General features: G+C 64.2%; 113 protein-coding genes, 3 pseudogenes and 1 riboswitch. Of the genes and pseudogenes, 53 read left to right on the top strand and 63 right to left on the bottom strand.

What is annotated here, in order from left to right; all coding sequences use genetic code 11:
* Positions 1-78 precede the first annotated feature (78 nt).
* Both FJW07_RS05940 and FJW07_RS05935 read left to right on the top strand, forming a co-directional pair.
* On the top strand, positions 79-285 hold the full coding sequence (locus FJW07_RS05940; protein WP_140652129.1) for a hypothetical protein: 207 nt from the start codon (positions 79-81) through the stop codon (positions 283-285).
* Between the two features lie 115 nt (positions 286-400).
* Entirely contained in the window at positions 401-1,177 is a 777-nt protein-coding gene (locus tag FJW07_RS05935) for a DUF2270 domain-containing protein (protein ID WP_140855078.1), read from the top strand.
* Between the two features lie 52 nt (positions 1,178-1,229).
* Here the strand turns inward: FJW07_RS05935 and FJW07_RS05930 are convergent, their stop codons facing one another.
* The 5 genes from FJW07_RS05930 to FJW07_RS05910 all read right to left on the bottom strand — a co-directional run bounded on the left by FJW07_RS05930 (position 1,230) and on the right by FJW07_RS05910 (position 5,869).
* Entirely contained in the window at positions 1,230-2,615 is a 1,386-nt protein-coding gene (locus tag FJW07_RS05930; RefSeq protein WP_140855075.1) for an amidase, read from the bottom strand.
* 93 nt (positions 2,616-2,708) lie between these two features.
* On the bottom strand, positions 2,709-3,158 hold the full coding sequence (locus tag FJW07_RS05925) for a carboxymuconolactone decarboxylase family protein (protein WP_246680675.1): 450 nt from the start codon (positions 3,156-3,158) through the stop codon (positions 2,709-2,711).
* A 109-nt stretch (positions 3,159-3,267) separates the two neighbouring features.
* Positions 3,268-4,233 (bottom strand): RNA polymerase sigma factor, encoded by a 966-nt coding sequence (locus FJW07_RS05920; protein ID WP_140855072.1) that lies wholly within the window; start codon positions 4,231-4,233, stop codon positions 3,268-3,270.
* Positions 4,234-4,326: 93 nt separating this feature from the next.
* Positions 4,327-4,929, bottom strand: coding sequence for a sulfotransferase family protein (locus FJW07_RS05915; RefSeq protein ID WP_140855070.1), 603 nt, complete (start codon positions 4,927-4,929; stop codon positions 4,327-4,329).
* Between the two features lie 40 nt (positions 4,930-4,969).
* The gene (locus tag FJW07_RS05910) at positions 4,970-5,869 is read right to left on the bottom strand and encodes a VOC family protein (RefSeq protein WP_140855067.1); all 900 of its coding nucleotides are present in this window, start codon (positions 5,867-5,869) and stop codon (positions 4,970-4,972) included.
* Between the two features lie 146 nt (positions 5,870-6,015).
* Here FJW07_RS05910 and FJW07_RS05905 point away from each other — a divergent pair, with 146 nt between their 5' ends.
* Together FJW07_RS05905 and FJW07_RS05900 are read left to right on the top strand one after the other, a co-directional pair.
* A complete protein-coding gene (locus FJW07_RS05905; RefSeq protein WP_140645442.1) occupies positions 6,016-6,315 on the top strand; it encodes a hypothetical protein in 300 nt (99 codons plus the stop codon).
* A gap of 551 nt (positions 6,316-6,866) precedes the next feature.
* Positions 6,867-8,462: an alpha/beta fold hydrolase gene (locus FJW07_RS05900; protein WP_246680674.1), complete on the top strand. Its 1,596-nt coding sequence runs from the start codon at positions 6,867-6,869 to the stop codon at positions 8,460-8,462.
* Positions 8,463-8,551: 89 nt separating this feature from the next.
* Here the strand turns inward: FJW07_RS05900 and FJW07_RS05895 are convergent, their stop codons facing one another.
* Together FJW07_RS05895 and FJW07_RS05890 are read right to left on the bottom strand one after the other, a co-directional pair.
* On the bottom strand, positions 8,552-9,382 hold the full coding sequence (locus FJW07_RS05895) for an aldo/keto reductase (RefSeq protein WP_140855061.1): 831 nt from the start codon (positions 9,380-9,382) through the stop codon (positions 8,552-8,554).
* 100 nt (positions 9,383-9,482) lie between these two features.
* Positions 9,483-10,079 (bottom strand): TetR/AcrR family transcriptional regulator, encoded by a 597-nt coding sequence (locus FJW07_RS05890; protein ID WP_140855190.1) that lies wholly within the window; start codon positions 10,077-10,079, stop codon positions 9,483-9,485.
* A gap of 479 nt (positions 10,080-10,558) precedes the next feature.
* On the opposite strand from FJW07_RS05890, the gene FJW07_RS05880 reads away from it, so the two are divergent.
* The 4 genes and pseudogenes from FJW07_RS05880 to FJW07_RS05865 all read left to right on the top strand — a co-directional run.
* Entirely contained in the window at positions 10,559-11,098 is a 540-nt protein-coding gene (locus FJW07_RS05880; protein ID WP_140855056.1) for a (2Fe-2S)-binding protein, read from the top strand.
* Positions 11,095-12,078, top strand: coding sequence for a xanthine dehydrogenase family protein subunit M (locus FJW07_RS05875; RefSeq protein ID WP_140855053.1), 984 nt, complete (start codon positions 11,095-11,097; stop codon positions 12,076-12,078). Before FJW07_RS05880 ends, FJW07_RS05875 begins: the two co-directional genes overlap by 4 nt.
* A complete protein-coding gene (locus FJW07_RS05870; protein WP_140855050.1) occupies positions 12,075-14,372 on the top strand; it encodes a xanthine dehydrogenase family protein molybdopterin-binding subunit in 2,298 nt (765 codons plus the stop codon). Before FJW07_RS05875 ends, FJW07_RS05870 begins: the two co-directional genes overlap by 4 nt.
* A 134-nt stretch (positions 14,373-14,506) precedes the next feature.
* A pseudogene (locus tag FJW07_RS05865) lies at positions 14,507-14,737 on the top strand (VOC family protein); the annotation flags it as partial.
* Between the two features lie 58 nt (positions 14,738-14,795).
* Here FJW07_RS05865 and FJW07_RS05860 read toward each other — a convergent pair.
* From FJW07_RS05860 to FJW07_RS32360, 4 genes and pseudogenes are all read right to left on the bottom strand, one after another.
* Positions 14,796-15,626 (bottom strand): hypothetical protein, encoded by an 831-nt coding sequence (locus tag FJW07_RS05860; protein ID WP_140645436.1) that lies wholly within the window; start codon positions 15,624-15,626, stop codon positions 14,796-14,798.
* Between the two features lie 245 nt (positions 15,627-15,871).
* A complete protein-coding gene (locus FJW07_RS05855) occupies positions 15,872-16,567 on the bottom strand; it encodes an outer membrane protein (protein WP_140855047.1) in 696 nt (231 codons plus the stop codon).
* 354 nt (positions 16,568-16,921) lie between these two features.
* The gene (locus FJW07_RS05850) at positions 16,922-17,881 is read right to left on the bottom strand and encodes an AraC family transcriptional regulator (protein ID WP_140652146.1); all 960 of its coding nucleotides are present in this window, start codon (positions 17,879-17,881) and stop codon (positions 16,922-16,924) included.
* A gap of 331 nt (positions 17,882-18,212) precedes the next feature.
* Positions 18,213-18,576 (bottom strand): annotated as a pseudogene (locus FJW07_RS32360) (zinc-binding dehydrogenase); the annotation flags it as partial.
* A gap of 104 nt (positions 18,577-18,680) precedes the next feature.
* On the opposite strand from FJW07_RS32360, the gene FJW07_RS05840 reads away from it, so the two are divergent.
* Complete coding sequence (locus FJW07_RS05840; RefSeq protein WP_246680673.1) at positions 18,681-19,184, top strand: hypothetical protein; 504 nt, start codon at positions 18,681-18,683, stop codon at positions 19,182-19,184.
* Here FJW07_RS05840 and FJW07_RS05835 read toward each other — a convergent pair.
* Positions 19,164-19,526 (bottom strand): hypothetical protein, encoded by a 363-nt coding sequence (locus tag FJW07_RS05835; protein ID WP_140855044.1) that lies wholly within the window; start codon positions 19,524-19,526, stop codon positions 19,164-19,166. The genes FJW07_RS05840 and FJW07_RS05835 overlap by 21 nt on opposite strands.
* 81 nt (positions 19,527-19,607) lie before the next feature.
* Here FJW07_RS05835 and FJW07_RS05830 point away from each other — a divergent pair, with 81 nt between their 5' ends.
* Positions 19,608-20,450, top strand: coding sequence for a slipin family protein (locus FJW07_RS05830; RefSeq protein ID WP_140652150.1), 843 nt, complete (start codon positions 19,608-19,610; stop codon positions 20,448-20,450).
* A gap of 99 nt (positions 20,451-20,549) precedes the next feature.
* On the opposite strand, the gene FJW07_RS05825 is transcribed toward FJW07_RS05830, so the two are convergent.
* Both FJW07_RS05825 and FJW07_RS05820 read right to left on the bottom strand, forming a co-directional pair.
* On the bottom strand, positions 20,550-20,861 hold the full coding sequence (locus FJW07_RS05825) for a hypothetical protein (RefSeq protein WP_140855041.1): 312 nt from the start codon (positions 20,859-20,861) through the stop codon (positions 20,550-20,552).
* 272 nt (positions 20,862-21,133) lie between these two features.
* On the bottom strand, positions 21,134-22,621 hold the full coding sequence (locus tag FJW07_RS05820; protein WP_140855038.1) for an MFS transporter: 1,488 nt from the start codon (positions 22,619-22,621) through the stop codon (positions 21,134-21,136).
* A 131-nt stretch (positions 22,622-22,752) separates the two neighbouring features.
* On the opposite strand from FJW07_RS05820, the gene FJW07_RS05815 reads away from it, so the two are divergent.
* Positions 22,753-23,682, top strand: a complete 930-nt coding sequence (locus FJW07_RS05815) for a LysR family transcriptional regulator (RefSeq protein WP_140855035.1) — start codon at positions 22,753-22,755, stop codon at positions 23,680-23,682.
* Positions 23,683-24,155: 473 nt separating this feature from the next.
* Entirely contained in the window at positions 24,156-24,383 is a 228-nt protein-coding gene (locus tag FJW07_RS05810) for a hypothetical protein (RefSeq protein ID WP_140645428.1), read from the top strand.
* A gap of 274 nt (positions 24,384-24,657) precedes the next feature.
* Here FJW07_RS05810 and FJW07_RS32260 read toward each other — a convergent pair whose 3' ends face one another.
* A complete protein-coding gene (locus FJW07_RS32260; RefSeq protein WP_263497842.1) occupies positions 24,658-24,780 on the bottom strand; it encodes a hypothetical protein in 123 nt (40 codons plus the stop codon).
* Positions 24,781-25,748: 968 nt separating this feature from the next.
* Complete coding sequence (locus FJW07_RS05795) at positions 25,749-26,681, bottom strand: hypothetical protein (protein WP_140652162.1); 933 nt, start codon at positions 26,679-26,681, stop codon at positions 25,749-25,751.
* Between the two features lie 318 nt (positions 26,682-26,999).
* Between FJW07_RS05795 and FJW07_RS05790 the strand changes: the two genes are divergently transcribed.
* The 4 genes from FJW07_RS05790 (at position 27,000) to FJW07_RS05775 (ending at position 30,415) form a co-directional block, all read left to right on the top strand.
* Positions 27,000-27,146 (top strand): hypothetical protein, encoded by a 147-nt coding sequence (locus FJW07_RS05790; RefSeq protein ID WP_246680672.1) that lies wholly within the window; start codon positions 27,000-27,002, stop codon positions 27,144-27,146.
* A 349-nt stretch (positions 27,147-27,495) separates the two neighbouring features.
* Complete coding sequence (locus FJW07_RS05785) at positions 27,496-27,981, top strand: RidA family protein (RefSeq protein ID WP_140855184.1); 486 nt, start codon at positions 27,496-27,498, stop codon at positions 27,979-27,981.
* Between the two features lie 86 nt (positions 27,982-28,067).
* On the top strand, positions 28,068-28,289 hold the full coding sequence (locus FJW07_RS05780) for an alkylphosphonate utilization protein (RefSeq protein WP_140855033.1): 222 nt from the start codon (positions 28,068-28,070) through the stop codon (positions 28,287-28,289).
* 140 nt (positions 28,290-28,429) lie between these two features.
* Positions 28,430-30,415: an acyltransferase family protein gene (locus FJW07_RS05775; protein WP_140855030.1), complete on the top strand. Its 1,986-nt coding sequence runs from the start codon at positions 28,430-28,432 to the stop codon at positions 30,413-30,415.
* Between the two features lie 52 nt (positions 30,416-30,467).
* Here the strand turns inward: FJW07_RS05775 and FJW07_RS05770 are convergent, their stop codons facing one another.
* Entirely contained in the window at positions 30,468-30,821 is a 354-nt protein-coding gene (locus FJW07_RS05770; RefSeq protein ID WP_140855027.1) for a cupin domain-containing protein, read from the bottom strand.
* Positions 30,822-31,646: 825 nt separating this feature from the next.
* Here FJW07_RS05770 and FJW07_RS05765 point away from each other — a divergent pair.
* The 4 genes from FJW07_RS05765 to FJW07_RS05750 all read left to right on the top strand — a co-directional run bounded on the left by FJW07_RS05765 (position 31,647) and on the right by FJW07_RS05750 (position 34,288).
* On the top strand, positions 31,647-31,961 hold the full coding sequence (locus FJW07_RS05765) for a hypothetical protein (RefSeq protein WP_140855024.1): 315 nt from the start codon (positions 31,647-31,649) through the stop codon (positions 31,959-31,961).
* 176 nt (positions 31,962-32,137) lie between these two features.
* Positions 32,138-32,470 (top strand): hypothetical protein, encoded by a 333-nt coding sequence (locus tag FJW07_RS05760; protein WP_140645420.1) that lies wholly within the window; start codon positions 32,138-32,140, stop codon positions 32,468-32,470.
* Between the two features lie 127 nt (positions 32,471-32,597).
* A complete protein-coding gene (locus FJW07_RS05755) occupies positions 32,598-32,939 on the top strand; it encodes a hypothetical protein (RefSeq protein ID WP_140855021.1) in 342 nt (113 codons plus the stop codon).
* Between the two features lie 110 nt (positions 32,940-33,049).
* Positions 33,050-34,288: a DUF763 domain-containing protein gene (locus tag FJW07_RS05750; RefSeq protein WP_140855018.1), complete on the top strand. Its 1,239-nt coding sequence runs from the start codon at positions 33,050-33,052 to the stop codon at positions 34,286-34,288.
* A 269-nt stretch (positions 34,289-34,557) separates the two neighbouring features.
* On the opposite strand, the gene FJW07_RS05745 is transcribed toward FJW07_RS05750, so the two are convergent.
* The 5 genes from FJW07_RS05745 to FJW07_RS05725 form a co-directional block, all read right to left on the bottom strand.
* Positions 34,558-35,553, bottom strand: a complete 996-nt coding sequence (locus FJW07_RS05745) for an HNH endonuclease (RefSeq protein WP_140855015.1) — start codon at positions 35,551-35,553, stop codon at positions 34,558-34,560.
* 66 nt (positions 35,554-35,619) lie between these two features.
* Complete coding sequence (locus FJW07_RS05740; RefSeq protein WP_140855013.1) at positions 35,620-36,216, bottom strand: DUF6456 domain-containing protein; 597 nt, start codon at positions 36,214-36,216, stop codon at positions 35,620-35,622.
* 277 nt (positions 36,217-36,493) lie between these two features.
* On the bottom strand, positions 36,494-37,351 hold the full coding sequence (locus FJW07_RS05735) for a GcrA cell cycle regulator (protein WP_246680671.1): 858 nt from the start codon (positions 37,349-37,351) through the stop codon (positions 36,494-36,496).
* A gap of 78 nt (positions 37,352-37,429) precedes the next feature.
* Positions 37,430-37,726: a hypothetical protein gene (locus FJW07_RS05730; RefSeq protein ID WP_140652181.1), complete on the bottom strand. Its 297-nt coding sequence runs from the start codon at positions 37,724-37,726 to the stop codon at positions 37,430-37,432.
* Positions 37,723-38,004 carry a hypothetical protein gene (locus FJW07_RS05725; RefSeq protein WP_140855010.1) on the bottom strand — a complete coding sequence of 94 codons (282 nt, stop codon included), beginning with the start codon at positions 38,002-38,004 and terminating at the stop codon, positions 37,723-37,725. The genes FJW07_RS05730 and FJW07_RS05725 overlap by 4 nt, the downstream gene beginning before the upstream one ends.
* Positions 38,005-38,084: 80 nt before the next feature.
* On the opposite strand from FJW07_RS05725, the gene FJW07_RS05720 reads away from it, so the two are divergent.
* The 3 genes from FJW07_RS05720 (at position 38,085) to FJW07_RS05710 (ending at position 44,223) form a co-directional block, all read left to right on the top strand.
* On the top strand, positions 38,085-38,717 hold the full coding sequence (locus FJW07_RS05720) for a S24 family peptidase (RefSeq protein ID WP_140785085.1): 633 nt from the start codon (positions 38,085-38,087) through the stop codon (positions 38,715-38,717).
* Positions 38,718-38,911: 194 nt separating this feature from the next.
* Positions 38,912-43,429, top strand: coding sequence for a tetratricopeptide repeat protein (locus tag FJW07_RS05715; RefSeq protein WP_140855006.1), 4,518 nt, complete (start codon positions 38,912-38,914; stop codon positions 43,427-43,429).
* Between the two features lie 89 nt (positions 43,430-43,518).
* Entirely contained in the window at positions 43,519-44,223 is a 705-nt protein-coding gene (locus FJW07_RS05710; RefSeq protein WP_246680670.1) for a hypothetical protein, read from the top strand.
* 56 nt (positions 44,224-44,279) lie between these two features.
* Here the strand turns inward: FJW07_RS05710 and FJW07_RS05705 are convergent, their stop codons facing one another.
* The 4 genes from FJW07_RS05705 to FJW07_RS05690 form a co-directional block, all read right to left on the bottom strand.
* A complete protein-coding gene (locus FJW07_RS05705) occupies positions 44,280-45,296 on the bottom strand; it encodes an ABC transporter substrate-binding protein (RefSeq protein WP_140855000.1) in 1,017 nt (338 codons plus the stop codon).
* Complete coding sequence (locus FJW07_RS05700; protein ID WP_140854998.1) at positions 45,293-46,066, bottom strand: ABC transporter ATP-binding protein; 774 nt, start codon at positions 46,064-46,066, stop codon at positions 45,293-45,295. The genes FJW07_RS05705 and FJW07_RS05700 overlap by 4 nt, the downstream gene beginning before the upstream one ends.
* Entirely contained in the window at positions 46,063-46,887 is an 825-nt protein-coding gene (locus tag FJW07_RS05695; RefSeq protein WP_246680669.1) for an ABC transporter permease, read from the bottom strand. The genes FJW07_RS05700 and FJW07_RS05695 overlap by 4 nt, the downstream gene beginning before the upstream one ends.
* A 109-nt stretch (positions 46,888-46,996) precedes the next feature.
* Positions 46,997-47,605, bottom strand: a complete 609-nt coding sequence (locus tag FJW07_RS05690) for a YkoF family thiamine/hydroxymethylpyrimidine-binding protein (RefSeq protein WP_140854992.1) — start codon at positions 47,603-47,605, stop codon at positions 46,997-46,999.
* Positions 47,596-47,708: riboswitch (TPP riboswitch) on the bottom strand. Its footprint overlaps the gene before it by 10 nt.
* A 217-nt stretch (positions 47,709-47,925) precedes the next feature.
* Here FJW07_RS05690 and FJW07_RS05685 point away from each other — a divergent pair.
* Both FJW07_RS05685 and FJW07_RS05680 read left to right on the top strand, forming a co-directional pair.
* Entirely contained in the window at positions 47,926-48,270 is a 345-nt protein-coding gene (locus FJW07_RS05685) for a hypothetical protein (protein ID WP_140854990.1), read from the top strand.
* Between the two features lie 149 nt (positions 48,271-48,419).
* Positions 48,420-48,629: a hypothetical protein gene (locus tag FJW07_RS05680; RefSeq protein ID WP_140854987.1), complete on the top strand. Its 210-nt coding sequence runs from the start codon at positions 48,420-48,422 to the stop codon at positions 48,627-48,629.
* Between the two features lie 6 nt (positions 48,630-48,635).
* On the opposite strand, the gene FJW07_RS05675 is transcribed toward FJW07_RS05680, so the two are convergent.
* From FJW07_RS05675 to FJW07_RS05655, 5 genes are all read right to left on the bottom strand, one after another.
* Positions 48,636-49,136, bottom strand: coding sequence for a porin (locus FJW07_RS05675; RefSeq protein ID WP_140703592.1), 501 nt, complete (start codon positions 49,134-49,136; stop codon positions 48,636-48,638).
* A 19-nt stretch (positions 49,137-49,155) separates the two neighbouring features.
* A complete protein-coding gene (locus FJW07_RS05670) occupies positions 49,156-49,656 on the bottom strand; it encodes a porin (RefSeq protein WP_140854984.1) in 501 nt (166 codons plus the stop codon).
* A gap of 373 nt (positions 49,657-50,029) precedes the next feature.
* Complete coding sequence (locus FJW07_RS05665; protein WP_140645402.1) at positions 50,030-50,275, bottom strand: DUF2934 domain-containing protein; 246 nt, start codon at positions 50,273-50,275, stop codon at positions 50,030-50,032.
* Between the two features lie 119 nt (positions 50,276-50,394).
* The gene (locus tag FJW07_RS05660) at positions 50,395-50,604 is read right to left on the bottom strand and encodes a hypothetical protein (protein WP_140645401.1); all 210 of its coding nucleotides are present in this window, start codon (positions 50,602-50,604) and stop codon (positions 50,395-50,397) included.
* A gap of 131 nt (positions 50,605-50,735) precedes the next feature.
* Entirely contained in the window at positions 50,736-51,035 is a 300-nt protein-coding gene (locus FJW07_RS05655; RefSeq protein ID WP_140645400.1) for a DUF1236 domain-containing protein, read from the bottom strand.
* Positions 51,036-51,248: 213 nt separating this feature from the next.
* Between FJW07_RS05655 and FJW07_RS05650 the strand changes: the two genes are divergently transcribed.
* On the top strand, positions 51,249-51,599 hold the full coding sequence (locus FJW07_RS05650; protein WP_140645399.1) for a DUF982 domain-containing protein: 351 nt from the start codon (positions 51,249-51,251) through the stop codon (positions 51,597-51,599).
* Between the two features lie 286 nt (positions 51,600-51,885).
* Here the strand turns inward: FJW07_RS05650 and FJW07_RS05645 are convergent, their stop codons facing one another.
* Together FJW07_RS05645 and FJW07_RS05640 are read right to left on the bottom strand one after the other, a co-directional pair.
* Entirely contained in the window at positions 51,886-52,107 is a 222-nt protein-coding gene (locus FJW07_RS05645; protein WP_140652209.1) for a hypothetical protein, read from the bottom strand.
* Positions 52,108-52,322: 215 nt separating this feature from the next.
* Entirely contained in the window at positions 52,323-52,622 is a 300-nt protein-coding gene (locus FJW07_RS05640) for a DUF1236 domain-containing protein (RefSeq protein WP_140645398.1), read from the bottom strand.
* A gap of 249 nt (positions 52,623-52,871) precedes the next feature.
* Here FJW07_RS05640 and FJW07_RS05635 point away from each other — a divergent pair, with 249 nt between their 5' ends.
* Complete coding sequence (locus FJW07_RS05635) at positions 52,872-53,768, top strand: DUF1236 domain-containing protein (protein ID WP_140652211.1); 897 nt, start codon at positions 52,872-52,874, stop codon at positions 53,766-53,768.
* A gap of 274 nt (positions 53,769-54,042) precedes the next feature.
* Entirely contained in the window at positions 54,043-54,390 is a 348-nt protein-coding gene (locus FJW07_RS05630; RefSeq protein WP_246680668.1) for an exopolysaccharide production repressor protein, read from the top strand.
* A gap of 271 nt (positions 54,391-54,661) precedes the next feature.
* Here FJW07_RS05630 and FJW07_RS05625 read toward each other — a convergent pair whose 3' ends face one another.
* Positions 54,662-55,069: a hypothetical protein gene (locus tag FJW07_RS05625; RefSeq protein ID WP_095820511.1), complete on the bottom strand. Its 408-nt coding sequence runs from the start codon at positions 55,067-55,069 to the stop codon at positions 54,662-54,664.
* Between the two features lie 510 nt (positions 55,070-55,579).
* Between FJW07_RS05625 and FJW07_RS05620 the strand changes: the two genes are divergently transcribed.
* Complete coding sequence (locus FJW07_RS05620) at positions 55,580-56,122, top strand: J domain-containing protein (RefSeq protein WP_140644851.1); 543 nt, start codon at positions 55,580-55,582, stop codon at positions 56,120-56,122.
* A gap of 657 nt (positions 56,123-56,779) precedes the next feature.
* On the opposite strand, the gene FJW07_RS31620 is transcribed toward FJW07_RS05620, so the two are convergent.
* From FJW07_RS31620 to FJW07_RS05590, 5 genes are all read right to left on the bottom strand, one after another.
* A complete protein-coding gene (locus FJW07_RS31620) occupies positions 56,780-57,595 on the bottom strand; it encodes a hypothetical protein (RefSeq protein WP_140703579.1) in 816 nt (271 codons plus the stop codon).
* A gap of 346 nt (positions 57,596-57,941) precedes the next feature.
* A complete protein-coding gene (locus FJW07_RS05605) occupies positions 57,942-58,244 on the bottom strand; it encodes a hypothetical protein (RefSeq protein WP_140785097.1) in 303 nt (100 codons plus the stop codon).
* Positions 58,245-58,364: 120 nt separating this feature from the next.
* On the bottom strand, positions 58,365-58,775 hold the full coding sequence (locus FJW07_RS05600) for a TadE/TadG family type IV pilus assembly protein (RefSeq protein ID WP_140644853.1): 411 nt from the start codon (positions 58,773-58,775) through the stop codon (positions 58,365-58,367).
* Positions 58,765-59,205 (bottom strand): TadE/TadG family type IV pilus assembly protein, encoded by a 441-nt coding sequence (locus FJW07_RS05595; protein WP_140644854.1) that lies wholly within the window; start codon positions 59,203-59,205, stop codon positions 58,765-58,767. The genes FJW07_RS05600 and FJW07_RS05595 overlap by 11 nt, the downstream gene beginning before the upstream one ends.
* A 5-nt stretch (positions 59,206-59,210) precedes the next feature.
* Positions 59,211-60,461, bottom strand: a complete 1,251-nt coding sequence (locus tag FJW07_RS05590; RefSeq protein WP_140645010.1) for a pilus assembly protein TadG-related protein — start codon at positions 60,459-60,461, stop codon at positions 59,211-59,213.
* A gap of 280 nt (positions 60,462-60,741) precedes the next feature.
* Between FJW07_RS05590 and FJW07_RS05585 the strand changes: the two genes are divergently transcribed.
* Positions 60,742-61,959 carry a TadE/TadG family type IV pilus assembly protein gene (locus FJW07_RS05585; RefSeq protein WP_140785700.1) on the top strand — a complete coding sequence of 406 codons (1,218 nt, stop codon included), beginning with the start codon at positions 60,742-60,744 and terminating at the stop codon, positions 61,957-61,959.
* 81 nt (positions 61,960-62,040) lie between these two features.
* Here FJW07_RS05585 and FJW07_RS05580 read toward each other — a convergent pair whose 3' ends face one another.
* Positions 62,041-62,277, bottom strand: coding sequence for a hypothetical protein (locus FJW07_RS05580; RefSeq protein WP_140644856.1), 237 nt, complete (start codon positions 62,275-62,277; stop codon positions 62,041-62,043).
* A gap of 29 nt (positions 62,278-62,306) precedes the next feature.
* Positions 62,307-62,654, bottom strand: a complete 348-nt coding sequence (locus FJW07_RS05575) for a hypothetical protein (RefSeq protein WP_246680667.1) — start codon at positions 62,652-62,654, stop codon at positions 62,307-62,309.
* Positions 62,655-62,928: 274 nt separating this feature from the next.
* Here FJW07_RS05575 and FJW07_RS05570 point away from each other — a divergent pair, with 274 nt between their 5' ends.
* Both FJW07_RS05570 and dinB read left to right on the top strand, forming a co-directional pair.
* A complete protein-coding gene (locus FJW07_RS05570; protein WP_140644857.1) occupies positions 62,929-63,309 on the top strand; it encodes a cupin domain-containing protein in 381 nt (126 codons plus the stop codon).
* A 275-nt stretch (positions 63,310-63,584) separates the two neighbouring features.
* Positions 63,585-64,844, top strand: a complete 1,260-nt coding sequence (dinB, locus tag FJW07_RS05565) for a DNA polymerase IV (RefSeq protein ID WP_140785699.1) — start codon at positions 63,585-63,587, stop codon at positions 64,842-64,844.
* Here dinB and FJW07_RS05560 read toward each other — a convergent pair.
* The 7 genes from FJW07_RS05560 to FJW07_RS05530 form a co-directional block, all read right to left on the bottom strand.
* Complete coding sequence (locus FJW07_RS05560; RefSeq protein WP_140785698.1) at positions 64,816-65,706, bottom strand: aldose 1-epimerase; 891 nt, start codon at positions 65,704-65,706, stop codon at positions 64,816-64,818. The genes dinB and FJW07_RS05560 overlap by 29 nt on opposite strands.
* Before the next feature lie 8 nt (positions 65,707-65,714).
* Positions 65,715-66,470 (bottom strand): SDR family oxidoreductase, encoded by a 756-nt coding sequence (locus tag FJW07_RS05555; RefSeq protein ID WP_140854978.1) that lies wholly within the window; start codon positions 66,468-66,470, stop codon positions 65,715-65,717.
* 10 nt (positions 66,471-66,480) lie between these two features.
* Positions 66,481-67,212 carry an ATP-binding cassette domain-containing protein gene (locus tag FJW07_RS05550; protein ID WP_140644860.1) on the bottom strand — a complete coding sequence of 244 codons (732 nt, stop codon included), beginning with the start codon at positions 67,210-67,212 and terminating at the stop codon, positions 66,481-66,483.
* Positions 67,213-67,215: 3 nt separating this feature from the next.
* Positions 67,216-68,193 carry an ABC transporter permease gene (locus tag FJW07_RS05545; RefSeq protein ID WP_140785696.1) on the bottom strand — a complete coding sequence of 326 codons (978 nt, stop codon included), beginning with the start codon at positions 68,191-68,193 and terminating at the stop codon, positions 67,216-67,218.
* 78 nt (positions 68,194-68,271) lie between these two features.
* Positions 68,272-69,249: a sugar ABC transporter substrate-binding protein gene (locus FJW07_RS05540; RefSeq protein ID WP_140644862.1), complete on the bottom strand. Its 978-nt coding sequence runs from the start codon at positions 69,247-69,249 to the stop codon at positions 68,272-68,274.
* A 23-nt stretch (positions 69,250-69,272) separates the two neighbouring features.
* The gene (locus tag FJW07_RS05535) at positions 69,273-70,475 is read right to left on the bottom strand and encodes a mandelate racemase/muconate lactonizing enzyme family protein (protein ID WP_140652234.1); all 1,203 of its coding nucleotides are present in this window, start codon (positions 70,473-70,475) and stop codon (positions 69,273-69,275) included.
* Complete coding sequence (locus tag FJW07_RS05530) at positions 70,475-71,194, bottom strand: FadR/GntR family transcriptional regulator (RefSeq protein WP_140644864.1); 720 nt, start codon at positions 71,192-71,194, stop codon at positions 70,475-70,477. Before FJW07_RS05530 ends, FJW07_RS05535 begins: the two co-directional genes overlap by 1 nt.
* 107 nt (positions 71,195-71,301) lie before the next feature.
* On the opposite strand from FJW07_RS05530, the gene FJW07_RS05525 reads away from it, so the two are divergent.
* Positions 71,302-72,201 carry an SMP-30/gluconolactonase/LRE family protein gene (locus FJW07_RS05525; RefSeq protein ID WP_140854975.1) on the top strand — a complete coding sequence of 300 codons (900 nt, stop codon included), beginning with the start codon at positions 71,302-71,304 and terminating at the stop codon, positions 72,199-72,201.
* 166 nt (positions 72,202-72,367) lie between these two features.
* Positions 72,368-73,072, top strand: coding sequence for an SDR family oxidoreductase (locus FJW07_RS05520; RefSeq protein ID WP_140644866.1), 705 nt, complete (start codon positions 72,368-72,370; stop codon positions 73,070-73,072).
* Between the two features lie 46 nt (positions 73,073-73,118).
* On the opposite strand, the gene FJW07_RS05515 is transcribed toward FJW07_RS05520, so the two are convergent.
* From FJW07_RS05515 to FJW07_RS05505, 3 genes are all read right to left on the bottom strand, one after another.
* Positions 73,119-73,349 carry a hypothetical protein gene (locus FJW07_RS05515; RefSeq protein ID WP_140854973.1) on the bottom strand — a complete coding sequence of 77 codons (231 nt, stop codon included), beginning with the start codon at positions 73,347-73,349 and terminating at the stop codon, positions 73,119-73,121.
* 66 nt (positions 73,350-73,415) lie between these two features.
* Complete coding sequence (locus FJW07_RS05510) at positions 73,416-73,655, bottom strand: hypothetical protein (protein WP_140644868.1); 240 nt, start codon at positions 73,653-73,655, stop codon at positions 73,416-73,418.
* A gap of 88 nt (positions 73,656-73,743) precedes the next feature.
* Positions 73,744-74,187, bottom strand: a complete 444-nt coding sequence (locus FJW07_RS05505; protein WP_140854971.1) for an SRPBCC family protein — start codon at positions 74,185-74,187, stop codon at positions 73,744-73,746.
* A gap of 196 nt (positions 74,188-74,383) precedes the next feature.
* On the opposite strand from FJW07_RS05505, the gene FJW07_RS05500 reads away from it, so the two are divergent.
* From FJW07_RS05500 to FJW07_RS05485, 4 genes are all read left to right on the top strand, one after another.
* Positions 74,384-75,175: a pyrroline-5-carboxylate reductase dimerization domain-containing protein gene (locus FJW07_RS05500; RefSeq protein ID WP_140854968.1), complete on the top strand. Its 792-nt coding sequence runs from the start codon at positions 74,384-74,386 to the stop codon at positions 75,173-75,175.
* Positions 75,176-75,497: 322 nt separating this feature from the next.
* The gene (locus FJW07_RS05495) at positions 75,498-76,967 is read left to right on the top strand and encodes a family 16 glycosylhydrolase (protein WP_140854965.1); all 1,470 of its coding nucleotides are present in this window, start codon (positions 75,498-75,500) and stop codon (positions 76,965-76,967) included.
* A 51-nt stretch (positions 76,968-77,018) separates the two neighbouring features.
* Entirely contained in the window at positions 77,019-78,731 is a 1,713-nt protein-coding gene (locus FJW07_RS05490; RefSeq protein ID WP_140854962.1) for a type I secretion system permease/ATPase, read from the top strand.
* A 12-nt stretch (positions 78,732-78,743) separates the two neighbouring features.
* On the top strand, positions 78,744-80,060 hold the full coding sequence (locus FJW07_RS05485; protein ID WP_140854959.1) for an HlyD family type I secretion periplasmic adaptor subunit: 1,317 nt from the start codon (positions 78,744-78,746) through the stop codon (positions 80,058-80,060).
* Here FJW07_RS05485 and FJW07_RS05480 read toward each other — a convergent pair.
* From FJW07_RS05480 to FJW07_RS05465, 5 genes and pseudogenes are all read right to left on the bottom strand, one after another.
* A complete protein-coding gene (locus FJW07_RS05480; RefSeq protein WP_140854956.1) occupies positions 79,949-81,355 on the bottom strand; it encodes an outer membrane protein in 1,407 nt (468 codons plus the stop codon). The genes FJW07_RS05485 and FJW07_RS05480 overlap by 112 nt on opposite strands.
* A gap of 41 nt (positions 81,356-81,396) precedes the next feature.
* A complete protein-coding gene (locus FJW07_RS05475) occupies positions 81,397-82,113 on the bottom strand; it encodes an outer membrane protein (protein WP_181182569.1) in 717 nt (238 codons plus the stop codon).
* Positions 82,114-82,266: 153 nt separating this feature from the next.
* A complete protein-coding gene (locus FJW07_RS32255; protein WP_281405325.1) occupies positions 82,267-82,686 on the bottom strand; it encodes an autotransporter domain-containing protein in 420 nt (139 codons plus the stop codon).
* A gap of 86 nt (positions 82,687-82,772) precedes the next feature.
* Positions 82,773-85,646: pseudogene (locus tag FJW07_RS05470) on the bottom strand (autotransporter outer membrane beta-barrel domain-containing protein); the annotation flags it as partial.
* Positions 85,647-86,244: 598 nt separating this feature from the next.
* Positions 86,245-87,315 (bottom strand): helix-turn-helix domain-containing protein, encoded by a 1,071-nt coding sequence (locus FJW07_RS05465; protein ID WP_181182568.1) that lies wholly within the window; start codon positions 87,313-87,315, stop codon positions 86,245-86,247.
* 205 nt (positions 87,316-87,520) lie between these two features.
* Here FJW07_RS05465 and FJW07_RS05460 point away from each other — a divergent pair, with 205 nt between their 5' ends.
* The 4 genes from FJW07_RS05460 to FJW07_RS05445 all read left to right on the top strand — a co-directional run bounded on the left by FJW07_RS05460 (position 87,521) and on the right by FJW07_RS05445 (position 91,529).
* Entirely contained in the window at positions 87,521-88,399 is an 879-nt protein-coding gene (locus tag FJW07_RS05460; RefSeq protein WP_140644883.1) for an ABC transporter permease, read from the top strand.
* Positions 88,400-88,475: 76 nt separating this feature from the next.
* Positions 88,476-89,237 carry an ABC transporter permease gene (locus tag FJW07_RS05455; RefSeq protein ID WP_246680666.1) on the top strand — a complete coding sequence of 254 codons (762 nt, stop codon included), beginning with the start codon at positions 88,476-88,478 and terminating at the stop codon, positions 89,235-89,237.
* The gene (locus FJW07_RS05450) at positions 89,234-90,376 is read left to right on the top strand and encodes an ABC transporter substrate-binding protein (protein WP_140854948.1); all 1,143 of its coding nucleotides are present in this window, start codon (positions 89,234-89,236) and stop codon (positions 90,374-90,376) included. Before FJW07_RS05455 ends, FJW07_RS05450 begins: the two co-directional genes overlap by 4 nt.
* On the top strand, positions 90,369-91,529 hold the full coding sequence (locus FJW07_RS05445; protein WP_140854946.1) for an ABC transporter ATP-binding protein: 1,161 nt from the start codon (positions 90,369-90,371) through the stop codon (positions 91,527-91,529). Before FJW07_RS05450 ends, FJW07_RS05445 begins: the two co-directional genes overlap by 8 nt.
* Before the next feature lie 49 nt (positions 91,530-91,578).
* Here FJW07_RS05445 and FJW07_RS05440 read toward each other — a convergent pair whose 3' ends face one another.
* Positions 91,579-91,794: a hypothetical protein gene (locus FJW07_RS05440; protein WP_140854944.1), complete on the bottom strand. Its 216-nt coding sequence runs from the start codon at positions 91,792-91,794 to the stop codon at positions 91,579-91,581.
* Between the two features lie 255 nt (positions 91,795-92,049).
* Here FJW07_RS05440 and FJW07_RS05435 point away from each other — a divergent pair, with 255 nt between their 5' ends.
* The 5 genes from FJW07_RS05435 to FJW07_RS05415 all read left to right on the top strand — a co-directional run bounded on the left by FJW07_RS05435 (position 92,050) and on the right by FJW07_RS05415 (position 96,162).
* Entirely contained in the window at positions 92,050-92,295 is a 246-nt protein-coding gene (locus tag FJW07_RS05435; RefSeq protein WP_140854942.1) for a DUF1127 domain-containing protein, read from the top strand.
* 237 nt (positions 92,296-92,532) lie between these two features.
* On the top strand, positions 92,533-93,111 hold the full coding sequence (locus tag FJW07_RS05430; RefSeq protein ID WP_224529713.1) for an OsmC family protein: 579 nt from the start codon (positions 92,533-92,535) through the stop codon (positions 93,109-93,111).
* A gap of 65 nt (positions 93,112-93,176) precedes the next feature.
* Positions 93,177-94,400, top strand: a complete 1,224-nt coding sequence (locus FJW07_RS05425) for an NAD(P)/FAD-dependent oxidoreductase (RefSeq protein WP_140854941.1) — start codon at positions 93,177-93,179, stop codon at positions 94,398-94,400.
* Between the two features lie 14 nt (positions 94,401-94,414).
* Entirely contained in the window at positions 94,415-95,710 is a 1,296-nt protein-coding gene (locus FJW07_RS05420) for an NAD(P)/FAD-dependent oxidoreductase (protein WP_140854940.1), read from the top strand.
* Positions 95,707-96,162: a MaoC family dehydratase gene (locus FJW07_RS05415; protein WP_140652282.1), complete on the top strand. Its 456-nt coding sequence runs from the start codon at positions 95,707-95,709 to the stop codon at positions 96,160-96,162. The genes FJW07_RS05420 and FJW07_RS05415 overlap by 4 nt, the downstream gene beginning before the upstream one ends.
* A 19-nt stretch (positions 96,163-96,181) precedes the next feature.
* Here the strand turns inward: FJW07_RS05415 and FJW07_RS31975 are convergent, their stop codons facing one another.
* The 6 genes from FJW07_RS31975 to FJW07_RS05385 all read right to left on the bottom strand — a co-directional run bounded on the left by FJW07_RS31975 (position 96,182) and on the right by FJW07_RS05385 (position 103,081).
* On the bottom strand, positions 96,182-97,732 hold the full coding sequence (locus tag FJW07_RS31975; protein ID WP_246680665.1) for an alpha/beta fold hydrolase: 1,551 nt from the start codon (positions 97,730-97,732) through the stop codon (positions 96,182-96,184).
* Between the two features lie 181 nt (positions 97,733-97,913).
* Positions 97,914-98,870 carry an EamA family transporter gene (locus tag FJW07_RS05405; RefSeq protein ID WP_140652284.1) on the bottom strand — a complete coding sequence of 319 codons (957 nt, stop codon included), beginning with the start codon at positions 98,868-98,870 and terminating at the stop codon, positions 97,914-97,916.
* A gap of 102 nt (positions 98,871-98,972) precedes the next feature.
* Positions 98,973-99,254 carry a hypothetical protein gene (locus tag FJW07_RS05400; protein WP_140854939.1) on the bottom strand — a complete coding sequence of 94 codons (282 nt, stop codon included), beginning with the start codon at positions 99,252-99,254 and terminating at the stop codon, positions 98,973-98,975.
* 210 nt (positions 99,255-99,464) lie between these two features.
* A complete protein-coding gene (locus FJW07_RS05395; RefSeq protein ID WP_140854938.1) occupies positions 99,465-100,637 on the bottom strand; it encodes an FAD-dependent oxidoreductase in 1,173 nt (390 codons plus the stop codon).
* Positions 100,638-100,654: 17 nt separating this feature from the next.
* Entirely contained in the window at positions 100,655-101,974 is a 1,320-nt protein-coding gene (locus FJW07_RS05390) for an aspartate aminotransferase family protein (protein WP_140854937.1), read from the bottom strand.
* Positions 101,975-102,103: 129 nt separating this feature from the next.
* Positions 102,104-103,081, bottom strand: coding sequence for a GlxA family transcriptional regulator (locus FJW07_RS05385; RefSeq protein WP_140854935.1), 978 nt, complete (start codon positions 103,079-103,081; stop codon positions 102,104-102,106).
* A gap of 217 nt (positions 103,082-103,298) precedes the next feature.
* On the opposite strand from FJW07_RS05385, the gene FJW07_RS05380 reads away from it, so the two are divergent.
* From FJW07_RS05380 to FJW07_RS05355, 6 genes are all read left to right on the top strand, one after another.
* Positions 103,299-103,835 carry a DUF1629 domain-containing protein gene (locus tag FJW07_RS05380; RefSeq protein WP_140854934.1) on the top strand — a complete coding sequence of 179 codons (537 nt, stop codon included), beginning with the start codon at positions 103,299-103,301 and terminating at the stop codon, positions 103,833-103,835.
* Between the two features lie 297 nt (positions 103,836-104,132).
* Positions 104,133-104,993, top strand: a complete 861-nt coding sequence (locus FJW07_RS05375; RefSeq protein ID WP_140854932.1) for a xanthine dehydrogenase family protein subunit M — start codon at positions 104,133-104,135, stop codon at positions 104,991-104,993.
* Positions 104,993-105,469 (top strand): (2Fe-2S)-binding protein, encoded by a 477-nt coding sequence (locus FJW07_RS05370; protein ID WP_140652296.1) that lies wholly within the window; start codon positions 104,993-104,995, stop codon positions 105,467-105,469. Before FJW07_RS05375 ends, FJW07_RS05370 begins: the two co-directional genes overlap by 1 nt.
* 3 nt (positions 105,470-105,472) lie before the next feature.
* Positions 105,473-107,737 carry a xanthine dehydrogenase family protein molybdopterin-binding subunit gene (locus tag FJW07_RS05365; RefSeq protein ID WP_140854930.1) on the top strand — a complete coding sequence of 755 codons (2,265 nt, stop codon included), beginning with the start codon at positions 105,473-105,475 and terminating at the stop codon, positions 107,735-107,737.
* Positions 107,738-107,908: 171 nt separating this feature from the next.
* Complete coding sequence (locus FJW07_RS05360) at positions 107,909-108,154, top strand: MoaD/ThiS family protein (protein ID WP_140854928.1); 246 nt, start codon at positions 107,909-107,911, stop codon at positions 108,152-108,154.
* 43 nt (positions 108,155-108,197) lie between these two features.
* Positions 108,198-110,603, top strand: coding sequence for an ATP-binding protein (locus FJW07_RS05355; RefSeq protein ID WP_140854926.1), 2,406 nt, complete (start codon positions 108,198-108,200; stop codon positions 110,601-110,603).
* Positions 110,604-110,648 lie beyond the last annotated feature (45 nt).

Genomic DNA, 110,648 nt, shown 5'->3' with positions numbered 1-110,648 from the left:
AATGCCGCCGCCGATCTTTGCTTCCCGGTAAAGCGACTCGGCGATGGTCGCGCCGTGGCGGGCAATAAGGAGAAGCTAATGAAAAGCGACTTTGCCGCCGCCCACCTGCACCTCGACCGGGCCTGCCATTACCTGCGTGGCGACGATGAAACGAGCCGCGCGGCGCTTGCGGCGCTCGACCTTGTGATCGAGGCGGTGGCGGCAGCCCAGCATGCCAGGCCGATAGCCGATGTGCTGCCCTTTCCGCGGCGCGCGAATGGTGGTCTTCCCCCGCTTGCATCCTGACTTATCCGCCTGAAAAGGCGGGAACATTCTGGCCGGCCGCACGTTATGAGGATTGGGTATGGCCGGCCGATCTCGGGCCGGCCGGCCATGGCGGCGGGAGGCGCATGGCAGAGGGATGTCCCAGACAAGGGCCGCAAAACCAACCGACGCGGCTTGGCCGACAGAGGCGGCCGCGCCAGCAAAATCACCCGAAGCGGCCGCGCCGCCGCGCGCTTCCGATACGCTGGCGCTGAAGCTTAGTTCTCCCGAATTCACCACGACGCTGTCGCATTTCCATCGCGCCGAGATCGCGCGCATGGCGGGCTGGCGCGACCGGCTCGACCGCACCAGCAACTGGGCGATCACCGTGGTGGCGGCGATGCTGTCGGTGTCTCTGTCGACGCCCAGCGCGCATCACGGCGTGCTTTTGTTCGCCATGCTTTTGATCACCCTGCTTTTGTGGATCGAGGCGCGGCGCTACCGGTTTTTCGACGTCTACCGCGCCCGCGTGCGGCAGTTCGAGCGCTATTATTTCGCCCAGATCTTCTCGCCGCAGCCCGACTATGCCTCCAATTGGCTCGCCATCCTCGGCGAAGGCCTGCGCTCGCCGCGTTTCCTGATCTCGCAGCGCGCGGCGCTGATCAGGCGGCTGCGCCGCAACTACATCTTCATGTACACGATCCTGCTGCTAGCCTGGATCCTGAAGATCACCACGCCGAGCCTGTCGCGCGAAGGCTCTCCGATCGGCTTCGGTGCCTCGCTCGTCGACACGTTCCGGGTAGCGACACTGGGCCCCATCCCTGGCGTCGTCGTCGTGTGCGGGGTGGCCGCCTGCTATCTCGCGCTGCTTGCCGCCGCATTCCTGGTCCGCGCCGATGACGGCGAGCTGTCGTTCGGCGACGTGCATGTGTGAAACAGTGGCGCGCCAAGGACTTCAGCCATGCTTGCTGGAGCGTGCCGCGCGATCACAATCCCGGCGGCCTGACAAAGCCGTCGGTCAGGCGCGACAGCGCCTTGGCGGCCGCCAGCAGCTTCATGTCCGAATGGCGGCGGCCGACGAGCTGGGCGCCGATCGGCAGGCCTTCTCGGTCGAGGCCGATCGGAATGACGACGGCCGGATGACCTGTCAGGTTGAAGCGACAGGCGTGGCTGAGCGCGCTCCAATAGGGCGTCTCGACACCATCGACCGGAATCGGCATTCCCATCTCCCGGTGGCGAAAAGCAGTGCACATCATCGCCGGACAGACGAGCACGTCCCAATCGCCGAACAAGCGCTCCCATGCGTAGATGAATTCGTCCCTCTGATTGAGCGCCTCGAGATAGGTCGATAGCGTGGGGGAGTTTTCCAGCGGCGGCTGGAAGGCCTGCGAATACCAGGTGATGAAGTCCGAAAACAGCGCCCGCTCGGCGGCGAAATCATGTGACGGCAGGGCCTGACCGACCCGTGCGCCGCTGGCGTCGATCGCGCTGGCAAGACCGGCAATCGCATCGGCGATATCGCGAGCGGTCGGCACGCCGGGGAATTCCGGCGCGAAGGCTATGCGCAGCCGGTCGAGCGGCGGCTCCTGCTCCTCGTCCGTCGCCACCGGCGGCACTTCGGTGTCGAGGCCGTCGGCGCCGGCGATAACGCGGTGGGCAAGGATGAGGTCGTCGACGCCACGTGCAAGGGGCCCTATGTCGAACAGCAATCGGAAGCTGCGCGGTATGTCGGGGGGATCTGCATAGCTGCCGGTGATCGGCACAGTTGCCTGCGTCGGCTTGAAGCCATAGACGCCGCACAGATGCGCCGGCACGCGGATCGAGCCGCCGGCGTCGCTGCCGATCTCCAGCGGAGCGAGCCCCGCGGCTACCGCTGCCGCCGCGCCGCCACTGGAACCACCCGGCGTGCGCGTGACATCCCAGGGATTGCCCGTGCGGCCGAAGATCGGGTTAACGGTCTGCAGGTCGCGCAGTCTCGGCGGCACATTAGTCTTGCCGATGATGATGGCGCCGGCCTTGCGCAGGCGCGCGGCAATGGTGCTGTCAACCGTCGGTACATGGTCGGCCCAGGCCCTCAGGCCGATCGTGGTGCGCATGCCGGCGGTGGCGTGGCCGTCCTTTAGCGTAATCGGCACGCCGTGCAGCGGCCCGACGGTCTTGCCGCGCGCAATGGCTTCGTCGGCTGCCCTGGCACCGTCGCGCGCGGCCTTCTCGTCGAGGGTGATAATGGCATTGAGGAGCGGATTGACGGCGGCGATCCGCTCCAGCTGCGCCTCCATCGCCTCGCTTGCGCTCACACTCCGCTCGCGGATCGCCGCCGCCAGTTGGGTGGCGGTCAGGAAGGTGGTGTCGGTGGCAAGAGTGGCGGTCATGTGCGTGTTCTCCCTGTGTTGGGGGAGTAAGGCAGCAGGAAGCGATAGCCTGCAGATTTCCCTGCTGCCCCAGTCCCTCAACCCATTACCGTCTCACTGCCCGCCCATCTCCTTCTTGAACTGCTCGAAGTCGACCTGCATGCCGTTGAAGATGGTGCTCCAGTGGCGGGTCAGAGCCGCCATGGCGACGGCTTCCTGGATCTCCTCGTCGGTGGCGCCGGCGCGCTTGGCGTCCTGCGTGTCCGACCAGATGCAGTAGCTGCAGGGAATCTGCGCCGCGACCGCCAGCGAGATCAGCGACTTGACCTTCGGCGGCAGCGCCGTCTTGTCGCTGAGCTCGATGGCCTTGACCTCGGCCCATGCGCCGGGCAGACCGGCCTTGGGAAACTGTTTGATGAAGCTCGGCACGCCACCCATCGTCGACTGGATGTCCTTCAGCGTCGCATCGTAATCGTCGGCATTGGCAAGCAACGGCGTCGCGAGCATGGCAAGCGAGCTCAGAACGACGGCGCGGCTCAATCTGACTGCGAGAAAGGCAAACATCGGAATTCCTCCTTGCTGTGGTTGACGCGCCGGCAATCGGCCGCGTGACCTAGACAGGATGATGGGGCGGATCGAAAAGTTCGCTGGGCCGGCGAACTTCACGAAGATGTCATTCCTCGAGGCGCGGCGGCCGTTCGCAGGTGTGGACGCGCATCATGCGCACCTGGCGCTCGCCGTGGATCAAAACGATGGCGAAGCTTGGCGGGCAATGGAACGGGTTCTCGGGTGGGTTGACGAAATCGCCCTCGAGCACGGTGACGTTGGCGCTGACCAGCGCCCGCACCGGCTCATGGCGAACCCCGGCGCCGACATCCTCGTCGATGGCCTCGCCGAACAGATGGCGCCCAATGCCGCGCGGCCCGCCGGCGAAGGCGATGTCGAGCTCCTCGGCATAGTGGGAAAGCACACGCTCCTTGCCGCCGCGCTGCAGCGAGCGGTATTCCTCGGTGTAGAAAGCCAGCCGCTCCGCCACCAGCTTCTGATGCTCCCTGTCGGGCAGGCCGGCCGATGCAAGCAGCAGCTCCGAAAGCCTGATCTTGGCGTCAGCCAGCCGGCTGCGCACTGTGCCCACCGGCACGCCCAGAACGGTCGATATCTCCTCGTAGCCCGGCGAGCTGCCGAAATAGCGCAGCATCACGGTAGCGCGTTGCATTTCCGGCAGATGCGCCAGCGCAGCCCACACCCAGTCGCGCAGGTCGCGGCTTTCGATGCGGCTCTCGATGCGTTCCTCGTCGGCAAGCTCGCGGAATGTGCGCTCGGTTTCGGCGGGTCCGGCACAGGGCCGGCGCCGTCGCAGCGCCATCAGGCAATGGTTCCTGAGAATCGAATGCAGCCAGCCGCCGACGGCGGCGGGATCGCGAAGGCCGTCCAGCCGGACGAGCGCGGTGAGGAACGTGTCGTGGACCGCGTCCTCGGCATCGCCGGTGTAGCCCAGCATCGACAGGGCCATGGCATGGAGTTGCGGACGGTAGCGCTCGAGCAACAGGCCGAAACCGTTCGCCTCGCCGAAGCGCGCAGCCATCACCAGCGCCGCATCGGGCTGGCCTCGACCGCGATCAAAACTGGCTTGCCCCATGGCCTGATCCCCTTTCCTGATCATATCACAAGGGACAGGATGCGATGAGCGACCGGAAAGTTCGGATGCCTGTATTCATCGACCCGAACTCGTCTAATTCAGCGACAGCGCCGTCCGAAACTCCTGGGTCGAGTTGCGGCTGGGATAGGGTTCGTCCGGCACGGGAATGCCTAGATGGGCGCAAAGCGGCGCCCAGCCGTCGCCGAGCTTGTGGACCAGCAGACGTTCGGCGGGCACGGTGCTCAGCACCGCCTCGACATTGTCCCGGTAGATCGCGATCGCGTGGGCGCGATCCTGCGGGCGGCCGTCAAAAACCTGTTTCGAAACGAGCGAGATGCCGAGCGAGTCATGGTCCGTGCTGCCGGCGATGGCGGGCAGGAGCGTCTTTTCGAAACTCTCCCACCAGCTTTCGGGCGAGCGCCAGGTCAGGATGACGCGCGCCTGGGGATAGATTTCGATCAGCTCGCGCCAGTAATGCGCCGAGGGCCAGTCGACGCAGGATTTATAACCGGCAAAGAGCCTATCCCAGTCGGGCGCGGCGCCCTTGGCCAGCGCCCGCCAGAGCGCCTTCTGCTCCTCACGCGCCATCACCTCCGACATATGATGGCAAGGGCCGAAACCCAGCATGGTAAGCGCCTCGCGCATCGAATCCGTCCCGGTCCGGCCAAAGCCGGTTCCAATCACCTTGAGCGACATTTCCCCTCCTCCACTTCTCCACGTTTTCCAGCGGCTACGATCAATCTCCGTGGACCACGAGCCGCAGGCGGTTGCCTTCCGGATCGGCGGTCGAGATAACGCGACCGTCCCTTTTCACCGGTATGTCGGCCGCTTCGAGCCTGCGCTCCACGGCGGCGAGCTCCTGCGCCGAGCCAAGCTCGATGGTGAAATGGTCGAGGCCGGCTGCACCCGGCGGCGGCTCGCGCAGCTCGTCGCGCGCCCAGATGTTGAAGGCCACCATGTGGGCGCGGCGCGCCGTGCCGCAGTCGAACATGCCGAAGGTCCGGGACTGGATATGCGGCCGGAAGCCGAGCACGCCGAGATAGAATTTCATCAGCATCTCGGGCGCGCGGGCGCGCAAATGGATGTGGCCGATAAAGGCATCCTGCGCCATCCTCGGCTCGATATGGCCGGAGTTGCCGAGGTCGCGCAGCAGGCCCGACACGTCCAGCGGCTCGAGCCCCGAATGCGCGCTGCCGTCGGTGGCAATCAGCGTCACGCGGCCGTTGGGCGACATTTCGCGACGCAGCAAGCGCTCCGGCGTGTCGAAGCAGATCTCGATGCCGTTACCGGAGGGATCGGAGACATAGAGCGATTCCGAAATCAAGTGATCCTGGGCGCTGGACCGTAAGCCAGATGCTTTGAGGCGGGCGGCGGTGTGCGCTAGATCGCGGCGGCTGGTGATATGGATGGCGACGTGGAAGAGATCGCGCGACTTCTGCGGCAGCGGTGCCTCCGCGCCGGCGTGCAGCACGATCAGCGTCCGGCCGCCGGCGCCAAGCTCCGCCATAGTGGCGTCTTCGCTAAGCAGCGCCAACCCGAGCGCGTCGCGCCAGACATTCAAGGCCGCCGGCATGTCGGTCACCCTGAGATGGACCGGCCCGAGCCGGGTCACTGGAGACAGCAATCCTTCATCCATCGTCGTCTGTCCGATTGCGGCCAATGACATATTAGTTGTGAATGAAAAGCCTGTCGCGCTCCAAGTTCGGGTTGACCCCTTCCCGGCGGGCAGCGACTATTGCGACGGCCGGTTTTTCTGGAATTGGTTCAGCAGGAGGAGATCGCATGGACGAGACCGAACAGTGGCGCAACATGGCGAGCGCGCCGCGGGACGGCAGCCGCATCCTGGTGACGGTGCGCTCCTCGGAGCAAGGACCGGCCGAGGTCGACATGGCCTATTGGTCGCGCGCCGACCAGTTCGGCGAGGAAGGCTGGCGGGCGTCGGACTCCTCGCCTGGCCGCGTCGTCGAATATGCCGAGCCGGAGCTCAGATGCTGGATGCCGCTGCCGACCGCCGGACGCGGGTCGATGCCGAGCCCATGGGAGGGCGAGGATGTGCCGCTGGTGGACGGAGACGGGATTTAGGGTGAAGCCCGCCGTGTATCGGAAGGCAGGCTTTCAAAGCCGAAACGAGGCGGGTCCTCGCCCGGCACGCCGGCGAGAGAGCGCTGCGCGGGCCGACGCCGCCAAGGCAAGAAGCCGGCTCACGAGCATTGGCAGACTTATCCTGGCGGCGCCGGGAAACCGTTGAGCTAGCTGCCGCTCCAAGTACCGCGCCTGGGCGATGTCGTGACGAAAGATTGCGGGTGGGTTGCCTTGGGGCCGGTAGAAACCGTCATCTTGCCGGAAGGGCCAGTCGGTCGGGCTGAATGGCAGCATTGACGTCTCCCACGTTTCAGGTTCGGCCAACTCTCTGGCGCGACCGTGATAAAGCTGGAGAAGGTAGCGTGATCGAAACGTGAAAAAGACCGCTTGGGACAGATAGCGGTTGAATTAGCAGGGGCGAAGCGAAAGAATTGCCATAACCGTGGCCGGGGCCGAACCCAATGATAGGGCCTCATCTTTATCTTCTGGGCGGATTTGCTCTCGCCGGTACTGGCGCGGCTGCTCCAACCTTGAGCCGTAAGGCACGGGCGATGATGGCCTATCTCGCCCTGCAAGCCGGACAGGCACAATCGCGCGAGAAGCTGGCCGCCCTGCTCTGGAGCTTGAATGGCGAAACCCAGGCCCGGATGAGCCTCAGGCAAGCCGTTTCGGCCATCCGAAAGGCCATGCACAAGTGCGGCAGCGGACGGTTTGTGACGAACGGCGCCAGTGTCGCCCTGTATCTCGACGAGATCGACTTCGATGTCGCCCGGTTCGAGACGCTTGCGACAGGATCGTCGCCCGAACACCTTGAGCAGGCACTCGCCGTCTACCGCGGCGAGCTGCTCGACGGTCTTGGCTTGAAAGAGGAGCCGTTCGAGGACTGGCTTCGAGTTGAACGCGAGCGCCTGAGAACGATCGCGGTTGCAGCGCTGGACAGGCTGGTGGCGCATTACAGCGCGTCGAACGACCTTTCATCCTGTGCGCGCACGGCTGCGCGACTGCTCGCAATGGAGCCTCTGCGCGAAGATATCCACCGGGCATTGATGAGAGCCTATGCCGCGCAGGGCCGCATCAACCTTGCTCTCAAACAGTATGAGCTCTGCCGTGAGGCGCTGGAGAGAGATCTCGGACTGCCGCCAGAACTGGAAACGCGCCAACTGTACGAGGCTCTGCGGACACGCCGTATGAGCTCATCGCCCTACTCGAAGCGTCCGGTTGCGGCCGCCGAGCCGGCGGCCGGTTCGGGGGCAAATGCCGGTGGGAGCCTTTCCGGCGGCGAGCCGATGCCACCGACCACCCATTACGTCAAATCGGCAGGAATCAACATTGCCTATCAGGTGACCGGCGAAGGGCTGATTGACCTCATATACGTGCCCGGCTGGGTCTCCAATCTCGACCTTGCCTGGGGCTCGCCGCGCTTCGCGCATGTGCTCAAGCGGCTCGGCACCTTTTCACGCCTGATCCGATTCGACAAACGCGGCACCGGTCTATCCGACCGCAATGTCGGCCTGCCGACGCTGGAAGAGCGCATGGAGGATGTGCGTGCGGTACTGGACGCAGTCGGCTCCACGCGAGCGGTGTTGTTCGGCAGCTCGGAGGGCGGTCCGATGTGCATGCTTTTCGCCATCACCTATCCCGAGCGTACGTCCGCGCTGGTGCTTAACGGAACCTACGCCAAGGGCACTTGGTCAAAAGAGTATCCCTGGGCAAGAACTGCAGCGCAGGTGGACGACGATGTAGCGGCCGTGGAGCGGCAATGGGGCAAACCCGCCGACATGAGCAACGCAGCGCCGAGCCTGACCGAAAACATGGTCGAACGCGAATGGTTCGCCGCCTATCTCCGGAATTCGGCCTCGCCCGCCGATGCAATCGCGCTCTGGCGCTGGGGTACCGAAGTCGACGTTCGCGACATCCTGCCGGCGATCCGCGTCCCGACGCTGGTCGTGCAGAGGACGGACGACCGTTGGGTACGCCCAGAGGAAGGGCGTTATTTGGCAACCCACATCCAAGGCGCCAGATACGTCGAGCTGGCCGGCAGAGACCACGTGATCTGGGGTGAAGATTGCGACCGCCTGGTTGACGAGATCCGAAGCTTCGTCACCGGATTGATGTCGCGAAAGACCATCTCTGCGCTCACCGGATGAGCGGCGGCATGTCGTCGGCAGAACTGCTCATTTCGCCATCAGTGGGAAGATTGGAGGTTCCGACGCCGCACCAATAGGGGCGCAGCGCCTCAGAACAAGAACGCCGCCGTGGCCGGATCAGGCCCGGTGCGGCCATCGGCCGAATCCAGACCGTGAACGGTCTGCATGTCGTCCGCGTCCAACTCGAAACCGAAGACGTCGAAATTGCCGGCGATACGCTCCTGGTGGATCGACTTCGGAATGACGATCAGCCCTTCCTGCAAATGCCAGCGGATGATGACCTGCGCCACCGACTTGCCGTGCTTCTCCGCGATCTTCTCCAGCGTCGGATCGGCCAGCAGCCGGCCGCTGCCCAGCGGGCTCCAGCTCTCGATATGGATGTTGTGCTTCTCGTGGAACTCGCGCTTGTCGCGCTGCTGGAAGCGCGGGTGCAGTTCGATCTGGTTGACGACCGGCGTCACGCCGGTCTCGCCGATGACGCGCTCCAGATGCTCCTGATTGAAGTTCGACACGCCGACCGATTTTATCCGGCCGGCCTTCTGGAGCTCGACCAGCGTCTTCCAGGCCTCGACATATTTGTTCTGGCTGGGCACCGGCCAGTGGATGAGGAAGAGGTCGATCTTGCCGATGCCGAGCTTTTGCATCGTATCGTCGAAGGCGCGCAGCGCTGCGTCACGCTGATGCCCGCCGTTGCGGAGCTTGGAGGTGATGAAGAGTTCGGATCGCGGCACGCCGGCGGCGCGGATCGCCTCGCCGACGCCTTCCTCGTTGCGATAACCCTCGGCGGTATCGATCAGCCTGTAGCCGGCCCCGACGCCCCAGCGAACGACCTTGGCGGTGATGTCGGGATCGACCTGCCACACACCGAGCCCGATCTGGGGGATGGCGGCGCCGTCGTTCAATGTGAGCTGTTCGGACATGGGGGATCCTTTTGGGAGGGAGGGTGGTGCCGACTATGTAGGCCGTGGGTTGGGGAATGCTAGTCGGGTTGGAGCTGGCGGCGCCGGCAGCTGCGGCGCCTCAGCCCCTCGCCCCGAACCGCAACCCATCCATCAAAAGCTTCACCAGCCGCCCCGACCGTTCTCGCCAATCCGGCGTGTTGGGCGCTGAGTAGATGCCGCCCAGCGCGTGCATCACATCGGAAGCGTCGACGTCGGCGCGGATTTTCCCCGAGGCGGCGGCGGCCTCGATCAGGCCTCGCATGGCGCCGGAGACGCGGCCGGACGTGTCGGAGAACAGCGTCGAGTTGGTGGTGAGCAATAGGCGCAGGCTGGTGGCGAGGCCACGCTTGGTGGCGATGTAGTCGACGAAGCGCTGCATCCAGAGCTCCAGCGCGACATCGGCCGGATGGTCGCGCACCAGTTCCTCGGCCGCGTGGCAGAGGCCTTCCACCTCGCGGCGGTAGACCACCTCGACCAGATGCTCGCGCGTCGGGAAATGGCGATAGAGCGTGCCGATGCCGACCCCCGCCCGCTTGGCGATCTCCTCCAGCGAGGCATCGACGCCGTCGCTCGCGAAAGTCTGCGCCGCCACCTCGACCAGTCTGTCGCGGTTACGTTGCGCATCGGCGCGCAACGGCTTTGGCGCCTGCGCGTCGCGCGTCGCTTCAGCGGTCATTTCCCGGTCGGGCACTTTTTTCTCCACCAACGCAATATGGGGGGTTGAACCATGACTGGCCAGACCCCAGTTAAATAAACGGAGGCACCTCCGCTTTAGTGGAGTGGCTTTATCATATAACCAGGGGAAGCGGTATGTCACGTAAAGAAGGACGGAAAGCTTTCCCTGCCCGCTGGAGACGGGCGCGTTCTGCGACGCCTGTGGTTGGCGAATCCGCTCGTGAGTTCGTCATCCTAGGGCGAAGCAAGGAGCGAAGCGACGCGGCGCAGACCCAAGGATCCATGCCATACCCTGCGAGCGCGGCTACGGTGCAGAATTCTGGCCTGCCGCGTTTCTCGGCAAACGTCACGGCATGGATCGGGTCAAGCCCGAGGATGACGACCGCGAAGGTCGCGTCCAGGCTGCCGTTACCCTTGCCCCTCTCCTCCCAAGCCCCATTTCCATCCGCCTAGCGTCCAGCAATCGGAGCCCGACGCCCTATGACCAGCCAAACAATCATCGATCCTCCCGAAGACGGCCACGTCTTGAACGGCAAGGCCAGTCCCACCACGCTTTCCCTCAACCTCACCATCAACGGCCGCGACCATGCGCTCGACGTCGAGCCGCGCGTGACGCTGCTCGACGCGCTGCGCGACCGGCTGCATCTCAGCGGCACCAAGAAGGGCTGCGACCAGGGCCAGTGCGGCGCCTGCACCGTCCATGTCGACGGCGAGCGCGTGCTCGCCTGCCTGACCTTGGCGGCCCAGGTCGAAGGCCGCTCGATCACCACCATCGAAGGGCTCACCGACAAGGACGGCACGCTGCACGCCGTGCAGGCCGCCTTCCTCGAGCAGGACGCCTTCCAGTGCGGCTACTGCACGCCGGGGCAGATCATGTCGGCGGTGGCCTGCATCCGCGAGGGCCATGCCGGCTCCGACGAAGAGATCCGCGAATACATGGCCGGCAATCTTTGCCGCTGCGGCGCCTATCCGAACATCGTCGCCGCCGTCCGCCAGGCCGCACAGGAGCTGCGCTCATGAGAGATTTTTCCTACCTTCGCGCCGACAGTGTGGAAGCCGCGCGCAACGCCGCCGCCCTTCCCGGCGCCATGCTGCTGGCCGGCGGCACGACGCTGGTGGACCTTGCCAAATGCGGCGTCGCCGAACCTTCGACCGTCATCGACATCAGTCACATCGAGGGGCTCGAGGCCATCGATGTCACCGCCGAGCGCGCGGTGATCGGCGCGCTGGCGAAGATGAGCCATGTCGCCGACAATGCCGAGGTGAAAAGCCTGTTCCCGGCTGTGTCGGAGGCGCTGTGGCAGGCGGCCTCGGCGCAGCTGCGCAACATGGCGACCATCGGCGGCAACCTGATGCAGCGCACGCGCTGCCCCTATTTCCGCGATCCGCAAAACTTCCCGGCCTGCAACAAGCGCGCGCCGGGCAGCGGTTGCTCGGCGATCGGCGGGGTGACGCGCGGCCATGCGGTGCTCGGCGTGAGCGAAGCCTGCATCGCCACCTATCCGGGCGATCTGGCGGTGGCGCTCGTCGCCTTCGACGCCGAGGTCGATCTTGGCGAGCGCAAGCTCAGGGTCGAGGACTTCTTCCTCGCCCCTGGCGCAACCGCCGAACAGGAGCACGACATCCGCCCCGGCGAGGTCATCACGGCCATCGAAATCCCCGGCTCGGCCGCAGCCCGGCGCTCGACCTACATCAAGGTGCGTGACCGCCAGTCCTATGAATTCGCCGCAGCCAGCGCAGCAGTAGGGCTGGAGCTCGAAGGCGACGGCCGCACCGTCCGCGACATCCGCGTCGCGCTCGGCGGCGTCGCCACCAAGCCGTGGCGCGTGCGCGCCGTCGAGGAGGCGCTGAAGGGCAAGGCGCTCGACGAAGCCACGGTCCGCGAGGCGAGCGTGCTCGCCATGCAGGACGCCGTCGACCATGGCGCCAACCACTACAAGATCGCCTTGGCGCCGCGCGTGATCGCGCGCGCCATTCTCAAATTGGGAGAGACGGCATGACCGTTCATGACATGAAGCACGCCGCGTCCGACAGCGCGCGCCTCGAAGCGGTTGGCGGGCGCCTGTCGCGCGTCGACGGCCCGGCCAAGATCACCGGTGCTGCGCACTACGCCGTCGAGCAGCAGCTCGAAGGGCTGACGCATGCGGTGCTGGTCGGCGCGACGATAGCCGCAGGCAAGGTGACCGCGATCGACACGCGCGCGGCCGAAACCGCGCCCGGCGTGCTCGCCGTGCTGACGCCCGACACCATCATGGAATTGAAGGGTGCGTCGGACTGGTTCGGCAACCCGCCCTCGCAGCCGACCTATTCGCCCCTCGTGCGCGAGGTCACCTTTTCCGGCCAGCATGTCGCGGCAGTGGTGGCCGAGACCTTCGAGCAGGCGGTGGCGGCGGCCGCACTCGTCAAGGTCTGGTATGACGAGAGCCCGGCCATCGTCGACCTGAGCGACGGCAAGGCCGGCGACGGCTTCCCGATCGACGCCATGACCAAGGAATGGGGCGACGCGCAGGCGGCGTTCGCCGCTGCACCCGTTCGCGTCTGCGTGGCCTACAACACGCCGCGCGAATTCCAGGCGGCGATGGAGCCGCATGGGTTGATCGCGCGGTGGGAGGGCGAGGAGCTGACCATCTGGGAGCCGAGCCAGTGGCTCGACGGCATGGCGCGCACCTATGCCGAGTGGTTCGGCGTGCCGTTCGAGAATGTGCGGCTGGTCTCGCCCTATATCGGCGGCGGCTTCGGCTCCAAGGCGCTGGCGCTGGCGCACAGCGCGGTCGCGGCGGCTACCGCCAGGATGCTCGGACGTCCGGTGAAGCTGGTGCTCAACCGTCCGCAGAATTTCACGTCCTATGGCGGCCGCGCCGCGACGCGGCAGACCGTTGCCATCGGCGCCGACCGAGACGGCAGGATCCAGTCGATCGTGCATCGCGGCGTCAACGAGACGGCCGTCGACGGCATGTGGGTCGAGCCGCTCGGCTCGGTCACCTCGATCATGTATGCCACGCCCAACTTCTCCTCGAAGCAGAATGTCGTGCGGGTCAACACGGTGGTGCCGGGAGCAAAACGCGCGCCGGGCGAGAACCCGAGCGCCTTCGGCATCGAATGCGCCATCGACGAGCTCGCCAATGAACTCGGGATCGATCCGCTGGAGATGCGGCTGATCAACTATGCCGAACAGGATCCGCATGCGAAGAAGGCATGGTCGACACGCCAGTTGCGCGAGGCGTTTGCCGCCGGCGCCGAAGCCTTCGGCTGGGCCAAGCGCTCGCCTCAGCCACGCTCGATGCGCGACGGCCGCCAGCTCATCGGCTGGGGCATGGCGGCCGGCACCTATCCGGTGCGGCGCGCGCATGGCGAGGCGGTGGTGAAGCTCATGGCCGACGGTTCGGTCGAGGTCGAAAGCTCCTCCATCGACATGGGCCAGGGCACTTACACGATCCTGGCGCAGACGGCGGCCGAAACGCTCGGCGTGCCGGTGGAGCATGTGTCGGTGAAGCTCGGCGACTCGCATTTCGCCCGCGCCGGCGTCACCGGCGGCTCGCGGCTGGCCGGCGTCATGACTGGCGCCGTCTACAAGGCGGCCGGCCAGGCGCTGGACGAGCTGATCGGGCTGGCGCTTTCCGACCCGCGCTCGCCCTTCCAGAAGCTGCAGGCAAATACGTTGTTGATAAAGGACGGCCGCATCGCCTCGCCGCGTGGCGAAGGGCCGGAGCTGTCGATCGCCGAGTTCATGGTGGCGATCGGCCGCGACCAGATCGAAGCCAAGGGCGACACGCTGCCGGCCAGCACGACGCCGGAAGAGCGCTACAAGAACTATACCACGATAGCCATGTCGATCCCGCACACCGAAGGCGACTATTCGCGCCATTCCTGGTGCGCGCATTTCGTCGAGGTGCGCGTCGACGAGGATTTCGGCACGGTGCGCGTGTCGCGCGTCGTGTCGGCGCTGGACTCGGGCCGGCTCTACAACCCCAAGCTGGCGGAAAGCCAGTGGAAGGGCGGCATCATCATGGGCATCGGCCAGGCGCTGCTCGAAGAAGGCATCGTCGACCGCCGCCACGGCCGCATCGTCAACGGCAATTTCGCCGACTACATGCTGCCGACCAACGCCGATATCCCCGACATCCAGACGATCTCGGTCGGCATCCCCGACCCGCACTCCTCCGCCCTTGGGGGCAAGGGCGTGGGCGAACTGGCAATCGTCGGCATCGCGCCGGCGATTGCCAACGCAGTGTTCCATGCGACGGGCAAGAGGATAAGGGATTTGCCGATCACGCTGGAGAAATTGATCGAGTAATTTTCCGCTCAAGGTAGAGGCTACGGCTCCGTCGCTTTCGCCAAATCCCGACGACCTCGCGGTCGGCCCTTCCACCAGATCGAAGAAACCTGCTTTGGCAACGAAACAGCTGGGGCGATGACAGAACCCGCAACAACAGTCCGACCAGTTCGGCGGGCCGGCCAATGCCCGACGGCAAGCGGCCAGGCCCTGGAGGCTGGAACCGCATCCATCTGATCGTCGAGGATCTTGCGGAGGAGGTTGACCGGTTGCGGGCGGCGAGTCTCAGCTTCCGCAATGAAATCGTCCCGGGTCCAGGCGGATCGCAGATATTGCTGATCGATCCGTCCGGCAATCTGGCGGAGCTGTTTCAGCCGGTCCGGTGAGGGTGCTTGTCGCCGGAAGACAGCGGAACAGCACCCCACGCGATGTAGGCGGCACCGATCATTTCACGCTCAAATTCTTCACCTCGTTGGGCCGGTAGGTGTCCATGGCCGCGCCGTTGCGATCCTCCTCCAACAGCGACTTGCTGCCGAAGGAGGCGCGCAGGCCCACCAGGTATTTGTGGGTCTCGCCGAGGTCGGTTGAACCGATCTTCATCTGCTCCAATTGATAGCGCGCGAACACTGACCACGGTGTGTCGTTGAACCGGTACATGGCCTGGAGAGCGCCGCCGGATACGTCCAGGTTCACCCCCTGGTCCGTTCTGCTGAAGCTGAGTTCCGCATCCAGGCGAAGGTTATCCTGGACGAAGTAGCGTGCGACGGCGCGGACGTTCCATTGGTCGGAGTTGAGGGAATCCTCGTTTGCCCGGCCAAAGGCCGCCTGGCCGTAAAGGGTAAGATTGCCAAAGTAGATCTGGGCTTCCGGACCGACCGCCCAGGAACTCGCCTTCCCGTCGAAATCGCCAAAGTCCACCGACGTATAAGTCGCGAACACACCGGCGGCAAATCTGTCGGGGTCCCGGTAGTATCCGTGGATCGCGCCGCCAACGCCGCCCCAATGAGCGAAATCGTCGTCCCAGATCCGGTCATAGGTAAGGTCGCCCTGGAAGTTCCAGCGCTGGGCGAACGGAATGTTGACGCGGGCGGCGCCCCCTGCGGCGTGCACGGTGTCGCCGATGCTGGTAAAGCGAAGCCCGCCCAGGTAGATCTCGCCGTAGCCGGAAATATGCGGCGTCACCACCGTCTCTCCGGCCAGCGGCTGCGGTGCGTCGGCGGCGTACGCGAACGTCGTGGCGACCAGCGACGCAGCGATGATTGAAAAGCGATGCATTAGGAGCCCCCGAATTCGAATATGCGTCCTGCGGTCCGGACGAATGCCGGGCTCGGTCTTGCATTGTTCGCCGTCCGGCGTCTTGGGCTGGACCGCAGCGGAATTGTCCTGGAAAGCGCTGCCGCACTTGACGCGCCAGTGTGGCCATCCGGCCACCAGCCGACCGGCCTGCTCATTCCTGTCGCCTTTCCCCCCGCCACAAGCAAACCCCGGTGCGAGGCCAGGGTTTCGTGCGGTCTGTCGGATCAGAACTTGTAGCTGAGGCCGACCCGCAGATCGTGCGTCTTGAGATCGACGCTCGTCGCCGTGGGAAGACCGGATGCGATCGAGAGAGCCTTGCTGCCGAAATCGGAGTAGCGGTACTCGACCCGAGCGATCCATTTATCGGTGAAGGCGTGCTCGACGCCGGCTCCAACCGTCCAGCCAACATGGGTGTCGTCGTGGAGCGGTATGTCACCACTGGAGGTGCCGGTGATGCCGATAATTTCATACTTGGCCGCGGCCACGCCCGCAGTGATGTAAGGCAACGTCCGATCGAACGCATAGCCGGCGCGCAGCCGCGCCGACCCCGACCACTGGAGCTCGCTCTTAAGAATAGTGCTGCCGCCATTGGCAAGGGTCGTCAGTCCTTCGACGTTACTGTACGCGATGTCCGCCTCAACACCGAGCACGAAGCGGTTCGCCATCTCCTGATTGAAGCCGATATGGATGCCGCCAATGAAACCGTCCGGATCGACAGGAGCGTTAATATCGGTGCCCCCAATACCACCGCCAGAGATGAAGAGATTGGATTTTCCGGCAGCGTAACCGAAGTGAACGCCGGCATAGAGCCCGGACCAGTAGTAATCGGCGGCAATGGGCAAGGTTTCATTGATGTCCGCCGCGGGCGCCATGCCGACAGATGCGAGAATAACGGCCGTAGCGAGAAGAATCGTTTTCATTGTTGTTTGCTGCCCCCAGGGTGTTGCGCTACCCCGCTGCCGAAATGCTCAGCGGGATCCAGTTAACGTCAAGAGCCCCGATGTTGCATTGTTCGCAGCCCGCGTCTTGGGCTGCACCGCACTGGAATTGTCCCGGAAAGCGCTGCCGCGCATGTCCGGCCAGTGTGGCAGTTCGGCATCAGCCGACAGGCGCGCGCTCACTCCCGGCGACCGCGGCATTGGCGCCTCCCCGGCTCACGTCGGCCGGCGTTTTTTCGTTTCCGGCACAAGCAAGAAACCCGGCGCGAGGCCGGGTTCCTACCTGTTCGCGCAAACAGAGATCAGCATTGCTACGCGCTAGCCCTGGCCGGCGAACTATCTGGCGCTGCTCGGCGTCGAGCCGAAGCGGCGGCGGAAGCAGCGGTTGAAATAGGAGACGTCTGAGAAGCCGCTCAGCAGCGCGATCTCGCTGATGCGCATACGGTCGTTGCGCCTGTCGGAAAGCATGCGATGGGCCCTTTGCAAGCGCAATTCGAGAACGCGCTCGGCGAAGCTCACCCCGCTTTCCTGCAAGAGGTCATGGACATAGCGGGGCGAGAGCCGCAACTGCTGGGCAACGCGCTGGGCCGAGATGGACGGATCGGCGAAATTGTCCCTGATCTTGTCGAGGATTGCCTGGAGCCTTGCCGCGCGCAGGCCGCGCATGCCAGCGAGCTCGGCGGGCTCGCCCTTGGCGCCGGTTACCAGGCCGATCAGATCGACGATCGTTTCGGTGGCATGGGTGACAAGGTCCGGCGACACCAGAGCCGGACCAGCTTCCAGGAAGTTGCAATAGCGCCTGAGCATGCCGAGCGCCTCATTGTCGGCCGCCACGGTCAGTGCCAGCCGGTCCTCGACATGGGCGAAGGCACTCTCCAGGATCTCGCGCGGAACGACGATGTTGGCCCAGACATTGCTGTCGCCGCCGCTCATTTCCAGCGCCTCCGAGGCAGATACCAGCGCGGCTTCGCCCTTGCCCACGCTGTAGTCGCGGCCGGCCTGGGCGCCGCTCAGCCTGGTGTCGCCATGGTTGATCAAGAGGAGATAGCCGTCGCGGCCGTCGTCGGCGATGTTGCGGGCCTTGCGGCTGGCATGCCGGATGGTTCCGGCCATCTGCCCCAGCACCACCGGCCCGACGGGCGTGGCTTCGATCTCGGCCGCGAATGGCTGGTTGGCCGCGATGGCATATTCGACCGACCATATCTCGGCGACGTGGATGTCCTGCCAGAGCGCGAAGCGCGCGCGGTCGTCGAGATGCCCAGGCAGGTCGAGCGACGAGAAGACGTTCTTTTTCAAGAGCAACCTGGCCTTTCTGCGCGCGCGTCTTCACTTGGACGGGCACCGTATTGGACCAGTTCACATCTTGTCCAGAGCCGCAAAATATCTATGCATGCCAGGACAATTCCGTTGCTGTTCTGGACAAGAACTCACCCGAATTTCATCGACCCGATCGGAAAATTTCAAGAATACTCGGAAATGTCAGCTCGAATCGGCGGCGCCCTGCCGATCGTAGCGGAAAGCGGATCCAGGCTGTGGAGCCGGCGGCAAAGCCGCCAATCTCCCCCACGTGGGATCCCTCGTGGGGGAGATCAGTCGCCCATTCTCTTTCGCCAATCTCCAACGTCGGCTACCAGTCCAACCCGAACACCAGCTTGCGAAATGCAGGCCGCCGGCGGCCATGTGAGTGTAGGCCTCGGTTGCCTCGTTCTGCGAAAACACCTTGTCGACGACCGATCAGCTCCAGCAGCTTGCCGTCCCAGTCGGGTCGCGCGGTAGTTGATCAGGTGATCGGCGCCGAGCGCCTTGGCCCGATCGAGCTTCTCGTCCGAGGACCAAGTAATGACGGTGGCCCCGGCCGCCTTGGCGAGCTGCAGCGTGAAGATCGAGACGCCGCCCGTGCCGAGCAGCACGACGACCGAGCCCGGCCCGACATCGGCGGCACGGAGCGCGTTCCAGGCAGTGGTGCCGGCGCTCGGCAAGGTCGAGGCTGCAATCCGCGCTTCGGAAAGGTGTTAAGCGCCATTTCCTTCGCATTCCCGAGGATGCCACGCCATCATAAGTCCTGTATGGTCGCCACATGTCTCGGAGGGCGACCATGCAAAACGGATTGGCAAAATTCATCATGGCTGCTCCCATCGCGGCCACCCTGCTGGCCGCAGCGCCCGCCCATGCCGCCTCCTGCGCCTGGTCCGCCAAGATGGAAGAAGACGAGGGCGGCAGCGTGATGACGGCGTCGGTCTGCGGCGGGCCGAAGGGCGATGCGTATCTGATGCTGGCCTGCTTCGACAAGCCGGTGCTGAGCTATGATCTCGGCGCCGGCGGCGGACAGCTCGAGCCCGGCATCAGCGGCTCCTTCACCTTCAAGGCCGGAGGCAAGAGCGTGACCAAAAAGCTCGTGCTGGAGGCGATGTACAATTACTTCACGGCAGACCTCTCCGGCCCTTCCGACCCGCTGCTGGCGCTCTTGCGCGGCAAGGGCGAGGTGGCGGTTTCCGACGACAAATATGGCGAGATCAGCTTTCCGCTGAAAGGCTCAGGCGCCGCAATCGGCAAGGTGCTGGCAGCGTGCGGCAGGGGTTCAGGCGGCGAGGCGGACTGATGCCTGAGCGCGCGCCGGCGCCTGCGCGTTCCGTCGCTTTTCACGCCGTGCTTTGGAACGGCCATCGAAGAGCTTGATCTGCTGCTCGCCGGGCGTGTGAAGCGCGCCGACCACCGCATCTATCCATTCCCTCTCGTGGCCCTTGGGAATGCCCACCTGCTCGCCGGTCACCATCACTGCTTCGAGGATGTCGCGCAGCCACTGGCGGGTTGTTATGTGGTTGCGCGTCGGTGGCCAGCCCCATGGCGAAACCTTCCATCCCGCACCATATGACTCGCGCCGGCAATGATTGTCCTCGCGACAAGCGTGATCGATCCGAGTTATGCCGGCAAGGTGGTCCATCCCGGGCCGCCGACGCTCCTCGCGAGGCCCTTTGCGGCGTCGCGCGACCCTGTCACCGGCCGCGACACAGGAGCTTTATCCATGAATCCGATCACCCTTTTCCTCACCGCTGTCTTTGCGCTCATCGGCGCCGGCGCCGGCGCGCTTGCCGGGCCATGGGCGGGCGTGCCGTTCTTCGTCATCGCGGCGCTGATCGCCGCCTCGCTGAAGATGGCCAACACCTGGCAGCGCTTCGTCGTGCTGCGCGCCGGCAATCTGCTGGGTGTGCGCGGTCCCGGCCTGTTCATGATCGTCCCGGTCCTCGACAATGTCGTGGCGGTCATCGACCAGCGCATCCAGACCACCGCCTTCAACGCCGAGGAGGCGCTGACCAGGGATACCGTGCCGGTGAATGTCGACGCCGTCATCTTCTGGCACGTCCATGACGCGCGCCAGGCGGCGCTGGAAATCACCAACTACCGCGAGGCGATCGACCGCGTGGCGCAGACCTCGCTGCGCGAGATGATCGGTTCCTCGATGCTCTCCTCGCTGCTTGCCGACCGCCAGGCCGCCGACGCGCATCTGCGCGACGTCATCGGCGCCAAGACGGCCCAATGGGGCATCACCGTGATGTCGGTCGAGATCCGCGACGTCGCCATCCCCGTGGCGCTGCAGGACGCCATGTCGCGCCAGGCACAGGCCGAGCGGGAGAAGGAAGCGCGTGTCATCCTGGGCTCAGCCGAGGCCGAAGTCGCGGCCAAGTTCGTCGAGGCCGCCACCACCTATGCCGATCATCCGGCGGCGCTGCAACTGCGCGCCATGAACATCATCTATGAGACGACCAAGGAGCGAGGCGCCACCATCCTGATCCCGACCGGGCTGGTGGACAGCCTCAACCCAGCAGCGGCACTGGTTCAGGCCGGCGTGCTGAAAAGCGCAGCGTAGGGAGATTGCATCCTCCCGACGCATCATAAAAATCCGGTCCGGCTGATGCGCCATAATGCGCCAGCCGGACCGGATTTGTCTTCGATGATCGATGGAACCTCAGTAGTCGGAGCCGCCCTCGACGACGACCGGACGATGATGGTGCCGGTGGCCGATCGAACCGGTGACGACGACGGTGTCGTCACGGCGGTGATGGCGGTGACGCCAGCCGCGTTCGCCATTGTCATAGAAGGCGACCGTGCCGTGATGGCGGTGGTGCAGGCGGTGGCCTTCCTCATTGATGATGACCGCCGGGCGGTGGTGGTAATGATGCCTGTGATGCGTGCCGATGACGATATCGGCCTCGGCCGCGGAAGCCACGGCGGGGGCGGCGACACAGAGCGCCAGGGCAGCAAGAAGCACTGTTTTCATTGCTCTTTTCCTAATTTCTGATCATCCCTTCGCCGGGGTAAACCGCTGCCCGCCGCTTTGGTTCCGGGGCAAGGCGGACATCGCCATCCGCTTCCGGCGCTCGATCGAGATCAGGTGGGAGGATGGGCCGGTGCCGCAGTGGATGGGGTTCGTTGGGGTAGCCGAGGCACCGGCCGAAAGCGGAATGGGCACCGCCGCAAGGCAAAGATAGTCTTCGCGGCCGGCGGCGAAATTACGCGATCACGGAAGCCTGGAATCTCTCCCAAGGAAGATCACTCGCTCCTTCGTCCAGCCACCGCAATCACCGCTGCGACCACCACCAGCATCGACGCCGCGGCGAAGGTGAACCGCATTCCGCCGGCAACCGCCTCAGGCGGCGCCGCCGCGATGTTCCCCGTCCCCACGGCGAAGGCGAACACCGCGCCCATCACCGCCGTGCCGGTGACGAGGCCGAGATTGCGCGAGAGGCTGAGCATGCCCGACACCACGCCGCGCTCGTTCCTGTCGACATCGGCCATGACGGCCGTGTTGTTGGCCGCCTGGAAGAGTTGATAGCCCGGCGTGAGCAGGATGATCGCCGCCGCGTAGCCGGCAACGCCGAAGAGGCCTGGCAGCGCGGCCAGCGCGACGCAGCCGGCGCCCATCAGCATCAGCCCGGCGGTGACCATCGCCGCCGCGCCGAGGCGGTCGACGACGCGCCCGGTAATGACGCCGCACAGTGCCGAGACGACAGGGCCGATCGACAGTACGGCCCCGGTTGCCGCGTCGCCGAGGCCCAAGGCGCGCGACAGGAAGAACGGGCCGACGACCAGCGTCGCCATCATCACCGTCGAAACCAGCGCGTTCATGGCGAGGCTCGGCGCCAGCACCGGGTCGCGCAACAGCGCGAGCTTGACCAGGGGCGATGCCACCTTGGCCTCAACGACAACGAACAGCACCGCGCCAGCCGCGGCGGCGCCAAGCAGCGCGATGTTCAGGCCGCCGAAATGGCCGCGCCCCATGGTCATGGACAACGCATAGGCGGCAAGCGTGGCGGCAAGCAGCAGCGTGCCCAGCATATCGAAACGACCCCTCGCCTCGCCATGGACACCTGTCGCTCGTCGGACGATGCCTGCTGCTTCGCCGGCGGGCATCGCCCGGCGGACGATGCCAGCCGCTTCGCTGGCGGGCATCGCCGCTGGAAGGAAGCGCCAGGCGGCGAGCAGCGCGACGGCGCCGAGCCCGGCGTTGACGAGGAAGATCGAGCGCCAGCCGAGGGTGGCGATCAGCACGCCGCCAAGCGAAGGCCCCAGTGCCGTGCCGATCGCCGACATGGTGCCGAGCAGACCCATGGCGCTGCCGGTGCGTTCCTTCGGCACCGCCTCGCCGACGAAAGCCATCGTCAGCGCCATCATCGCCGCCGCGCCCAGGCCTTGCACGGCGCGGGCGCCGATCAGAAAGGCCAGCGACGGCGCGAGCGCGGCGGCAAACGAGGCGGCGCTGAACAGCGCCAGGCCAACAATCAGCAGCGGCCGGCGGCCGACGAGATCGCCAAGGCGCCCGACGATGACGTTCAGCGCGGTGATAGCGAGCAGATAGGCCAGCACCACCCATTGCACCGCCGCAAAGGACGCCGCGAAGGCCAGGCTCAGCGTCGGCAGCGCGACATTGGCGATGCTGGTGCCGAGCGAGGAGACGAGCATGGCAAGCGACAGGCTGGCCAGCGCGCCAGCCGCCGAATGGCTTCCAGGCGCGGCGCGGGTTTCGGCGATGTCGGCCATGATCTTCTCCGTCGATTGAACTTGCCGGGGAAGATAAGCGCGCATTTGACATGGCGGAACGCGCAGCGTTTGCACTTGAACAGTGCATCAAACGCCATGTCCGTTTGACGGATCCATGCTATGGTCGCGCCATGTCGCGACCCGATCTCAACCTGCTCGTCACGCTGGATGTGCTGCTTGCCGAAGGCAGCGTCGCCAAGGCCGCGCGGCGCCTGAAGCTCAGCCCCTCGGCGATGAGCCGGGCGCTGGCGAGGCTGCGCGAGACAACCGGCGACCCGCTTCTGGTGCGCGCCGGACGCGGCCTGGTGCCGACGCCGCGCGCCATCGAGCTGGGCGCCGAGGTCGGCCGGCTGGTGACGGAAGCTGAAGCGGTGCTGCGGCCGGCCGAACGGCTCGAGCTTGTGCGGCTCGACCGCAGCTTCACGCTCCGCAACAGCGACGGTTTCGTCGAGAATTTCGGTCCGGCTCTGCTCGCCCGCGTGGCCGAGGAGGCGCCGGGCGTGCAATTGCGCTTCGTGCCCAAGCCCGACAAGGACAGCGGCCCGATGCGCGGGGGCGCGGTCGATCTGGAGACCGGCGTGGTCGGCGGCTCGACCGGACCCGAGATACGCGCGCAGGCGCTGTTCCGCGACCGCTTCGTCGGCGTCGCGCGCGCTGGCCATCCTTTGAGCGAAGGCCGCATCACCGCCGCCCGCTTCGCCGCCGGCCGACACATATTGATCTCGCGCCGCGGCCTCGACCGCGGCCCGGTGGACGACGCCTTGGAACGCGCCGGGCTGACGCGGAAAGTCACGACCGTGGTCGGCGGCTTTGCCGAGGCACTGGCGCTGGCACGCGGCTCCGACCTCATCGCCACCGTGCCGGAGCGCTATACCGGCACCCTGCGCGAGGGCCTGTTCACCTTCACGCTGCCGGTGAAGCTCGCCGCGCTGACGATCTCGCTCTTGTGGCACCCGAGGCTCGATGCCGATCCGGCGCATCGCTGGCTGCGCGGGCTGGTGAAAGAGGTGTGCCGCCTTTCCTCTCCCTCCTTTCACCACGGCGAGGAACCCTTGCCCTGATACGCCAGCCCCACGGAACCAACCGCGCATTGCAGGCGATATCCCTATAAATATTAGCCATAACTAATGTATACTATCGCACGCAGGACAAACCATGTCTGTCATGGAACCCGCGGCGCAATCAGCGCGTTGCCGGGCGCCTGTGAAACAGCCGGAGGTTCGCTTGAGCGAATTCAGGAAGTTCGCCTGCCCCCGGTGCCTGGGCGCCGGCAAAGTGTTCGAGTGCGGGAAGCAGGTGGCGTCGAACGGCACATGCTGCCCCTCGGGTGCATTGCACGACAATTGCCCGGGACAACTGGTTTCCTGCCGGGCCTGCAACGGAACCGGCCTGCGCGGCTACAGCGCGCCCTCCAATGTACAGGCTTCTCGGATCAGCTGATGGCCGGGCGTGGGAATCTTGCATTTTATTCGCCATTTCTAATATAAAAGGCACTTGCGCGAGAAGCGAAACGGCGGGCGCCCTGGAGACGCGCATGAAAACCTATCGCGTCGAGGAAATAGACGGCGAAGCCGTCGTCGCGGTGCATTCGGCGGAAGCCAAGACGCCTTTCGAGGCGGCTGAGAAGGCGCTTGGCCGGAAAGTCACGTTGCGTGCCGGCGCCGACAGGTGGGTCCGCGTCGTCGACCTCACCGAGCGGCCGAGGCCGGTCAGGCTCAGGCCCACGATCTTCGAATTCAAAGCAATCGGACAGAGGAAATAGGCAATCCGTGGCTTTGAACGCTTCGCACTTTTCCCGGAATTGCTTTTAGGGCGTTCAACGTTTCACGGAAACGGCGAAACGCCCTATCTCTTTATGCAATTCCGACGGAAGGCTACGGCGAAGTCGCTGAGCCCAATCGCTCACACTCTTCCTGGAATTGCTTGTTGGTGGTCGCAATTCCGCACGGAAGACCGTTGCGCACTTTTCCTGGAATTGCTTGTTGTTGGTCGCAATTCCGGACGGAAAACCGCTACGCATTTTTCCTGGAATTGCTTCAGGTGCTGGCGCCGCCCATCAGCGCGGCGACCAGGGTCGCCAGAAAGACAAGCAGCCCCAATGCGACCCGATCCAGCCATGACCGCCGTCTGGCAAGAACCTCGAACAACCGATTGGCCATCGCAACTTCCCCCATTCGTTGGCGACATTCTATCACGTCTTTCATGAGCGGATCATGAAATGGCACACAAATGGGTCCGATGTCGTTTTCAACGGCGAGACCCGTCTTCGCCGGGCGCCAATGCTGCACTGCCGAATTGCACCCAAAAAAAGTCGGGGTCGAAGTGACATGCCGGCCGGCGAAAAATCAGCCTATTCAAGCGGATAGGCATATATGTGCGGCGCGGCCTGGTGGGCATCGGAAAAGCCCGGAATTCCGCTATTTCGGGGCTTCTTGGCTTGGCCCCGGCATGACCGCAAAGCGTGCTTCGGGCACCAAAAGGCGGCTAAAAAGGCGCTCCCGGGCCGCTCGCCGGCGGCGTTGACAGGACACCGCGCCAATGGCACTCCGCAAACCACTGGTCACGCCATGACCGTTGCTGTTGGGGACGGACGGGGTTTCAGCAGCTTGGCGGCGGCGCCGGACGGGCGGGCACCTTCGAAGTGTACCGCCCGCTCCTGGCCGGTCCAGATTTCAGCTTTAAAAGTGCTTGCTTTAAAACCGATCAAAGGTGCGGCGCGTTCCTGAGAAACTCAGAACGTGAAGCCCGAGGATGGCACTGCGGCGGTCACCGCCGAAAGCCTGTCACGTCTGGCAAGCGTCGGTTTGCGATATGGCTTCTTCATCGGCTGTCTCGGCCCGGTCGACGATGAAATCAGGACAGCAAGATATGCCCGGCGTCCGCCGCGTCAAGCGGAGGGATAAATTTGGCGGAAGGATAATTCGGCGAGCGCGTAAATTTGGCTGGCGAGCCGATCGGCTCGCCAGCCAATGTGATCGGTGCGCCTGTGTTACGGCGCGGGATTCGAGGCGTTCGCGACGACGCTCGACAGCTTCTGGCGCTTCGACAGCACCGGCTTCTCGTAAGTCTTCTTCATGGGAAGCCCCTTTGCGCCGCCCCCCGATGGAACTTTACGACCGCGTTAGGGTCAACCCGAGTGCTGCAGCCAATGGCGGTCGAACACGTCGAGGATGGCGCGGAACTCTCCCGGCGGAATCTGGATAGCGCCGTCATCGCTGTAGGCGTCAAGGAACTGGTCGAGCTGCCGGTCGACCGCTTCCGGATGTTCCAGGCCGATACCGAGGCTTACCAGGTCGGCGGCAATCGAACCGCCGGCCGGCAGGTACCCGCCCCATGTCGCGGCGCCGGTTGCCGCATCGCGCAGCCGCACCAGCAGTATCCGGGTCAGCGAGGGCTGCGCTTCGGGACCAATGACGGCCGAGCCGCACATATAGCCGCCGAGCACGCTGACCGGCTGTGTCTGCGGGAACAGGCACAGGAAGAACTGCGTGTCGCCGCCGACATCCTTGAGATGCAGATAGACACCGCGCTTTGCCGGCATCACCGGGCCGACGAGTTGCAAGTGCCCCGTCGGCAACGTCTCGCCATAGGTAGCCGTCAGCCCATGCACGCCTGGCCCGGCCTCGATCGACAAGCGGCCCTTGATCAACTGGCCGCGATAATAGGGCGACCAGGCGCGAGAATAGCATGCATAGGTTCCGGCAAGCCCGGAGCCGGCGCCGCGCTCGTCATGCGAGGAGGCATCGAACTGCATGCCGGCGCGTCGCTCCAGCTCGGCGCTGTCGACGCCGTGGCGGGCCGCGATGGCGGCGGTGAAGGCCGGTAGCTCGCTCTCGGCGATCCAGGCGCCGGACTGCTCCAGTTCGAGCAGCCTCGCCCAGTCGTCATAGACGCTCATCTGTCGCGGCCGCGCGCGGCCTTGCAACCATTTGTCGGCGCGGCCGAGATCGAACGCAGTGTTCGGGTTGACGGCGCGGAACGCCGCCGCCAGGTCCTTGCGGGTCACCGTTCCCAGCAAGGCCGAAGTCAGCCTTAGTTTTTGCGCGATTTGCTGCGCCATGCAAAAGGTCCCCGATGTTCTTCGCCACCTAAGCAGTTCGGCGTTCCGGCGGGAATCGCCGAGCTTCTCCGACGCTCCTGGCTAGCGCGCCGGCAAACAATCTCCATTCCCGGCGGCGGCGTTTGTTTTCCATCCACTAATATTACTGGAATTCCAAAGAATTCCACAGTGTTCCGCGCGCGTGGCCTTCGCGACGAGACAAGCGGCGCTAGGGTCGCTTCGGGGTGAATCCAGGGAGCTGCCATGAAAATCCTTCTATCCACGCTTGTTATGGCACTTGCGCTGTCGCAAGCCGCCGAAGCCAAAACGAAAATCCCGTTGACCGAAACAAAGACCGGCGCCGAGAAGAGCCGGCAGCCGCTCGATCAGACGGCCACCGGCGGCATCGTGCCTTCGGCCGGCCCGACGTCGAAGAGCGCCGAACCGGGCCAAGCCTATCCGCAGCCGCTGGACCTTCACTTCTAGAGCAATTCCGGAAGCCGTGCTCGACGGTTTTGGTCCGCTACCGCGTAAGACAAAAGGTAGCCATTCCGGGGACCCATAGCCGGTTCATCATCCGGGATCGGCGGGGAAAAGCAGCGGCCGGACGGCCGAACCAACAGCCGCCAGCCTGACGGCTGGGGGCTTGGCGCCGCCGGCGGGGGCGGCGCCTGCCCGCGCGGATGCAAGGCCACGATCCGCGCGGGTCAGGCTTCCGGCCAGTCGCCCCAGATCATTCTTCTGCAGATCCAAGCCGTTCTTGACGAAGGGCCAGCGAACCGGAAAGCTCGGACACGGCGCCGCGATGGCGCTGTGCGAGAAGGAAGGCCGTGCCATGCCGGGTGCCGACGAAAAGCTTGCCGCGCTCGGCATCGTACTGCCACCGCCGCTGAAACTGCCGCCGGGCATGGTGCTGCCCTTTCCCTGGGTGAATGTGCGCGGCGACCGCGCCTATGTCTCCGGCCACGGGCCGCAGGAGCCGGACGGCTCGCTTGCCGGCCCGTTCGGCGCGGTCGGCGAGAGCGTGTCGCTGGACGAGGCGCGGGCTTCGGCCCGCAAGGTCGGACTGTCGATGCTCGGCAGCCTGAAACGCGAGCTCGGCAGCCTCGACCGGATCACGGGCTGGTGCCGCGTCCACGGCATGGTCAATTCGGCATTGCGCTTCACCGAGACGCCGGCGGTGATGAACGGCTTTTCGGAGCTCATCCTCGAGGTCTTCGGCCCTGAGATCGGCCGTCACGCCCGCACCGCCATCGGCGTCGCCGCCCTGCCCCTGAATTTCCCGGTCGAGATCGAGGCCGAAGTGATGATTGGGGGGTGAGCCTCCCTTGGTTCCAGCACAGCTTGACCAGGCCGTGGTCGGCGCGATAGGCGGGCCGAGGCCATCCAACCGATGAAAGACCCGCCATGACGGACCCTATCGTGAAAGACAGCAACGGCACGCCGCTGAAAGACGGCGACTCCGTGACCCTCATCAAGGACCTCAAGGTCAAGGGCACGTCGGAAACGATCAAGCGCGGCACGCTGGTGAAGAACATCCGGCTCAACGGCGATCCCGGCGAGATCGAATGCAACACCAAGCAGGTCAAGGGCCTGGTGCTGAAGACAGAGTTCCTGAAGAAGGCGTGATGGCAGGGGAGATCGGGAGGGCCGCCCTCGCCCTCCGCTTATGTTGCACCGCGTTAGATTTGTTGCATTGCGATATCGGCGCGTAGGGCCGAGGCTTTAGGGCAGGCGGGATACGAACGAGCATCGTGAGGTTCGTATTCGTGTCAACACCTGCGCAGGATTTCCGGCCCGACATCGAAGGCTTGCGGGCGGTGGCCGTGGCGGGCGTCGTCGCCTTCCATTTCGGCCTCACCGCGCTGCCCGGCGGCTTTGCCGGGGTCGACATCTTCTTCGTCATTTCGGGCTATCTGATCACCCGCCATCTCGCCGCCGAGATTTCCGAGACCGGCCGGCTCGACCTTTTGCGTTTCTACGCCCGACGCGCGCGGCGCCTGCTGCCGGCGGCGCTTTTCGTCATCGCCGCGACGCTCTGCGCCGGCGCGCTCATCCTGTCGCCGGAGGAGCAGGCGCTTTATTCCAAGGGTGCGATGTTCGCCTCGGCCTATATGATCAATCTGTGGCTGATCCGCTGGTCGTTCGACTATTTCGCCAATGACGCCACGAGCAACCCGTTCATCCATTACTGGTCGCTGTCGGTCGAGGAGCAATTCTATCTCGCCTGGCCGGCGCTTTTGCTGCTGGCCGCCTGGATGAAGCCCGGCAAGCGCGCCATCATGATTGCGATCGGCGCCGTCGGCCTCGTCTCCTTCATCGCCTGTGCCTGGCTGACGAGCGTGTCGCAGCCCTGGGCCTTCTATTTTTCGCCGCTGCGCGCATGGGAATTTGCCGCCGGCGGCCTCGTATCGATGGCGCCGGCACGGCTGTTGCAGGAGCGCCCGCTGCTGGGGCGGGCGTTAAGCCTGACCGGCCTGACGATGATCGGGGCCGCATATCTCACCTTCAGCGAGGACGCTCCCTTCCCCGGCTTTCTGGCGCTTCTGCCGGTTGCCGGCACGGTCCTTCTGCTCAAGGCGGGAGCGGCCGGCGCCAGGGACGGCTCGCGCAATTCCGAATGGAATTGCGTGAATGCCGCCCTGGCGCTGCCGCCCTTACAATGGATCGGCAAGCTCTCCTATTCGCTCTATCTGTGGCATTGGCCGGTCATCGTCTATGCCAGCATGCTGGCGCCGGAGCTGACGCCGGCCGAGCGGCTGCTGTGCCTCGCGGTGACGCTGGCGCTCTCCATTCTCAGCTATCATCTCATCGAGAACCCGATCCGTCGCAACGGCTGGCTGATGGCCAGTGCGGCGCGGGCGCTGGTGCCGGCCCTCCTCCTGACCGGCACCGGCGTCGCAGCCGCCTATGGCAGTGCCAGGCTTGCCGTGCACGACCTCGATCCGGAACAGCGCATCATCGCCGCCAGCGCCGCCGAACCGTCGACGGCCCGGGCCAAAGCCGGCTGCGTGCAGGATTACCAGAGCGTGACGCCGAAGCCTTGCGTGTTCGGCGATGGCCAGCGCCTGATCGCCCTCTTCGGCGACTCCCATGCCGACCATTGGTCGACGCCGCTGATCGAGGCGGGCCGGAAGAATGGCTACCGGGTGGTGACCTGGCTGAAGAATTCCTGCCGTGCCTCGCGCATCAGCGTCTGGTCGTCCGAGCTCAAGCGTCCCTATAGCGAGTGCGACCGCTGGCGCGAGCAGGCGATCGCCGAGATCATCGAGGCGAGACCGGCGCTGGTGGTCATCTCGGAGCTGGCGCTGACCAGCGGCCGCAAAATGGCCGGCCGCGGCGGCGACACGCGGAGCCAGGACGCCGACTGGCGGGCCGGCCTGCGCTCCACCCTCACCAGCCTGAGCAAGGCGGGGCTCAAGATCGCCTTCATCCGCGACGTGCCGTTCAACAACGCCAATGTCGACACCTGCGTGGCGCGGGCGCTGTGGCGGGACGAGACGCCCTCGCGCTGCGACCAGACGCGCGCCTACGCCGCCAACGACACCATGGCGGCGGTGGAACGCGACATCGTCGACAGCATTCCCAACGCCGCTTACGTCGACCTCACCGACCGCTTCTGCAGCGCCACCATTTGCCACGTCTTCATCGACGGCAAGCTCGCCTTCCGCGACCAGCACCATATGGCGACGCCATTCGCGGAATCGTTGGAGCCGGAGGTGGAGAAAAGGGTGATCTCGAAGGTGGGGCGCTGAAGCTGTCAATCTCCTCCCTCGTGGGGGAGATCAGCAGGTTCAGCGCAGCCCCCTACTCTACCACGACGACGAAATGCTTGGTCACCGGCTCGAGGATCTTCCAGGTGCCCTTGAAATCGGCCTCGACGACGAAGGCATCGCCGGCGCCGACCTCGACCGGCTCGCCGCCGTCGGGGGTGATGATGATGCGGCCGGCGATCATGTGGACGAATTCATAGTCGGTGTAGGTGGCGTGATAGGTGCCGGGCGAGGCGCGCCAGGTGCCGGACATCACCTTGCCGTCTTCGGTGGTGTGCTGCACGGCCGTCTGCATGGTCGGCGAGCCTTCGACAGCGATCCAGCCCGGCAGGTCGCCGCCTTCGGCATGCTCGACGGGGCCGAATTTGAGAATGGTGGGTCTGGTCATCGGATGCTCCTCGGGTCGCCGGAATTGGCTGGGGATGAGATAGCCGATGGCGGCATGCGGTGCACGCGGCGATGCGACAAAGCGAGGCGAAGCGGCGACGGATGCCTACGGAACCGATAGCTGGCTGAGGCGATAGGCAGTGGCATATTAGCAACACTTAACAGGCGTCGCACAGAGTTTGCGGCATCGAGCATCACTGTCCCGTTTCGGGACTGGCATCAGCCTTGCTATAATGAGTATTGCCGGTGTCCTCCCGCCGGTCCTGATCGGGGGATCAGGTCTTAAATCTCGCCGGGCGTGTGGGCTTTGGGCACCAGGGGCAAGCCCGGCGAGTTTTCTTTCTTCATTGTCATGCCGACTGGCGGGCGCCCCGCCCTTCCTCCGCGGCCTGCAATTGCTTCCGGCGCGCCGGCTGGCGGTGGCGGCGGTGGGCGGGTTTTCAACGTGACCGCCGCCTTGTTCGAAAGCGCGCCGGTCACCGCGTCGACCATGCCGAAGGCGACGATCTGTCGGGCTGGGTCGCGGTCGAAGGCTTGCCGACCATGCAGACGGGCGGGCAGTACACCATCGAGCCTCCCTGCTGCCTGGCAATGATCAGAGATATTTCGCCGGCGTGCGACGCGCCGCCGCCCGGTCGGTTGCAGATACGCTAATAAATATCTGAGCTCATTGCCTTACGGAGAGGCAGCAATGCGCCGGACCAAGCGGCTGGCGCCGCGGCCAGTGCCTTGTCCAAGGGCGGCAACCCGACGGTTTTCGGGAACATGCACCGCTCGAAACCGTTGTCTTGCCGAAGGGGCGTCCTGCAAACTCAAGGAGGCAGCGATGAAAAAGCTTCTGCTTGCTTCGATGATCGCCATCGCCTCGGCGTTCGCGATCGCGCCGGCCAGCGCCGGCGGCGTTCAGCTTGGTATCGGCATCGGGCCGGGCTATGATGACGACTATTATGGCGGCTATTATCCGCACCGCTACTACCGCCACGTCTACAATGACGATTACGACAATGGCGGCTATGTGGTGCGCTACCATCACCGCTATCATCGCCATCATTGCCGCACCGAACTGGTGACCCACTGGCGCCGCCACCACCGCGTGGTGGAGGAAATGCGGGTGTGCGGTAACGGCTACAACCGCTACTAAGCGAGCCAACGTGGATCGCGCGGGAACCGCCTCCGGCGTCCCGCGCGATCGCCGATCCCGCCCCGGGGCGGCTCCCGGCGCTCACAAAGCCTTCAAATCTTGCTGATTGCGCGACGCGGCCGGACTTTTTCGGCGTGCCGCGCGTTATCATGGCGAACCTCAGGAGAAGGCTTGCCATGCGCAAATTGGTGTTTGCCTCGCTGCTCGCCCTGGCTTCGGCTGCGACCACCGTCATGCCTGCGGATGCAGGCAATGTATTCCTCGGCGGCAGTTATTTCGACTACGGCCCATTCGGCGATTTTTACGACAGCTACGGCTCCGTGCCGGTCTATGGCTCTTATTGGGGCGGCCCCTATCTCAACTACGCCCCCGGTGAGCATGACGACCATGACAGCTTCTATGTCGCCCCGCCGAATGCCGCACACGCCCGCCGCCATTGCCGGATCGAAATGGTAAGAACCCGCAGTCATGACCATCGGTTCATGCGGCAGGTGCGCGTCTGCGGTTAGCCATGTCCACCGCCGGCGGGTGAGTGCGACTTCAAATCCCGATGATTTTCCGGCAGGCGCGCCAGTTCCTTGGCAGCCTTTCGGCGCGCCAAGCGTTGTCGATGCGAACCTTCAGGAGGAGGTTGCCATGAAAAAGCTTCTACTCGCCTCCGCAATCGCCCTCGCGTCGGCGGTGGCCACGGTCGCGCCGGCAGACGCTCAGGGATTCTTCGGCCTCGGTATCGGACCGTTTGGCGGCTATCCGTTCTACGGCGGCCCGTTCTACGGCGGCCCGTTCTATGGCGGCCCGTTCTATGATTACGGCGGCCGCTATTACGGCCCGCGCTACTACGACGATTATCCCGGCTACGTGGTCCGCTATCCCCACTACCGGTACCATCGGTATCATAGACATTACTACGTCTATCCCCACCGGTATCACCACAGGCACCATTACCGGCACCATCACAGGCTCTACGGGCGCAGGTAGGTAGCAGCGGCCGCACACCGACAAGCTGATCTTCCCCCTGTGGGGAGATCAGCCGCTTGCAAATCCCCGCCGAAACGCCATCTAAGTCGCCGGTTCAAGGAGAACGAAAGGTGACGCAGCGAAGCGGCAGCGCCGACCTGCCGCTGCATGGCGGGCGGGTCCCGAAGTGGCTGGGCGAGCGCATGACGAAGCTCGGCGCCGTGCTGTGCGAAGCGATCATCCACCATTACGGCCGCGACGAGCTTCTGCGGCGCCTGGCGCATCCCTTCTGGTTCCAGTCTTTTGGGGCCGTGATGGGCATGGACTGGCATTCTTCCGGTATCACCACCTCGGTCATCGGCGCGCTGAAGCGGGGGCTAAATCCGCTCAGCAACGAGCTCGGCATCCATGTCTGCGGCGGGCGCGGTGCGCATTCGCGCAAGACGCCCGGCGAGTTGCTGGCCATCGGCGACCGCGTCGGGCTTGACGGTGAGGCTTTAGCCATCGCCAGCCGGCTCGTCGCCAAGGTGGACAGCGCCGCCGTGCAGGACGGCTACGACCTTTATCTGCACGGCTTCATCGTCACCGATGACGGGCGCTGGGTAGTGGTGCAGCAAGGCATGAACGGCGACGCCCGCCAGGCGCGCCGCTATCACTGGCTGTCGGAAGGGCTGACCAGCTTCGTCGACCAGCCGCATGCGGCGATCGAGGGCGAGGCCCAAGGGCAGATCGTCAACCTCACCGACCGTCGCGCCGAAAAAGCCCGCGGCGGCCAGATCGAGCTGCTCAAGACCATGAGCCCGGAAAAGATCCTCACCGAGCTTGCCGTGCTGGAACCGCGGCCCGAACCCGAGCCCGCCGCGCAGCCGCTGCTGCCCAACCTCGTCATGCCGACGCATCACGACGTGCGCGAGAGCGACATCGTCATGCGCCGCCTGCACGGCAACATCGCCTCGGCCATCGAAAGCGGCCCGAAGGATTTTCCCGAATTGCTGCTGGTCCCCGGCGTCGGCCCGCGCACGGTGCGGGCGCTGGCCATGGTTTCGGAAGTGGTGCATGGCGCACCCTTTCGCTTCTCCGACCCGGCCCGCTTCTCCCTCGCCCATGGCGGCAAGGACCGCCACCCCTACCCCGTGCCGCTGAAAGTCTATGACGAGACGATTTCCGTGCTGAAATCGGCGGTGGGGAAGGCAAAGCTCGGACGCGGCGAGGAATTGGAAGCGCTCAGGCGGCTGGACGGCGAGTCACGCCGGATGGAGCGCTACGTGACGGGGCCGAGCTTGAAGGAGATCGTCGCCGGCGAGATGGACCAGTCGCATTTGCTGGGCGGGAGGAGCGTGTTTGGGTGGGAGGGGAAGCCCCAGGGGTGACTAAGGGATTTCCAAGATGGGCTGTAGCGTGCGGCTCAGAAATAGAGGGTTTGCGTAGTGATTGAATCGACTTCAGATTCGACCCGTACCGAAAGCTCGCGCGGGCTACTTGGAAGAGCAAGTTTGATGCGAACATCAAGCGGGACGCCCGAAATCTAGCGGAGCTTCGTGAACAAGGATGGGAAGCCCTTGTCATTTGGGAGTGCGAGACGTCAAACGAAACCGCCTTGCGGGCTCATCGGGCGAGATTTCTGACCGATTGAGCTATGCTATGCAACGAACACATCCGCTCGATGGTGTGCCAAGTACCCTTGCTGCGCCGCGTTGAAGGCGCCGGTGCGCCAGATGGCGGGTGCTTCTGAGAAGCCGAAGCTCTGCATCACCAACTGATCGAATCCGAGGCGCTGCAAATCCGCTCTATCGACGCGGGAGGACACGCGTACCTCGCCGCTGTCTTCGAAGCTGATGAATCCGCGGTCGAACAGATGGTCGGCGTCAGGCGTCAGCAGCAGGCCGTTCATGCCGTCGAGGCGCTCCTGTGCAGAAGTGCAGAGTCGCCAAGGTCTGATATGGCTTGCGATCAACAGCGAAGGGTTGGTTATGCCGGTAAGGCGGCAAGCCCCCTCCACAGCCTCGACATTGGCACGAAACTTCCCTTGCCCGCGACGAGCTTGAATGACGCTCTTCTTCACTGTGTCTTCGAGTTGAAGGTCTTCGAGGATGCGACGTTCGACCGTGTCTTCTAGAATTTCGTTGACCACCTCAAAGGTCAGGCTATTGGCGCCGCCACGCGTCAACCCTTCTCGGTTGAAAGCGGCACCGGCGACAATGGCGTGAAATACTTCCGATGAGACGCCAGCGAGATAGGCCTTCTGATTGCCCGATCCGGAGACTGGATGGATGGGTGAATAGCGGGTCGGTAAAAGTGGCCCCAATTCGCCGATCATGGCCTTTGGACTAACAGTCGGCTCAAGCGGCGTCCAATAGACGGGCAGCAGCCAACCTTCCTGGTTCCAATAGGCTCCGGTGTTTTTGAATTCCTCTGGCTTGGGCGCCGTGAAGGCAAACTCCGTTACCCGCCCGACATAGCGCACCGCCTGGTCGAAATAAGACAGCACCAAATCCCCGGGCGTTGCCCGGCGCATATTCTTGTAGAATTCGCTGCGCGCGCCATTTCTCTCGGTCTTGGGCGACCAAAGATATTGCCCGTCGATCTCCTGCCGGGCCGTCTGACTGTGATTGACCCACCAGAACTGCGGCATCATGCTGTATTGTTTGAGCAACTGCTGGCCAAATTCTAGGCTAGGCTGCCGATTTGTTCAATGCAGCCCTTACCCCGCCTTCCTCCCCATCATCCCATAGTGCACCGCGAGCAGGTCCAACCCGACCTTCAGCAGCTTGACCACCACGTCGCGCCCTTCGCCTGTGCGTTCGCCGATGGCCTTCACCGACTGGCCTTCGAGGCAGATCTTGCGCACCACATCCGCCACCTCCCAATGGGCGAGCGCAGCGGCAGCGTGGGCATAGGCTCGGCCGGCTGACAGCACTCGGTCGGGGACGCCGCCGCCGACGCGGCCGCCGTCGACGCGCTCGCTCCAGGATTGCGGCTGCAGGCCTTCGCGCTGGCTGCGCTCGAAATCATCGCGGAAGCGCCCTCCTGCCTCGCGCTGCTGCCTGCTGAGCGAGGTGATGCCCACCAGCGGATCGACATTGCGCAGGCGCACGACGCCGCCGGTGGAGGTGTAGCCGCCGTTCGACACCTCATAGACGCGCCGCGCCTCCGCAGTGCCGGTGGTGAGGCGCTGGCGGCCGAAGGGGTCAGCCTTCAGCGCGAAGTCGTGGCCGACCTCGCGGCGGATGCGCACCTGCTCGGCCTCGCCTTTGGGGAGTTTCGGGGGTTGCGGTTTCTTGGCGGCTTTGCGGGGCATGGAGCAGTCCTTTGTGGGTGGCGGGGTGGGTGGCTAACGGGAGAGGCTGAGTTCCTTCGCGCATGGATCAAGGTTCCTCGCCCCACGAAGTGGGGAGAGGTGGCGCGGCGAAGCCGCGACGGAGAGGGGTCCTTTCGTGGAGCGCCAAACTCGACAGCGGGTTCTCGCCGCGCGGCGTTTCGTCCTGCCGTCGTCGGCGCCTCTCCATCCGCTTCGCGGACACCTCTCCCCCCGCCATCGGCGGGGCGAGAACACAAGCGGGGATACGCCTCGCCTCTCACATCCCCCTCCCGCGATGGCCGTGGAACCTGGCATGGTGGTGCGCGCAGTAGGAGCGCGCGGCCGACGTCGGCAGGCCGCAGCACAGCATGTCCGGTGCCGGGCGCGCGCCAGCGGGATCGTGTTCCGGCGTTTCGCGCAGCGCCAGATCGAGCGGCGCGCGGCAGCGGCCGAACAGGCAGTCGAGGAAACGCATCGCCGCGACATGCGGCTGGCGTCCGGGGTTTACCGGGGGCGGCGGCGCGGGCAGCTTGTAACGCTGCGCTTCGGACTTCTCGCGCCCGCCGGGGGTGAGCCAGGCCGGCGGCAAGGTGCGCGCGGGTTTGCGGGGTTTGGGTTTCTTGGGCTTGGGGGCGCGGGCGGTGACGGCGTCCGTTTGTGTGGTGATGCCACAGGCTGAGAGGTCGGCCGGACAGCGCTCCCCTCTGTCCTGCCCGTCCTCCGCAGCAGTTGCGCTACAGCTGCGGAGGGTGGACCGGGCATCGCCCCCAGTTGGGCGGAGATCAAGCACTTCGGCGCCGGCGCCTTCCGCCAACTCGGCGTATCTGGCAAGTGCTGCAGGTTCGGAGAGCGTCACGCTTCCAGCGGCTACCCTGGCGCGCCGGCCGGGGCGATCCGGCCGTGCGGCATGCTTCCTCGGCCGGCCGCCGGCGCGGCCGCCCTTGGGGTTGGCGAAGCCGATGGCGCTCAGGCCCGCGTTGCGGTGGACGATGCCGATGATGGCGTTGCGCGAGACCGGAGCGCCGCGCAGGGCGCTGAAGCGGCCGGCGATGCGCGAGGCCGAAAGCCCCTCCTTCAGCCAGGTGGCGATCTCGTCGATTTCCTTTTGCGTGTAGGCGGCTGCCATTCTTCTCATTCCATTTTCTTGTCGAAGGCGCGGACAAGCGCCAGGGTTCGGCCGCGAGGCCGCGGTCAGGTCAGCGATCGGTTGAAGTCAGGCGGCGCCGGTCAGTCGAAGCAGCGCTGCCTCGGCCGCGGCGCGGGTCAGGCCCGACACCGCAAGACCCGTCGCCCGGTCGAACAGGATGACGGTTCCGTCCTCGGTGCGAATGCAGGATGCGCCGCCATAAGTGGCGGCCGGAGCCGGGGGAGGAACGGCTCCGGCCGCTCCGGTGAACCGGGGTGCGGGCGGTTCGACCGGATCCGGGGCAAGCGCCCCGGAAAGCGCCCGGACCGGGGAGGAGGACGGTCCGGGCGATTGGAATTCATGGATCGAGGGAGGCGCGTTCATGCCGCCTCCCCTTGCATGGCGGCCGCGGCGCGGCCGGCCAGCCATTCGTAGCTGACGCCGGCGATGCCGTGCCTGCGGCTTGCCGCCATCACATGCGGCCAGTGCTGCGGCGCGATGCGGCCGCGCCGGCGCATCTGCCGCGCCGCCTCGTAGCCGCAGCCGACATCGGCGGCGAAGGCGCCGATGCTCCGCGAGGAATCAATAAGCTCCGGAATGTCGGCGGGCTGGGCGGATCCGCCGGCGAGCGATGCGGAAGAGCTTGCGGAATGTACGATCATGCGTTAAGCGTACGTTATGTACGAATGACGCGCAAGCAAAATCGTACACTTTGGACGATTATTTTCAGGCATTTTGTACGATGATGGAATCCCGGCACAGATTGCAGCAGGCGCGCGCCCAGGCCGGCTATGCCTCGCCCAGCGATGCGGCGCGGGCCTTGCGCGACATCAACAAGAACACGCTGATCAGCCATGAGAACGGCAACCGGCCATTGTCCCGGAAAGCGGCGGAGAAATACGGCCGGCTGTTCGGCGTCGACCCCGGCTGGCTCCTGTTCAATGCCGATGGGGCGGAAGCGGCGCCCGTCAGCCTCATGCCCTCGCCCGTCACCGTCGACGTGCCGATCGTGTCGTGGATCAGCGCCGGCGAGCTCGGCAGCCAGGACAGCGTGGTCAACCTCTCCGACTATCCGACCATCCCCACTGCCGACCTCGAGGAGGGCGAATGGATCGCGCTGCGCGTCGACGGTCCGTCGATGAACAAGATCTCGCCGCCGGATTCGATCATCTTCGTCAATTTGCGCGACAAGCGGCTGGTGACCAATGGCTGCTACGTGATCTCGGACGAGACGGGACGCGCCACCTACAAGCGCTACCGCCCGAACGACAACCCGCCCTTCCAGCCGGCGTCCTATATGGATATCCCGCCGCCGGAGCTGGAGGGCGCGATCACCATCATCGGGCGGGTGAAGCGGTCGATGATCGATATGTGAGCCGTTGGGAGCGATGCCGCCAAGCTGAGGCGCTGCTTTGCTTCCCGCTCGCAAGGTCCTCGCCAAACTCCACTTGGCCCACCCCAAGGGCATAAATGCAGCCACCGCAATTTCTGCTTGCATTAGGGAACAAAAACAGAACTATATAGGTATCCGCGAGAGCAGTCGCGATCACTCCGGGGGGAGGATCAATCATGTCACGCCGCACTGGCGCGCTGATGCGCGCGTTTGTTGCCTGGGTTCCGCGCGGGCCGCTCCTGGCGCTGGCAGGGGTGGTTGTGGTTGGTGCTTTCGGCGGCAAAACATTCGCGGCTGGCAAAGACTACAACACTTGCTTCAGTGAGAGCAAAGTCTCCGCCGACCGGCAGGTTGCCGCCTGCACCGCAATCGCCGAGGACAGAGGCGAGGTGCCTGATCTTCGCGTAAGCGCCTATTTTGTGCGCGGCCTGGCCTATGCACAGAGGAACGATATTGCCCACCTCATCGCCGATATGAACGAGGTGATCGCGCTCGATCCGACTTACGTCCGCGCATTTACCAATCGCGCCATCGCCTGGGAGAGCAAAGGGGATTTCGACCGGGCCGTCGCGGACTACACAAAAGCGATCGCGCTTACGCCGGATGACGCAAGCCGATATGCCGATCGCGCGCGGGCGCTCAATAAGAAAGGCGAGCATGATCGGGCTATCGCCGATTGCGACAAGGCGATCGACATCGATCCCGCCAATGAAATGGCCTATGGCATGCGCGGCGTTGTGTGGGAAGACAAGGGCGACGCAGCGCGGGCCCAGGCCGACTACGACAAAGCGGAGAGCGTCCGTATTGACCCTATCGCTCCTTACCTAGAACGCGCCCGCTCATCGATCGCCGAGCGTGATCGCAAGCGAGCCAAGGCCGATTGCAAGCGCATCGCCAATATCGATGCGGACAAGGGGCGCGATTGCACGCGACTGATTGTCGAGGCTTTCGGTGAGCCGGGCGACGGCGCGACCGACCCAAACCCAGCTTCTGCTCAAAATGCGATTGGAGTAGAGTGGCAGGAAAAGGGCGACCATACCCGCGCCATCGCCGCATTCGACGAGGCGATCCGGCTCAATCCAGCAAGTTCCGCTTTCTACTTCAACCGCGCCAAGAGCTGGGCCTCAAAGAAGAATTATGCCCGCGCTATCGCCGATCTGGATGAAGCCGTTCGCCGCGATCCGGCCAACGCCCAAGCTTACCGCGTGCGCGGCATGACCATGGCCCAGATCGGCAATTCACGAGAGGCGTTTGCCGACCTCGACAAAGCGATTGCCATCAGCTCCGACGATCCAAAATCGTATTTCGAGCGGGCAGTCGTCTGGGAGGCGAAGGATGCCGACAAGGCAATTGCGGACCTCGACAAAGCGATCGCGCTCGATCCGGCCAACGCCGACTACCGAAAAGAAAGGCTCAGCGTCCAAATCAGCAGGAGCAGGGCGAACGGGCAACCCGTGCTGCAGTCGCCGAGCGCTGCGACCAATCAGGCTGATGTCCCAGTCCCCGTTGAGCCGCAGCCGGCCAAGCCTACCCCGCCTCCCACATATGCGCCGCCGCAACTATATGCCAAGCAGGATAACTCCGCCGCCATTGCTTGGAACCTCAAATCGGGGTTGCAGGCGATGCAGGTCGACCCCAAGGGCGCGATAGATACATTCAGCTTTGTCATCGGCCTCGATCCCTACAATGCAGATGCCTATTACAACCGCTCGATCGCCGAGGCACTCGTCGGCAATTTCGACCTCGCCATCGGCGATTGCCGGCGAGCGGTCGAACTCGATCGGAAACGCGCAGGCACGTGTTGGGAAAATCTGCCTGGCCAACAGCCGACCGCTACGCAGCCAAACGGGGATCCGGCGACCGCCAAGACACTGCTCGAGCGCGCCCAGATGCGGTTGTCGAAATACGGCGTCGACGGCGCGCTGCTCGATTTCGACAAGGCGATCAGCCTCGACCCCGACAATGCCGACGCCTATCTGGGCCGCAGCCGCGCCAGGACGCTCAAGGGCGACAGGGCCGGCGCGGCGGCGGATTGCCGGCGCGCCGTGGAGTTGGATTCCACACGGTCGGCAAGCTGCGACGAGCAGGCTGCCGGCGATGAGGGCAAAACTGAACCGTCGCAGGACCCTGAGCAGCCGAAGGCGGCGGCCGCTGCTCCAAAGCCACAAATCGTCCGTCCGAATTTGGCGGCTACGGACGACACGCTGGCAGCAAAGACCTTGGAGACAAAAGACCAGCGCGCCCTGCAAGCGATCCTGGAAGGCGATGCCTGGCTGGACATGGGCAAATACGACAAGGCGATCGGCTCCTATGACGTGGTGATCGCGCTCGAACCCGACAACCGCTTCGGCTATTTCGGCCGCGGCAGGGCCAGGGCCGCCATACGCGATTATGGCCAGGCGATCGCCGACTTCGACAGGGTGATCCAGTTTGCCCCCAATTTTGCCGCCGCGTATTTTCACCGGGGGCTCGCCAAGGTGACGTCCGGCGATGTCGAGGGCGCGCTTGCCGATTGCGATCGGGCAGCGACGCTCGACCCGAAGGCGCGCGACGCCCACTATTGCAAAGGCATGGCCTGGCACGCCAAGGGCGACACCGGGCGCGCCATCGCCGCCTATTCGGTGGCGATCGGGATCGATCCCGGGCATGACGCCAGCTACTACGCGCGCGGCATGGTGCGGGCGGATCGGAAAGACTATGCCGGCGCCATCGCCGATTTCGATCAGGCGCTCAAGCTCGATCCCGGCAATGGTGACTATGCCGTAGCCCGCAAGGCAGCGGCGGACGTCAGCGGGGGGCCTGCCGATGGCATGACCAAAGCGGACGGCTCCGACATAACGGCGAACGAACGGAGCGCCACCGCAGTTGCGCCAGCAGAAACCCTGTCTGCGGTCAAGCCTGGTGCGAGTGACGATCTTTCGCTTGCCGATCCGAAGTTGGCGAAGCTTATCGACACCAGTGATCCCCGCGTCCTCGTCGCGGTGGCCAAGGGCGACAGCCTCTTGCACGAAGAAAAGTATGACGAAGCGATCGAGGCCTATGAAGAGGCCATCGCAATCGATCCTAAGAGCCCGCTCGCCTATTTCAGCCGTGGCAGGGCCTTTGATGGCAAGAAGGATTTTACCCGCGCGATCGCCGATTACGACAAGGCCATCGCCATTATTCCCGATGCGGCCGCGCCGCTCATGCGCCGTGGCCTGGCCAAGGCCGCGGCGGGCGACGCGGACGGCGCGCTTGACGATTGCATCAAAGCCATCAGGCTCGACCCGAAAGCGAGCGGCGCTTTCTTCTGTTCCGGAGCGGCCTGGTACGCCACGGGAGACCCGAAGCGAGCGATCGAGGCATTTTCAGCGGCGATCGAGATCGATCCGAAAGACGCTGCCAGCTACTACGGACGCGGCATGGTGCGAGCCGACGGCAAAAACTACGCCGATGCCATTGCCGACCTCGACCAAGCTGCCAAACTAGACCCGCACAATCCAAACTACGCCGCCGCGCGCAAAGCAGCGATGGCCACGCAGAAGAAAGGCGGTGTCGGCGGCAACGCGATCGCGCCATCCTCGAAGAAGCTAAACGCTCTGGTCGATCGCGGCTACGCCTTCTACTACAAGGGCCAATATGATCGTGCGATCGCCCAATTCAACAAGGCGATGGCGCTCGATCCGCAAGATGCCTCGCCCTATGTCGGACGGGCCATCGCGCTTGTCGACAAAGGCAAATACGACGCGGCGATCGAGGACTACAACAAGGTCATCGGGCTCTACCCCGACTACTCGGACGCTTACATCGGCCGTTCCGTCGCGTGGACCAAAAAGAACGAACCGGATCGCGCCATCGCCGATTTGAGCCGTGCAATCGAGCTCGACGCCAATGACGCGCAGGCCTATTTCGGGCGCGGCGGCGCCTTCGCTGCCAAGGGTGACTATGGCCGGGCGATCGCCGATTTCAATCAGGCGCTCAAGCTCGATCCGGAGATGAGCCTCGCCCGCAAGGGCCTCAAGCTTGCGGCGGCGGCGAAGGCAAAGACGTCAGGCAAGATCGAGAGCGGAGCGGCGACCTTGGCGGGTGGCATTCCGCCTGGAGCCAGGGCGGCTTTCAACAAGGCACAAGTGCTGGACGGCAGGGATGACTATGACGGCGCCATCGCGCAGTATGGCAAAGCGATTGCCCTGTTCCCCACCTTCCGAGACGCATATGTAGCGCGCGCCATCCTTTGGGAGACGAAGGGCGACTATGCCCGTGCCATCGCCGATTTCAGCCAGGCGATCAGTATCGGCCCCGACATCGGTGACACTTACAGCGATCGCGGCCGCGTCCTCAGCTACCAGGGGGACTATGACGGGGCATCGGCGGATTACGAAAACGCCGTCCGTCTCGATCCAATGAACGCAAGGATCTATGCCGGTCGAGGCATGTTCCGCATGAAGCACCACGAAGACACAGGGGCATTCAGCGATTTCGAAACGGTTCTTAGACTCGATCGCAATAACGTTTTCGGTTACTTCGGCCGCGGCACGATCCGCGCCCGCAAAGCGGACTATGACGGCGCCATCGCCGACCTCAACCAAGCGATCAAGTTAAGGCCAAATTTCGCTGGCGCATACAAATCGCGTAGCGCTGTGTGGGAAGCCAAGGGCGACCGCAAGCGTGCGGAAGCCGACCGCAAGAAGGCGCTGAGCCTTGGGGCAGAGTGAGCAGGGTGTCGGAGCGCGGGCGGATGTCACCTTGGAAATGGTTGCAAGTCGCGGCGGTCGTCTCCGTAAGCATCGTTGGGACTAAAGTGATGCCAACGATGTTCGGCAGCGGCAGAGATCACCACTATCAGTCAGTAAAGATGCCGCCCCACACGCTGACCACCGCCGACATCGATGCCGAGATCCGGAAGCAGGATCTCCAGATATTCGAGGCTATCGCCCGCGAATTTCCGGACGACTACGATGCGATGCTGCGCAAGATCACTGCCGTGGCCCAGGCCGGAAGCCAAACAGAAGTGCGCGATATCAGCAGACAGGCGGTCGCCGATCTGAGGCATAGATATGCGCCACTCCTACCCACGACCCCCGACAGCAACGCTTCGGAAGCGCTTTCGGCTCAACTCGACATGCTCAATCATGTCATGGCGCGCGAAACACCGGCCACCTGCAACAATTACCTGCGCAACGGGCCGGACGCGATCAGCGCGCCCGGCCACGATTTCCTGGCTGACCTGGACAGGATCGGCGCCACGCTGTTCCGCGCCTTCGGCGCCGCCAAAAGAAGCGGCCTACCGGCGGCCGTGCCTAGCGATCAGGACTGGTCGCTGGTCGCCGACGTTTTCACAATGATCGGCGGCACGTCGGCCGAGATGGAGGCTATCTCGAACGCCAACCAGGACTTCCCGGGCCTGTGCCCGGCCATGGCGAGATTCTATGAGGCCGCCCTGTTACTGCATGGCGAACCCGGGTGGCACATCAAAACCGCGCTGCTTCGCGCCATCGTTGAGAATTAGGCTCCGCACCGGATTTCCGGACGGGTTCCGGCGCGACACCGCGTTCCTTCGTCCTCTCAGGCGCCCAGAAACTCGTTGCTGAAGTACGCCTCGATATCCGGCTTCTCCTTCAGCGCCTTGCCATTGCCGTCGAGCAATATCCCCGACGAGAACAGATACCCGCCCATCGCCTCCATCTTCGCCTTGTCCATCGTGCCGATGGCGCCGTTGGCACTCTTCAGGAAATGGCCGTCGTTCAGCGCCTTCAGCGAGGCGTCGATCAGCGCCGGGTTGGCGAGTGTGTCCTTGTTGGCGGCGATCAGCAGTTCGCCCGCCTCCAGCGCCTGATCGACCGCGAAGGCATACCCGCGCCGCGTCGCCTTGACGAAAGCGGCTGCGGCTTTCGGGTCGGCGCTAAGGAAGGCGTTGCTGGAGACGATCAGCGTGGTGTGCTCGTCCGGCACGCCGTAGTCGGCGTAGCGGAAGCTGCGCTGCTTGAGGCCTTTCAGTTCCGCTTCGACACCTTCCCATGTCGAGACTTCGAGCGTGAAATCGACCGAGCCGTTGGCCAGCGCATCGTATGCGGACGTCCCCAGCGTCACGGTCGAAAAATCGCCCTTGCCGCCGTCATGGCGGATGATGGTCCGCAGCAGCGCGTTTTCCCAGGCGCTGCCGAAGCCGCCATAGGTCAGGCCGTCAAGATTTTTCGGGCTCTTGATCGCCGCGCGGTCGGCGTTGAAGACGACGCGGCCGGTCTCCGACTGGACGACGGCGTAGACGGCCTTCAGGTCGGCGCCAGCACTCTTCTGGGTGAACAGGCCGAGCGAGCCGGAAATACCGAAATCGGCGACACGGTTGGCTACCAGCGTGCCCGAGCCGGTATCGCCATAGGGCAGGATTTCGACGTCAAGGCCGGCGTCGCGATAGAAGCCTTTGTCGCGGGCGACGAACAGGCCGATGTGATTGGTGTTGACGGTCCAGTCAAGCGCGACCGTGATCTTTTGCGGGGTGGCGGCACGGGCGTGCGCGACGGCCCCGGCAAGAGGCAGGCCGGCGGCCAGAAACAGCGCCTGGCGGCGGGTCAGATCGGTCATTTCAATTCTCCATCGGATGGTCGGAAATTCGGATCGGATTGGCCAAGCAGCGTGTCGAGGATGCCTGCCTCGATCGCCGCGGCCTCGCGGGCAATCGCCGCGCTCTCGGTGCGCGGGCGCGGCAGCGGCACGGCCACCTCACGCACCACGCGCGCGGGCCGCGCCGAAAGCACATAGATACGGTCGGACAGAAGCACTGCTTCGCGCACGTCATGGGTGATGAGCAGCGCCGTCCAGCGATGGTTTCGCCACATCGTCTCCAGCCAGCGCTGCATGGCGGCGCGGGTGAGCGCGTCGAGCGCGCCGAACGGCTCGTCGAGCAAAAGCATGTCGCGCTGCTGCACCACGGTGCGCAGGAGCGCGGCGCGCTGGCGCATGCCGCCGGACAGTTCGGCCGGCCAGGCGCGCTCGAAGCCGGCAAGGCCGAATTCGGCGAACAACGGCGCCACGCGCTCGCGCGCCGCGCGCCGCTTCATGCCCTGCACTTCGAGCCCCAGCGCCGCATTGTCGATAACGCGCCGCCACGGCATCAGCGCGTCGCGCTGCGGCATGAAGGCGAAGCGGGCGCCATCGAGCGGCGCGCCGTCGAAGCGCATCTCGCCCTCGCCCCGGATTGCGCCGGTGAGCAGTTGGAACAATGTCGACTTGCCGGCGCCGGAGGGACCGAGGATCGAGACGAACTCGCCCGCGCCGACATGGAGCGAGACGCTGGCCAGAACCTGCAGCGCGCCGAAGTTCTTTCGCACGTCGCGGAGCTCGAGCCGGGTCATGGCCGGCGCTCCCCGACAGGCTTGTCGCCGTCGCGCCCCGCCCTTTCGCCCTCTGCATTTTCCCAGGGCATGGCGAGACGCTGGACGAGCACGGCGAGGCCGAACAGCGCCAGCGTCAGCGCCGAGCTGACCGCGACGGCGGCAAGCACCAGGTCGGGGCGGAAATTGTTCTTGGCGCTGAGCATGTAGATGCCGAGCCCCTTCGCGGCGCCCGCATATTCGGCGAAGATGGCGCCCACCACGGCATAGGTGATGGAGATGCGCAGTCCGGCGAAGAAATAGGGCAGCGCCGACGGCAGCCGCGCCAGCCAAAAGATGCGCCAGCGCCCTGCTCCCATCGCGGCGAGCATCTGGCTGATCTCCTTGGCCGTGGCGGCATAGCCTTCGACCAGCGCCACCATCATCGGGAAGAAGGTGACCAGCGCCACGAGCAGGATTTTTGGCAGCAGCCCGAAGCCGAACCACAGCACCACCAGCGGCGCGATCGCCACCAGCGGCAACGTCTGGCTGGCGATCAGCAGCGGGAACAGCGCCCGGCGCAACGGGGCCAGGAAGTCGACCAGCGCCGAGAGGATGAAGGCGGCAACAAGCGAGCAGGCAAAGCCCGCCAGCGTGGCGCGGATGGTGGGCAGCGTGTTGTCGGCAAGCGCCGAGCGGTTCTCCCAGGCTTGCGCCAGCACGCGCGAGGGCGCGGGGAGCACGGTGGACGCGATGCCGCCGAGGCGGGCGTAGAGCTCCCAGGCGATGAGGAGAAGAGCGAAAGCGATGGCGGCGGGGAAGATCCTGGCGAAGGCGGAAGCAAGGGCTGATCTCCCCCGCAAGGGGGGAGATTGGACGGCATCCCGGCTTTCGCCAATCTCGGAAGGCTCTTCTTGCGGTGTAGAACCGAACGAAACAGCCATCATATCCACCTCGGCAGCGCTACGCGGCTCAAACCGCGGTCGGGCTGTTCGCCGAAATCGTTATGTCGAGCGTCACGTGGCCCGCGCCGGGGCCGAAGCGGCAGAAGGCTTCGGCGAGCGTGGCGAACACCGCGCCGGCATCGCCGCGCAGCCTGGTGCAGAAATTCTTCGAGCGGTCGAAGACGCCGGAGTTTTTCAGGAAGTCGATGCAGCCATAGATCTCGTCCATGTGGTCGCCGGTGCCCATCACATAGAGCGAGAATTGCGCCGCCACCGGCTGGTCGGTCGAGGGCGTCGCCTCGACGGCGCGGAGCGCGGCGCGCTTGCGCTCCTCGAGCGGAATCGCCGGGCCGCCGATCTCGTCGGAGCGGCAGATCGGGTCGTCCGGCTCGCCGGGGCAGCCGCGCGAGACCGCGGCCGACAGCACGCAGTGCCTGCCACTCTTCGCCGCCGCGACGAACAGGTCGCGCATGGCGGGAAAAAGCACTTCGGGCGGCCCGACCAGCAGCGTCGAGATATCGTCGGTCTCGACCCTCAGCCTGTCGCGGTAAGGATCGAGCGCGCCCAACGCGCCGAGGATCACGCCGACGAAATCGTCAGCCATGGGATAAAGGGAAATCTGTGCGCCGGAAAACATGGCCCGCCTCGCTCCGCTGGTATTATCCAGATCAGCTTTAGGGTCCGGAGGCTTGCCGCCGCCATCTCAGCCCCGACCGTACGGAGCACCCCTGTGGATAGCCGCGTTAAAGCACTGTTCGAGCGAATGGGAAAGCGGTTTTTTGCGAGGCCAATTGGGCCAAGAGCCCCATCTCCCTAAGGGAGATGCCGGGTTATAAGATTTTCGCAGATTTCTTATAATCGCGGTATCGTAACCCAGTGTCGTTCAAATTGTACGAATCCGGCTTGATTGTTTTTCGTACATAAAGTACGATATTCCCTTCCTTTGAGGGGACTTGCTTGAATACCGCGAACCATGGCGCTTTCGCCGACCTCTCCCGCCCTTTGCTCTCGCCACTGCCGTTCGCCGAGCGCGAACGCGTTGCCGGCGCCTGGCGCATGGCCAGCCAGGACATCGCCGACGACATCCGTTTCATCCGGCAATATCTGAAGGTGATCGCCGAGAAGGACGAGCGGCTTTCGACCGGCACGCTGGTGCATGGCCGCGGCTATGTCGAGGCCTGCGCCGCCTGGCTCCCGGAGACGGTGGCGCGGTATCTGCGCAATCTCAGGCTGATCAGCGAATGCGAAAGCGCGATGATCGCGGCCGGCATGAGGTTTGCCCGGTCGAGCGATGCGTGGTGAGGGAGCTCCCCCTACAACCCTTGGGCCGCCCGTCGAAAAATGCATCGTTTCATACAATTGGCAATTGGTGGACGCGGCTGAGCGGCGGGTGGTTAAATTCGTCTCAGGCGAAGGAGGGTAAAGCCGCGTACCAGGGAGGAACTCGTTTGATGGACCAGCGTATCGACATCGGCATACAGCCTGACGACCAGCCCTACGAAGTCACGTCATTCGCCAGAAAGCATGGCCTGACGATCCCCGTCGCGGACGCGGTGCTTTTCGCCAGGGGACCGTCGCCGTCGCGGACCGCCTGCGATATGGCGGCGCTGGCCCTCATTTGCGCCGTCGCGCAATACGCCGGAAAGCAAGGGAGACGGTAGCCTCCCCTACCAGCTGAACTGCAGCCCCACATTGCCGCCGACCTGGCTGCCGGCGAAGGCAATGCCGAGCGTGCTGGTCAGCCGGCCGCCATGGTCGAAGCCCTCGCTCAGCACCGCGGCGCCCGTGATGCCGAAGGCATTGGCATAGCCGGCATTGCCCCAGTTGACGCGCACACCGAAATGCTCGCCCTGGACGAGATCGGGCGCTGCGAGCGCGGCCGAGATCGAGGCGTTCTCAAAGGCGCGCGTGATGCGGTTGTCGATGTCATCGACGTGGGCCGCGAGCGCCGTCTTACCGACCTCGGTCATCTCGCCGCCATTGCCGTCGTCGACCTGCTTCTTGGTCACGCCAGTCTGGGCATTGATGCAGGTGTCCGTGCCCGGACTATAGTAGTAATTGGCTCCATAGGCGGAGCAGATCTTGACATACGCGACTGCCGCCTGGGATGGCGCCGCAAGGAGCGTTGCCGCGCCGAGGATCGCCGGCGCAAGAAGATATCTGAACATTGATTGCCCCCGGTCGCGCTTACCAGGTGAACTGCAGGCCGGCATTGCCGCCGACCGTCTTGCCGGAGAAGCCGACGCCTGCGGCGCCGGCCAGCCGACCGTTGCCGCCAGACATGAAGCCCTCGCCAAGAACCGCCGCGCCGGTGACGCCCATGGCGTTGGATTGACCGGCATTGCCCCAGTTGACGCGCACGCCGAAACGCTCGCCCTGCACCAGGTCCGGGCCGGCCAGCGCCGAGGCCACCGATGCACCCTCGAAGGCGCGCTGGACGCGGCGGTCAATGTCGTCGACCTTGCCCGCCAACGCCGTCTTGCCGTCGACCACACCGTCCTCCGTCAAGCTGCGCGTCTCGCCCGTGTTGGCATTGATACAGGTGGCGGTGCCGGGACTGTAATAGTATTGCGCGCCATACGCCGTGCAGACCCTGACGTACTCGACCGGCGCCGCCTGGCAAGGCGCAGAGAGACCGCCCGCCACAGCTAGAAACGCAAATGAAATGACACGGTTGATACCCCGCATGCCTGATCCCCGAAGTTGGATGTTGAGAGAAAGCCTCGCATGAAAAAGGCGCATGCGAGCGCGCGGAGTCAACTGCGCCTTCCGCTCAATGCCTGACTTTTACTGGGAGCATTTCATCTATTGAACACATATTGCAGCCAAGCTACAGTAAACAGTTCAACCTGACCAGTAATTCCCCGATGATTTGGAGCTGTGGCGTCGAGGCTTATTAACACTCTCTAATATCAAGCGATGCCGGGCGATCTGCCCGGCAGGCTCGCCGATGTGGGCCCGCGCAGCTGGCGCAGGCCGCGGCTTTGCAGGTCGCCGTCGCCGGTGGGTCAACTATGCGGGCAGACGGTCTGACGACTGCCCGTAATCCTTTAGGACGCGATCAGCCCTTGGCTTTCGACTTGGGTGGCGCCTTGGGGGCCTTGGCAGGCTTCTCCGCCTTCGCGGCCTTCGGCTTCTCGACCTTGGCGGCAGCGGCCTTCTTGGCGGCTTTCTTCGGCCTGCCCGCCTCATCGATCTCGGCCGTCGCCTGGTCCCAGTGCTCCATATGCGCGCCTTCAGGCCGGCCGGCCTGCTCCCAAATCTCGTGCGCGCGTTGGCGAATGCGTTCGTGCCTGTCGTCCGTCACTTTGTCGCCTCCTACGGTTTGGGCCTGTTCCCCAGCCAAACATTAGCCGAATTTTCGCGTGCCGTCTTGGGTGTAGACGCGGCGCGCAAACGCATCTTGAAGCAATATCCGGTGATGGCTCACTTCTCGTCGGAAAGCACCGCGATGCCGAGATACGCGGCCTTCTTGACGATCAGTCCGGCCAGGTCGGCGTCGGAACGATCGGTTCCGGTGCGCTCGCGCAGCAGCGCGACCGCCTGCTTGATCGACAGCAGCCCATCGCCGCGTTCGGCCAGCAGCCTGTCGACTTGGCGGGCAATGTCAGGTGATTCGACGTGTGGATGATGCATGGCAACGACTCCTTCCGCGCTTCGTTGCCTCCCAAACCGCTGTTTATCTTAGGCCTTATGCCCGGATACGAGAAGAGCCCGATCCTTCCCCGATGCTCCGGGGAGAGGATCGGGCTCTTTCAGGACTAAATCTACTCGATCACCTGAACAACGCGGCGCGTGCCGGGATCGATCAGCACCGTATGGTCATTGACGACCGCATAGCGGTACTGGACGTCCGGAACCTGCTGCAGCTCGACGGTGTCAGGCACGGTCGAGCCGACGCCGAGCTCGAGGCCGAGCACATTGACCGAGGCGATCGGATGCTTGTGGACATATTCCCTGACCACGGTCTGCTGCTCGGGGGTGACGATCACCTCGTCCGCGGCCGCGATGCCGATGCCGGCCATCAGAGCCAGGCCGGCGACAGCTGGAATGAGGGTGGTTTTCATCGTTTATCTCCTGTTGCGTTGTTGAGCTCCGCCTGGTCTCCGCGGGGCGGAAACACGGGCAGGTCGAACATGGGAGCTCCCGAGGCAAACGCCGCCGGCAGGGTGTTGTTCCGTCAGCCACGACTAATTGATTTGGCGGAACCTTCGCATCGGCTCCGCATTGGAAGGCATTGAAACTGCCCAAGTCTTTGAAAATCAAAGGATGCCGCAGTCATGCAAGAAGGTCCCATCAGAAGCGACATCGAACTTCGGGCCCCCGTGGCCATTGCCGTGGGCGCCGGCTTCAAGCGCGAGATCGCCACGCTCACCGGGATGCAGAACTTTCTCAAGGAATGGCCGCAGGCCACGCGGGGCGATAGCTACGCCAACGCATTCCGCGCCTGTGAGGCGGCGCGGACCGGAGAGATCGATCTCGACAAGGCACGGCAGGCGTTCCTGGTCTTCGCGCGGAAGGCCGGAATCGAATGGACCGGCGCCGATCCGGTCGCGGTGCTGCGCGAAGCAAAGATCAGGCGAAGCCGGGTACGCGAAAGCCGGGCACAGAACCGACACGTGCCTGGATAGTCCCTCGCCGGGCAAAGGCCGGTCGGCAGCGTCGGGCATGACGCCCGCAGAGCCAGCGGCGCCCGCTGGAGCGGCAGCGTCTGTTGATCACGCCTCACAACGCGTATAACGACCGTCCACCAAGACGCCGTGCGCATTGGCCTTGACCACAAGTTTTAGGATTTGGCCTGCGAATCCCGGGGCAACCGGGCGCACCCTGGCGTCCGTTGCATCCGTTTGCCTGCAGACCGCCGCCTTGCCGGCTGGAGGTCGACTGGATCGATCGGGGATCGGCTGGAGGCCGCTGTCAGCTCGGTGCCGACTCGCCCGGGGCCTCGGTGACGAAGGACGCGGCGATCAGATCGTCCGCGTCTATGCGTAGGGAGCCCTCGCCGCCCCCCATGATGGCCGCGACCTTCTGGAAGGTCTTCATCTCATGCTCGGTGATCCGGGCGTCCCGCATCCTGGCTTTGAGATCGGCGACACGCATCCCGAGCGAACGGGATGTTCCGATTTCTCGTTTCGACATGTTGGTCAGTCTCCTCCCCCAACCCGTGCCTGTTTCGCCGCCGCCCGATTCCCGCATCCTGCGCATGCTTGTGTTCTCTATGAGGCGATTTCGAACACAGCAGCGGCAACGCGGGCCCGGAGCGAAGGTTCCGTTAGCATATGGTAACGAATTAATACTGGTTAACGGCCCGGCCGCAGCCGGCGGCAGGGCCGTCAACTCAGCTGCGAATGATCCTACTGGATGACCTGGACGATCTTGCGCGTGCCGGGATCCACGATGACCGTCTGATTGTCGACGACGACGTAACGGTACTTGACGTTCGGTACCTCGTGCAATTCGACGGTGTCGGGAAGGACGCTGCCGATGCTGAGCTTGACGCCGGGAAGCTTGACCGACGCCAGCGGCTGCTTATGCACATATTCGCGGATGACCGTTTCCTGTTCGGGCTGGATAATAACGTCCTCGGCGGCGGCGGCGCCGATGCCGGTCAGAAGCAGCAGGCCCGCGGCTGCGGTTGTGAGGTGCATTTTCATCGATCTTCTCCTTGATTTGGATAGATTGCCTCTCACGCTGCGCCTGCGATTTCACAGCCGGTAGGCAGTGTGCGTAACGCCGGCCGACAAGCCTTGTTCCTGCAAAAAATTCGCCGACACCATTTTCGGGGGAACGTCACAGGTACGTCCGAAGAAACGTCACCGGCGCGCGGCGCGGCAATTTCGGAACAATGCTTTTCGGGCCGGGTTTTCCTAGTGAAGGGACCGAATTTTCCGAGGAGAAATCCCATGAAACATCTGCTTATCACAAGTATGATCGCGCTCGGCGTCGGTTGCGGCGCCGCGATGGCGCAGACCGAATCCGCACAGCCGAGCGGCGGCGACAATTGCGCGGCCGGCACGGCCGATTGTCAAAAGGGCGGCAAGGCCGGCGGGCAGGCTCAGGGCGAGACGAAATCGAAGACCGAGATGAACGCTCAGGGCAAGGCCGGCGCCAACACCGAAGAGCAGGCCCAGGGCACGGCCAAGATGAAGACCGATGAGCAGGCCCAGGGTCAGGCCGGCGCCAATACCGACCAGAATGCTCAGGACAATACACAGCTGAAGAAGAAGAAGCAGGCTCAGGGCAAGACCGGGACCAGCACCGAGCAAAACGCTCAGGGCAACACCAAGATGCAGACTGAGCAGAACGCGCAGGGCAAGACCGGTACGACAACCGAGGAGAATGCCCAGAACAAGACGAAGACCCAGACCGATCAGCAGGCCCAGGGTAAGTCCGGCACAACCACCACCGAGCAGAACGCTCAGGGCGGCAACACCAAGATGCAGACCGAGCAGAACGCGCAGGGCAAGACCGGTACCAACACCGAACAGAACGCCCAGGGCAACACCAATGTCGAGACCGACCAGAACAAGACGGCCTCGATCAACAACGTGACGGTGGAGCAGAAGACGCAGGTCACGCAGATCATCCACGAGACCAGGGTCGAGCCGGTTCGCGACGTCAGCTTCGACATCTCTGTCGGCGTCGAGGTTCCGCGGCACAAGGTGCGTCTGCACCGCCTGCCGGCGCGCATCGTCAAGATCGTGCCTGCCTACGAATCCTACGAGTATTTCGTGCTGGCCGACGGACGTATCGTCATCGTCGACCCCGACACTTACAAGATCGTGCTGATCCTGACCTGATCCGGATAGCAGGACAGACAAGGGCCCGCCACGCGGCGGGCCTTTTTGCGTGCAGAGACAACCGAACACACGGGCAATCGCCTGCGCGTGTTCATTAGGCATGCGTTGAATGTTGAGCCTCGGGAACGATTTGGCGCAATTCCCAGTTGTCACACCGGAAGTCCTGCGTCCCTAGTCCCTATCGGATCGGACGAAAGGGCGATGGGCCCGCCGGCAAATCGTTCAAGCTTGCGGTCCACTAGGAAAAGGTGCATGGGTCGAGATGGGTAGAGATATGGGCGAGATCGTCGACGACCGAATGTGGCCGCGGCGCTCGGAAGGGCAGATGTATTTTCCGCAGTTTCTTGTGGGAATGGTGGCAACGCTTCTGGTGATCCTCGGTTGGACTTACGCCTCCACGGGATCTGTCTGGATGGCGATCGGCTGGACATTCCTCGCGGCAGTGGTTCTGCAGGCCGGCTATTTCGTGGCCGTACTCTGGCTCGTGCATGGCGAGACCCGCGTGACCGACGAACGCAAGGCGGACGCAAGCTCGGCACCGGCCAAGATACCCGGCCCGTTCGAGCGCGACGGCATCATCCACGCTCTCATCTTGTGGCTGTTCCCGAAACTGCTGCCTTAATCGCTTTGAGCGGCGCTTTGCGGCCGGGCTGCCGACCGACCGTCTTTTCGTTTTCGAGAGGTCGTCGCACCGCAATAGCCGGCGCTCCGCATTCTCCGCTCGAACGCAGGGACCGGGCTACGCCTCGGTGCTAAAGTTCCGAGGCGCCATCAAATTTGTATTGTCGCCGGCGGGCCGCCTTTCACCACGTCAATGCGGCGCAACGCAAACGGCCGGCTTGCAGCCGTCGGAACCGTGGTCCGAGCCGGCTGCAATCCTGTGGTTCGCCGAGTTAACGCGCGGTGGCCGGCGAAGCCGAGCGCACCGTCTCCGAAGACGAGAAGACGACGAAGCCAAAGACCAGCACCGCAGCGGCGACGATCAGCGAGCCGATCGCCACGACCGGCTCGATCTCCGGATGGCCTGCCGCCAGCATCCAGTAGAGCGCCGGCAGCATGATCACGATGCCGACCGTATAGAGGCCGTAATGGATCATCGCGATGCGGCGCTCGGCCTTGGCCGGGTTGAGTGCATAGTAGCCGCCGAAGATGGCGCTGGTGACCCAGCCAAGAAGGTTGATGTGGGCATGCGCCGGAAAGGCACCGTGATCGCCCGAAATCGCCATCTGCAGCCCGGCGGCGATGCCCAGAATAAGAAAGACGATGGCCGTCTTGAAGAAAAGCTCCGATACCCGTGGCATTTTGTTGTCCTCCCAATGCCTCTGTAAACCCGACTCTGCGAAGTCTACATCCTGCAAGCCATATTAGCCATGGCGTACCTAAGTCAGTAGAGCTTCGGGCGAAAGCCGCGAGATGTCGACGGCTTTGCAAAAAAATGGCTCGCCTCTTTCGAGGCGGGCCAAAAGGGAGCCGGGCTTGAGGTCGGCCCCATCCAGGTTGCCACCTGAATTTCAAACGGAGCTAACGTAACAGAACCCGGAATTTATTCCACCGCTATAGCGGACTGACACGGTAGGGTTTTCCGACCTTGACAGCGCAAGCCCTTGCCGATCGGCCATCGGAACCAAGGCACTACCAGACAGGACGTCGCCCCTTTTTCAGCCGGCGGGTGAAAGCATGGGCTTCAGCGTCCCATCCTTCTGCCAGAACCGATGGTGCAGCACGGCAAGGCGATGCGCCTTGCACGTCCGCAGCATTTGAGCAATGCTTGGCGACGGGGGTGGTTTCCGTAATTTCGGAAGCACGATTACATGTTCATTGACTACTACGAACTTCTGGAAATAAGCCCGAACGCCAATTCTGAGACCATCGAGCGGATTTTCCGCTACTTTGCCATGCGCTACCACCCCGACAATCGGGAAACAGGCAACGAAGCGCGCTTCAGCGAGATCGTGGAAGCCCACAATACGCTGCGGGACCCAGTCAAACGGGCTCAGTACGACATCCTTTACCGGGAGCATCTTGGCCTTCGTCACGAACTCACGGAAGGAGCCCGCGACGGCGGCGGCATGGAGAGGGATACCGTCATCCAGGCCAATCTGCTGTCGCTCCTCTATGTGAGGCGCCGGCGGGACGTCAACAATCCGGGCATCGGCGACGACGAGCTCGAGCGCCTGTCGGGCTGCCCTCGCGAGCACCTGGAATTCCATCTGTGGTACCTCAAGGCGAAGGGCTTCATCGGCAGGACCGAGAACGGGACGTTCGCGATCACCGTGGAAGGCATCGATCACGCCGGGACCAAACAGGGCCGGGATCGCCCCGACGCCACCCGCCTGCTCGATCACGCGAGTTAGGCCGACCATCAAAAGCCCGCCGACTGGCGCCTGAACCAGTGGCGGGGCTCGATGAAGGAACAGCTACATCCCTGAGGAATCGACTGTCGTCTTCTCAACTCCCCATATCTGGGCTCGGTTCGCCGGGGGCGGCGGAGTCTAAGCCATGCACCATGACGGGCAAGATGAGGGGTGCAGGGTTACATTGGCGTTGTATTTCGCCGAATACAAGGTGACCGAGGTCTGACGTGCCGACGCATTGGACCGGTGCCGACCCGTCGGGGTGATTACGAGGACGCCTCGCCAACAGCTTGTTTGAAGCAATACCCGCGTGGCTGGCGTTCGAACATCAAAAGTTGTTGCTGGCCTGTCATGCCAAACGATAAGTGTATCGTAACACGACATTTTGCGAAAGCCGTCAGCGATACCCGAACATCCTCACCGCCAGGCCGGCGCCCATGCTTTTCATCGCCCAAGAAAGCAAGCATTCGTGAAATCAGGTGGCAACCTGTACCGGGAGCCGACACCAACAGTGCGGCTCCCGCTTTGGCTCGTCTCGATCGAGGCGAGCCATTTTCTTTCTGAAATCGCGAGTGCACGGCCGGCGACATACCGACAAAAAAGCCGCCGGGCGGGCCCGGCGGCTTTTCGTTCATCCTCTGGTCGGTTCGCCCGGCCTTACGGTGTTGTCGCCGTGGCGGCGGCTTGCGCGTCGATCTTGCCCGCCAGCGTGTCCTTGGCCCAGGCGGTGACGTCGGCGTCGACCGGCTTGTTGGCCATCTCGGCAAGGGCCGCGTCCAAGGACGCGTCAGTGGGGGGCGGCGCGTTGTCAACCGCGGCCTGGGCATCGGTGACCGCCTGATTGTCGGCGGTGATTGCCGTGTTCTGGGCGTCAATCTGCCCCTGAACCTCGGCAACCTGCGCATCGAGAGCGGCCTGCTGCTCGGGCGTGAAGCCGGTCGTGTCGGTCGCGTTGAGATCGGCGAGTTGCTGAGTGAGGTCGGCGAGTTTGCTCTGGTCGGTGGTCAATTGGGCGTTCGCGGCGTCGAGCTTGGCCTGCGCGTTCTTGGCCGCCGCGGCCTGAGTCACGTAAGCTTGGACGCCGGCGAATTTCTTGCTCTTGGAATGCTCGTAGGCGCTCAGATTGCGCTTCAGCGAGTTCAACCGGCCGAGCTTGGCATGAAGGTTCTTCTCCTTCGACGTGGCGGCCGTGGTCGTGTTGTCGGTCGAGCTGTCGTCGGACGCGCTGTCGTTCGAGGCGCTGTCGGTGCCCTTGTTGTGCCCCGGAGCCGAAGCCGACTTGCCGTGCGAGGCGCCGCTGTTGCCGTTGCCATTACCACCGGCATTGCCGCCGCCGTTTCCATTGCCATTGCCGCCGCCATTACCGCCGCCATGGCCGTTGCCGCCGCCATTGCCGCCAGCGTCGGCAAGCGCGGGGGCCGCGGCAAGCGCCAGAATGGCAAGAGATGCCAGAAGTGTCTTTCGCAATGTCATTTTGCTTCTCCGCTGATGAATCGTCGTCATGGCCCAACCGCTAGGCAGCCTCTTATGAGAATTTCCTAACGGCGTCGGATAAACTTTAAGCAATTGCGGTCGCGAAATGAGAGCATGGCCGACGCGGCCCGGCGATCTCCGCCAGATAGCGTGTTAACGCATTGAAATTTAATGAAAATACAAAGGGCCGAGCGCGCTTGGGCCGTTTGGAACAATGAGGGCCCTTGTCTCGCCAGACCATGGTCCCAAGGACATTCCCGCCCGGGCGAAACCGTGCAAACCCGGAACGTCCGCCCGGCGCGAGAACCAGTCCCGGTCGACCAGAAATGCGCCCGGCGCGACGCGCCTAAAGCGAAGGATCCGAGGCTTGCGTGTCGCCTGCATCCTGATCCGTGGGTACCGCGGCGCCCGGCTCCTGGCGTTCACCTGAACCGGTCGGGGAAAGGACCGTCAGATCCATCCGAGCTATGCGGGACGCGGCTTTTCCTTGCGCATTCGGCTCGCTGTCATCCGTCTCGCAAACCGAGGCCTTTGCAAGGTGGCCAACGCTTTCGCCACTCTTGCCCGGGAAGGCTTCCGACGACGCAGGAGGTTTGCTCGGATGATGCACCAAGCCGGTGCCGTGCTGGCTTCCAACAACAGAGGTCATGGCTGCGCTTCCGATATGGATGACAGGCAAATTCCTAGTTTAGCACTCCGGCTGGCGCGAAACTTACACGATTTAGAGATCGCTAATGTTCCGGCTTGATACCGGGCGGCGATCGACCTTCTAGCCGCCGACCAGCGGCACGGTCACCGAGGTGGTATAGCTGATCGGATAATCGCTGAAATAAGGAAAGCTGATGACGAAGGCGTAGCTGGCGTTGACGTGCGCCATGCGGAAGCCGCCGCTCGCCGGGTCGGTGGTGATGGTGACGTTCACGTTCTGCAGGCCCAGCGCCTGCAGTTTCTGCGTCGCGACCGCCTGGATGTCGGCCTGCGTCAGCGTGTTGTTGAGCTGCAGGGAGCGCGCGGAGGCTTCAAGCGCATAGCGTACGCTGGAGATGTTGTTCATCGACCAGCCAAAGGCGAAGATGCCGAACAGCAGCATGATGAGGAAGGGCGCAACCAGCGCGAACTCAAGACCGGCGCCACCCGAGATGTCGCCGACAAATGCTTGACGCCTTTGCTTAGCGGACACGGACCACCTGCAGATGACCGATCGACGTGTCGCGCGGGAAGACGCCGAAGATGAAAGGCGGCTTCCAGGTGCCCGACGCCTGGATCTGGACGAAGACCGAGGGCACTTTCGGCCCGCTGCAGATGGTGGTCGAGGTGACCACGGTCGTTCCGCATTTGTAGGCACGGCTCACCGCGATCGCCGCATCGTCCGGTTTGTGTTCCCAGCTCGCCAGCGCCGCGGCCTGGGTGGCGCTGTCGTCGGTGCCGCCTGCCATGACAAGGTTGGCGGCCGTCTTCACCCCTGCCCGCATCGCCAGCGAGCTGGTGACGTAGGACCAGCCGTCCAAGACGCCCAGAAGAGCGGCGCACAGCACCGGCATCACCAGCGCGAGCTCCACCGCGGCGATGCCGGCGCGGTCCCTGCCGAAGCGGATTGCCCGTAGCCGCATGGCCGCTACTCGACCACCGCAACCGACTGGGTGGCCGGGATGTCCTTCATCCCGAGGCTCGAGCAGTCCTGGTTGATGGTCGAGTTGCCCGACCACTGAATGGTGTCGGCAACAACCTGGGTGCAGCCGTTCTTACCCGAGAAATTGCCAAGGTAATTGACCTGCTGCCTGGGAAAATAGATTGCGCCGGTCAAAAGCGAAGTCGCGTTGCCGTTGAAAGTGCTTTGCGCCGCCGTCCCTGTCCGGTCGCCGTAGAACAGCACGCCGGAATAGGTGCCCGTGGTCGGGGCGGCCAGCGTCACGGTGGCGTTGCCGTTCATGCTGACGGTGTTGCTGCCGGCCATGAAGATCGTGACGTCGCTGCCTTGGATGACGGCACCCGCATTGATCTTCAAGTCGCCCTGGACGACGTAGACACCGGGGGAAAGCGTGATATTGCCGTTGAGGTTCATGCCGCTGCAGTAGGTCCCGGGCTGGATCGTTTGCGTCGTCTTGTTGCCGTTGATCTTCTGGCATGGGTTTGAGGTCGCGGGAGCCGGCAAGCTGGCGAACGGGTCGGCCGCTGGCAGGGCTTGGGTGATCGGAGACTTGCAAACCATCGTTGGCGGATTGTTCAGCACCATGCCGCCGACGGTGATCAGACAGTCGGTCTGGACAGCCGCCGAGCCCTGGATCTTGATTGCGTCGGAGGCGTTCGAATTCGCCATGTCAACGCAGCCGATTTTCTTCGCGTTGGTGTTGCCGGAGAAGAGCAACGCCTGCGAAGCCGTGAGACTGAGAGCTATGTCGCAAGCTTTGGAGGCATCGGTGATCAGTGCCACCGCCCTCGCCTGCTCCGGCACCTTCGTCTGCGTGAAGATGGAGGTGAACATGCGGTCGAGGTTCTGGTTGAGGATCACCTCGACCGCCTTCTTGGCCGTGTTCGGCCCGGACGCCGGCGGGGTGTTGACGACGATGGTGCCGCCGCCCAGCCCGTTCGAGGCGGCCGATGTCGTGGCGGCGGCGGTGATGGTGGCGGTGTCGGACCCCGCGATCTTTTCCAACGCGCCGGCATAGGCGGCCGCGTCGGCGATCGCCTGCAGCTTCAGGCTCGAATAGTACCAATAGGAGGTCTCGACGCCGAGCCCGGCGCCGCCGATGACGACCGGCAGGGTCAGCGCGAAGATGGTCGCGACATTGCCGCCCTTGCCTTCGCAAAAGCGTCGAGAGACCAGTCCAGAAAAAAGATTTCTGATGAACCGACCTGAAAAGGCCATGGCCGAGCGCACCCAAGCTATCCCAGCCGTTACGTCATCATTATCATATGAACGAATGCCTAATTATTTCGCTCGACTTGCGCTGTTAGGACTGCATCGGGCCGCCACCCCGCCTTGCGCCGCGCACACTAAGACTTAAGGCCCAGAAACGCTCAGACTTAAGATGTAACCATTAGTAAAACCATATATTTTAGCACTTTCCGCATTTTATCTTTTTTGGAAATCGCCCGTAGAGACAGCGTGCCTATCACTTTCGCATATACGACGAGGGCGGACTTCCATGTTTGCACGTTTCTGGGCTTCGAGGCGCGGCAACTTCGCGGTCGCGACCGCGGTGGCCATGGTGCCGCTGATGCTTGCCCTGGCAGGGTCCATCAACTTGATCGGCACCAGCGACGACGCCGCGCAGTTGCAGAATTCGCTTGACGCGGCCGACCTTGCAATCGGTACGAAATACCAGGCGAGCATGTCGGCGAGCGATGTGCAGCAACTCGGCCAGACCTTCTTCGCGGCCAATATGAGCACCGCCGACGCGCAGGAATATGCGGGCAGCGTCGCCGCCTTCCAGGCCGGGGCCAGCGGCGATCCGAGCGCCTACTTCATTTCGGTGTCGTCGAGCATAAGCCGACCGGCCTTCGTCCCCGGCATGCCGGCCTGGCCGGCGACGCGCTCCGCCTCGGTCAAGATCAAGCCCGGCGCGCAGGCCTGCGTGCTCGCGCTCGATCAGAATGCCGACGGTGCGGTCAGCCTGCAGGGCTCCACCAATGTGGCGATGAGCGGTTGCGTGATCGCGGCCAATTCGGACGCCGCCGACGCCGTCAGCCGGGGTGGCTCGGCGATCGTCAGCGCTGGCTGCGTCTCGACAGTCGGCGGCACGCAAGGGTTGACGCCGCCCAGCGCCACCCTTTCCTGCGGCGCGCCGCAGGAAAACCAATATGCCTCGTTCGATCCGCTGGCCGACGTCGTTCCGCCTCCCTACACGCTCTGCCTGCCCGTGCCGAACGGCAAGACAATAACGCTTTCGCCGGGTACCTACTGCGACAAGACGCTGTCGGGAAATATTACCCTCAATCCGGGCACCTACATCATGCGCAACGTCACCATAAAGCCAGGCGGCAACGGCAGCCTGAGCGGCCAGGGCGTGACGATCTTCCTGATGGAGAACTCGCAGCTCATCATCAACGCCAACGAGCAGGTGAACCTGTCGCCGCCGGCCAGCGGCCCCTACGCCGGCATCACAATCTACCAGGCGCGCGGCAACACCCAGGCGCTGACGCTGAACGGCGGATCCGGCTCGGTGGTGAGCGGTTTCATCTACGCCCCGGACGCTGCCATCACCTATGCCGGAAATTCGGACATGAACGCCGAGGGCAGTTGCCTGCGGCTGGTCGGCGACACTGTCGCAATGACGGGGAGCTCCGCCGTTAAATCGGATTGCACGGCCGAGCTTGGGAACCGCGCTATGTATGCGGGACGGATGATCACCCTGGCGAAATGAACGCCAATCTCGTCATCCCTTTGAACGCAATTCCGGACGGAAAACCGCTCGCGCCTTTCCTGGAATTGCTTCTAGGGAAGATCACAACTCGCCTATGATATCCGCGCCCGCCTGCTCGTCGAAGAGCACCGCGCAGCCGCGCTCGAGCGCGACCTGCGTCAAGGCGTTGGCCGCATCCGCATCCGACGAGACGAAATCGCCGGTCAGGACGCGAAATTCCTCGACGGCCTTCGACATCGGCACCAGGCGCCCGGCAGACAGGTCGCTCGCACATGCGTCGATGACGCACAAAAGATCGATGAGTTCGAAATTATGCATGGCGGCCTCCGCCTGCGCCATCCCTTCGCTCAATCAACGGTACGAGGCGCGGACTGGTTCCCTCGCCTGCGTTCGGCGGATGGCCTGACGGGCGCAAGCTTGAGATCGAAGCGAGTAGGTAGGCATGGCTCGGCACAGGCCTTGCGCACCGATCTGGTGGCCATCGTGTCGATCGGAAGAAGGACCACCATCTGGGCATGGCGTTGTGGCCAGAGCGGCCTGCCGAAGAGGAGGAAGACGCCGCCGATCAATCCCGCCAAAAGCAGCGCGGCAAACAGGTTCGCGATCACGTTGCCGGGTTGCACGGCCAGCAACTCCAAGAGAGTTTCCAGGGCGAAAGGAATGCCCGCCATATCGCAGGAATGGCGGGCACCCATCGTCAACCGCCGATGAAGGGACTTTGTCCGGCGGCTTGCTAGCCAATGAAATGGGGCCGTTGTTGTTTCCCGGAAATCGGCGCCTCGGGCCTCTGCGTTCGGCGGGTGAGACTTCGGTCCGAACATGACCCGGGACCGTTGCCCGAAGCGCGGCCTTTAGCCAGCCGCGGCCCTTATTACATTAGCAATACCTTATGATAAGGCGTATGAATGAATGGGATAGCGGTCGCCGACGATCGCAACGTCGGGCTCCGCTTTTACAAGGGAGGATGCCATGGCCGAAGCTGCAATGCAGGTGACAAAACTCGAATCCAAATCGCACAACACTCCCGACGAGGTCCGCGCGCCCGCCAAGACGCGCGTCGAAATCGTCCGGCTGCCCGGTTATTCCCTGGCGCGAATGAACATGCAGCCGGGCTGGAAATGGTCCGAATGCGTCAAGCCGGTGGTCAAGACCGACAGCTGCCAGGTCTCGCATGTCGGCTACGTCGTGTCCGGATCGATCACCGTGCGCATGACCGATGGCACGCAAAAGACCTTCGAGGCCGGCACGTCCTATACCATCCCGCCGGGCCATGACGCCTGGGTGGAAGGCAATCAGCCCTTCCAGTGCATCGAGGTGCTGAGCGCCGAGCAATACGCCAAACCAGCATAGGCCGGATCCAGCCGATGGGCGGCTATGAAGCTGCACCAGCCAAGCTGCGGGATCAAGGCGACGTCACCTTGATCCCGTTCGCAGGTGCGATCGCCGCCTCATTCGAATGAATGAGGCAGGCTCATTCATTTGTATGAAGACACAGAAAGCAGGCTCATAGGGGCCTTGACACTAGACTGCTTTTGTTCTCTTTATGTTCCCTAAATCAGTCTTTTCCAACAGAGAAATCTAATACTGCACCGCGGCAAAGCGGGCACTGCAGACGGGAGCGCAGGATGCTCGCTAAGGACGCCGCTGCCGCCACCATCCTGCATGCCGATCTCGATGCCTTCTACGCCTCCGTCGAGCAGTTGCTCGATCCGTCATTGCGCGGCAAGCCGATCGCCGTCGGCGGCGGCGTGGTGCTGGCGGCTTCCTATGAGGCCAAGGTCTTCGGCGTGCGCGGCGGCATGTCCGGCCGCAAGGCGCGCGAGCTCTGCCCGCAGCTCATTTTCGTCGGCGGCCATTTTTCCGAATACCAGCGTCTCGGCGATGCGGCGATCAAGGTGCTCGACGATTTCACGCCGGTGGTCGAACGCATCTCGATCGACGAGGCCTTTGCCGACGTCGCCGGCTGCACGCATCTGTTTGGCCCTCCGCAAGAGATCGCGCGAAAAATCCGCGCGCGGGTGAAGGCCGAGCTCGGCCTGCCGATCTCGATCGGCGTGGCGCGGACAAAACATCTCGCCAAGATCGCCTCGCAGGTCGCCAAGCCAGACGGATTGGTGGTGGTCGAGCCCGGCACCGAGCTCGCCTTCCTGCACGATTTGCCCGTCACGCTGATGTGGGGCGTCGGCCCCGCGACCAAGGCCAGGCTCGCGGAAATCGGCGTCGAGACGATCGGGCAATTGGCGCGCACGCATAGCGGGGCGCTGGAGCGGCTGATCGGCCATGCCGCCGGCCAGAAGCTTGCCGCGCTTGCCTGGAACCGCGACCCGCGCAAGCTCGAGACGCATCGGCGCGCGCATTCGGCCGGCGCGCAATCGGCGCTGGGCAGGAAGCCGGCGCTGCCGCGCGTCTTCGTGCCGACGCTGCTCCATCTGGCCGACCGCGTCGCCAGCCGCTTGCGCGCCAAGGACCGGCCGGGGCGCACGGTCACGGTGCGCGTGCGCTTCGCCGACATGCGCGCGGTGAGCCGCTCGATTACGCTCGAGCAGCCGATCCACGCGACCGCGATGCTGGCCGAGATCGCCGAGGAGCTGGTGCGCGGCGTGCTGGCCGCCCATCCGGGCGAGCGCGACATCTCGCTGCTCGCCATCTCGGTCTCGCATCTGGAGGAGCATACCGAGCTGCAGCTCGAATTGCCGCTCGGCCTGGCGGACGAGAAGCTCAAGCCCGGCAGCCGAAAAGGTCTCGCGCGCTTCGGCGCAGACCGCGCCATCGACAAGATCCGGCAGCGCTTCGGCAAGGAGGCCGTCGGCTACGGCACGGTGGCGCTGGAAGGCGCGCGCTCGGTGCCGGACGGGTTCAGGGAACTGGCGGAGAAGGAGTTGTAAAGGGGCCTGCGCCCAGCTCCACCCAATCCAGCCGCATCGTCACACTCATCGTCGCCCCATCATCGAGCACCGTCAGCCCCTGGCCATGATGCGCATCGACCGGGTGCGACACCGGCTCGAAGCAGAAGAAGCCGGCATCATGCGACGGGGAATAGAGGATGAACACGTCCAGCTCCGGCGAGGCTGCCAGCTCAAGCACAATCCCCTGCGCCGGCTGGACGATGGTAGCGCGACGATCCCAGCCGACAAAGGCGTTGTTTACCCAACCCGCCGGCAAAAGCGAGAGCCGCGAGAAATCCCACCACGGATGCTCAGCAAGCGGCGCGACGCCCGTTGGCAAATGGCGCTCATCCTCCAGCCAAACCCGCCCTGCCTTCGCCTTCAGCGTGGTCCTGGCGCCGCGCGGAAACCAGGGATGGAAACCGAGGCCATAGGGCAAGCGCATGCCGGCACGGTTCTCCACCGTAAGGTGGGCCTCGAGAGCGCCGTCGTGTAGCGAGTACACAACGGAGGCCGCGTAGCGGTAAGGACCGATCGCGCCGTCATCGAGCATCAGCTCGGCTTCGGTGTCGGTATGGCGGGCAAGCCGCCAGGGCTTCTGGAAACCGTCGCCGTGGATCGGAAAGGCTTCACCGGGCACATTCGGCCTGATGGCATGGAAGCGGCCGTCGAAGGTGAAGCCGCCGCCGGAGATGCGGTTCGACCACGGCACGAGGAGTTGGCAACCGGACGCGCCGGCGCCGTCCCCTGCCCGCAACAGCGGAACCCGCGCACTGCCGACAAGCGCATCATAACGGGCGATCGCGCCACCCTTGTCGGGCGCGAGCACGAGCCGCGCGCGGCCATCGCGAAGCTCAACCATGCCAGCCCTCACCAGCCGCCGTCGACGGCGATGTTCTGGCCGCTGATCATGTCGGAGGCAGGCGAGACGAGGAACAGCACGAGATCGGCGACGTTGCCCGGCTCGATGCGCTTCTTCAGGCTCTGGTTCGCGAGAATCCAGTCATTGTATTCCTTCAGCCGATCGCCGAAGACGCGCTCTTCCGCCTCCGAGATCACCGCGCCCGGCGATACGGCATTCACCCTGATGCCATGCGGCCCAAGCTCGCGCGCCAGCGATTTGGTGAGGCCGAGCATGGCGCCTTTCGACGCGACATAGGGCACGTAGCCGTCCCAGCGGCCGTTGAGCGTGATCGAGCAGAAGTTGACGATCTTGCCGTGGCCCTTGGCCTTCATGCCTGGAGCGCAGGCCCGCGCCAGCGCGAAGGCGGCCGAAGAGTTGACGCGGATCTGGTCCTCATACTCGGCGAGCGAGAATTCCTCGAACGGCCGGTTGATGATCAGCGCCGCGTTGTTGATCAGGATGTCGATGCCGCCTTCCTTCGCCGCAAGCGCGGCAACCGCCGCTTCCGCCTCGGCCAGCCGGTTGAGATCGCAGCCTATGAAGGCAATGTCGCCTGCGGCCTCGCCGGCCAACCCGGCGGCTATCTCCGCCGCGCCCGTGGCATCAGGGCGGTCGAGCAACAGCACGCGCGCGCCGGCTCGCGCCAGTGCCACCGCCTGGGCCCGGCCGAGCGAGCCCAGCCCGCCCGTCAGAAGCACCTTACGACCAACGAGCGCCTTCATCGCCTATTCCTCACAGCACGGAATGGACTTCGTCGATCGAGGTATCCTCGATACGCTTGTCCAGCACCACCTCGCCGCGCGCCATAGCCACGATGCGGTCGCAGCAGTCGAAGACGTGATGCATGTTGTGGCTGATGAAGACGCCTGTCACCCCCTGCTCCTTCAGGCCGCGCACGAAGCCGATCACCTTGTTTGTCTCCTTGACCGAGAGATGGTTGGTCGGCTCGTCGAGGATCATCACCTTCGACTTGAAATGCATGGCGCGCGCGATGGCGACGCCCTGGCGCTGGCCGCCGGAGAGCTCACCGACCAGCGCCTCCGGCGAGCGCAAATGCAGGTCGACATTGGCGATGGCGCGGATGCTTTCCTCTGCCATCTTCTTCTGGTCGAGGATGCCGACGCCGAGGATCGAGAAGCGGGTCGGCTCGCGGCCGATGAACAGGTTCCTGGCGATCGACATGGTGGGGACCATGGAGTTGTACTGGTAGATGGTCTCGATGCCGAGATCCATGGCGTCGCGCGGCGTGGCGATGCTGACCGCCCTGCCCTCGACCTGAATTTCGCCCTGGTCGGCGCGGTGGACGCCGGACAGGATGTTGATCAGCGTGGACTTGCCGGCGCCGTTGTCGCCGACAAGGCCGAGCGCCTCGCCGCGCTTGAAGTCGAGCGAGACGCCCTTCAGCGCATGCACGCCGGAATACCATTTGTGCAGGTCGCGCACCGAGATGATCGCGTCGCCCACGGCTCAGCCCTCCATCTTGATCGCCTTGGCGCGCTTGCGCATCCAGGCATTGGCGACGACGGCGAAGATGGTGAGGAAGCCGATGGCGAACTTGAACCAGTTGGCGTCCACATGGCTGAGCACAAGCCCGTTGTCGATGACGCGGATCAGCGTCGTGCCGATGATACCGCCCATCACCGTGCCGATGCCGCCGGTGAGCGAGGCGCCGCCGATGACCGCGGCGGCGACCGCCTGCAACTCCATCCCCTCGCCGATCGAGGGCAGCGGCGAGCCCAGCCGCAGCACCTGCAGCATGCCGGCGAAGCCGGAAAGCACCGAGCACAGCATGAAGCAGACGATCTTGACCCTGGCGGTCGGGATGCCCATCGAGGCGGCGGCCGGCAGGAAGCCGCCGGTGGCTTTGATCCAGTTGCCGAAATTGGTGCGCGACAGCATCAGCGAGGTCAGCACCGCGACCGCCACGAACCACAGGAAGGACATGCGGAACATGTTGCCCGGCCCGACGAAGGAGGTGAACAGCCAGTTGGGCAGGTCGGCGGGTAAGAGCGGCGGGAAACCGCCGGAGACCACGACCGTGAGCGAGCGCGCCATGAACAGCATGCCGAGCGTGGTGATGAAGCTGGGGATGGCGAAGCGGATGGTGATATAGCCGTTGATGAAGCCGATCGCCGCCGCGACCGCCAGTCCGGCGAGCAGCGCCAGCGGGAACGGCCAGCCATGCACCATTAGCACCGCCATCGACATCGGCATCAGCGCGAACACCGACCCGACCGAGAGGTCGAACTCGCCGCTGATCATCAGGATGGTGACGCCGATGGCGACGAGGCCGGCCTCCGGCAGGATGCCGAGGATGCCGCGCAGATTGTCGGCGTTCAGGAACACGCCGTGCGAGCGCACCTGGAACAGGACGATGAGCAGCACCAGAAGGATCAGCCCGGCCAGCTCCGGTTTTTCGAGATAGGTCTTGAACAGGCGCTTCAACGAAAGGCTCCGGGGTTCGGGATTAAGACGCATCGGCGACGGCTGGCGCCGCCGACGCGGGTCTCGCTGTTGGAGAGCTTATCTCAGTCCCTGGGCGGACAGCGCCATGATGCTGTCGGCTTCCTTCGGCCGCACGATGCCCTGGCCGGTGTCAATATCCGACGGAGCAAGGCCGATCTTCTTGTTCAGATAGGCCTCCATCACCGGCATGAAGCCCTGCATGTAGGGCTGCTGGTCGACCAGCGCCTGGACATAGCCCTTCTGCATCTGCTGCAGCACTTCCGGAACGAGGTCGAAGCCGCCGAGCAGCACCTTGCCGGGCGCCACGCCGCGATCGGCCAGCACGCGCGCTACGCCGGCGCACCAGAAGCCGGTGTCGAAATAGGCCGTGGTGTCGGGATGGGCGTTCAGATAGGCGCCGACGCGGTCGGAGGTGATGGCGAGATCGGTGCCGCTGTCGATGCGCTCCCACGACACGTCACGGTCTTTATGCGCGGCCTTGTACTCATCGAGGAACTGCATGATGCCGGCGCCGCGGCTTTCCGACCAGTTCTGGCCGGGAGCCGAAATGCCGACCAGCACCTTGATCGGGCCGTCCTTCGGGAAGCTCTCGGAAATCGCCTTGGCGAGCGAATAGCCGGCCGGCTTGAAGCCTTGGCCGACGAAGGCCTGCCGGGCATTGCCCTTGGCGCCCTCGGTGTCGTCGACATTGACGGCGATCACCAGCACGCCCGCGTCGCGCGCCTCCTTGATGACGTCGTCCAAGGCGTGGTCGTCGACGATGGAGGTCAAAAGCGCGTCGGGCTTGGCGGCAAGCGCGGCGCGCATGTTCGCGACCTGCTGCTCGACCGAGCCCTCGGTCTGGGTGAAGACCATGTTGCAGTTCGCCTCGACCTTGGCGCAGGCATCGTCGAAGCCTTTCTTCACCGCCTGCCAGAACGTGTTCGAGGCCGACGAATGGTGGGTGAAGACGATGTTGAGCCCGTCGGCGCGGGCCACGGTTTGGCCGCCGATCAGGGCGACGCCGAGCAATAGCATTGCGGTGAGTTTCTTCATGTCTGTTCCTCCCTTTGGATTTTTCAAATGCTTGTCCCGTCGCTGACGCGACGATGGACGGTGTAGGCGCGGCCGAGGTCCGGACTGAGCGCCAACCCCAGCCCCGGCCCGGGCGGCACGGTGATCATGCCGTCCTTCACTTCCGGCAGCGCGGTGACCAGATCACGGTACCAGGTGCGGTAGAAAGCGCGCACGCTTTCCTGGACGAGCGCATTGGGCGCGTTGAGCGAAAGATGCGTCGAGGCGGCGAGCACGACCGGACCGGTGCAGTCATGCGGCGCCACCGGCAGCCGCCAAGCCTCGGCCATCGAGGCGATCTTGCGCGCTTCCGACAGGCCGCCGCACCAGGAGATGTCGAGCATGACGATGCCGGCCGCTCCCGTCTCCAACAGGTCGCGAAAAGCCCAGCGGCTGCCCAGCGTCTCCGAGGCCGAGATCGGCGCCGGGCTTGCCGCGGCGTAGCGCCTGAGGTCGCCGAGGCTGTCCATGCGGATCGGATCCTCGTGCCAGTAGGTGGCGTAGGGTTTCAGCGCTTCCGCGATCCTGATGGCCGGCAGGAGCTGCCACATGGAGTGGAACTCGACCATGATGTCCATCTTGTCGCCGACGGCTTTGCGAATCTTTTCAAACGGTTCCAGCGCCGCCTTCAGGTCGGCGGCGGAAATGTCGTTGCCACGCGTCTTTTCCGCGGCGTGGTCGAACGGCCATATCTTCATGGCGGTGATGCCGTCCTCCAGCAGTTCCCCGGCCAGGTCGCCGGCGCGGGTGAGGAAGGCGTTGAGGTCGTCATAGTCGCGCCCGGCGCCGATACCGTAATTGGCCGTCGTCTGGCCCTTGGCGTCCTTGATGTATTCGGTGCCGGCGCAGGTGTTGTAGGTGCGGATCGAACGGCGGCTGAAGCCGCCGAGCAGTTGCGCGACCGGCTGGCCGGTGGCCTTGCCGAAAATATCCCACAGCGCGATGTCGAAGGCCGAGTTGCCGCGCACTTCGGCGCCGCTGGAGCGGAAGCCGAGATAGCCGACGAGGTCGGCGGCCAGGAGGTCGATCTGCAGCGGGTCGCGGCCAATCACCCGCGGCGCGACATATTCGTGCAGATATTCCTCGACGGTGCGCGACAGGAAGAAGGTCTCGCCGAGCCCGGTGATGCCCTCGTCGGTATGAACCTCGACCCAGAGCAAATTGGGCCGCTCCTCGATGCGGACGGTTTCGATGGCGCGGATCTTCATCAGGCAATCCCCGCGTCGAGCAGCGCCTTGACGCTCTTGTCGAAATGCTCGGCCATGTGCTCGGCCGCCAGCCGTGGATCGCCCTTGAGGATGGCGTCGGCGATGTCCTCATGGCCCTTGATCATCTTGAGCTGGGCCTCGCCGGACGAGCGGGTCCGCCAGCCGATCACCCAGGTGCGGCGCGTGACACCACTGAAGGCGGTGACGATCAGCGAAAAGACCGGGTTGTGCGAGGCCGCCGCGATTGCCTCGTGGAAGGCGATGTCATGTTCCATGACGGCCTCCGGGTTCGTGAAATTCTCGCGCATCAGCCGGGCCGACCGGGCGATCGCCTCGGCCTCCTGGTCGGTACGGCGCAGTGCGGCAAGCGCAACCGTGCGCATCTCGATGGTGCGCCTGACGTCATAAACCTGCTGGACGCTTATCTGCTGGGTGGTGATGCCGTGCTCGATGACCATCGACATGGCGCCGGTATCGAGCTTGGCGACGGTGGCGCGGCGCCCGGCGCTCATGTCGATCAGCCGCATCGCCGACAGCGAGCGGAAGGCCTCGCGCACGACGGTGCGGGAGACGTTGAGCTGGCGCGTCATGGCGGCTTCGCTGGGCAGCGGATCGCCCGGCGCCAGGCCTTGCGAGCGGATGTGCTGGGAGATCGCCTGGATCGCCGTGCTGACCAGTCCGGGATTCGGTTCGCCCGGTGGATCTGTCTGCTCCTGCATGCCGCTCCCTCAAAACCTGTATGACAGGTTGTTATTCAATTGCTCATATTTCATGCAAAAGCTATATGTCAAGCCGATTTCTGGAACCCTGCCCCTGGAGAGGCCTCATGCACGAAACGGAAGCCGGCCTGATCTTCGACGCGCGCGACGTGGTCGGCGAGAGCTTGGTGTGGGATGACCGCCGCGGCAGGCTGGTCTGGGTCGATATCATCGGCCGCCGGATCCATCGGCTGAACCCGTCGACCGGAGCGCATGAGAACTGGCCGACGGACGACCTCGTCACCTCGGTCGGCCTGCGCGCCGATGGCGGCGCCGTCGTCGGGTTGCGCAAGGCGATTGCGCTGTGGGATTTCGGCGGGCCGTTCCGGACGCTGGCGACGATCGAGGCCGACCGGCCGGGCACAAGACTGAACGAAGGCGTGGTGGCGCCGGACGGCTCGTTCTGGGTCGGCACGATGGCCAACAATATCGGACCGGACGACGCGCCCTTGGCCATCGCAAGCGACGAGGGCCGGCTCTACCGGGTCGGTTCCAACGGCAAGGCGGCGTCGCTCAGCGAGGACCGCTTCGGCATCACCAACACCATGGCGTGGCTGCCGGACGGCCGCTTCGTCACCGCCGACACGACGAAGAACGCGCTTTACAGCTATGAGTGGGACGAGAAGGCCGGCCGGCTCGGCGAACGCCTGCCCTTCTTTACCGGCTTCCAGCGCGGCCTGCCGGACGGCTCCTGTCTCGATGCCGAGGGTTATGTCTGGAACTGCCGGGTGGTGGGCGGGAGCTGCCTCGCCCGCATCGCACCCGACGGCAGGCTCGACCGGATCGTCGAGCTGCCCTGCAGCTGGCCGACGAGCTGCGCCTTCGGCGGCGCAGGTCTCGACACGCTGTTCGTGACCTCCGCGCGTTTCACGATGAGCGCGGAGCATCTTGCCGCCAATCCCTACGAGGGCGGCCTGTTCGCGTTCAAGCCCGGCGTGCGCGGCGCGCCGGCCAACCGCTTCGGATAATCTCGCATCGGCCGGCGCGTGGCCGTCGAAGATGGCGATGAGCGCCTTAGCCAGCGCGCGAACCGCCAATCGCGGACGCCTTGGCGCAATCCAATCCGGTTCATCCCCCGCGCTCCGCATGATAACAGGATCGCTTTCAACCCAGACACCCAGGATGGATCAGGACATGGCAGTAGAAAAAGTAGCTCTGGTGACGGCGGGCGGCAGCGGCATGGGGGCTGCGGCGGCCAAGCGGCTGGCGGCGGACGGTTTCAAGGTCGGCGTGCTCTCCTCCTCCGGCAAGGGCGAGGCGCTGGGCAAGGAACTCGGCGGCTTCGGCGTCACCGGCTCCAACCAGTCGAACGAAGACCTGAAGCGCCTTGCCGACGGCGCGCTGGAACGCTGGGGCCGCATCGACGTGTTGGTCAACAGCGCCGGCCACGGACCGCGCGCGGAGATCATCGAGATCAGCGACGAGGACTGGCACAAGGGCATTGACACTTATTTCCTCAACGCCGTGCGCCCGACCCGGCTGGTGACGCCGGTGATGCAGAAGCAGAAGTCAGGCGTCATCATCAACATCTCGACCGCCTGGACATTCGAACCGAGCGCGATGTTTCCGACCTCGGCCGTGGCGCGCGCCGGGCTTGCCGTCTACACCAAGATCTTCGCCGACACCTATGCCGCCGACAACATCCGCATGAACAATGTGCTGCCCGGCTGGATCGACAGCCTGCCGACGACCAATGAGCGTCGCGACAGCGTGCCGATGAAGCGCTACGGCACGTCGGAAGAGATCGCCGCGACGATATCGTTCCTTGCTTCCGATGGGGCCGCCTACATCACCGGGCAGAACATCCGCGTCGACGGCGGCATCACAAGGGCGCTGTAAGTCACGCCGCAGCGGACGGCGCCCGGTATTATTGCCGGGCGTAACGTCATTTGCGACGGCGAAGGTGCAACAGCCAGAGAAAGCCCAACAAGGCAACGACAGCGGCGACATTGCCGACAACGTTGCTCCAAAAACGCGCCGGGTCGTCCACACACGAAATCCAGCTGAGCCTGCCCCGGATTTCGCCGGTCTTGAGGCCGTAGGCAAGGTTATAGATGGCGAAGGCGGCGAGTGCCGCCACCAGGACAAAGACGGCGTCGTGCTTGTTGCGGTCCATGGAGCACGTTTAGCCGCGCCCGATGAAATTTTGCTTATCGTCGTGTGAAAGGTATGTCGCCTCGGATCATCCGAGCTTACGGGATTTTAGCACGCACAGAACGCACAGGAAGGCTATCGACGCCACCAGGACAATCGAATTGCCGACCACGATGTTCCAGAAGCGAGTCGGATCGTCCGCGAGGGCGACCCAATGCAACTTGCCGCGGACTTCGCCTGTCCTGATGCCGCAGGCAATGTTGTAGATCGCGATGGCGGCGAGCGCGGCCATCAGGACAAACAGGTCGTTGTTCTTGTTGCGATCCATGGAAGCGGCTTTTAACAGCGCTTGGTGAAATTTTACTTACCTTGGGTAAGGCGGCGGCCGTTGCACCGGCCGCCGCCCACCCACAACTTTACTGGTTGATCTCGGGCTCGACGAGCTTGGCCAGGTTGCGCAGCGATTCCTGCCAGCCGAGATAGCAGGCCTCGGCGGGGATGGCGTCCGGGATGCCGGCCTGGGTGATGTTGATCTCGGTGCCGACCGACACTTTCTTCAAGGTCACAGTCACTTCGATCTGGCCCGGCAGGTTGGGGTCGTCGAAGCGGTCGGTGTAGCGCAGGCGCTCGCCCGGGACGAGTTCGACGAATTCGCCGCCGAAGGCGTGGCTGTCGCCGGTGGTGAAGTTGCGGAAGGACATCTTGTAGGTGCCGCCGACCTTGTCCTCGAACTGGTGCACCGTGCAGGTGAAGCCGTTCGGCGGCAGCCACTTGGCCAGCGCATCGGCCTCGATGAATGCGCGGTAGACTTTTTCCGGCTTGGTCGCCAGGACGCGATGCAGGTGGATTGTGCTCGGCATATCTCGGTATCCTTGCTTTGTTGATCGATGCCCCAAGGACGGGCGGCCCCCCAGCCGATCCGACAGAGGCCGTCAAATTTTTTGACTAGAGCATGGTGCCGAAAGTGTGAAGCGGTTTTTCGGATGACATCATGCTCTATCTTTTTGATCCAGAGTCGGGCGGCTACCGTGCGCCTTCCACTGAAGGGGAGCAGACATGAACGCTTCGATCAGACTCGGCATCGTCGGCGGCGCGGGCTGGCTGGGCGGCGCCATCGCGGATGCTGCGCTTCAGGCCGGCATCGTTCGCGCACAGGACCTTGCCCTCTCCTACCGGAGCGCCAAGCCGGATCGTTTTGCCGGCGCGTTCTGGACCGACGACAACCAGGCGCTCGCCGACCGCTGCGACATCATCATGCTTTCGGTACGGCCGCAGGACTGGCCCTCGCTCGCCATCGACGCCAAGGGCAAACTGGTGATTTCGGTGATGGCCGGCATCCGCCTTGCCGAGATCGGTGCGAAGCATGGCACGCGCCGGGTAGTGCGCACATTGCCCAACGCCGCGGCCGAGGTCGCGAAATCCTACACGCCTTGGATCGCCAGCAGCGATGCCACCAGCGAGGACCGCGCCATCGTGCGCGCGATATTTTTCGCCTGCGGCAGCCAGGACGAGGTCGGCAGCGAGCGCGACATCGACTATCTCACCGGCCTGACCGGATCCGGCCCGGCCTTCCCTGCCCTTTTGGCCGACGCCATGATGCGCCACGCCGGCGCGTTTGGCCTGAAGCCCGAAGTCGCGCAGCGCGCCGTCAACACGGTGCTGACCGGCACTGGCCGGCTGCTCGAGATGAAGGACGCCGCGCCCGCCGACACGGTGGAAGTCTTTCTCGGCTATCGCGGCACCACCGCCGCCGCGATCGAGACGATGTGCGAAGCCGGGTTCGACGATGCCGTCGCCAAGGGGCTTGAGGCGGCGTTCGAAAAGTCGATCGCGATGGGCGAGACGTGAGCGGACGCTCCAATCCTAAAAGCCAAGACTCGATCGGCCACCACCTGTGGCACCGCTGCGACAAACGCATCCATTCGCAGCTGTCTGCACAATCTTTTGGCAGAAAATCTTGCAAAATTAAGTAAATTGAGAATAACTCACGCCATGATTGTATTAGATAGCACTTATTCTATCTTCACAAAATATCGATAAAAATACTGGCAATTTTCTCTGTACTAATTGCTTGTTTTCGGGAACCATAGTCCACGTTGCAAATTGGTTCGAAGTGGTCGTTTGAACCTGCAATGAACCTCCGGGCGGGGCAGCGCGGAAGGATTCTCCGATGAGCTTCGTCGTCAACGCGGTAGGCGTTCCTCTTTACTATAGCGGCGCTTCCAACCATTGGCTTTCGGCGGCCTCGTCCGGACCTGCCTTGTATGGCACCTCCGGCAACGACTCCATCTGGGGCGCCAGCGGTGTCAACGTCACCATGTATGGCGGCTCCGGCGACGATATCTATTACCTCTATTCGGCGAGCAACAAGGTGTTCGAGAACCCTGGGCAGGGTGTCGACACGATCAACACATGGATGAGCTACACGCTGCCGGACAATGTCGAAAACCTCGTCGTCACCAACGCCCACAACTACGCCTTCGGCAACGCGCTGGACAACATCATCACCGCCACGGCGGGCGGCCAGACCCTGGACGGCGGCGCGGGCAATGATGTCCTGATCGATGGCGGCGCCGGCGCCGACACTTTCATCATCGCGAAGGGCAACGGGAGCGACTCGATCGTCAATTTCGCGTCGAACGATACCGTGCGCCTCGATGGCTATGGATTCACGTCGTTCGCCGCCATCCACGAGAACCTGATCCAGGCGGGGCCCAATGTGATGCTGAATCTGGGGTCGGGCGAGATTCTCGAATTCAAGAACATGACGATCGACAAGCTGCAGCCCAACCAGTTCGAGCTGCCGATCGACAAGTCCGGCATGACGCTGTCCTTCAGCGACGAGTTCAACACGCTGAACCTTCACAACAGCCAGGGCGGCACCTGGGACACCAACTTCTGGTGGGGCGCGGCGAACGGCAGCACGCTCACCCGCAATGGCGAACTGCAATGGTACATCGACGCCAACTACGGCCCGACCAGCTCGGTGCATCCGTTCAGCGTGCAGAACGGCGTGCTCTCCATCACCGCCGCGCAGGCGCCGGCCGACATCAAGCCGCTGATCAACAATTACGAATACACCTCCGGTATCCTGACCACGCATGACTCGTTCTCGCAGACCTATGGCTATTTCGAAATGAAGGCCGACCTGCCGGAAAATGCCGGCGCCTGGCCAGCCTTCTGGCTGCTGCCGGAGGACGGCTCCTGGCCGCCGGAGCTCGACGTGATCGAAAAGTATGGCCAGAACCCGAATTCGCTGCTGATGACCGCGCATACCAACCAGACGGGCCAGCACACGACTGTCGGATCCACGGTGAACGCTATGGACACCGCCGGCTTCCACACCTATGGCCTGCTGTGGACGCCGGACAAGCTGGTCTGGACCTATGACGGCGTGCAGGTCGCCGAAGCGGCGACGCCGTCGGACATGAACAAGCCGATGTACATGCTGGTCGACCTTGCGATCGGCGGCCAAGCCGGCGCGCCGCCGGACCATCTCGCCACACCGGCCGAGATGAAGATCGACTATATCAGGGCCTATACGCTGAACGACTTGCCAAGCCAGGCGGCGGCGCTGACCAGCCACACCGCAAGCAGCACGCAGCAGCATCTCGGCACGGCAAGCGAGCATTCGGCCTGATTCGGACGTTAGGCGACTGCCCGTGATCCGGGTTGGAGAGGAGTGCGGGAAATGACGGGACAGTCGGGATTGCGGCCAGTCTTGCGTCGCGCCATCGCCGATGTCGGGCTGTTCTCGCTGCTCATCAACCTGCTGCTGCTGGTGATCCCGCTTTACCTGCTCCAAATCTATGACCGCGTCCTGCCCTCCTCCAGCCTCGAGACGCTTGTCTATCTGTCGGTCATCGCGGTCGCGGCGCTCGGCTTCCTCGGCTTCCTCGACGCCATCCGCGCGGTCTACACGCAACGTGTGGCCGCGACGGTCAATGACAGGCTTGGCGCAAGAATGTTCGCCGCTTCGCTCGGCGCCAGGAACGCGCCGTCGCCGCTCACCGACCTCGCCTCGGTCTGCGCCTTCATCCGCTCGCGCGGCGTGGCGGTGCTGTTCGACCTGCCCTTCGCGCCGGTCTTCCTGGCGCTGCTCTACCTGATCCATCCGCTGTTGTTCTGGGTGACGCTCGGCGGCGCGGCGCTGCTCGTCGTGCTGGTCTTCGCCAACCAGTTCGCCATCGGCAGGAACGATGCGCTCTCGGCGGAGCGTTCGGCCTTGGCCAGCCGGGCCGAGCAGGCCTTTGCCCGCAACGCCGAGACGCTGCGCGCCATGGGCATGGTGGAAAACGCCGCGCGCGCATGGGGACGCCATGTGGCGGAGGCGCTTGTCCTGCATGATCGTTCGGCCAGCGCCAACGCCGTCTTCAGCGGCGCTTCGCGGGCGCTGCGCATGATGCTGCAGCTGGCGATCCTCGGCACCGGCGCATGGCTGGTGCTCAAGGGCCAGATGACGGCCGGCATGATCTTCGCCTCCTCGCTGGTGTCGTCGCGCGCGCTGCAGCCGCTCGACCAGTTGATCGGCTCGTGGCGGCAACTCGTCGAGGCGCGGCGCGCCTGGACGCGGCTCGAGGGCACCCTTTCGGCGCAGCCGGCAGAGGCGCGCAAGCTCGTCTTGCCCGACCCGACCGGCGCGATTTCGGCGCAGGATCTTTTCTTCATCGCGCCGAATGCCACGTTCGGCGCCGAGCCGATCCTCAAGCGGTTGAGTTTTGCGATCAAGCCCGGCGAGGCGGTGGCGATCATCGGCCCGAGCGGCGCCGGCAAGTCGACACTGGCGCGGCTGCTTGTCGGGGCAGCCCAGCCGAGCGGCGGCTCGGTCAGGATCGACGGCGCGGAACTCAGGACCTGGGACGAAAACCAGCTCGGCCGGCATATCGGCTATCTGGCGCAGGAAGTGGAGCTTTTCCCCGGCTCGGTCCGCGAAAACATCGCCCGCTTCGACGCGGACGCGGACGACGCCGCAATCGTCGAGGCGGCAAAACGCGCCGCGGCGCATGAGCTGATCCTTTCGCTGCGCGACGGCTACCAGACGGTGATCGCCGGGACGCTGTCCGGCGGCGAGCGGCAGCGGATCGGGCTCGCGCGCGCCTTCTACGGCAACCCGCGCATCCTGGTGCTGGACGAGCCGAGCACGCATCTCGATGGCGCCGGCGAAGCGGCACTCGAGGCGGTGCTTGCCGCCGCGCGCGCCGCCGGCGTCACCACGATCGTGATCACGCATCGCCCTTCCATCGCCGCGGCCTGCAACCGCGTGATGGTTTTGCGCGGCGGCGTCATCGAGGCGTTCGGGCCGAGCGCGGAGGTGCTGCGCCAGCCAGGCAAGGGCACGCGGCAGAGCACGGTGGTGACCGGATCGTTCGCGCCGACCATCCGCGCCTCGCAGAGCATCCGCTAGGGGTCCTGAACGATGACGCAGAGCCTCACCTTCGACGGCCGCCCGCGCACCGACTTCCGGCGCACGGCCTTCGCCGGCTACGCGGCAATCGCATTGATGGTCGGCGGCTTCGGCTATTGGGCGGCTAAAGCACCGCTGGCCGGCGCGGTGATCACGCAAGGCACGATCGCGGCGACCGGCGGCAACATCCTGATCCAGCACCGCGAGGGCGGCATCATCAGGCAGTTGCTGGTGCATGAAGGCGACCGCGTGCGGGAAGGCCAGAACCTCATCCTGCTCGACCGGACCGCCGCGGAGGCCGATCTCAACCGCCTAACAAGGCAGTGGATCGCGCTGAAGGCCAGTGCCGCGCGGCTGGAGGCCGAGCGCGACGGCCTCGCCAGGCTGGCGCCGATCGCCGAGCCCGCGCCAGCGCCGTTCCAGCCGGAATTCGAAGACCTCATCCGCGAACAGCAGAAGGAGTTCGACGCCAGGCTTGCACGGTTCCGCTCGGAGCAGTCGATCCTGGCGCAGCGCGTCGCCATGCACCGCGAGTCGGTCAAGGGCTTGAACGCGCAGAAACTCGCCATCGAACAGCAGGCCGAGGTGGTGAAGAAGGAGCTCGGCATCAAGACCGACCTTCTCGACAAGGGCCTCACCAACCGCACCGAATATTCGCAGCTGCTGCGCTCGGAGGCCGACCTGGTCGGCCAGGCCGGCGCGCTGGAGGCGGACCTCGCCTCGGCCAACACGCAGATCGTCGAGGCGCAGGCGCAGACCGAGCGCGCGACCACGCAGCGCGTCGAGGAAGCGCTGACCAAGCTCGACGATGTACGCACCAATCTCGCCGACATCGAGGAGCGGATGCGCGCGGCGCAAGCGGTGCTGCAGCGCACGACGATCACCGCGCCGGCGGCGGGCATCGTGGTGTCGTCGACCTACAATTCGCAAGGCAGCGTGGTGTCGCCTGGCGAAAAGATCATGGAGATCCTGCCCACGTCATCCGGCCTTGTGGTGGACGCCAGGCTGCGGCCGAAGGACATCGACCAGGTGCATGTCGGCCAACAGGCGAAGCTCAGGCTCTCCGCGCTCAACGCCCGCCTGACGCCGGAAGTCCCGGCCACGGTGAGCGAGATTTCCGCCGACCGGCTGATCGACGAGGCTACTCACGAACCCTATTTCCGCGCCAGGTTGAAGATCACCGATGCCCTGCCCCAGGACATCAAGAGAGAACAGCTTTATCCCGGCACCCCGGTCGACACCTTCATCAGCACCGGCAACCGGACCTTCTTCGAGTATCTGGTACGCCCGATGATGGATTCTTTCGCAAGGGCGTTCAGGGAAAGGTAGAGTTGCGAAGCGGACGCTCGCGCGCGGCGGTATCGGCAGCGCCCAGCCTCGAGATTTGCAACGTTCAGAACCCTGTAGTTCAGGCCGGCCCGAACCAGGTGGAACGCGACGTCGTTCTCAAGAGAGATATCGGGGCTGACGGTCGATTTGCCGAAATCGGTGTAGAGATATTCAGACTTGAACGTCCAGTTCGCATCGAGCACGTATTCGGCGCCTGCTCCTATCGTCCAGCCAAGCTTGGTCTTGGACGAACTGAACAGACCGTAGTCGAAGCCGATCTGGACGTTGCCGTAGGCAAGGCCGCCGGTGCCATAGACCATAATGCGATCGACGGGCTTGTAGCCGGCGCGGACCCTGAGCGTGCCGAACCAGTCCACCTGCGTATCGATATAGGTGTTGGGCGCCGGCGCCCCCGATATCGAGAAAGCGCCCTTGATGGTCGAGCCCTGGAAGTCGGCTTCGAGGCCGTAGACCGCCTTGTCGGACTGCCAGTTATAGCCAGCCTCGACACCCCCAAGGAAGCCGCTCGCCGTGACATCGAAGCTTAAGCCGTTGCTGTCGGGAACCGGATGTTTGAACGTGCCGAAGCCGCCGCCGGCATTCACGCCGATGTAGCCGCCAGCCCAATCGAAGGAGAAAGCAACCGGCATCAATTCCTGCTGCGTGGGGGCGTAGAACTTGTAGTTCAGGCCGGCGCGAACGGTGTGAAACGCAATGTCGTTTCTGAAATTCGGAATGATCGTCGATTGGCCGAAGTCGGTGTAGAGATATTCGGTCTTGACCGTCCAGTTCGCGTTGAGCGCGTACTCGGCGCCTGCCCCTATCGTCCATCCGGCCTTGGTTTTGGACGAGCCGATGATACCGTTGAGCAAGTCGGTCCTGACGTGGCCATAGGCCAGGCCGGCGGGGCCGTAAACCAGGATGCGGTCGACAGGCGTGTAGCCGACGCGGGCCCGCAGCGTGCCGAACCAGCCGACCGTCGTGTCCGCAAGCTTGAACTGTGTGTAAAAGCCCTCCACGGCCGAGCCTTGAAAGTCGGCTTCCACACCATACACCGCCCGGCCGGACTGCCAGTTGTAGCCCGCCTGGATCCCTCCCAGGAAGCCGCCCGCGGTTTCATCGTAGCTCAGATTGAAGACCGGATGCTTGAACGTGCCGAGGCCCGCCCCGGCATTCACGCCCACATAGGCGCCGGCCCAGTACCAGGAAGCGACGGGCGCTTCCCGTGCGCCATCGACCGCGTGGGCGGCACCGGTGGCAAGGACGAGCGCGGCCGTGAAAAGAAGCTGCTTCATTGGGATGCTTGCATTGCTGGGAACGGAACGGCTGGGGCGGCTCAGAACCTGTAGTTCAGTCCCATTCGCACGGTCTGGAACTTGACGGCGCCGCCGGTCTGGTTCTGCAGAAAAGCACCGTTACCGACTGGGTCCAGGTAGTAGTGGGACTTCGAGCCGAGATCGGCGTAGAGATATTCGGCCTTGAGGCTCCAGTTGTCGGCCAAGGCGAATTCGCCGCCAGCGCCGATCGACCAGCCGGAGCGGTTTTCCGATTCGACATGCGTGCTCTGCCCGGCGAGGCCCATCTCGGTGTTGATGAAATTGGTGTAGATGGTGGTTTTGGCCCTGACCATCGCCGGGCCTGCCGTGGCGTAGATCAGCGCCCGGTCGGTCATCAAGTAACCGACGCGGGCGCGGATGGTGGCGAACCAATCGAGCTTGACATCGATTGTCTGTTCGCTTGGCGCCAAGTCGAGGACCGCCGTTCCACGCGCATTCGATTTCTGCAGGTCCGCCTCGATGCCAAGCACGATGCGGTCGACCTGCCAGTTGGCGCCGATCTGGGCGCCGCCGGTCAGCCCGTCGCTGTGTTTGCTCGCGAAATCCTCATCGCCATAGATGGGTTTGACACTGACGAAGCTGTAACCGGCATTCACGCCGACATAGAAGCCGGACCAATCATAAGTGCCCGGTTTTACGAGATCGCCGGCCAAGGCGCCCGAGGTGAATGCAATGCCTAGCAAGAACGAAACCAGGCTCCAGAAAAGTCGTGTCACTGCAGGTGCCCCCTCACCGATCGGACGGTATTTAAAACCGCGCCAAGCCCATCTTTTGGATATCATATTAGAAAGCGCTTACTACCTTACGCAGTAGCACTGCATGGACGAAATTGCCGGCCCCCCAGGCAATTGCGGACCTGTTCCCAGAAGTCAGAATTTCAAGCTCAGATCCGCCTGCACGGACTGTTCGGTACTCCCCGAGCCCAGTTGTGCGCGATAGGCAATGCCGAGCTTGGCGGACGGTGTCAGGGTCAGGTCGAGCCCGGTTTCGAGCACGGCCGCATCGCGGGCGATCGGCACGCCGGAAACCGTGAATGGCGCGCCGCCTTCAAAGGCCATGGCGAGGCTCGGCGTGGTGTCGCCAAAGGCATGACGCCAGCCGAGCGTTGCCCTGGCGGTAGCGTTGACGTCGCCCAGCGTGAAATCGGTGGAGGCATGCAGGCCGAGCGTGGTGAAGCTTGTGCCGGCCGACCCGCCCGATCCCGACAGCGCGGCAGCGCCGCCGGTTTCCGTGAAGCCATCATCGTGAAAATTGACATAAGCGAGGTTGGCGAAGGGTTCGAGCGCCAGACCGCCAGCGCGGATGCCGTACCGAGTTCGCCAAATACCTGTCCCGTGCCGGCGTGGTAGTCGTCCTTCAGGCTGTCGGCAAAGCCGGTAAAGTCGACCGACCGGTCCGTTCGGATATCGTGCCAGCTGTAGGCCGCGCCGGCGCGCAAAGCGAGATCGCCCCAGCGCGTGCCGCCATAGATACCGACATGGTAATTGTCGCTTTCGCCGGATGAGCCGCGATCGGTCACATCGAAATCGGTGCGGCTGTAACCGGCCAGGAGGCCGAGCCGCCATGTCTCGAATGCAACGCCATCCGCGCCGATGAAGAAACCGCCGGTCGAGCGGCCGAGGCGAGCTGCGTTGCCGTCGCCGTCGGCGTGGCCCCAGGAGCCGAAACCCTGCCCCCAGACCGCCAGGAGATCGGTAGTCGCGGGCACGAGATCCGGACCGTCGGACGCGTAACTCATGACCGGCAGTTCGGTCGCGCCGGCCGTATCGAAGGCCGATCGCAGCCGGTCCGTCGCCACATCCCGAACGAAGTGGCTGTCCTCAATCAGAGAGGAGACGATGGAGGCGTGGATCTCGCCCGAGAGCTGGTCGAGAGCCGATTGGACCGAGGCGGTATCGAGCTGGCTCACCGCGTTCAGCAGCGGACTCGACAGCGGCAGGCTGTCCAGGCCGCCGCCGACTGCCCTCTGGTTCGGGGTCGTGCCAATCGAACCGAAGGTCAGGTCGCTGCGCGTAACGTCGAGATAGGCAGCGCTTGCATCATAGTTCAGCGTGAAGGACAGGAACGGCGTCGACAGCGGCGCGGCCTGTGTCAGGCCGACAAAGCTCCCGGTCAAACCGCTGGTCGCGGTCAGGATGGTATAGCGGGTGCCGACGACATAGGTGCCGGGTGCGTTCAGGACCTCAACGGTGCCACCGCCGATAGTGGCTGTTCCCGAAGCGGCGATCCTGTCGCCCTGGCCGGCGGCATCGATCTCGACCTCGTAAGTCGACCCCGCCTTGAACTCGATATCGCCGACGACGTTGATCGTACCGATCGAATTGCCGGGCGCTACCGTGCCAGCCACGACCGTGCCGCCGATGGTGCCGCCGCCCTGCAGGCGGCCAGCAGCAAGAACGTCAAGCGCCCCACCAAGCGAGCCGTTGACCGCCAGCGTGCCGCCCTCCACCGTGGTGGTGCCCATGAAGCCCGCCGAGTTGCCAGTGAGGTTGGTGAAGCCGGCCAACTGGCGCACGCTGCCGTTGCCGCTCAGCGGGGCGGCGAAATCGTAGCTCGTGCTGGTGTGGTTGAACACCAGCGTGCCCGAGCCTTGGCCAAACGTCACCTGGCTCGCGCTCAGGGTGCCCGCCGCGGTCGCGGCGTCGCCGGCCGCCGCGCCGATGTTGACCGTTCCCGTCGAACCGGAAGCGGAAGCGATGGTGAGCGTTGCACCGACGTCGACCGTGGCCCCGTTGCGCACGGTCAGAGAGCCGGTGCCGGCATCTGCGACAGTAAGGGCGCCGTCGACGGTCCAGGACGAGCCGGCGCCATCGACCGTCACCGCGCCAGTGGAACCTGAACCGTAGCCGATATATCCGGTGGCGTTGCTGACCTGACCGCCGTTTTGAATGTTCAGCGTACCGGCGCCGAGGTTGCCGACATAAAGGTTGCCGGAATTGATCCAGGTTGAGCTAGCGCCATCGACCGTCGCGTTGCCGATCGAGCCGGCGTTATTTCCGATATAGCCAGACGTGTCGGTGACCTTACCCCCGCTCTGGATCGTCAGCGTACCATCGCCATTGTATCCAAGAGTTAGATCGCCCGAATTGACCCATGTTGAGTTGGCGCCGTCGACCGTCACCGTGCCGGTCACGCCGGCAAAATATCCCACTATGCTTAAAGTGTTTGTGACCTTGCCGCCGTTCCGAATGGTCAGGGTTCCGGTATCGAAAATGCCGATATTAACAATTCCAGAGTTGACCCAGGACGACCCCGCTCCATCCACCGTCACATTACCGAGGGCGCCGCCCGCGGCACTAACATAGCCATTGATGCTTGAGACGGTTCCACCATTCTGGATTATCAATGTGCCGGCGCCATAGGAGCCGACATGAAGGCTGCCGGAATTGGTCCAGCTTGAGTTGGCGCCATTGACTGTCACAGTGCCGGTCGCACCTGGAAGATAGCCGATGGTGCCATTGGCATTTGCGACCTTGCCGCCGTTTTGGATGGTCAGCGTACCGGTTCCTACATTGCCGACATTGAGATCGCCGGAATTGGTCCACGATGAGCCGTCGACGGTGACGGCGCCAGTCGAGCCGGCCTGGTTGCCGATATAGCTCGAGGCATTAGCGACCTCGCCGCCATTTAGAATGTCCAGCGTGCCGGCGCCCTGGTTACCGACGATGAGATCGCCGGAATTTGTCCAGGACGAGCCGGTGCCATCCACGGTCACGGCGCCCACGGCATCGGCGTTGATGCCGATCTGCCCTTGAGCGCTGGTGACGCTGGCCCCGTTCTGGATCTGCAAGGTGCCGTTGCCGTGCACGCCGACATAGAGGTCGCTGGAGTTGTTCCATGAGGAGCCCTGGCCATCGACCGTCGCGACACCGATCGAGCCGTTTTCGACCCCGATCAGACCTAACGTGTCACTAACGGTGCCGTCGTCCCGAATTTCCAGCGTGCCATTGCCGCTCGACCCCACATACAGGTTGTTGGTGTTACTGAACGACGAGCCGGCGCCTGTCACTGTCAGGGATCCGGTGGAACCGATGGCCGCACCGATAAAGCCGAAACTATCACTGGCCGAGGCACCGTCCTCGATGGTCAGCGTGCCGGTGCCGAAATCGCCGACATAGAAATTGCCGGAGTTGGTCCAGTCCGAGCCGGCTCCCGTCACTGTGGCGGTGCCCGTGGAACCGCTGTCGGATCCCAGGTGACTGTCGACGCTGCTCAGGGTTCCGCCGCCCTCAATTGTCAGATCGCCCATGCTTGCACTGAGTCCGTCAAAGACAACCTTGGCCTGCGCGCCGGCGGTTCCAATCACCGGCGGGTTCGGAGTGATGGTACGAATCCACACGTCGGTTGTGCCGGTCGGCGCCCCGCCGACCCAGTTCGTTCCGGTGAACCAATCGCTGGACGTGCTGCCGGTCCAATCGACAGCGAGAGCAGGATCGGAACCTGCCAAAACCAGGCCGATGGCCGCAGTCAACGATGCCGCTGCCAAGGAACCGCAAAGACCAAACAGCGGCATACGACGTTTAGGGCGGTCCCGGCTCACCGAGACGTTGCAAAGTCCCTCCCGGCAGGAGCCGATCGACAGCATGAAATGCGGCGCAACAGTTTGGCGCCCAACTTTGATCGAGTTGGTCAAGTCCCGGTCCCCAGGGTCATTCCACGGCCTGCGCCGCTTTTTGAGGCGACCTTACTGGGGCGGAATTGACCGGCAAGACGAAGGGCGTGAAATGAGACGGTGGGTCAAAAGAATGAGACGCGTCGCAAATCAGGCCTGAAAGGCGAGCTTCCATCGGCCAGGGATGCGAGTATCACACAGATTCGCGAGGCGTCCGGACGCAAAAATCCGGTCACTACACTGCCGCGGCTTCCACGCCGTGCAGCCAGCACCCGATGGTCCTGTAGGCCTGATCGCCCGACAGTTCGGTTTCGTCGGATTCCCCGCTGACGGAGGCGATCCGCAATTCCGTGGGCGACATCCCGTGAAGCTGGCGAAAGGCGCGATTGAAGGCCGACGCATTGCTGAATCCGCAGCGAGCGGCGATGGCGCCGATACGCTCCCGGCCCTGCATCGGATCGACGATCATCTGATATGCGCGAACCAGTCGGCGCCGTTGGATATACCAGGTCACCCCGCCCAATTGCTCGAACATGCGATAAAGCTTCGCGCGCGAAACGCCGAGCTGGTTGCAAAGGTATTCAGGCCCCAGCCGCTGGTCATGGAGATGTGCCTCGATCATCTGCCGGCAGGCTTCCAGGGAGGCGCCGGCGGCAGCTTGGGCGATCATGTCCCGTCCGTCGCTCGAAGCGCCCGCGAAGGCAGCAACCAACGTCGCCGTTCCGCGTGCGGCGGCATGGCTTTCCGACAAATCGAACGAGGGAGCCTGCGCGTAGAGCAGTCGCATGTGAGAGGCCAGCATCGTGTTCAGCGCACTGCCCTTCGGCAGGATCTTGCCATGGAGGGTATCGAGATTGGCGACGTGCGGCTCCAGCAAGATTCTCGGCAAAACGAGTGTCAGGCTTTTGTAGTCGGGCGACCGCAATCTGCTCCGGCGCGTCATATCGAGAACGCATATGTCGCCTGTCCCGACCTCGGACGTCCGCCCCTCAGCTTCGAGACCGAACCCGCCCTGCGTATGGACCGTGAGACTTATATGGTCGATGTTGCTGCGCGCGATCGTGCGCGCCGACCGATCCAGGGTCTCGGCCGATGAATAGCCGTCGATGATCAGGACATTGGCCAGGTTGTAGCTCGTCAACCCGGCCCTAAAGGATGCGCGCGCCGCGGCGTTTTCGGCGTCCATTTCAAACAGCGGGGCGTAACCTGAGCGCCATAGTTCGAACTCGCCTGCATTGCTGCTTCTGATCGACAGGCTCAGGCAGTTCGGCGGTCGGCGGATTTCTGGTGACGCTACGGACCCCATCGGATCGCTTGCTCCAGGCTGCGGGCGCCAGCGTGCCGAACACCTTGGTTTTTTGCAAGGCACATAATCGATGCCTAATGGCGGCGCCCTCTCCCCTGGCTGAATCGAATTTGGGCCACCGCCTGTAGACATCGCGGCGGCAATGAAACAATCTTCACTGCGGGAACATAAGCGCCTCGAAGAAGGCGCCTACCTCCGGGTGCGCATGAACAATCGCTGGACCTTGTACGATCCACGCCTGGCCTGGATGCTGGTTGCACCGGTGCTTCTGCTGCTGATCTTCTTCCTGGTGCTGCCGATCGCGGTGATGGCGGCCTATACGTTCTTCACCTTCGTCACCGCCGGCGTCGAGACCAGTGCGCTGACCACCGCCAACTGGCAGGAATTCTTCACCGACAGCTATTATTCCGGCTTCCTTCTGAAGACGCTGAGAGTCGGCGCGATCACCGCGCTGCTGTGCGGCGTGCTCGGCTATTTCCCGGCCTATTTCATCTGGGCGACGAGCTTCAGGCACAAATGGCTGCTCTTGCTCCTGCTCATCGTGCCGTTCTGGATCAGCTTCACCATCCGCACCTTTTCCTGGATCAACATCCTGGGCGAACAGGGCGTCATCAACGTCGCTCTGCTCAAGATGGGCATCATCAACGAGCCGCTGCAGATGCTCTACAACGAGGGCGCGGTGATCCTGGGACTGCTGCACTTCCTCCTGCCCTACATGATCCTCAACGTCTATGTCAGCCTCGAGGGCATCGACCGCACGCTGATCTCGGCCGCGCGCTCGATGGGCTGCACCAGCGCGCAGGCGTTCCGCGAGGTGACCTTGCCCCTCTCCCTACCGGGCCTGGCGGCGGGGCTGCTGCTCTGCTTCGTGCTGGCGGCCGGCAGCTATGTGACGCCGCAACTGCTCGGCTCGGGCCGCGACGCGCTGTTCGGCAATTTGATCTACGACACCATCATGGGCGAATTGAACTGGCCGATGGGCGCCACCTTGTCGATCGTGCTGTTCGTCGTGCTCGGCTTCTTCGCCGCAATCTACACCCGCTACATGGGCATGTCGCAGATTGTGAAGGGGTTGGCCGGATGAAGGCTGCGCACCGACCAGGGAAGGTAAATGGGCCTGGCGGCTGACCGGCTTCGTCACGCTCTGCGTCTACATCTTCATGTTCGCGCCGATCGTGGCGACCGTCATCCTGTCGTTCAACGCCTCGATGTTCGGCGGCTTCCCGATGACCGGCTTTTCGCTGCAATGGTACGCCAAGCTGATGAACAATGACGCGGTGCTGACGGCCTTCCGCACCTCGCTGTGGATCGCGCTGGTCACCGCTGTCGCCACCACCGCCATCGGCGTCGTCACGGCCTTCGCGCTGGTGCGCTTCGAGTTCCCAGGCAAGCAGGCGCTGAGCACGCTGGTGATCCTGCCGGCGCTGGTGCCGGAAACCATTCTCGGCGTCGGCCTTCTGGTGCTGATCAAGGCGATCGACCAGCCCCGCACCATGCTGCTTCTGGTGCTAGGCCACATCCTGCTTGCGGTGCCCTATGTGGTGCTGATCGCGCAGGCGCGCATGGTGGGCATAAGGCGGGTCTATGAGGAGGCGGCGCTGTCGCTCGGCGCCTCGCGCTTCTCGTCCTTTCGCGAGATCACGCTGCCGCTGCTCATCCCGGCGGTCGTCGGCGGCGCCCTGCTCGCCTTCACCATTTCGTTCGACAACACCTCGGCCAGCCTGTTCTGGCGGCCGGCAGGCGTCGAGACCATGCCCACCCAGATCCTTTCGATGCTGAAAATCTCGATCAGCCCGGAGATCAACGCGCTCGGCACCGTGATGATCCTGGTGACCGTCGGCATCCCGTTGATCGGCGGCCTGATCCTGCAGAGCCTGACGAAGTTGAAGAGACGCGGCGAACCAAAGGAGGAAGTACGATGAAACTGACGACGACCAAGCGGCTGGAACGGCTGCACGACCGGTATGCCAATGGCGATCTGAGCCGCCGCACTTTCCTGACGCTGGCGGCGGCCGCAGCCGCATCGGCGGGGCTTTCCATGCCGTGGATGGGCCGGGCGCTCGCCGCGGTCGAGGAAGTCCGCTTCGACGGCTGGGGCGGCACGGTGCAGGACGCGATCGACAAGTTTGCCTTCCAGCCCTACACGGCCAAGACCAAGATCAAGGTGGTGCAGGGCACGTTCGGCGACGAGGACGAGATCATCACCAAGATCAAGACCGCGAAGCCCGGCGACTACCAGGTCATTCATTCCTCGGGCGTCAACTACTACATCAAATACGTCAATGGCGGTCTGACCTCGGAGATCAACGAGGCCAACATTCCCAACATGGCGAATGTGCTGCAGCCGATGATCGAGCCCTTCCGCAAGCTGACGCCGAAGCTGTCGGCCGTGCCTTACGACTACGGCACCACCGGCATCGCCTACAACACCAAGGTGATCTCGCCGGAGGAAGCCAAGGAAAAGGGCGCAGCACTTCTGCTCGACAAGAAATATGCCGGCAAGCTCGGCGGCTATTCCGACATGACGACGCGTGTCTGGTACGCGGCCTTGGCCACCGGACAGGATCCCAACAACCTCAAGGACATGGACACGATCTGGGCCAAGGTGCGCGAGACGCGCGACCTCGCCAAGAAGTTCTGGAGCTCCGGCGCGGAACTTATGGACCTGCTCTCCAAGGGCGAGATCGTGGTGACCGACGCCTGGTCGGGCCGGGTCGCCGCGCTGCAGGACCAGGGCCATCCGATCGGCTATCTCGATCCGGCCGGCTCCTATGCGTGGATGGAGGACATGCTGATCCTGAAGGGCTCGCCGATGGCCGAATGCGAGGAGCTGATCAACTTCATGCTCGACCCGGCGACCTCGATCGCGGTGGCCGAGGGCCAGAGCTACCCGCCATCGCTCGACCCGACCAAGGTCAAGCTGACCGACAAGATCGCGAAGCTGCCGGCCTTCGACCCGACCGGCACGATGAAGGCGTTGACCTTCGCCGATCCGACCTACTGGGCGACCAACGAGGACGCCTGGGCCAAGCAGTGGAACAGGATCTCGAAAGGTGCCTGACGGCCAGGACACGACACTCAATCCCCGGCCGACCTCGGCCGGGGCACAAGGCGCAAGCGCGGCCGCCAGGGCGAACAGCCCGGCGGTCGAGTTCCGCAACATCGACATCGCCTATGGCAAGTTCGTCGCGGTACGCGATTTCTCTTTGTCGATCCGCAAGGGCAGCTTCGTCACGCTGCTCGGGCCGTCTGGCTGCGGCAAGACGACGATCCTGCGCTCCATCGCCGGGCTGGTCGACATTTCGGCCGGCCAGATCATGATCGGCGGCCGGCGCGTCGACGACGTGCCGATCTACAAGCGCAATATCGGGCTGGTCTTCCAGAGCTATGCGCTCTTTCCCCACAAAACCGTGTTCGACAATGTCGCCTTCGGCCTGAAATACCGCAACGTCGCCAAGCCTGAGATCAGGCGCAAGGTCGGCCAGGCGCTCGATATGGTGCGGCTGCCGGGCAGCGAGAAGAAACTGCCCTCGCAGCTGTCGGGCGGCCAGCAGCAGCGCATCGCGCTGGCGCGCGCCATCGTCTTCGAGCCGCAGGTGCTTTTGCTCGACGAGCCGCTCTCGGCGCTCGACGCCAACATGCGCGAGGAGATGCGCGTCGAGATCAAGAAGATCCAGAAGGAAACCGGCATCACCGCCATCTTCGTCACGCACGACCAGGAAGAAGCGCTGTCGATGTCGGACCGCATCGTGGTGATGAATGCCGGCTCGGCCGAGCAGATCGGCACGCCGGAAGAGGTCTATGAGCGGCCGGCCACCGCCTTCGTCGCCGACTTCCTCGGCAAGGCCAACATGCTTTCGGGCATGGTGAGCAGATCGGACGGACCGACGACAGTCAAGCTGGCCAGCGGCCAGACGGTCAATGTGCTTTCACCCAAGGCGCTGCCGCAGGGCAGCGCCGTAACCGTCGTGGTGCGGCCGCAGAAACTCGCGGTGGGTGCCAAGGCGGGCGCCAACCGGTTGCCTGGCCGGGTCGTGTCGGCCTCCTATCTCGGCGGCAGCGCCATCTACGAGGTCGACATAGGCGGCAAGACGAACATCCGCGCCAACGCCCCGATCGATGGCCGCGTTCTGCGCGAAGGCGAAGCGATCGAAGTCGGCTTCGACGCGGAAGATTGCGTCTTGCTGGACGAGGCCGGGCGGCGGATTTCCTGAAGGCCGCCACCGCCCTGTAATCAGTACGACCCTTGACGGCTATTACAGTTCATTGCTTGGAGAGAAACGCTTTGCAGGCAGGAGTGAGCTCACTGATGTGCTGTTTAAGACAGCTTAACCCCTTTGCATTGTCGACCATCTTGCACAGTCGCTGGGCATCCGCCCTGCATGGTGTTTTGTAGGCATCTTTCGCTAAAGCGACGTCGGCGACGAAAAGCGAACTAGAAGCCAGAAGCGCCAGTCCAAGCGTTTTCTGTTTGCGCATAATTTAATTCCCCTCTGAACATGAGCATAGTAACGCAGCCATATATACGCTAGCCCTGATATAATAAGAAGGCCAAGGACTTCGCGACGAAGCGCTCGTGCCGCATTGGCAAGGCACGATATTTTCAAACTGAGATACCACCAGATTCCCACGGCGATTTCGACGCCCGGTCCAACGCTCGCTCCCCCGGTCGTCGGCGACAAGTCCTCCCATTGGTGACGTGAATGATCACGCCGCAAAGAGATGGAGACGACAATGAGGAGTTTGGAGCACACCGCCTGTGAACCCAGCCGCGCGGACCTAAGCCTGATTGGCTTTGCCGGCCGTGCGCTGCGGCTTGCCTATCGTGCGATGAGAATGCGCAGCGACCGCGCCGCCATGCAGGCCATGCCCGATCATCTGCTCAAGGACTTGGGTATCGCCCGTTCGGAAATCGACCACTACACCTCGATGCGCTACGCCTCCGACGCCGACTGGATGGACATCCGCAACGCCGGATGACCTCGATGGCGGTCGTCACCACGCTTTCGACAAGCCCCCGGACTTCTCCACGCTCGGGGCTTTTGCGTTCCGGCGCATTCGGGCGTCGACATTCGTTTCAAACGATACATCCAACGCAATTTCCAACGGTAGACGTATGAAAAATTCCACGGTCGCACCCACTCTCGTTCAAACGCTCCATCGGCAAACAGAGGCCGTCACGGCAACCAAGCCGCAAACGAACCTTTGGAGATGAAGATGCAACCCAACACCAAACCTGCACGGCTTCCGCTCAATGGCGTCGACACGCCGAACCTTCTGGCGACGATCAATTTCGTCGCCGGGCAGCCGGAGCTGGCAAAATTCCAGTTCCGCGCCCACAACGAGTGGATCGAAGGCACGCACAGCAAGACCGTCATGAATGGCTTCTTCGGCGCCGGCCAGGAGCAGAAGCACGAGAAGCCGCATTATGCCGACGCCGACCATCCGGCGATCCTGTGCGGCGCCGACAATGCGCCGACCCCGGTCGAATGGCTGCTGCACGGGCTGGCGGGCTGCCTGATGGCTGGCGTCGCCAACATTGCCGCCGCGCGCGGGATCAAGCTCACCAAGGTGAAGTGCTCGGTCGACGGCGACATCGACCTGCGCGGCATCCTCGGCATTTCCGACGAGGTCCGCAACGGCTTCCAGAACATCCAGGTGTCGTTCGAGATCGAAGGCGACGCGCCGGCCGAGAAGCTGCAGCAGCTGGTCGAGCAGTCGCGCGCCCGTTCGGCCGTGTTCGACGTGCTGACCAAGGGCGTGCCGGTCACCGTCGGCATCAAGACCATCCAGTAAGCCGAAGCCGGCAGGCGATCCGGACCGATCCGGGCCGCCTGCCTCCTCCCAAACGGACTAGAGCCATGAGACGCGCGGTTGTCATCATCGGCGCGGGCCAGGCTGGCCTTGCGCTCAGCCATTGCCTCGGCCAGGCCGGTATCGACCATGCTGTGCTGGAGCGCGGCCGCATCGGCGAGCGCTGGCGCTCGCAGAGCTGGCGCTCGCTCAGGCTGCTCACGCCGAACTGGCTGAACGCCCTGCCCGGCTCGCCCTATGAGGGCGGCGATCCCGACGGCTTCATGAGCAAAGGGGCTTTCGTGGAAAGCCTGGAGCGCTACGCCTGGCAGTGGCATGCGCCCGTCGAGACCAATGTCGAGGTCACATCTGTCAAGCGGACCGGCGACGGCTTTGCCTTGCGCACCAGCGCCGGCGAGTGGTCGGCGCGCGCGGTCGTCGTCGCGACAGGACATTGCGACCGGCCGGTCATCCCTTTTTCGGCTGAGACCCTTCGTGGACCGCTCAGCATTCACGCCTCGCAATATCGCTCGCCCGGCGAGCTGCCGAGCGGCGGCGTGCTGGTCGTCGGCGCCTCATCCTCCGGCGTGCAGATCGCCGACGAGCTCGCCCGCGATGGGCGGCGCGTGGTGCTTTCGGTCGGCAAGCATACGCGCCTGCCCAGAACATGGCGCGGCCAGGATATCTTCTTCTGGCTGTGCGCAATGGGCCTGATGGCGCAGCGCCGGGAAGATCTCGCCAATTCGGAAGGCGCGCGACGCCAGCCGTCGCTGCAGCTCGCCGGCCGGCCCGACAGGGCCGATGTCGATCTCGCCACGTTGCAGGTGCTCGGCGTGGAGCTGACCGGGCGGGTGCGCGGCGTCGGCGACCGCGAGATCGCCTTCGCCGGCGACCTTGGCCAGCACATGGCCGCGGCGGAAGCGAAGCAGGCGCGCCTGCTCGGCCAGATCGACCGCTTCACGGGCGCGGCGACACCATACCGGCCCGAGCCGGTTGCGATGCCGGCGGCGTGCGCAGAACAGCTGTCGCTCACCGACGGATCGATCCGCAGCATCATCTGGGCCACCGGCTATGCGCGCTCGCTCGGCTGGCTGGAGCCGCTGGCGCTCGGCGCCGACGGCGAGCTCGCGCATCAGGGCGGCGTCACCTGCCTGCCCGGCCTCTACGCGCTCGGCTTCCGCTTCCTGCGCAAGCGCGATTCCAACTTCATCGGCGGCGTCGGCGCGGACGCCGAGGCGATCGCCGCCGAAATCTCGCGTCATCTCGACTGCAACGGCCGCAAGGCGGCCTGAGGATCACGACCACCATGGCAACCAATCCCATCTCCCTCATGGCCACCCCCAGGCGCGGCCACTACGACGCCATCATCGTCGGCGCGCGCTGCGCGGGTGCGGCGACCGCGATGCTGCTCGCCCGCGCGGGTCTCAAGGTGCTTGCGATCGACCGCAAGCCGTACGGCTCCGACACGCTGTCGACGCATGCGCTGATGCGGCCGGCCGTGTTGCAGCTTTGGCGCTGGGGCCTGCTCGAGCCGCTGCTCAAGGCCGGGACCCCGCCGATCGAGACGACGACCTTCCACTATGGCGAGGAGGAGATCGCCGTCCCGCTCGCCGCCGGTTCGGACCTTCCCGGGCTGATCGCGCCGCGGCGCACGGTGCTCGACCGCATCCTGGTCGATGCGGCGCGCAAGGCCGGCGCGGAGGTCCTGCACGAGGTGGCGGTCGGCGACCTCTTCGCCGACACGCGCGGGCGGGTGCGCGGCATCGAAATCCGCGCCGCCGGCCGCGCATCCGTGAGGGTCAGCGCCGATATCGTGGTCGGCGCCGACGGCATCGGCTCGCTGGTGGCGAAATGCGTGGACGCCCAGCCCTTGCGGCGCGGCGCGGTATCGGCCGCCCATGTCTATGGCTATGCGCCGGTCGAGCCGGGCGCCGGCTATCACTGGTATTTCCGCGACGGGATCGCCGGCTCGTTCATCCCGACCAATGACGGCCTCGCCTGCATCGTCGCCTCGGTGCCGACGAGCCTGTTCGACCAGCGCTTCCGCCTCGGCCACGCCCGCGCCCGCATGGACGTGCTCGAAGCGCTTTCGCCGGCGCTGGCAGCACAAGCGGCCCAGGCGCCGAAGGATGCCCGCCTGCAGGCGTTCCGGGGCGTGCCGGGCTATATCCGTCAGGCGCACGGCCCCGGATGGGCGCTGGTGGGTGACGCCGGCTTCTTCCGCGACCCGATCACCTCGCACGGCATTTCCGATGCGCTGCGCGACGCCGAGAGCCTCGCGCGCGCCATCCTCAACGGGTCCGCCGCGGCATTCGCGATCTGGCAGCGGCAGCGCGACATGATCGCCAACCAGATCCTGGACACCACGGACGCCGTCGCGGGCTTCGACTGGACGCTCGACGATATCGGCGAGCGGCATCGCCGCTTCAGCGCCGTGCTGAAGGCCGAGGTGCAGGCGCTGGCCGGGCAGTCCATGCCGGCCTGCCGTGCCCCTTCCCCTGCATCGCGGCCGACGGCCCACCGGGCGCCGGCCAACCAGGACGAGCCGCCGGCCTCGGCCGGCTCGAACCTCAATCGCAACCGAACCGGAGCAAGACCATGACTGTGCATGTGATGAAGGACGGGTGGGTCGGTGTCATCAAAGGGCGACCACAATTGGGCGCTTTCGCCGAGCGCTCGCGGCGCACGCAGCCTCAGGATATCGACGCCTTCGCCGAGATGACCGGCGACCGCAATCCGCTGCATTACGACAAGGCGCTGGCCGAGGCTTCGGTGTTCGGCAAGCTCATCGTGCAGGGCGGCGTCACCTCAGGCATCCTGAACGCGGTGGTGGCGGAGGATCTTCCCGGCCCCGGCTCGGTGTTCCTCGAAGTCTCGTGGAAATTCGTCAAGGCGGTCGGCGTCGGCGAATTGATCACCGGCCGCGTCGAGGTCAAGGACGTGCGCGTCGACAAGCCGATCACAAAGCTGGAGACATCGGTGCGCAACGAAGCCGGCGAGCTTTGCCTCACCGGCACCGCCACGGTGTTCACCGTGCCATTGGCCGGGGGCTGAGAGCTTCTGGACCGCTTGGCTACGCGCCCGCCGTCTCGGCGATGAAGGCGCGGACGTGGTCGATGAACTCCTCGAAGGCGGGCTCGCCTTCGAGGAGGATGTGGTTCTGGCTCTCGAGCTCGATGAAGCGCGCGCCGGGAATGCCGGCGGCCATGGTGCGCCCGGATTCGACGGGAGCGACGTTGTCGTCCCGCGCGTGCAGCACCAGCGTCGGCACGCGCACCTTCTCCAGCAAGTCGCTGACATCGATCACGGAAAAGGCGCTCTGCAGGCGCCAGGCATCGTCAGGCGAGACGGTGCGCAGCATCAGATCGTCCATCCAGGCGAAATGCTCGTGCGTGGCGCCGGGGATGAACATGGAGCAGAACGCCTGGCGGAACATCGGGTTCGGCTTGCCCCAGCTCTCGCGCATCAGCGTCGCGGCGGCCTCGCGCGTCGCGATCTCGCCCGCGTCGCCACGCGCCCGCCAGCCTTTGACGTAGCCGCCATAAAGGATCATGCCCGAGACGCGCTCGGGATGCCGGATGGCGTAGGCGATCGAAACCGCGCAGCTCTGCGACAGGCCGAGCAAGGTGAAGCGGTCGAGCCCCGTTGCCTCGACCACGCATTCGAGGTCCGACAGCATGGTCTCGAACGAGATATCGACGACATGCCTTTGCGACAGGCCGTTGCAGCGCTCGTCATAGCGCACCAGCCGGTTCCGGCGCGACAGTTCCCGCATCCAGTGACGCCAGATCGGGCTGTCCCAGTCGAAGGTGAGATGCGACATCCAGTGCGCGGCGCGCAGGATCGCAGGGCCGCTGCCGGTGCTGGCATGGGCGAGCCTGGTGCCGTCGAGAGCACGGCAGAATTGCACGGCGCGGCCGGGATCCTGCGATGACGCGGATTTCAACGGGGCTTGCGGCCGCCGGGCGGAACCGGACTGCGATGCGCGACCCGTGGCTTGAGCAGCGGCCGACCGGACCCTGTCCTCCAGCGCCTCGGTCTCGGCGGCGAGCCTCGTATCGTCGGGCACGAGGCTGCGCAGGCGCTGGGCAAAGGGCAGCGCCCGCCGCGGCTGGTCCGCCAGGCGCTCGACCAGCTCGCGCAGGATGCCGAGCTCGGCGATCTCCACCTCGCTGGCGATGGCCTGCCGCCAGGCTTCATAGTCGAAGCAGCGCTCGAGCGAGAGGTCGGCAAGAAAGCCGCCACGGATCGAGGCCAGGACGGCTTCGAGCTCCTCGGTCGAGCGGGAGGAAAGGTCGGCCTTCACCAGCGGCGCCAGCCGCGCGTAATCCGTCGCGACATTGAGCGCGACGGCATTGCGATCGGCGGCAAGGGCTGTTTCAACGCCGCCCAGGACCTGGCGGATCTTGGACAGGCTCCAGCGCAAGGCACCGCGCGGATCGTCGGGGATGTCCCAGAATATCTCGCACAACCGCTCGCGCTGGTGCTGCCTGGCGGTGACGGCAAGGTAGGCGAGCAGCGCACGCGTCTTGCGCGACGGCGGCAGGTCAAGCGGCTGGCCGTCGCGCATCACCTGAAAATCGCCAAGCACGCGCAGTTCCAGCATGTGCTGATCGCCGTTCATGCGTCCACGCGCTTGTCGATCGCCATGATCCCCTTTCGGCCTTGGCCGGCGCCGCCAAAGGCAGCCGCTCGCCATAGCAAAATCGGCTAATTTAGGGAAGCGTGGTCCGGACGGCTCACGGCCCGAGGACCCAAATCGACTTGGCGGCGCTGACGGCCGATCGACGCTATTTGCCGTTCCCTCACGCCTTTGCCGCAAGCGCCCTCGGCTTGATGACCGTCGCCAACACGACCCCGACTACGATGAAGGCAGCGCCGAGCAGATCGTAGTCGTGCAGGCTCTCGCCGAGCAGCAGATAGGCAAGCACGGCGACGAACAGCGTCTGCAGGTAGAGCAGCATGCTTGCCCGGCTTGCGCCCAGCGCCTCCACGCTTTTGTTGTAGAGATAATACATCAGCGCCCCGCCGGGCCCCGCCAGATAGGCGAGCGCGAGCAGGCCATTGCCGTTCAGGGCAGAGCGCTCGTCGTTGAAGATTTCCCACAGGTGGAACGGCAGCGCGACCAGCGCGCCGGCGCCGAGCAGAAGCACGACCAGCGGCAAGAGCTCGAGGCCGAACTTGGAGCGGCGCAGCAGCACCGTATAGAGTGCCCAGCAGAAGGCGCTGCCGACGATCCACAATTCGCCGATGTTGAACCGCAGTTGCACCAGCGCATCCAGCTTGCCATGCGCGACGATCACCAGCATGCCGGCAAGTGCCGCAACCGCGCCGAGCGACTTCCAGAGTCCGAGCGGCTCGCCAAGCACCAAGCGCGCCAGCACCATGGTCATGATCGGCGACATCGCCATGATGATGCCGGCCGTGGTGGCGTCGGTGTCGTTCAGGCCATGGTAGATCATGCCCTGGCAGAGCGTGAGGCCGATCGCCCCCACGGCGACGATCTCCAGCGGCCGCGAGCGCAGCAGCGCCAGCATCGCGCCGTGATGGCGGTGCACGATCGGCAAAAGGATGGCGCAGGCCAGCAAGAGCCGCCAGAAGCACAGCCCCCAGGGCGGCATTTCCGGCGCCACCCATTTGGCGGCGATATAGACGCCGGCCGAGAGCAGCCAGCACAGTACGGCGGTGGGATAGCCGCCCAGGGATGATACCGCGGCGATGGCCGGTGGTTCCGGCTGATGGACTATCGGTATCGCCTGCATCGCATGCCCCCCGTTCAATGAACGTCAGCCCAGACGTAGCCGGTAGTCTACCTCATCCCGCGGGGTGTTACATATGGCTCCGACAAAGCCGTCCGGCAGAGATCAATGCGGCGTGTCGCTGGCCATATGCAGGTGCTCCCAGGCCGAGCCGACGCGACCATGGAACTGTGATGCAAATCGTTCGGCTTCGATGTCTTCAAGGCCGTCGTCGACAAGGGCCTCGATGCTCCGCCGCAGCAAGGCGAGCTGCATCTGCCGCGCATGCCTTGCGTCGGCTTCACGCATGATGGCCGTGACGTGATAGGCCACGACCGGCTGGCCAAGGCAGGACAGAAGCGCGCTCGACCCGGCTGTCGCCGCAGTGACCGCTTCCTCGATGTTCATTCCGGCGCTCCCTCATCTAAGATGCTGGGCGCCTCCCCGGCAGACGGCGACGGTATCCGCCGCTCTTTTCTATTTTTTGGCAGTCGCGAGATCATCGCCCGCGGCCAAAATCAGTATCCTCCAGAACCCTAGTAAAGGCGATCGGATAGTTATGATGGTTAACGGCAAAGCTCGTATCTTAGGCATCCGGCTTGGCCTGAAACGTATCGGTCAGTGACCCGGGATGTTTCGCCCGGCCGATGGCGCGAGGCTTTGCGAACCAGGGACCGAAACCGGCGCGCCGTGAAGCACCCAGTCCGCCGCGATTTGCCCTATCACCGGGGCGAGCTGTATGCCGTAGCCGCCGGCGCCGGCAGCGGTGATCAATGTCGGCTCCGAAAGATCTATCGGCCCGACGAAGGGGCGATGGTCGGCTGTCACGGGATAAAGGCCCGCCCAGCCCCGGCCGAGCCGCGCGCCAGGCAGATCGGGCACGCGCTCCAGAAGCAGCTCGGCCAGGTCGACCTTCGACTGCTCCTCGCACTGGTCGTTGTAGTTGTCGGGATCCTCAGGCGCGATCGACTTCACCTTGTGGATCTCGGCGATCAGCTCGCCCGGCTTTTCGTGGCGGAAGTTGAGCCCGCTGCCTTCGCCGTTCACGAGGTCCATGACCATCGGCATGGTGTAGCCGAGCGGCTCGTCGAGATGGATGACGACGGCTTCGTGGCGCTCGGGCCAGATGTGCAGACGCTGGCCGAAAAGCGCGGCCACCTGCGGCGCCCAGGCGCCGCCCGCATTGACCACGGCATCGCAGGCGATCAGTCTTGGCCTGCCATCAATCGGGTCGCCGCTGGTTTCCAGCGTATAGCCGCCCGGGCGTCGTTGCACGCCGAGCAGCTTGCGGTACTGGCGGATCTCGCCGCCCTTGGCGCGGACGATGCCGGCCAGGAAATTGCACATCTCGTGCGGGTCGAGGAAGCCGTTGTCGGGCCCGAACAACCCGCCTTCGAGCCCGTCAGGATTGATGTGCGGCACGAGGTTCCTGAGTTCGGTGGCGCGGAGCAGGCGCGACCTCAGCCCCGCTTCGCCCTGGATCTCGACCGATCTCGCGAACAGCTCCATCTGGGCGGGCGTGCGCGCCAGACGCAGATAGCCGATATGGTTGAAGCGAAGCCCCTCGCCCTCCCATTGGCCGAACCGACGCAGCGAATGGACGCGCAGCATGATCTCGAACGGGTCGGTCAATTGCGATCCGACGACGCCGACCGACCGGCCGCTCGACCCAGAAGCGATCGACTGGGCTTCGAGCACCGTGACGCGCGCGCCCTGCTCGACAAGGTCGAGCGCCGTGCACATGCCGAGCGTGCCCGCGCCGATCACCGCGACATGAGGAGCAACCGTCATCTGTGGCCCGCCTGCTTTCACGACTGCGCGGCGACGTCGCCCAAGGTTTCGTCGATCGCTTGAAGAATGGCGCCGGCATCCGCTTCGGTCATCGGCGTCGACAGCGCGAACAGGCCGTAGCTGGCGGAGAGCACGCCACGGCCAAGCAGGCCCTTGTGGAAGGCGTCGAATTTTTTCCGCTCAGCCTGGCCGGGATAGATGGAGCGGTAATCCGTGACCGGATGCGACGTGAAATGAATCTTGAACAGCGAGCCCAGGCCGACGCATTGGCCGGCAAGCTCATACTTTTCAAACGAGGCGGTGACCCCTTCGCGCAGAAATGCGCCCAACCGGTCGAGATGGGCAAAGCTTTCCCTGGTCAGCGCCCGCATCGAGGCAAGGCCGGCGCGCATGGTGACCGGATTGGCGGTAAAGGTGCCGCCATGCGGAAGCGCTGGTTTGCCGGCGGTCGGATCGAACACCGCCATGACATCGGCGCGCCCGCCCACGGCGCCGACAGGAAAACCGCCGCCGATGATTTTTCCGAGCGCCGTCAGGTCGGGCTCGATGCCCCACAGCCCTTGCGCGCCCGACCATCCAAGGCGAAACGAGATGACCTCGTCGAAGATGACCAGCGCGCCCGCTTCGTGGGCGATCTCCACCATGGCGTGAAGGTAGTCCCGGCGCGCCGGGATCAATCCCGCGCGGTTGGGCATCGGGTCGATCAGCACCGCCGCGATGCCGTCGCCCCCGGCGGCGAAGACGGCGCGCAGCGCCTCGCTGTCGTTGAAGGGCACGGCGATCACGTCGTCCAGCACGCCGCGCGGCGTGCCCCTGGCATAGGGCGTGGACCTCGGCAGGTCGCCCCAGTTGGCGGGCGACGAGTCGAGGCTGACCTCGGCGAAATCGTAGGAGCCGTGATAGGCGCCCTCGATCTTGACGATCTTCGGCCGTCCGGTGAAGGCGCGTGCGGCCTTGATCGCCATCATCACGCCTTCGGTGCCGGAATTGGTGAAGCGGACCTGGTCGACCGAGGGCAGCCGCTCGACCAGGAGCTCGGCAAGCTCGATCTCGCTCAGCGTCGGGGCGCCGAAAGCGGTGCCGGAGGGCAGTTGCTTGGCCACGGCCGCAGTGACATCGGGATGCGCGTAGCCGTGGATCATCGAGGTGAAATTGTTGATGCAGTCGTAATAGGAATTGCCGTCGACATCCCAGACCGTGCAGCCCTCGCCGCGCGCGGCGTAGATCGGAAACGGATCGACGAAGACCGTGGTGCGCGTGTTGCCGCCCGGCATCACCTTCCTGGCGCGCTCGAACAGGGTTTTCGATCCGGGCATGGCGTCGGGATAATGCGGCATGGCTCTCCGAAGGCGAATTCGACTTGTTGAAACGGCGGCGCAACCGCCGCTCGTCACGAAGCTACGGTTCGTTTCCGCGCCGGCGCAATCGGCCAGGCCGGGCATGCGACCCGACCAGGGGCATCCCGATCATTTCGCGGCGGCCGCAGCCGCGCGGTTCGGGTGCCTGAGATTGGTCGGCGTGATGCCGGTCTGCTGGCGGAAGACGCGGCTGAAATGGCCGGCATTGGCAAAGCCGCAGCGATAGGCGATCTCGCCGATCGCCAAGTCGCTGCCTTCCAGAAGCGACCTGGCGTAATGAACCCGCAGCGCCAGATAGGCGGCCATCGGGCCGATGCCGAGCTCGGCGCCGAACAGGCGCTCGAGCTGGCGGCGCGAGCAGTTCTGCCTGGCGGCGATCTCGGCCACGGGGATCGGCTCTTGCAGATTGCTTTCCATCAGGAGCAGCGCCCGCTTCACCGCGCGGCTCGCGGCGGCGGGGAAAAGGTCGCCGACCGGCTGCACGTCGCGGCTGGAGCGGATACGGTCGAGCACCAGGATTTTCGCCGCCTTCTCCGCCGCCTTCTGGCCGATGAATTGCGCGACGAAATAGCCGGCGAGGTCGGCCGCTCCGGTGCCGCCGGCGCAGGTGGCGCGGCCGCGGTCGACGGAATAGAGGCTGTCGGCATGGGCGTTCACATCGGGGAACTCGGCGCGAAAATCCTTGATGTGGAACCAGCTGACCGCGGCGCTGTAGCCGTCGAGCAGGCCATAGCGCGCCAGCACGAAGCTGCCGGTGCAGAGGGCGGTGAGCGGCACGCCTTTCGCGGCGGCGCGCAGCAGGAACGCTTCCTTTTCCGAACTCAGCTTGCGGCTGGTGTCGAGCAGTCCGCCGACCACCACTACATTGTCGAAATCCTCCGGATTGCCCATCGCCCTGGTCGGCAGCAATTCGACGCCACAGCTGGCGCGGATCGGCAGGCCGCGCTCGCCGACGATCTCCCAGTCGAACTCGATCCTGCGGCTGCGGTCGCCCTCGTCGCCGGCCAGCCTCAGCGTATCGATGAACAGCGACAGCGGCGACAAGGTGAAATCGCGCACCAAAAGAAATGCGAACTTCTTGGCCATTCGCGAGCCGACCTCTCATTCGAGCCAGGCGCCATCCTGGACCGCCAGCCGCGACGTTTATCAACCGGCGAGCGGACTGGATAGCGCGTGGCCTTGAATAGCGGTTTGGACCGTTGCATGATTCCTCGCGCGCGCTTTCGGCGACCGCCGGGCGTCGCAATCTGGCACGGCGCCGTCATCGCCGGACCTTCATCGAAAACCGCGGAGCCATCGGGCGATGACGACCATCCATCAGTTCGCTGTGTCGGAAGGGCAGGAATGGGTGCTGCCGGTCGATGACGAGACCTACGAGGAGTTCTTCGGCCTCGACGGACGCTCGCTGGAGGGCTGGCAGCCGCCGGTGATGCGGCGCGTCGAGGAAGGCGAGCGGCTCTATTCCGATTTTCCATGGCTGGGCGAGCACGCGCCGCTTTTGCGCCAGCCGGCCGTCGGCGCGCTGGCGGCGGCGCTGCGGCCCTATGGCGAGCTCGTCGCGCTGCGCGGCGAGAAGGTCTGGCTGCTCAACGTCACCAATGTGATCGACGCGCTGGACGAGGCGCGCTCGCAGATCGTGCGGTTCGAGGACGGCGACATATTGGCGATCGAGCGCTACGCCTTCGACGCGGAAAGGATCGGGACGGCGGAAGTGTTCAAGCTGCCGATGCGGGCCTCCCCGGTCTTCGTCAATGAGGTGTTCGTCGAACGGGTCCGCAAGGCCGGGTTGCGCAATGTGTCGTTCGAGGCGGTATGGACATCGGGAACGGCAATCGCTTGACGAATAACAGTTATTCCAATCATTGAGGTGGCGTCGTCCCTCATCCGCCTGCCCGCACCTTCTCCAGGGCAACCGCATGGGTGGTTCCCCCGCTCCGTCGCTGCTCCGCAGCGCCGAGACGGAGTGGGGGAACCCCCTAGGCGATTTGCCGCATCCGCTGTGCCGCCGCCCCTGGCCCGCCCGCTGGGCGCATCTGGAGCATCGCTCTGGCCCAACCCGGACATGCACGAACGGGATGGCCATTATAACCAGACGCTTTATAACGGTCGCTGACATAGCGACGACCAAGGGGAGACGATGCGTTACATACGTCCGCTTTCAATCGAAGATGCCGTTGGCGAACTCGCCAAGGCGGTAGGACCGGCCGCGATCCTGGCCGGGGGCAGTGACCTTTTGGTGAGGATGAAGGGCGGCTTCATCGAGCCCGAGCTGATCGTCGACATCAAGGCAATCGGCGGCTTGGCCGACGTCACCGAAACGGCCGACGGGTTTCGGATCGGCGCCGCGGTGCCCTGCGCAGTGCTGGGCGAGAACAAGGCGCTGCGCAAGGCATGGCCGGGCGTGGTCGAGGCGGCCAATCTGATCGGCTCCAAGCAGGTGCAGGGCCGCTGCACCATCACCGGCAATCTGTGCAATGCCTCGCCCGCCGCCGACAGCGTGCCGGCGCTGGTGGCGGCCGCGGCACAAGCGGTGGTCGCCGGGCCTTCGGGCAAGCGCACGATTGCCGTGGAGAGCGTGCCGACGGGACCCGGCCGCACGTCGCTCGCCAAGGGCGAGATCATCGAGGCGATCCTGCTCGACAAGCGGCCTGACCATGCGGGCGACGCCTATCTGCGCTTCATTCCGCGCACCGAGATGGACATCGCGGTGGTGAGCGCCGGCGTCAACCTGACGCTGGACGATCACGGCGCGATCAAGACCGCCCGCGTGGCGCTGGGCGCCGCCGCCCCCACGGTGCTTCTGGTCGAGGAAGCGGGCCAGGTGCTGATCGGCTCGAAGCTCGACGAAGCTACGCTGGAGCGGTTGGCCAAGATCTGCTCCGGCGCCTGCCGTCCCATCGACGACAAGCGCGGCACCATCGAATTCAGACGGAAAGTCGCGGGCGTGCTGGCGCAAAGGGCCGCCGCTATCGCCTACAAGCGTGCGGGAGGCAAATAATGGCCGGTGTAGCTGTATCAACCACGATCAACGGCGACGCCGTCGAATATCTCTGCCAGCCCGACGAGACGCTGCTGGACGTGCTGCGTGACCGGCTGGGCCTGACCGGCGCCAAGGAAGGCTGCGGCACCGGCGACTGCGGCGCCTGCAGCGTCATCGTCGACGGCCGCCTGGTCTGCTCCTGCCTGGTGCTGGGCGCGGAAGCCGAGGGCCGCAAGGTCGAGACCATCGAAGGCATGGCGCATGGCGACCAGTTGCACCCGCTGCAGCAGAAATTCCTGGAGCACGCGGCCTTGCAATGCGGCATCTGCACGCCAGGTTTCCTGATTGCGGCCAAGGATCTGCTGGAGAAGAACCCCTCGCCCACCGAGGAGGAAATCCGCTTCGGGCTGGCTGGGAACCTGTGCCGCTGCACCGGCTATGACAAGATCGTGCGCGCCGTCCAGGACGCGGCGGAAGTGATGAAGGGAGCGTAATCCATGAATTTCGATCCGCGCTACTCCGGACGCAATTTCTCCTCGGTCGGCACACGGCCGATCCGCCCCGACGGCATCGACAAGGTGACCGGACGCGCCCGCTACGGCGCCGACTTCAACATGGCCGGACAGCTGGTCGGCCGGGTGCTGCGCAGCCCGCACGCGCACGCCATCATCAAGAAGATCGACACGTCCAAGGCGGAAAAGCTCGCCGGCGTGAAGGCGGTGATCACGGCGAAGGACCTGCCCGACCTCACCGACGGCGACGCCGCCATGTACGACATCCTCGACAATTCGATGGCGCGCAAGAAGGCGCTCTATGACGGCCACGCGGTGGCCGCGGTGGCGGCGATCGACGCCCGCATCGCCCGCCAGGCGCTGAAGCTGATCGAGGTCGACTATGAGGTGCTGCCGCATGTGACCGATGTCGACGAGGCGGCGCAGCACCATGCGCCGCTGATCAACGACCAGATCTTCACCGAGGGGCTGGAGGAAAAGCCGGCGAAACCCTCCAACGTCACCAAGCGCACGCAGTTCGGCCATGGCGATGTGCACAAGGGCTTTGCCCAGGCCGATTTCGTCGTCGAGCGCTCGTTCAAGACCGAGCAGACGCACCAGGGCTATATCGAGCCGCATGCCTGCGTGGCGAGCGTCAACCCGGACGGCACGGCGGATCTGTGGGTCTGCACGCAGGGCCATTTCGTCTACCGCCAGCACTGCGCGCAATTGCTTGGGCTCGAAGCCTCGAAGCTGCGCGTCACCTCGTCGGAGATCGGCGGCGGCTTTGGCGGCAAGACCCATGTCTGGGCCGAGCCGGTGGCGCTTGCCCTCTCGCGCAAGGCCGGCCGTCCGGTAAAACTGGTGATGACCCGCGACGAGGTTTTTCGCGCCTCGGGCCCGACCAGCGCCACCTCGATCGACGTCAAGATCGGCGCCAGGAAGGACGGAACCATCACCGCGGCGGAAGCGACGCTGCGCTATAGCTGCGGCCCCTATGCCGGCTCCTGGGCCGAGATCGGCGCCATGACGGCGTTCGCCTGCTACAAGCTCGAAAACGTCAAGACCGTCGGCTACGAGGTGCTGGTCAACCGGCCGAAGACGGCGGCCTATCGCGCGCCGTCGGCGCCGATGGCGGCCTTCGCGGTGGAAAGCTCGATCGACGAGCTTGCCCGCGAGATCGGCATGGACGCGGTGGACTTCCGCATCAAGAACGCCGCGCAGGAAGGCACCCGCGCCTCCTACGGCCCGGTCTACGGGCCGATCGGCATCGGGCCGACGCTGGAGGCGGTGAAGAAGCATCCGCACATGAAGGCGCCGCTGAAAGCCAACCAGGGGCGCGGCATGGCCTGCGGCTTCTGGTTCAATTTCGGCGGCCAGACCTGTACGGACCTGAACATCGGCATGGACGGCTCGGTGTCGCTGGCCGTGGGCACGGTTGATGTCGGCGGTTCCCGCGCCTCGCTGTCGCTGGTGGCGGCGGAGGAGCTCGGCATCGACTACAGCAACGTCAAGGCGATCGTCGCCGACACGTCTTCGCTGGGCTACAACGACATGACCGACGGCAGCCGCGGCACCTTCTCCTCCTCGATGGCGACGATCTCGGCCGCCCGCAACGCTATTCTGATCCTGCGCGATCGCGCCGCGAAGATGTGGGATATCCCGGTCGAGGACGTGGTCTGGGAAAAGGGCCACGCCATCGCCAAGGGCGAGAAATACGGCAACCTGTCGCCGCTGTCGCTGAAGGACATCGCGGCCAAGTCGGGCACGACCGGCGGGCCGATCGCCGGCCATAGCGAGCTCGTCGCCGACGGCGCGGGCGTCTCCTTCGCCACCCATATCTGCGACATCGAGGTCGACCCGGAGACGGGTGCTGCCAGGGTGATCCGCTACACGGTGGTGCAGGATGCCGGCAAGGCGGTGCACCCGACCTATGTCGAGGGCCAGTACCAGGGCGGTGCCGCGCAAGGCATCGGCTGGGCGCTCAACGAGGAGTATATCTACGGCAAGGACGGGCGGCTGCAGAATGCGGGCTTCCTCGACTACCGCATCCCTGTCTGCTCCGACCTGCCGATGATCGACACGCAGATCCTGGAAATCCCCAACCCCAACCACCCCTATGGCGTGCGCGGCGTGGGCGAAACCTCGATCGTGCCGCCGCTGGCGGCGATCGCCAACGCGGTGTCGAATGCGGTCGGCGTGCGCATGACCCACATCCCGATGTCGCCGCCAAGGATTCTGGCCGCGCTGGAGGCGGAGCGGGAAGGCTGAGAGCATCCAAGCTTGGGTAAGGTGCGTTGAGATTCAGGTCAGGCCGAGCCGAGAATGATGGCTTCCGAGAACCGGAGCGGAGCGTACTTGAAGTACGTGAGCACCGGAAGCGCAGGAAGCCGTCGTTCGCAGGCCGGCCTCACCTGAATATCGACGCACCTTGAGACGATAATGGTCGCCGTCACCCTCTGGGGCTCGCTCAGCGCCGTCGCCGGCGGCAAGGCCCAGCACGAGATCGAGGCCAAGGACATCAGGGAACTGTTCCGCAAGCTGGCGGAACAGTATCCCGGGATTGAGCCATGGATTGATCGCGGGATCGCCGTGGCGATCGATGGGGTGATTTATCGCGATACGTGGGGGAAGGAGTTGCCGGAGGGGGCGGAGATATTTCTGCTGCCGAGGCTGGCTGGGGGGTGAGAGGCGAGAAAAGGCTCACCAGCTTCCAAGTCCAAGACTTCACTTGACGCTGGAGTGCCCTTATACCGATTTGGCCGCTCACGGCAGTGAATCGACCAACTTCGAGGCCATTTTGCAGACTCTTGAATTCTATCTTGCCGACGGCATCCAGCGTGATCGCGAAGACATTCTTGCGATCGAGCGAGCACTGCTGGAAACCTGCGATACGATCACCGCAACTTTCGACGCAGAGAGAAAAAACTGGCCCTACGAAATTCGTGTCGCCGAGTCAGCGAAAGGTGTCGACTCACATAGCACTGCCACGATGATGATCCGCGCGATCGACCTTCTCGGCGGATTGGGACAGAAAGGCACAAGTCGACCTGCATATCCATTCAAAATAAATGCGGACGATTTGGAAAAGTTAGTACTTTCTCGGACCAATGCCTTTAAGGCTTTAGCTGATAGTTTGAGAAATGACCGAGAGCAACAGGAGGATCGCAAGGTCCCTATTATTACACGGTCAGGAACCTATGGCAGAAACGATCCACTTACCCTGTCTTTCCTTGCTGAGGTCCTTTTGGCGTCGGATGACGCTGCTGACTTGATAGATGACGCTCGCCTTATAGCAAAACAACTTACAGATATCGACCCAACAACCAGTTTCTCAACGTTCTTCAATTTTGGTGATGAAGGCTCAGCTTCGAAACCGGTGACCAACGCGTTCGTCCCTTTGCTCGTCGTACGTGCTGCCCAAGCATTGCGACATCAGTTCGGAAGCGCTGTGTCCTATCTCCGATATTTTGAAAGTACGCTGCATGACCAGCTTTCCTATTCAGGCATTCCGGACAGTCGGTTTGATCCAGCCGAACTAATCTTTTCTCTGGAAGGGATGCTTCGGCTTTCTGATCAGGCAATTGACGTGCGACTATTCGATCGCGTGCTTGAAGTCCTTGAGCAAGCGCAACAAACGAGTGCGCATTGGCGACCGAGCAAGCCCTTCCTCCGCACCGAAAGGGGATTGGTGCTTTTCCCAATTAGTGTGGAGGCCGCCAACTCGCTCTTATGGTGCTGCGAGTCGCTTGACGATGAGAGATTCCATGGTCGCTCTGAACGGTATGTCTTGTTGTTTCGCCGTTTCTGGAATTGGCTTGCAGCGCGTCGTGTATCACTCCCGTCTGCTACACAGCGAGTGTCGGGCTGGCATTCAGACCATGTCGCTGATCCAGACTCGATCCAGTTGTGGGACACCGCCCAAGTAGTAGGGTTTCTCCTTGGTTACCGCCGCAGCCTCCACAATCATATCGCCCGCACCACGCTGCGCCTCTCCCGATTCAATGTCCGAAAACCCAAAGCTGGCAGTCAGTCATGGAGCATCCACACTCGGGATAGTCAGCATTCGTTGGGTACCGTTTCGAGCGGGCTGAAAAAGGACGAAGCCCGACTAAGAGAAACCTTCGAGCCAGTCACATCGTTGGGCCCATACTTTGAGACCTATCGAAAAATCGAAGAAGAATTTCTGGTGCCGTGGCTTGAGCAAAATCCTCGAAGCTATTCCATGTTGCTTTACGGCCCGCCCGGCACTGGAAAGACCACTGTTGCAGAAAACCTTGCAGACGCGCTCGGCTTTTCATTAATTACAATCACCGTCAGCGATTTCCTAGCGGGCGGGGGTGGCGAGGTAGAAGCGCGTGCGAAGATGATGTTCGATGTGCTTCAAGCGCAAGCGAATGTCGTGATCCTCTTTGACGAGATAGACGAGTTGGTCCTGGATCGAAGCTCAAAGCGTCACGGGCAGCAAGACACCGTGTTCAAATTTATGACGCCCGGGATGCTGACCAAACTAAACGACTTGCGCCGTGCGAAGCGTAGCATTTTCATCATGGCTACAAATTATGCCTACCGTATTGATCCGGCGATCCGCAGGACCGGTCGCATCGACGAAAACTATCTGCTTCTCCCGCCCGATTCCGAATCAAGGCAGAGGATGATCAAACAATTTCTCCTAAGCGCAGTGAGGGAAAAAGCGATACCCAAGGATCATGACTTGGACCCTGCACAGCTCGATGGTCAAAAATGGGAGGCGTTAACGAAAGCCTCGTTCTTCTTGGGTTACAAGGACATAGAGGCAGCGGTTTCGCGGGTCATCCACCAAAAAAAAGACAAGGGTACCAGAGCCGAACTCGAACGCGAATTGCTGGGATGGGGGCGGACCACTACGCTTCGCCTTTACAACGGTGCGTTCCACGAAACGGACGATCGAGATGCAATCGAACGAGAATTCTTCCCTCTAGTGGAAATGGCCACGCGAGAAGGCGGACTGCTACATGGAAACCCGGCACTGGACATCAGCGAGATGCTCAAGGTTGATCAAAAGACCAACAAGGCCCCGTTCACCAGCGAAGAAGAGATGAACGATCTTGCTTTAAAGTTCGTGAAAGAGCGCAGCCCGGACTACGATCGAGAATGACATCCTTACACCCACAGCCTCTGACCGCGATCCGACAGGTGTGGC

The sequence above is a fragment of the Mesorhizobium sp. B3-1-9 genome (assembly GCF_006439595.1).
Taxonomy (GTDB): Bacteria; Pseudomonadota; Alphaproteobacteria; order Rhizobiales; family Rhizobiaceae; genus Mesorhizobium.
Note: the sequence above shows the minus strand (reverse complement) of the source record. Positions and strands in the feature narration are given on the sequence as shown.

What these genes read in the sequence shown, in the direction of transcription:
- FJW07_RS05940 (WP_140652129.1), top strand. Translation starts at nt 79, where the DNA reads ATGAAAAGCGACTTTGCCGCCGCCCACCTGCACCTCGACCGGGCCTGC.
- FJW07_RS05935 (WP_140855078.1), top strand. Translation starts at nt 401, where the DNA reads ATGTCCCAGACAAGGGCCGCAAAACCAACCGACGCGGCTTGGCCGACA.
- FJW07_RS05930 (WP_140855075.1), bottom strand. Translation starts at nt 2,615, where the DNA reads ATGACCGCCACTCTTGCCACCGACACCACCTTCCTGACCGCCACCCAA.
- FJW07_RS05925 (WP_246680675.1), bottom strand. Translation starts at nt 3,158, where the DNA reads ATGTTTGCCTTTCTCGCAGTCAGATTGAGCCGCGCCGTCGTTCTGAGC.
- FJW07_RS05920 (WP_140855072.1), bottom strand. Translation starts at nt 4,233, where the DNA reads ATGGGGCAAGCCAGTTTTGATCGCGGTCGAGGCCAGCCCGATGCGGCG.
- FJW07_RS05915 (WP_140855070.1), bottom strand. Translation starts at nt 4,929, where the DNA reads ATGTCGCTCAAGGTGATTGGAACCGGCTTTGGCCGGACCGGGACGGAT.
- FJW07_RS05910 (WP_140855067.1), bottom strand. Translation starts at nt 5,869, where the DNA reads ATGGATGAAGGATTGCTGTCTCCAGTGACCCGGCTCGGGCCGGTCCAT.
- FJW07_RS05905 (WP_140645442.1), top strand. Translation starts at nt 6,016, where the DNA reads ATGGACGAGACCGAACAGTGGCGCAACATGGCGAGCGCGCCGCGGGAC.
- FJW07_RS05900 (WP_246680674.1), top strand. Translation starts at nt 6,867, where the DNA reads ATGATGGCCTATCTCGCCCTGCAAGCCGGACAGGCACAATCGCGCGAG.
- FJW07_RS05895 (WP_140855061.1), bottom strand. Translation starts at nt 9,382, where the DNA reads ATGTCCGAACAGCTCACATTGAACGACGGCGCCGCCATCCCCCAGATC.
- FJW07_RS05890 (WP_140855190.1), bottom strand. Translation starts at nt 10,079, where the DNA reads ATGACCGCTGAAGCGACGCGCGACGCGCAGGCGCCAAAGCCGTTGCGC.
- FJW07_RS05880 (WP_140855056.1), top strand. Translation starts at nt 10,559, where the DNA reads ATGACCAGCCAAACAATCATCGATCCTCCCGAAGACGGCCACGTCTTG.
- FJW07_RS05875 (WP_140855053.1), top strand. Translation starts at nt 11,095, where the DNA reads ATGAGAGATTTTTCCTACCTTCGCGCCGACAGTGTGGAAGCCGCGCGC.
- FJW07_RS05870 (WP_140855050.1), top strand. Translation starts at nt 12,075, where the DNA reads ATGACCGTTCATGACATGAAGCACGCCGCGTCCGACAGCGCGCGCCTC.
- FJW07_RS05860 (WP_140645436.1), bottom strand. Translation starts at nt 15,626, where the DNA reads ATGCATCGCTTTTCAATCATCGCTGCGTCGCTGGTCGCCACGACGTTC.
- FJW07_RS05855 (WP_140855047.1), bottom strand. Translation starts at nt 16,567, where the DNA reads ATGAAAACGATTCTTCTCGCTACGGCCGTTATTCTCGCATCTGTCGGC.
- FJW07_RS05840 (WP_246680673.1), top strand. Translation starts at nt 18,681, where the DNA reads ATGCAAAACGGATTGGCAAAATTCATCATGGCTGCTCCCATCGCGGCC.
- FJW07_RS05835 (WP_140855044.1), bottom strand. Translation starts at nt 19,526, where the DNA reads ATGGACCACCTTGCCGGCATAACTCGGATCGATCACGCTTGTCGCGAG.
- FJW07_RS05830 (WP_140652150.1), top strand. Translation starts at nt 19,608, where the DNA reads ATGAATCCGATCACCCTTTTCCTCACCGCTGTCTTTGCGCTCATCGGC.
- FJW07_RS05825 (WP_140855041.1), bottom strand. Translation starts at nt 20,861, where the DNA reads ATGAAAACAGTGCTTCTTGCTGCCCTGGCGCTCTGTGTCGCCGCCCCC.
- FJW07_RS05820 (WP_140855038.1), bottom strand. Translation starts at nt 22,621, where the DNA reads ATGGCCGACATCGCCGAAACCCGCGCCGCGCCTGGAAGCCATTCGGCG.
- FJW07_RS05815 (WP_140855035.1), top strand. Translation starts at nt 22,753, where the DNA reads ATGTCGCGACCCGATCTCAACCTGCTCGTCACGCTGGATGTGCTGCTT.
- FJW07_RS05810 (WP_140645428.1), top strand. Translation starts at nt 24,156, where the DNA reads ATGAAAACCTATCGCGTCGAGGAAATAGACGGCGAAGCCGTCGTCGCG.
- FJW07_RS32260 (WP_263497842.1), bottom strand. Translation starts at nt 24,780, where the DNA reads ATGGCCAATCGGTTGTTCGAGGTTCTTGCCAGACGGCGGTCATGGCTG.
- FJW07_RS05795 (WP_140652162.1), bottom strand. Translation starts at nt 26,681, where the DNA reads ATGGCGCAGCAAATCGCGCAAAAACTAAGGCTGACTTCGGCCTTGCTG.
- FJW07_RS05785 (WP_140855184.1), top strand. Translation starts at nt 27,496, where the DNA reads ATGCCGGGTGCCGACGAAAAGCTTGCCGCGCTCGGCATCGTACTGCCA.
- FJW07_RS05780 (WP_140855033.1), top strand. Translation starts at nt 28,068, where the DNA reads ATGACGGACCCTATCGTGAAAGACAGCAACGGCACGCCGCTGAAAGAC.
- FJW07_RS05770 (WP_140855027.1), bottom strand. Translation starts at nt 30,821, where the DNA reads ATGACCAGACCCACCATTCTCAAATTCGGCCCCGTCGAGCATGCCGAA.
- FJW07_RS05765 (WP_140855024.1), top strand. Translation starts at nt 31,647, where the DNA reads ATGAAAAAGCTTCTGCTTGCTTCGATGATCGCCATCGCCTCGGCGTTC.
- FJW07_RS05760 (WP_140645420.1), top strand. Translation starts at nt 32,138, where the DNA reads ATGCGCAAATTGGTGTTTGCCTCGCTGCTCGCCCTGGCTTCGGCTGCG.
- FJW07_RS05755 (WP_140855021.1), top strand. Translation starts at nt 32,598, where the DNA reads ATGAAAAAGCTTCTACTCGCCTCCGCAATCGCCCTCGCGTCGGCGGTG.
- FJW07_RS05745 (WP_140855015.1), bottom strand. Translation starts at nt 35,553, where the DNA reads ATGATGCCGCAGTTCTGGTGGGTCAATCACAGTCAGACGGCCCGGCAG.
- FJW07_RS05740 (WP_140855013.1), bottom strand. Translation starts at nt 36,216, where the DNA reads ATGCCCCGCAAAGCCGCCAAGAAACCGCAACCCCCGAAACTCCCCAAA.
- FJW07_RS05735 (WP_246680671.1), bottom strand. Translation starts at nt 37,351, where the DNA reads ATGAGAAGAATGGCAGCCGCCTACACGCAAAAGGAAATCGACGAGATC.
- FJW07_RS05730 (WP_140652181.1), bottom strand. Translation starts at nt 37,726, where the DNA reads ATGAACGCGCCTCCCTCGATCCATGAATTCCAATCGCCCGGACCGTCC.
- FJW07_RS05725 (WP_140855010.1), bottom strand. Translation starts at nt 38,004, where the DNA reads ATGATCGTACATTCCGCAAGCTCTTCCGCATCGCTCGCCGGCGGATCC.
- FJW07_RS05720 (WP_140785085.1), top strand. Translation starts at nt 38,085, where the DNA reads ATGATGGAATCCCGGCACAGATTGCAGCAGGCGCGCGCCCAGGCCGGC.
- FJW07_RS05715 (WP_140855006.1), top strand. Translation starts at nt 38,912, where the DNA reads ATGTCACGCCGCACTGGCGCGCTGATGCGCGCGTTTGTTGCCTGGGTT.
- FJW07_RS05710 (WP_246680670.1), top strand. Translation starts at nt 43,519, where the DNA reads ATGCCAACGATGTTCGGCAGCGGCAGAGATCACCACTATCAGTCAGTA.
- FJW07_RS05705 (WP_140855000.1), bottom strand. Translation starts at nt 45,296, where the DNA reads ATGACCGATCTGACCCGCCGCCAGGCGCTGTTTCTGGCCGCCGGCCTG.
- FJW07_RS05700 (WP_140854998.1), bottom strand. Translation starts at nt 46,066, where the DNA reads ATGACCCGGCTCGAGCTCCGCGACGTGCGAAAGAACTTCGGCGCGCTG.
- FJW07_RS05690 (WP_140854992.1), bottom strand. Translation starts at nt 47,605, where the DNA reads ATGTTTTCCGGCGCACAGATTTCCCTTTATCCCATGGCTGACGATTTC.
- FJW07_RS05680 (WP_140854987.1), top strand. Translation starts at nt 48,420, where the DNA reads ATGGACCAGCGTATCGACATCGGCATACAGCCTGACGACCAGCCCTAC.
- FJW07_RS05675 (WP_140703592.1), bottom strand. Translation starts at nt 49,136, where the DNA reads ATGTTCAGATATCTTCTTGCGCCGGCGATCCTCGGCGCGGCAACGCTC.
- FJW07_RS05670 (WP_140854984.1), bottom strand. Translation starts at nt 49,656, where the DNA reads ATGCGGGGTATCAACCGTGTCATTTCATTTGCGTTTCTAGCTGTGGCG.
- FJW07_RS05660 (WP_140645401.1), bottom strand. Translation starts at nt 50,604, where the DNA reads ATGCATCATCCACACGTCGAATCACCTGACATTGCCCGCCAAGTCGAC.
- FJW07_RS05655 (WP_140645400.1), bottom strand. Translation starts at nt 51,035, where the DNA reads ATGAAAACCACCCTCATTCCAGCTGTCGCCGGCCTGGCTCTGATGGCC.
- FJW07_RS05650 (WP_140645399.1), top strand. Translation starts at nt 51,249, where the DNA reads ATGCAAGAAGGTCCCATCAGAAGCGACATCGAACTTCGGGCCCCCGTG.
- FJW07_RS05645 (WP_140652209.1), bottom strand. Translation starts at nt 52,107, where the DNA reads ATGTCGAAACGAGAAATCGGAACATCCCGTTCGCTCGGGATGCGTGTC.
- FJW07_RS05640 (WP_140645398.1), bottom strand. Translation starts at nt 52,622, where the DNA reads ATGAAAATGCACCTCACAACCGCAGCCGCGGGCCTGCTGCTTCTGACC.
- FJW07_RS05635 (WP_140652211.1), top strand. Translation starts at nt 52,872, where the DNA reads ATGAAACATCTGCTTATCACAAGTATGATCGCGCTCGGCGTCGGTTGC.
- FJW07_RS05630 (WP_246680668.1), top strand. Translation starts at nt 54,043, where the DNA reads ATGGGCGAGATCGTCGACGACCGAATGTGGCCGCGGCGCTCGGAAGGG.
- FJW07_RS05625 (WP_095820511.1), bottom strand. Translation starts at nt 55,069, where the DNA reads ATGCCACGGGTATCGGAGCTTTTCTTCAAGACGGCCATCGTCTTTCTT.
- FJW07_RS05620 (WP_140644851.1), top strand. Translation starts at nt 55,580, where the DNA reads ATGTTCATTGACTACTACGAACTTCTGGAAATAAGCCCGAACGCCAAT.
- FJW07_RS31620 (WP_140703579.1), bottom strand. Translation starts at nt 57,595, where the DNA reads ATGACATTGCGAAAGACACTTCTGGCATCTCTTGCCATTCTGGCGCTT.
- FJW07_RS05605 (WP_140785097.1), bottom strand. Translation starts at nt 58,244, where the DNA reads ATGACCTCTGTTGTTGGAAGCCAGCACGGCACCGGCTTGGTGCATCAT.
- FJW07_RS05595 (WP_140644854.1), bottom strand. Translation starts at nt 59,205, where the DNA reads ATGCGGCTACGGGCAATCCGCTTCGGCAGGGACCGCGCCGGCATCGCC.
- FJW07_RS05590 (WP_140645010.1), bottom strand. Translation starts at nt 60,461, where the DNA reads ATGGCCTTTTCAGGTCGGTTCATCAGAAATCTTTTTTCTGGACTGGTC.
- FJW07_RS05585 (WP_140785700.1), top strand. Translation starts at nt 60,742, where the DNA reads ATGTTTGCACGTTTCTGGGCTTCGAGGCGCGGCAACTTCGCGGTCGCG.
- FJW07_RS05580 (WP_140644856.1), bottom strand. Translation starts at nt 62,277, where the DNA reads ATGCATAATTTCGAACTCATCGATCTTTTGTGCGTCATCGACGCATGT.
- FJW07_RS05575 (WP_246680667.1), bottom strand. Translation starts at nt 62,654, where the DNA reads ATGGGTGCCCGCCATTCCTGCGATATGGCGGGCATTCCTTTCGCCCTG.
- FJW07_RS05570 (WP_140644857.1), top strand. Translation starts at nt 62,929, where the DNA reads ATGGCCGAAGCTGCAATGCAGGTGACAAAACTCGAATCCAAATCGCAC.
- dinB (WP_140785699.1), top strand. Translation starts at nt 63,585, where the DNA reads ATGCTCGCTAAGGACGCCGCTGCCGCCACCATCCTGCATGCCGATCTC.
- FJW07_RS05560 (WP_140785698.1), bottom strand. Translation starts at nt 65,706, where the DNA reads ATGGTTGAGCTTCGCGATGGCCGCGCGCGGCTCGTGCTCGCGCCCGAC.
- FJW07_RS05555 (WP_140854978.1), bottom strand. Translation starts at nt 66,470, where the DNA reads ATGAAGGCGCTCGTTGGTCGTAAGGTGCTTCTGACGGGCGGGCTGGGC.
- FJW07_RS05540 (WP_140644862.1), bottom strand. Translation starts at nt 69,249, where the DNA reads ATGAAGAAACTCACCGCAATGCTATTGCTCGGCGTCGCCCTGATCGGC.
- FJW07_RS05535 (WP_140652234.1), bottom strand. Translation starts at nt 70,475, where the DNA reads ATGAAGATCCGCGCCATCGAAACCGTCCGCATCGAGGAGCGGCCCAAT.
- FJW07_RS05530 (WP_140644864.1), bottom strand. Translation starts at nt 71,194, where the DNA reads ATGCAGGAGCAGACAGATCCACCGGGCGAACCGAATCCCGGACTGGTC.
- FJW07_RS05525 (WP_140854975.1), top strand. Translation starts at nt 71,302, where the DNA reads ATGCACGAAACGGAAGCCGGCCTGATCTTCGACGCGCGCGACGTGGTC.
- FJW07_RS05520 (WP_140644866.1), top strand. Translation starts at nt 72,368, where the DNA reads ATGGCAGTAGAAAAAGTAGCTCTGGTGACGGCGGGCGGCAGCGGCATG.
- FJW07_RS05515 (WP_140854973.1), bottom strand. Translation starts at nt 73,349, where the DNA reads ATGGACCGCAACAAGCACGACGCCGTCTTTGTCCTGGTGGCGGCACTC.
- FJW07_RS05510 (WP_140644868.1), bottom strand. Translation starts at nt 73,655, where the DNA reads ATGGATCGCAACAAGAACAACGACCTGTTTGTCCTGATGGCCGCGCTC.
- FJW07_RS05505 (WP_140854971.1), bottom strand. Translation starts at nt 74,187, where the DNA reads ATGCCGAGCACAATCCACCTGCATCGCGTCCTGGCGACCAAGCCGGAA.
- FJW07_RS05500 (WP_140854968.1), top strand. Translation starts at nt 74,384, where the DNA reads ATGAACGCTTCGATCAGACTCGGCATCGTCGGCGGCGCGGGCTGGCTG.
- FJW07_RS05495 (WP_140854965.1), top strand. Translation starts at nt 75,498, where the DNA reads ATGAGCTTCGTCGTCAACGCGGTAGGCGTTCCTCTTTACTATAGCGGC.
- FJW07_RS05490 (WP_140854962.1), top strand. Translation starts at nt 77,019, where the DNA reads ATGACGGGACAGTCGGGATTGCGGCCAGTCTTGCGTCGCGCCATCGCC.
- FJW07_RS05485 (WP_140854959.1), top strand. Translation starts at nt 78,744, where the DNA reads ATGACGCAGAGCCTCACCTTCGACGGCCGCCCGCGCACCGACTTCCGG.
- FJW07_RS05480 (WP_140854956.1), bottom strand. Translation starts at nt 81,355, where the DNA reads ATGAAGCAGCTTCTTTTCACGGCCGCGCTCGTCCTTGCCACCGGTGCC.
- FJW07_RS05465 (WP_181182568.1), bottom strand. Translation starts at nt 87,315, where the DNA reads ATGGGGTCCGTAGCGTCACCAGAAATCCGCCGACCGCCGAACTGCCTG.
- FJW07_RS05460 (WP_140644883.1), top strand. Translation starts at nt 87,521, where the DNA reads ATGAACAATCGCTGGACCTTGTACGATCCACGCCTGGCCTGGATGCTG.
- FJW07_RS05455 (WP_246680666.1), top strand. Translation starts at nt 88,476, where the DNA reads ATGTTCGCGCCGATCGTGGCGACCGTCATCCTGTCGTTCAACGCCTCG.
- FJW07_RS05450 (WP_140854948.1), top strand. Translation starts at nt 89,234, where the DNA reads ATGAAACTGACGACGACCAAGCGGCTGGAACGGCTGCACGACCGGTAT.
- FJW07_RS05440 (WP_140854944.1), bottom strand. Translation starts at nt 91,794, where the DNA reads ATGCGCAAACAGAAAACGCTTGGACTGGCGCTTCTGGCTTCTAGTTCG.
- FJW07_RS05435 (WP_140854942.1), top strand. Translation starts at nt 92,050, where the DNA reads ATGAGGAGTTTGGAGCACACCGCCTGTGAACCCAGCCGCGCGGACCTA.
- FJW07_RS05430 (WP_224529713.1), top strand. Translation starts at nt 92,533, where the DNA reads ATGCAACCCAACACCAAACCTGCACGGCTTCCGCTCAATGGCGTCGAC.
- FJW07_RS05425 (WP_140854941.1), top strand. Translation starts at nt 93,177, where the DNA reads ATGAGACGCGCGGTTGTCATCATCGGCGCGGGCCAGGCTGGCCTTGCG.
- FJW07_RS05420 (WP_140854940.1), top strand. Translation starts at nt 94,415, where the DNA reads ATGGCAACCAATCCCATCTCCCTCATGGCCACCCCCAGGCGCGGCCAC.
- FJW07_RS05415 (WP_140652282.1), top strand. Translation starts at nt 95,707, where the DNA reads ATGACTGTGCATGTGATGAAGGACGGGTGGGTCGGTGTCATCAAAGGG.
- FJW07_RS31975 (WP_246680665.1), bottom strand. Translation starts at nt 97,732, where the DNA reads ATGAACGGCGATCAGCACATGCTGGAACTGCGCGTGCTTGGCGATTTT.
- FJW07_RS05405 (WP_140652284.1), bottom strand. Translation starts at nt 98,870, where the DNA reads ATGCAGGCGATACCGATAGTCCATCAGCCGGAACCACCGGCCATCGCC.
- FJW07_RS05400 (WP_140854939.1), bottom strand. Translation starts at nt 99,254, where the DNA reads ATGAACATCGAGGAAGCGGTCACTGCGGCGACAGCCGGGTCGAGCGCG.
- FJW07_RS05395 (WP_140854938.1), bottom strand. Translation starts at nt 100,637, where the DNA reads ATGACGGTTGCTCCTCATGTCGCGGTGATCGGCGCGGGCACGCTCGGC.
- FJW07_RS05390 (WP_140854937.1), bottom strand. Translation starts at nt 101,974, where the DNA reads ATGCCGCATTATCCCGACGCCATGCCCGGATCGAAAACCCTGTTCGAG.
- FJW07_RS05385 (WP_140854935.1), bottom strand. Translation starts at nt 103,081, where the DNA reads ATGGCCAAGAAGTTCGCATTTCTTTTGGTGCGCGATTTCACCTTGTCG.
- FJW07_RS05380 (WP_140854934.1), top strand. Translation starts at nt 103,299, where the DNA reads ATGACGACCATCCATCAGTTCGCTGTGTCGGAAGGGCAGGAATGGGTG.
- FJW07_RS05375 (WP_140854932.1), top strand. Translation starts at nt 104,133, where the DNA reads ATGCGTTACATACGTCCGCTTTCAATCGAAGATGCCGTTGGCGAACTC.
- FJW07_RS05370 (WP_140652296.1), top strand. Translation starts at nt 104,993, where the DNA reads ATGGCCGGTGTAGCTGTATCAACCACGATCAACGGCGACGCCGTCGAA.
- FJW07_RS05365 (WP_140854930.1), top strand. Translation starts at nt 105,473, where the DNA reads ATGAATTTCGATCCGCGCTACTCCGGACGCAATTTCTCCTCGGTCGGC.
- FJW07_RS05360 (WP_140854928.1), top strand. Translation starts at nt 107,909, where the DNA reads ATGGTCGCCGTCACCCTCTGGGGCTCGCTCAGCGCCGTCGCCGGCGGC.